At 68.4% G+C, this 115,343-nt stretch carries 105 protein-coding genes, 1 pseudogene and 1 riboswitch (1 of these 107 cut by a window edge); of the genes and pseudogenes, 87 read left to right on the top strand and 19 right to left on the bottom strand.

Annotation, left to right across the window (positions count from 1 at the left end; translation table 11 throughout):
• The 22 genes from thrS to GKZ92_RS12530 form a co-directional block, all read left to right on the top strand.
• Positions 1 to 203 carry the end of a threonine--tRNA ligase gene (thrS, locus tag GKZ92_RS12635; RefSeq protein WP_035751426.1) on the top strand. 1,873 nt of this gene lie to the left of the window's left edge, so the window shows 203 of its 2,076 coding nt (coding positions 1,874-2,076); the start codon falls outside the window, past its left edge; its stop codon occupies positions 201 to 203.
• Positions 196 to 744, top strand: a complete 549-nt coding sequence (locus GKZ92_RS12630; RefSeq protein WP_035751428.1) for an HIT family protein — start codon at positions 196 to 198, stop codon at positions 742 to 744. Before thrS ends, GKZ92_RS12630 begins: the two co-directional genes overlap by 8 nt.
• Before the next feature lie 18 nt (positions 745 to 762).
• The gene (gene pgsA, locus GKZ92_RS12625) at positions 763 to 1,449 is read left to right on the top strand and encodes a phosphatidylinositol phosphate synthase (protein ID WP_035751430.1); all 687 of its coding nucleotides are present in this window, start codon (positions 763 to 765) and stop codon (positions 1,447 to 1,449) included.
• Positions 1,446 to 2,372, top strand: coding sequence for a phosphatidylinositol mannoside acyltransferase (locus GKZ92_RS12620; protein ID WP_155225317.1), 927 nt, complete (start codon positions 1,446 to 1,448; stop codon positions 2,370 to 2,372). Before pgsA ends, GKZ92_RS12620 begins: the two co-directional genes overlap by 4 nt.
• Positions 2,369 to 3,493 carry a glycosyltransferase family 4 protein gene (locus GKZ92_RS12615; protein ID WP_035751433.1) on the top strand — a complete coding sequence of 375 codons (1,125 nt, stop codon included), beginning with the start codon at positions 2,369 to 2,371 and terminating at the stop codon, positions 3,491 to 3,493. The genes GKZ92_RS12620 and GKZ92_RS12615 overlap by 4 nt, the downstream gene beginning before the upstream one ends.
• Entirely contained in the window at positions 3,493 to 3,981 is a 489-nt protein-coding gene (locus GKZ92_RS12610) for an NUDIX hydrolase (RefSeq protein ID WP_035751435.1), read from the top strand. The genes GKZ92_RS12615 and GKZ92_RS12610 overlap by 1 nt, the downstream gene beginning before the upstream one ends.
• A 113-nt stretch (positions 3,982 to 4,094) precedes the next feature.
• Positions 4,095 to 5,006: a pyridoxal 5'-phosphate synthase lyase subunit PdxS gene (gene pdxS / locus GKZ92_RS12605; RefSeq protein ID WP_075863290.1), complete on the top strand. Its 912-nt coding sequence runs from the start codon at positions 4,095 to 4,097 to the stop codon at positions 5,004 to 5,006.
• A 100-nt stretch (positions 5,007 to 5,106) separates the two neighbouring features.
• Positions 5,107 to 5,973: a PP2C family protein-serine/threonine phosphatase gene (locus tag GKZ92_RS12600; RefSeq protein ID WP_035751439.1), complete on the top strand. Its 867-nt coding sequence runs from the start codon at positions 5,107 to 5,109 to the stop codon at positions 5,971 to 5,973.
• Between the two features lie 13 nt (positions 5,974 to 5,986).
• Entirely contained in the window at positions 5,987 to 6,757 is a 771-nt protein-coding gene (locus GKZ92_RS12595) for a hypothetical protein (RefSeq protein WP_006356987.1), read from the top strand.
• A 159-nt stretch (positions 6,758 to 6,916) separates the two neighbouring features.
• Positions 6,917 to 7,396, top strand: a complete 480-nt coding sequence (locus GKZ92_RS12590; RefSeq protein WP_035751441.1) for a helix-turn-helix transcriptional regulator — start codon at positions 6,917 to 6,919, stop codon at positions 7,394 to 7,396.
• Between the two features lie 45 nt (positions 7,397 to 7,441).
• Positions 7,442 to 8,296, top strand: coding sequence for an acyl-CoA thioesterase (locus GKZ92_RS12585; RefSeq protein WP_006356985.1), 855 nt, complete (start codon positions 7,442 to 7,444; stop codon positions 8,294 to 8,296).
• Positions 8,293 to 8,913, top strand: coding sequence for a pyridoxal 5'-phosphate synthase glutaminase subunit PdxT (pdxT, locus tag GKZ92_RS12580; RefSeq protein ID WP_006356984.1), 621 nt, complete (start codon positions 8,293 to 8,295; stop codon positions 8,911 to 8,913). Before GKZ92_RS12585 ends, pdxT begins: the two co-directional genes overlap by 4 nt.
• A 144-nt stretch (positions 8,914 to 9,057) precedes the next feature.
• Entirely contained in the window at positions 9,058 to 9,813 is a 756-nt protein-coding gene (locus GKZ92_RS12575) for a YebC/PmpR family DNA-binding transcriptional regulator (RefSeq protein WP_035751683.1), read from the top strand.
• A 108-nt stretch (positions 9,814 to 9,921) separates the two neighbouring features.
• Positions 9,922 to 10,491 (top strand): crossover junction endodeoxyribonuclease RuvC, encoded by a 570-nt coding sequence (gene ruvC / locus GKZ92_RS12570; RefSeq protein WP_035751443.1) that lies wholly within the window; start codon positions 9,922 to 9,924, stop codon positions 10,489 to 10,491.
• Positions 10,488 to 11,081, top strand: a complete 594-nt coding sequence (ruvA, locus tag GKZ92_RS12565) for a Holliday junction branch migration protein RuvA (protein WP_006356981.1) — start codon at positions 10,488 to 10,490, stop codon at positions 11,079 to 11,081. The genes ruvC and ruvA overlap by 4 nt, the downstream gene beginning before the upstream one ends.
• Positions 11,081 to 12,169: a Holliday junction branch migration DNA helicase RuvB gene (ruvB, locus tag GKZ92_RS12560; protein ID WP_006356980.1), complete on the top strand. Its 1,089-nt coding sequence runs from the start codon at positions 11,081 to 11,083 to the stop codon at positions 12,167 to 12,169. Before ruvA ends, ruvB begins: the two co-directional genes overlap by 1 nt.
• A gap of 177 nt (positions 12,170 to 12,346) precedes the next feature.
• On the top strand, positions 12,347 to 12,733 hold the full coding sequence (gene yajC / locus GKZ92_RS12555) for a preprotein translocase subunit YajC (protein WP_006356979.1): 387 nt from the start codon (positions 12,347 to 12,349) through the stop codon (positions 12,731 to 12,733).
• Between the two features lie 189 nt (positions 12,734 to 12,922).
• Positions 12,923 to 14,617: a protein translocase subunit SecD gene (secD, locus tag GKZ92_RS12550; protein ID WP_035751444.1), complete on the top strand. Its 1,695-nt coding sequence runs from the start codon at positions 12,923 to 12,925 to the stop codon at positions 14,615 to 14,617.
• On the top strand, positions 14,614 to 15,819 hold the full coding sequence (secF, locus tag GKZ92_RS12545; protein ID WP_006356977.1) for a protein translocase subunit SecF: 1,206 nt from the start codon (positions 14,614 to 14,616) through the stop codon (positions 15,817 to 15,819). Before secD ends, secF begins: the two co-directional genes overlap by 4 nt.
• Positions 15,820 to 15,829: 10 nt before the next feature.
• A complete protein-coding gene (locus GKZ92_RS12540) occupies positions 15,830 to 17,545 on the top strand; it encodes an ABC transporter substrate-binding protein (protein WP_155225316.1) in 1,716 nt (571 codons plus the stop codon).
• 23 nt (positions 17,546 to 17,568) lie between these two features.
• Positions 17,569 to 18,144, top strand: coding sequence for an adenine phosphoribosyltransferase (locus tag GKZ92_RS12535; protein ID WP_006356975.1), 576 nt, complete (start codon positions 17,569 to 17,571; stop codon positions 18,142 to 18,144).
• A 52-nt stretch (positions 18,145 to 18,196) separates the two neighbouring features.
• Positions 18,197 to 20,560: a RelA/SpoT family protein gene (locus GKZ92_RS12530; RefSeq protein WP_006356974.1), complete on the top strand. Its 2,364-nt coding sequence runs from the start codon at positions 18,197 to 18,199 to the stop codon at positions 20,558 to 20,560.
• 108 nt (positions 20,561 to 20,668) lie between these two features.
• Here GKZ92_RS12530 and GKZ92_RS12525 read toward each other — a convergent pair whose 3' ends face one another.
• On the bottom strand, positions 20,669 to 21,589 hold the full coding sequence (locus GKZ92_RS12525; RefSeq protein ID WP_035751448.1) for a peptidylprolyl isomerase: 921 nt from the start codon (positions 21,587 to 21,589) through the stop codon (positions 20,669 to 20,671).
• A 218-nt stretch (positions 21,590 to 21,807) separates the two neighbouring features.
• On the opposite strand from GKZ92_RS12525, the gene GKZ92_RS12520 reads away from it, so the two are divergent.
• A complete protein-coding gene (locus tag GKZ92_RS12520) occupies positions 21,808 to 22,557 on the top strand; it encodes an MBL fold metallo-hydrolase (RefSeq protein WP_035751449.1) in 750 nt (249 codons plus the stop codon).
• A complete protein-coding gene (gene hisS / locus GKZ92_RS12515; RefSeq protein WP_006356971.1) occupies positions 22,554 to 23,819 on the top strand; it encodes a histidine--tRNA ligase in 1,266 nt (421 codons plus the stop codon). The genes GKZ92_RS12520 and hisS overlap by 4 nt, the downstream gene beginning before the upstream one ends.
• A gap of 51 nt (positions 23,820 to 23,870) precedes the next feature.
• Here the strand turns inward: hisS and GKZ92_RS12510 are convergent, their stop codons facing one another.
• Complete coding sequence (locus tag GKZ92_RS12510) at positions 23,871 to 25,553, bottom strand: DUF885 domain-containing protein (protein WP_035751450.1); 1,683 nt, start codon at positions 25,551 to 25,553, stop codon at positions 23,871 to 23,873.
• 12 nt (positions 25,554 to 25,565) lie between these two features.
• Positions 25,566 to 26,423 (bottom strand): KPN_02809 family neutral zinc metallopeptidase, encoded by an 858-nt coding sequence (ypfJ, locus tag GKZ92_RS12505; protein ID WP_035751687.1) that lies wholly within the window; start codon positions 26,421 to 26,423, stop codon positions 25,566 to 25,568.
• Positions 26,424 to 26,616: 193 nt separating this feature from the next.
• Between ypfJ and aspS the strand changes: the two genes are divergently transcribed.
• The 14 genes and pseudogenes from aspS to aroB all read left to right on the top strand — a co-directional run bounded on the left by aspS (position 26,617) and on the right by aroB (position 47,769).
• A complete protein-coding gene (aspS, locus tag GKZ92_RS12500; protein ID WP_035751451.1) occupies positions 26,617 to 28,449 on the top strand; it encodes an aspartate--tRNA ligase in 1,833 nt (610 codons plus the stop codon).
• A 144-nt stretch (positions 28,450 to 28,593) separates the two neighbouring features.
• A pseudogene (locus GKZ92_RS12495) lies at positions 28,594 to 32,111 on the top strand (transglutaminase family protein).
• The gene (locus GKZ92_RS12490; protein ID WP_006356966.1) at positions 32,108 to 34,864 is read left to right on the top strand and encodes a circularly permuted type 2 ATP-grasp protein; all 2,757 of its coding nucleotides are present in this window, start codon (positions 32,108 to 32,110) and stop codon (positions 34,862 to 34,864) included. The pseudogene GKZ92_RS12495 and the gene GKZ92_RS12490 overlap by 4 nt, the downstream one beginning before the upstream one ends.
• Positions 34,861 to 35,823: a transglutaminase family protein gene (locus GKZ92_RS12485; protein WP_155225315.1), complete on the top strand. Its 963-nt coding sequence runs from the start codon at positions 34,861 to 34,863 to the stop codon at positions 35,821 to 35,823. The genes GKZ92_RS12490 and GKZ92_RS12485 overlap by 4 nt, the downstream gene beginning before the upstream one ends.
• A 131-nt stretch (positions 35,824 to 35,954) precedes the next feature.
• Positions 35,955 to 37,196 carry a phosphotransferase gene (locus GKZ92_RS12480; RefSeq protein WP_155225314.1) on the top strand — a complete coding sequence of 414 codons (1,242 nt, stop codon included), beginning with the start codon at positions 35,955 to 35,957 and terminating at the stop codon, positions 37,194 to 37,196.
• A 7-nt stretch (positions 37,197 to 37,203) separates the two neighbouring features.
• Positions 37,204 to 38,577, top strand: a complete 1,374-nt coding sequence (locus GKZ92_RS12475) for a replication-associated recombination protein A (RefSeq protein WP_035751454.1) — start codon at positions 37,204 to 37,206, stop codon at positions 38,575 to 38,577.
• A gap of 102 nt (positions 38,578 to 38,679) precedes the next feature.
• Positions 38,680 to 41,355: an alanine--tRNA ligase gene (alaS, locus tag GKZ92_RS12470; RefSeq protein ID WP_042375808.1), complete on the top strand. Its 2,676-nt coding sequence runs from the start codon at positions 38,680 to 38,682 to the stop codon at positions 41,353 to 41,355.
• Positions 41,355 to 41,804 (top strand): Holliday junction resolvase RuvX, encoded by a 450-nt coding sequence (gene ruvX / locus GKZ92_RS12465; RefSeq protein ID WP_006356961.1) that lies wholly within the window; start codon positions 41,355 to 41,357, stop codon positions 41,802 to 41,804. The genes alaS and ruvX overlap by 1 nt, the downstream gene beginning before the upstream one ends.
• The gene (gene mltG, locus GKZ92_RS12460; protein ID WP_075863285.1) at positions 41,791 to 43,551 is read left to right on the top strand and encodes an endolytic transglycosylase MltG; all 1,761 of its coding nucleotides are present in this window, start codon (positions 41,791 to 41,793) and stop codon (positions 43,549 to 43,551) included. The genes ruvX and mltG overlap by 14 nt, the downstream gene beginning before the upstream one ends.
• Positions 43,548 to 44,402, top strand: a complete 855-nt coding sequence (locus GKZ92_RS12455; RefSeq protein ID WP_042378412.1) for a shikimate dehydrogenase — start codon at positions 43,548 to 43,550, stop codon at positions 44,400 to 44,402. Before mltG ends, GKZ92_RS12455 begins: the two co-directional genes overlap by 4 nt.
• Before the next feature lie 51 nt (positions 44,403 to 44,453).
• Entirely contained in the window at positions 44,454 to 44,849 is a 396-nt protein-coding gene (locus tag GKZ92_RS12450; protein ID WP_155225313.1) for an A24 family peptidase, read from the top strand.
• A 42-nt stretch (positions 44,850 to 44,891) separates the two neighbouring features.
• Positions 44,892 to 46,100, top strand: a complete 1,209-nt coding sequence (gene aroC, locus GKZ92_RS12445) for a chorismate synthase (protein WP_075863284.1) — start codon at positions 44,892 to 44,894, stop codon at positions 46,098 to 46,100.
• Complete coding sequence (locus GKZ92_RS12440) at positions 46,097 to 46,660, top strand: shikimate kinase (protein WP_035751461.1); 564 nt, start codon at positions 46,097 to 46,099, stop codon at positions 46,658 to 46,660. The genes aroC and GKZ92_RS12440 overlap by 4 nt, the downstream gene beginning before the upstream one ends.
• Positions 46,657 to 47,769, top strand: a complete 1,113-nt coding sequence (gene aroB, locus GKZ92_RS12435; RefSeq protein WP_006356955.1) for a 3-dehydroquinate synthase — start codon at positions 46,657 to 46,659, stop codon at positions 47,767 to 47,769. The genes GKZ92_RS12440 and aroB overlap by 4 nt, the downstream gene beginning before the upstream one ends.
• 32 nt (positions 47,770 to 47,801) lie before the next feature.
• Here aroB and GKZ92_RS12430 read toward each other — a convergent pair whose 3' ends face one another.
• Positions 47,802 to 48,293, bottom strand: coding sequence for a B-4DMT family transporter (locus tag GKZ92_RS12430; RefSeq protein WP_035751690.1), 492 nt, complete (start codon positions 48,291 to 48,293; stop codon positions 47,802 to 47,804).
• Between the two features lie 109 nt (positions 48,294 to 48,402).
• Here GKZ92_RS12430 and GKZ92_RS12425 point away from each other — a divergent pair, with 109 nt between their 5' ends.
• From GKZ92_RS12425 to GKZ92_RS12340, 18 genes are all read left to right on the top strand, one after another.
• A complete protein-coding gene (locus tag GKZ92_RS12425) occupies positions 48,403 to 49,518 on the top strand; it encodes a M24 family metallopeptidase (protein WP_042378404.1) in 1,116 nt (371 codons plus the stop codon).
• Between the two features lie 21 nt (positions 49,519 to 49,539).
• Positions 49,540 to 50,103 carry an elongation factor P gene (efp, locus tag GKZ92_RS12420; protein ID WP_035751479.1) on the top strand — a complete coding sequence of 188 codons (564 nt, stop codon included), beginning with the start codon at positions 49,540 to 49,542 and terminating at the stop codon, positions 50,101 to 50,103.
• A 3-nt stretch (positions 50,104 to 50,106) separates the two neighbouring features.
• On the top strand, positions 50,107 to 50,580 hold the full coding sequence (gene nusB / locus GKZ92_RS12415; RefSeq protein ID WP_035751481.1) for a transcription antitermination factor NusB: 474 nt from the start codon (positions 50,107 to 50,109) through the stop codon (positions 50,578 to 50,580).
• Between the two features lie 162 nt (positions 50,581 to 50,742).
• Positions 50,743 to 51,327 carry a bifunctional pyr operon transcriptional regulator/uracil phosphoribosyltransferase PyrR gene (gene pyrR, locus GKZ92_RS12410; protein WP_006357196.1) on the top strand — a complete coding sequence of 195 codons (585 nt, stop codon included), beginning with the start codon at positions 50,743 to 50,745 and terminating at the stop codon, positions 51,325 to 51,327.
• Positions 51,327 to 52,277 (top strand): aspartate carbamoyltransferase catalytic subunit, encoded by a 951-nt coding sequence (locus tag GKZ92_RS12405; protein ID WP_155225312.1) that lies wholly within the window; start codon positions 51,327 to 51,329, stop codon positions 52,275 to 52,277. Before pyrR ends, GKZ92_RS12405 begins: the two co-directional genes overlap by 1 nt.
• A 40-nt stretch (positions 52,278 to 52,317) precedes the next feature.
• Positions 52,318 to 53,628, top strand: a complete 1,311-nt coding sequence (locus GKZ92_RS12400; RefSeq protein WP_155225311.1) for a dihydroorotase — start codon at positions 52,318 to 52,320, stop codon at positions 53,626 to 53,628.
• Positions 53,625 to 54,245: a PH-like domain-containing protein gene (locus GKZ92_RS12395; RefSeq protein ID WP_006357199.1), complete on the top strand. Its 621-nt coding sequence runs from the start codon at positions 53,625 to 53,627 to the stop codon at positions 54,243 to 54,245. The genes GKZ92_RS12400 and GKZ92_RS12395 overlap by 4 nt, the downstream gene beginning before the upstream one ends.
• The gene (gene carA, locus GKZ92_RS12390) at positions 54,242 to 55,411 is read left to right on the top strand and encodes a glutamine-hydrolyzing carbamoyl-phosphate synthase small subunit (RefSeq protein WP_155225310.1); all 1,170 of its coding nucleotides are present in this window, start codon (positions 54,242 to 54,244) and stop codon (positions 55,409 to 55,411) included. Before GKZ92_RS12395 ends, carA begins: the two co-directional genes overlap by 4 nt.
• Positions 55,411 to 58,746 carry a carbamoyl-phosphate synthase large subunit gene (gene carB / locus GKZ92_RS12385; protein WP_155225309.1) on the top strand — a complete coding sequence of 1,112 codons (3,336 nt, stop codon included), beginning with the start codon at positions 55,411 to 55,413 and terminating at the stop codon, positions 58,744 to 58,746. The genes carA and carB overlap by 1 nt, the downstream gene beginning before the upstream one ends.
• 13 nt (positions 58,747 to 58,759) lie before the next feature.
• Entirely contained in the window at positions 58,760 to 59,590 is an 831-nt protein-coding gene (gene pyrF / locus GKZ92_RS12380; RefSeq protein WP_042378402.1) for an orotidine-5'-phosphate decarboxylase, read from the top strand.
• A gap of 484 nt (positions 59,591 to 60,074) precedes the next feature.
• Positions 60,075 to 60,389, top strand: coding sequence for an integration host factor, actinobacterial type (gene mihF, locus GKZ92_RS12375; protein WP_004021989.1), 315 nt, complete (start codon positions 60,075 to 60,077; stop codon positions 60,387 to 60,389).
• Between the two features lie 40 nt (positions 60,390 to 60,429).
• The gene (gmk, locus tag GKZ92_RS12370) at positions 60,430 to 61,059 is read left to right on the top strand and encodes a guanylate kinase (protein ID WP_006357203.1); all 630 of its coding nucleotides are present in this window, start codon (positions 60,430 to 60,432) and stop codon (positions 61,057 to 61,059) included.
• A 41-nt stretch (positions 61,060 to 61,100) separates the two neighbouring features.
• The gene (rpoZ, locus tag GKZ92_RS12365; protein ID WP_006357204.1) at positions 61,101 to 61,400 is read left to right on the top strand and encodes a DNA-directed RNA polymerase subunit omega; all 300 of its coding nucleotides are present in this window, start codon (positions 61,101 to 61,103) and stop codon (positions 61,398 to 61,400) included.
• Positions 61,401 to 61,413: 13 nt separating this feature from the next.
• Positions 61,414 to 62,673 carry a bifunctional phosphopantothenoylcysteine decarboxylase/phosphopantothenate--cysteine ligase CoaBC gene (gene coaBC, locus GKZ92_RS12360; protein WP_035751492.1) on the top strand — a complete coding sequence of 420 codons (1,260 nt, stop codon included), beginning with the start codon at positions 61,414 to 61,416 and terminating at the stop codon, positions 62,671 to 62,673.
• A 103-nt stretch (positions 62,674 to 62,776) separates the two neighbouring features.
• Positions 62,777 to 63,985 (top strand): methionine adenosyltransferase, encoded by a 1,209-nt coding sequence (gene metK, locus GKZ92_RS12355; protein WP_006357206.1) that lies wholly within the window; start codon positions 62,777 to 62,779, stop codon positions 63,983 to 63,985.
• A gap of 61 nt (positions 63,986 to 64,046) precedes the next feature.
• The gene (locus tag GKZ92_RS12350; protein WP_035751494.1) at positions 64,047 to 66,014 is read left to right on the top strand and encodes a primosomal protein N'; all 1,968 of its coding nucleotides are present in this window, start codon (positions 64,047 to 64,049) and stop codon (positions 66,012 to 66,014) included.
• Positions 66,015 to 66,974: a methionyl-tRNA formyltransferase gene (fmt, locus tag GKZ92_RS12345; protein ID WP_042378401.1), complete on the top strand. Its 960-nt coding sequence runs from the start codon at positions 66,015 to 66,017 to the stop codon at positions 66,972 to 66,974.
• Positions 66,971 to 68,350, top strand: a complete 1,380-nt coding sequence (locus GKZ92_RS12340) for an RsmB/NOP family class I SAM-dependent RNA methyltransferase (protein WP_042378400.1) — start codon at positions 66,971 to 66,973, stop codon at positions 68,348 to 68,350. The genes fmt and GKZ92_RS12340 overlap by 4 nt, the downstream gene beginning before the upstream one ends.
• A 4-nt stretch (positions 68,351 to 68,354) precedes the next feature.
• Here GKZ92_RS12340 and GKZ92_RS12335 read toward each other — a convergent pair whose 3' ends face one another.
• The 3 genes from GKZ92_RS12335 to GKZ92_RS12325 are packed head-to-tail and all read right to left on the bottom strand — an operon-like array spanning position 68,355 to position 69,807.
• Positions 68,355 to 68,999: a dihydrofolate reductase family protein gene (locus GKZ92_RS12335; protein ID WP_006357210.1), complete on the bottom strand. Its 645-nt coding sequence runs from the start codon at positions 68,997 to 68,999 to the stop codon at positions 68,355 to 68,357.
• A complete protein-coding gene (locus GKZ92_RS12330; protein WP_035751500.1) occupies positions 68,996 to 69,475 on the bottom strand; it encodes an SRPBCC domain-containing protein in 480 nt (159 codons plus the stop codon). The genes GKZ92_RS12335 and GKZ92_RS12330 overlap by 4 nt, the downstream gene beginning before the upstream one ends.
• A complete protein-coding gene (locus tag GKZ92_RS12325; RefSeq protein WP_035751502.1) occupies positions 69,472 to 69,807 on the bottom strand; it encodes an ArsR/SmtB family transcription factor in 336 nt (111 codons plus the stop codon). The genes GKZ92_RS12330 and GKZ92_RS12325 overlap by 4 nt, the downstream gene beginning before the upstream one ends.
• A 189-nt stretch (positions 69,808 to 69,996) precedes the next feature.
• Between GKZ92_RS12325 and GKZ92_RS12320 the strand changes: the two genes are divergently transcribed.
• From GKZ92_RS12320 to ppc, 20 genes are all read left to right on the top strand, one after another.
• Positions 69,997 to 71,256, top strand: a complete 1,260-nt coding sequence (locus GKZ92_RS12320; protein WP_187346509.1) for a DUF222 domain-containing protein — start codon at positions 69,997 to 69,999, stop codon at positions 71,254 to 71,256.
• Positions 71,257 to 71,287: 31 nt separating this feature from the next.
• Entirely contained in the window at positions 71,288 to 71,881 is a 594-nt protein-coding gene (locus GKZ92_RS12315) for a GNAT family N-acetyltransferase (RefSeq protein WP_035751506.1), read from the top strand.
• 81 nt (positions 71,882 to 71,962) lie between these two features.
• Complete coding sequence (locus tag GKZ92_RS12310) at positions 71,963 to 72,268, top strand: hypothetical protein (protein WP_006357215.1); 306 nt, start codon at positions 71,963 to 71,965, stop codon at positions 72,266 to 72,268.
• On the top strand, positions 72,268 to 74,787 hold the full coding sequence (locus tag GKZ92_RS12305) for a TPR repeat region-containing protein (protein ID WP_042378031.1): 2,520 nt from the start codon (positions 72,268 to 72,270) through the stop codon (positions 74,785 to 74,787). Before GKZ92_RS12310 ends, GKZ92_RS12305 begins: the two co-directional genes overlap by 1 nt.
• Positions 74,768 to 75,565 carry a hypothetical protein gene (locus GKZ92_RS12300; RefSeq protein WP_230461796.1) on the top strand — a complete coding sequence of 266 codons (798 nt, stop codon included), beginning with the start codon at positions 74,768 to 74,770 and terminating at the stop codon, positions 75,563 to 75,565. The genes GKZ92_RS12305 and GKZ92_RS12300 overlap by 20 nt, the downstream gene beginning before the upstream one ends.
• Before the next feature lie 53 nt (positions 75,566 to 75,618).
• The gene (gene rpe / locus GKZ92_RS12295) at positions 75,619 to 76,323 is read left to right on the top strand and encodes a ribulose-phosphate 3-epimerase (RefSeq protein WP_035751691.1); all 705 of its coding nucleotides are present in this window, start codon (positions 75,619 to 75,621) and stop codon (positions 76,321 to 76,323) included.
• A gap of 8 nt (positions 76,324 to 76,331) precedes the next feature.
• A complete protein-coding gene (gene ribD, locus GKZ92_RS12290; protein ID WP_035751513.1) occupies positions 76,332 to 77,357 on the top strand; it encodes a bifunctional diaminohydroxyphosphoribosylaminopyrimidine deaminase/5-amino-6-(5-phosphoribosylamino)uracil reductase RibD in 1,026 nt (341 codons plus the stop codon).
• A gap of 94 nt (positions 77,358 to 77,451) precedes the next feature.
• Positions 77,452 to 77,608: riboswitch (FMN riboswitch) on the top strand.
• A 44-nt stretch (positions 77,609 to 77,652) separates the two neighbouring features.
• On the top strand, positions 77,653 to 78,294 hold the full coding sequence (locus tag GKZ92_RS12285; protein WP_035751692.1) for a riboflavin synthase: 642 nt from the start codon (positions 77,653 to 77,655) through the stop codon (positions 78,292 to 78,294).
• Between the two features lie 38 nt (positions 78,295 to 78,332).
• Complete coding sequence (locus tag GKZ92_RS12280; RefSeq protein ID WP_042378034.1) at positions 78,333 to 79,646, top strand: bifunctional 3,4-dihydroxy-2-butanone-4-phosphate synthase/GTP cyclohydrolase II; 1,314 nt, start codon at positions 78,333 to 78,335, stop codon at positions 79,644 to 79,646.
• Positions 79,643 to 80,155 carry a 6,7-dimethyl-8-ribityllumazine synthase gene (gene ribH / locus GKZ92_RS12275; RefSeq protein ID WP_006357222.1) on the top strand — a complete coding sequence of 171 codons (513 nt, stop codon included), beginning with the start codon at positions 79,643 to 79,645 and terminating at the stop codon, positions 80,153 to 80,155. Before GKZ92_RS12280 ends, ribH begins: the two co-directional genes overlap by 4 nt.
• Positions 80,152 to 80,616 carry a PH domain-containing protein gene (locus GKZ92_RS12270; RefSeq protein WP_006357223.1) on the top strand — a complete coding sequence of 155 codons (465 nt, stop codon included), beginning with the start codon at positions 80,152 to 80,154 and terminating at the stop codon, positions 80,614 to 80,616. The genes ribH and GKZ92_RS12270 overlap by 4 nt, the downstream gene beginning before the upstream one ends.
• Positions 80,617 to 80,626: 10 nt before the next feature.
• Positions 80,627 to 82,702 carry an excinuclease ABC subunit UvrC gene (gene uvrC / locus GKZ92_RS12265; protein ID WP_035751514.1) on the top strand — a complete coding sequence of 692 codons (2,076 nt, stop codon included), beginning with the start codon at positions 80,627 to 80,629 and terminating at the stop codon, positions 82,700 to 82,702.
• A complete protein-coding gene (gene rapZ, locus GKZ92_RS12260; protein ID WP_196222000.1) occupies positions 82,695 to 83,645 on the top strand; it encodes an RNase adapter RapZ in 951 nt (316 codons plus the stop codon). The genes uvrC and rapZ overlap by 8 nt, the downstream gene beginning before the upstream one ends.
• The gene (locus GKZ92_RS12255; protein ID WP_006357226.1) at positions 83,642 to 84,676 is read left to right on the top strand and encodes a gluconeogenesis factor YvcK family protein; all 1,035 of its coding nucleotides are present in this window, start codon (positions 83,642 to 83,644) and stop codon (positions 84,674 to 84,676) included. The genes rapZ and GKZ92_RS12255 overlap by 4 nt, the downstream gene beginning before the upstream one ends.
• A gap of 70 nt (positions 84,677 to 84,746) precedes the next feature.
• Positions 84,747 to 85,724, top strand: a complete 978-nt coding sequence (gene whiA / locus GKZ92_RS12250; RefSeq protein WP_006357227.1) for a DNA-binding protein WhiA — start codon at positions 84,747 to 84,749, stop codon at positions 85,722 to 85,724.
• A 157-nt stretch (positions 85,725 to 85,881) separates the two neighbouring features.
• A complete protein-coding gene (gene gap / locus GKZ92_RS12245) occupies positions 85,882 to 86,901 on the top strand; it encodes a type I glyceraldehyde-3-phosphate dehydrogenase (protein ID WP_006357228.1) in 1,020 nt (339 codons plus the stop codon).
• Between the two features lie 37 nt (positions 86,902 to 86,938).
• The gene (locus GKZ92_RS23745; protein ID WP_035751518.1) at positions 86,939 to 88,150 is read left to right on the top strand and encodes a phosphoglycerate kinase; all 1,212 of its coding nucleotides are present in this window, start codon (positions 86,939 to 86,941) and stop codon (positions 88,148 to 88,150) included.
• Between the two features lie 3 nt (positions 88,151 to 88,153).
• The gene (tpiA, locus tag GKZ92_RS23740) at positions 88,154 to 88,942 is read left to right on the top strand and encodes a triose-phosphate isomerase (protein WP_005194872.1); all 789 of its coding nucleotides are present in this window, start codon (positions 88,154 to 88,156) and stop codon (positions 88,940 to 88,942) included.
• A gap of 110 nt (positions 88,943 to 89,052) precedes the next feature.
• Entirely contained in the window at positions 89,053 to 89,286 is a 234-nt protein-coding gene (gene secG, locus GKZ92_RS12230) for a preprotein translocase subunit SecG (RefSeq protein WP_006357231.1), read from the top strand.
• Positions 89,287 to 89,384: 98 nt separating this feature from the next.
• Positions 89,385 to 92,225: a phosphoenolpyruvate carboxylase gene (gene ppc, locus GKZ92_RS12225; RefSeq protein WP_035751519.1), complete on the top strand. Its 2,841-nt coding sequence runs from the start codon at positions 89,385 to 89,387 to the stop codon at positions 92,223 to 92,225.
• Positions 92,226 to 92,241: 16 nt separating this feature from the next.
• On the opposite strand, the gene ppnP is transcribed toward ppc, so the two are convergent.
• The 6 genes from ppnP to tkt are packed head-to-tail and all read right to left on the bottom strand — an operon-like array spanning position 92,242 to position 99,128.
• The gene (ppnP, locus tag GKZ92_RS12220) at positions 92,242 to 92,568 is read right to left on the bottom strand and encodes a pyrimidine/purine nucleoside phosphorylase (RefSeq protein WP_006357233.1); all 327 of its coding nucleotides are present in this window, start codon (positions 92,566 to 92,568) and stop codon (positions 92,242 to 92,244) included.
• Positions 92,569 to 92,590: 22 nt separating this feature from the next.
• Entirely contained in the window at positions 92,591 to 93,328 is a 738-nt protein-coding gene (gene pgl, locus GKZ92_RS12215; RefSeq protein WP_035751698.1) for a 6-phosphogluconolactonase, read from the bottom strand.
• Positions 93,329 to 93,333: 5 nt separating this feature from the next.
• Complete coding sequence (locus GKZ92_RS12210) at positions 93,334 to 94,335, bottom strand: glucose-6-phosphate dehydrogenase assembly protein OpcA (RefSeq protein WP_006357235.1); 1,002 nt, start codon at positions 94,333 to 94,335, stop codon at positions 93,334 to 93,336.
• Positions 94,332 to 95,900: a glucose-6-phosphate dehydrogenase gene (zwf, locus tag GKZ92_RS12205; protein ID WP_006357236.1), complete on the bottom strand. Its 1,569-nt coding sequence runs from the start codon at positions 95,898 to 95,900 to the stop codon at positions 94,332 to 94,334. The genes GKZ92_RS12210 and zwf overlap by 4 nt, the downstream gene beginning before the upstream one ends.
• Before the next feature lie 7 nt (positions 95,901 to 95,907).
• On the bottom strand, positions 95,908 to 97,029 hold the full coding sequence (gene tal, locus GKZ92_RS12200) for a transaldolase (RefSeq protein ID WP_006357237.1): 1,122 nt from the start codon (positions 97,027 to 97,029) through the stop codon (positions 95,908 to 95,910).
• A gap of 20 nt (positions 97,030 to 97,049) precedes the next feature.
• Positions 97,050 to 99,128, bottom strand: coding sequence for a transketolase (tkt, locus tag GKZ92_RS12195; RefSeq protein WP_006357238.1), 2,079 nt, complete (start codon positions 99,126 to 99,128; stop codon positions 97,050 to 97,052).
• 240 nt (positions 99,129 to 99,368) lie between these two features.
• Here tkt and GKZ92_RS12190 point away from each other — a divergent pair, with 240 nt between their 5' ends.
• Positions 99,369 to 100,361 carry a heme o synthase gene (locus GKZ92_RS12190; protein ID WP_006357239.1) on the top strand — a complete coding sequence of 331 codons (993 nt, stop codon included), beginning with the start codon at positions 99,369 to 99,371 and terminating at the stop codon, positions 100,359 to 100,361.
• A gap of 18 nt (positions 100,362 to 100,379) precedes the next feature.
• Here GKZ92_RS12190 and GKZ92_RS12185 read toward each other — a convergent pair whose 3' ends face one another.
• A complete protein-coding gene (locus GKZ92_RS12185; RefSeq protein ID WP_035751521.1) occupies positions 100,380 to 101,354 on the bottom strand; it encodes a quinone oxidoreductase family protein in 975 nt (324 codons plus the stop codon).
• A 75-nt stretch (positions 101,355 to 101,429) separates the two neighbouring features.
• On the opposite strand from GKZ92_RS12185, the gene GKZ92_RS12180 reads away from it, so the two are divergent.
• A complete protein-coding gene (locus GKZ92_RS12180) occupies positions 101,430 to 101,813 on the top strand; it encodes a hypothetical protein (protein WP_006357241.1) in 384 nt (127 codons plus the stop codon).
• A gap of 76 nt (positions 101,814 to 101,889) precedes the next feature.
• On the opposite strand, the gene GKZ92_RS12175 is transcribed toward GKZ92_RS12180, so the two are convergent.
• The 4 genes from GKZ92_RS12175 to mptB all read right to left on the bottom strand — a co-directional run bounded on the left by GKZ92_RS12175 (position 101,890) and on the right by mptB (position 106,622).
• Positions 101,890 to 102,918 (bottom strand): COX15/CtaA family protein, encoded by a 1,029-nt coding sequence (locus tag GKZ92_RS12175; RefSeq protein WP_035751522.1) that lies wholly within the window; start codon positions 102,916 to 102,918, stop codon positions 101,890 to 101,892.
• Positions 102,915 to 103,718 carry an ABC transporter permease gene (locus tag GKZ92_RS12170; protein ID WP_035751700.1) on the bottom strand — a complete coding sequence of 268 codons (804 nt, stop codon included), beginning with the start codon at positions 103,716 to 103,718 and terminating at the stop codon, positions 102,915 to 102,917. Before GKZ92_RS12170 ends, GKZ92_RS12175 begins: the two co-directional genes overlap by 4 nt.
• A gap of 11 nt (positions 103,719 to 103,729) precedes the next feature.
• On the bottom strand, positions 103,730 to 104,680 hold the full coding sequence (locus tag GKZ92_RS12165; RefSeq protein ID WP_006357244.1) for an ABC transporter ATP-binding protein: 951 nt from the start codon (positions 104,678 to 104,680) through the stop codon (positions 103,730 to 103,732).
• Positions 104,681 to 104,789: 109 nt separating this feature from the next.
• Positions 104,790 to 106,622: a polyprenol phosphomannose-dependent alpha 1,6 mannosyltransferase MptB gene (gene mptB / locus GKZ92_RS12160; RefSeq protein WP_035751523.1), complete on the bottom strand. Its 1,833-nt coding sequence runs from the start codon at positions 106,620 to 106,622 to the stop codon at positions 104,790 to 104,792.
• 175 nt (positions 106,623 to 106,797) lie between these two features.
• Between mptB and GKZ92_RS12155 the strand changes: the two genes are divergently transcribed.
• The 7 genes from GKZ92_RS12155 to GKZ92_RS12125 are packed head-to-tail and all read left to right on the top strand — an operon-like array spanning position 106,798 to position 113,261.
• Positions 106,798 to 107,604 carry a helix-turn-helix transcriptional regulator gene (locus tag GKZ92_RS12155; protein WP_042378037.1) on the top strand — a complete coding sequence of 269 codons (807 nt, stop codon included), beginning with the start codon at positions 106,798 to 106,800 and terminating at the stop codon, positions 107,602 to 107,604.
• Complete coding sequence (gene sufB, locus GKZ92_RS12150) at positions 107,601 to 109,055, top strand: Fe-S cluster assembly protein SufB (protein WP_035751525.1); 1,455 nt, start codon at positions 107,601 to 107,603, stop codon at positions 109,053 to 109,055. Before GKZ92_RS12155 ends, sufB begins: the two co-directional genes overlap by 4 nt.
• Positions 109,055 to 110,242, top strand: a complete 1,188-nt coding sequence (sufD, locus tag GKZ92_RS12145) for a Fe-S cluster assembly protein SufD (protein ID WP_035751527.1) — start codon at positions 109,055 to 109,057, stop codon at positions 110,240 to 110,242. The genes sufB and sufD overlap by 1 nt, the downstream gene beginning before the upstream one ends.
• A gap of 55 nt (positions 110,243 to 110,297) precedes the next feature.
• A complete protein-coding gene (gene sufC, locus GKZ92_RS12140) occupies positions 110,298 to 111,071 on the top strand; it encodes a Fe-S cluster assembly ATPase SufC (RefSeq protein ID WP_006357249.1) in 774 nt (257 codons plus the stop codon).
• 26 nt (positions 111,072 to 111,097) lie between these two features.
• A complete protein-coding gene (locus GKZ92_RS12135; protein ID WP_155225308.1) occupies positions 111,098 to 112,384 on the top strand; it encodes a cysteine desulfurase in 1,287 nt (428 codons plus the stop codon).
• Positions 112,385 to 112,386: 2 nt separating this feature from the next.
• A complete protein-coding gene (gene sufU / locus GKZ92_RS12130) occupies positions 112,387 to 112,869 on the top strand; it encodes a Fe-S cluster assembly sulfur transfer protein SufU (protein WP_006357251.1) in 483 nt (160 codons plus the stop codon).
• Positions 112,866 to 113,261, top strand: a complete 396-nt coding sequence (locus GKZ92_RS12125; protein ID WP_006357252.1) for a metal-sulfur cluster assembly factor — start codon at positions 112,866 to 112,868, stop codon at positions 113,259 to 113,261. The genes sufU and GKZ92_RS12125 overlap by 4 nt, the downstream gene beginning before the upstream one ends.
• A 9-nt stretch (positions 113,262 to 113,270) precedes the next feature.
• Here the strand turns inward: GKZ92_RS12125 and GKZ92_RS12120 are convergent, their stop codons facing one another.
• Positions 113,271 to 113,594, bottom strand: coding sequence for a hypothetical protein (locus GKZ92_RS12120; RefSeq protein WP_042378043.1), 324 nt, complete (start codon positions 113,592 to 113,594; stop codon positions 113,271 to 113,273).
• Between the two features lie 100 nt (positions 113,595 to 113,694).
• Here GKZ92_RS12120 and GKZ92_RS12115 point away from each other — a divergent pair, with 100 nt between their 5' ends.
• Together GKZ92_RS12115 and GKZ92_RS12110 are read left to right on the top strand one after the other, a co-directional pair.
• The gene (locus GKZ92_RS12115) at positions 113,695 to 114,768 is read left to right on the top strand and encodes a helix-turn-helix transcriptional regulator (RefSeq protein WP_052362808.1); all 1,074 of its coding nucleotides are present in this window, start codon (positions 113,695 to 113,697) and stop codon (positions 114,766 to 114,768) included.
• A 64-nt stretch (positions 114,769 to 114,832) separates the two neighbouring features.
• A complete protein-coding gene (locus GKZ92_RS12110; protein WP_187346508.1) occupies positions 114,833 to 115,195 on the top strand; it encodes a J-domain-containing protein in 363 nt (120 codons plus the stop codon).
• Positions 115,196 to 115,343: the final 148 nt, after the last annotated feature.

Raw genomic sequence — 115,343 nt, 5'->3', positions numbered from 1 at the left:
CGTTCATGCTGCTCGCCGGCGAACGCGATGTCGAGGCGCATGCGGTGAGCTTCCGGTTCCGCGACGGGTCCCAGATCAACGGTGTCCCGGTGGGTGCCGCGATCGCGGCGATCACCGACTGGGTGGGCGCCCGGCGCAACGAGTCGCCGACCAAGGAGCTCCTGGAGGCGAAGCTCGGCACCGTGGGGGCCGTCGATGGCTGAGGCACCGGGCGAGATCCGCGACGAGGGCGTCGGCGTCGGTGGTCGTCTGGAGCGGCTGTGGAGTCCGCACCGGATGACCTACATCGCCGACCCGCAGCCGGCGGCCAAGACCGGGCACCCCTTCCTCGACATCCCGACGATGTCGGACGAGGACGGGCTGATCGTCGCACGCGGCGAGTCGGTGTATGCGGTGCTCAACCTGTACCCGTACAACCCCGGGCACACGATGGTGGTCCCGTACCGCCAGGTCGCCGACCTCGAGGATCTGACGCCCGCCGAGTCGGCCGAGCTGATGACCTTCACGCAGCGGACGATCCGCACGATCAAGGCGGTCTCCAACCCGAACGCCTTCAACGTGGGACTCAACCTGGGCTATGCCGCGGGCGGGTCGCTCTCCGAGCACCTGCACCAGCACATCGTGCCCCGCTGGATGGGCGACGCGAACTTCATCACGATCGTCGGCGAGACCAAGGTGATGCCGCAGTTGCTGCGCGACACCCGGGGACTGCTCGCCGAGGCGTGGCAGCGTCTCGATGACTGAGGGGGGAGGAGCTCGCGGATGCTGAGCATTCTGGGTCGGGCGTCGGTCTCCAAGGTGACGTTGCCGATGGGGCGGGCGCTGCTGCGTACCGGGCTCACGCCGGACATCATGACCGTGATCGGGACCGTGGCGACCGTGGCGGCCGCGCTCACGCTGTTCCCGATGGGCTACCTGTTCGCGGGCACCCTGGTGATCTGGCTGTTCGTCATGTTCGACATGCTCGACGGTGCGATGGCCCGTGCCCGCGGCGGCGGAACCCGCTTCGGGGCCGTCCTCGACGCCACGTGCGACCGCATCGCCGACGGCGCGATCTTCGCCGGCCTCGTGTGGTGGTGCACCATCACCGAACCCCACCGCCTGCTCCTGGTCGCGACCCTCATCTGCCTGGTCACCTCGCAGGTGATCTCGTACGCGAAGGCCCGCGCCGAGGCCAGCGGCCTCTACGGCGACGGCGGTCTCATCGAGCGCCCCGACCGCCTGATCATCGTGCTCGTCGGTACCGGCCTCACCGGTCTCGGCCTGCCCTGGGCGGTACACGTGGCGATGTGGCTGCTCGCCGTCGGCAGCGTGATCACCGTGGGCCAGCGCATGTGGTCGATCTCCAACTCGCCGGGTGCGCGGGATCTGATCCCGCTCCAGGCGGAAACCGAAGCCGCCGATCCCGACGCGGACGGCCCGACGACCCCGCCCACCGGGTCACGATGACCGGCATCGCCGCACTCGCCGCCGACCTGGGGTACCGGGCCGGCTGGGCCGCGGTCCGTTACGCACCGGAACGCGCCGCCCGCACCGTGTTCGACCGCGCCGGTGGGTTCGCGGGACGCCGCAACGGCGGTCCGGATCAGTTGCGCCGCAACCTGGCCCGCGTGATCGGGGTCGCCGACCCCGCCGACGTGCCCGACGAACTGGTCGCGGATGCGGTGCGTTCCTACGCTCGGTACTGGTGCGAGGCCTTCCGGCTGCCCGCTCTGGACCGTGCCACCGTGGCGTCGACGGGGAACCTGCCCGACGCCGATCACGCCCGGCTCGACGCCGCGGTCTCGCGCGGCAAGGGTGTGGTGCTGGCCCTGCCGCACACCGGCAACTGGGACATGGCCGGCGTCTGGCTCGTCCAGCACTACGGGAAGTTCGCGACGGTCGCCGAACGGCTCGAACCGGAGTCGCTGTTCAACCGGTTCGTGGAGTACCGGGAGTCGCTGGGCTTCGAGATCTTCCCGCTCAGCGGTGGTGAACAGCCCCCGTTCGGAGTGCTCGCCGACCGCCTGCGGGCCGGCGGCATCGTCTGCCTGCTGGGGGAGCGCGACCTCGCGCGCCACGGCGTCCCGGTCACCTTCTTCGGGGAGCGCACCCGGATGCCGGCCGGATCGGCGAGGCTGGCGATCGAGACCGGCGCAGCCCTGTTCCCGGCCCACCACTGGTTCGAGGAGGCGCCCTACTCGTCGATGAGCGTCGGCGAGGAGATCGATGTCTCCGGCGGCGTGGAGACGGCCACCCAGGCGCTCTCCGACGCGTTCGCCGAGAACATCGCCGCACATCCTGCCGACTGGCACATGCTGCAACCGCTCTGGGAAGCCGACTGGACCGATCGGCAGAGGGCACGGATGAACGAAACCGGGGGAGCCGCATGAGAATCGGGATGATCTGCCCTTATTCGTTCGACGTCCCCGGCGGTGTGCAGGCGCACGTCACCGAACTCGCCCACGTCTTCATCGACCGCGGTCACGAGGTGAGCGTCCTCGCCCCGGCGTCGCGCCGCACCGAACTGCCCGAGTACGTGGTGCGCGTGGGCCCGTCGTTGGCCCTCCCGTACAACGGGTCGGTGTCGCGGGTGAACTTCAGTCCTAAAGGGTATCTGCGACTGCGTCGTTGGATCGCGGAGAACGGCTTCGACGTCCTGCACGTCCACGAACCCAACTCACCGTCGATCTCCATGCTCTCGCTGATGGTGGCCTCCGGACCAATCGTCACGACCTTCCACACGGCGACATCGAAGTCGTTGTGGCTCAGCGCTTTTCAGGGCATCCTGCGCCCGTATCACGAACGCATCGCCGGCAAGATCGCCGTCTCCGAACTCGCCCGGCGCTGGCAGATGGAGTCGCTGGGCTCCGATGCGGTGGAGATCCCCAACGGCATCAACGTCGCCGGCTTCGCCAACGCCGAACCGCTCGACGGCTACCCGCATCCCGGCCGCACGATCCTGTTCCTCGGCCGCTTCGATGAACCCCGCAAGGGCATCGACATCCTGATGCGCGCGCTGCCGTCCGTGGTGGAGAAGTTCCCGGACGTGCGCGTCCTGGTCGTCGGCGGCGGCAACCAGGCCGCGCTGCGCCGGCGCGCGGGAAGCCTCGCCGATCACCTCGTCTTCCTGGGGCAGGTCGACGACGCGACCAAGGCGCGCGCCCTGGCCTCCGCCGACGTCTACTGCGCCCCCAACCTCGGCGGCGAGAGCTTCGGCATCGTCCTCGTCGAGGCGATGGCCGCCGGTGCCGCGGTGATCGCCAGCTCGCTGAACGCCTTCCGGCGCGTCCTCGACGACGGCCGGGCGGGCAAGCTCGTCGACACCGGTTCCCCGGATCAGCTCGCGGCGGGCATCATCTCGCTGCTCTCCGACGACGAGGCGCGCGAGCAGCTGGTCGCCCGGGGACGTGTCCGCGCCGACAAGTACGACTGGTCCCGCGTGGCCGACCAGATCCTCCGCGTCTACGACACCGTGACCGTCGGTGCCGGACCGGTGGTGGTGTCCGACTGATGGCGACCTGGATCGTCCTCGGGGTCGTCGCGGTCCTGCTGGCCGCCGGCTGGGCCTATCACACCGCCAACCGCCTCGACCGCCTCAACGTGCGCGTCGACCTCGCCCGGCAGTCCCTCTACGCGAGTCTCGACCGACGGGCCGTCGTCGTGCGTGCCATCGCCGCGGAACTGCCGGGATCCGAGCTGGCCGCACTGGCGGACCGGGCGGAACGAGCAGCCCCCGAGGCTCGTGAGGACGCGGAGAACGCGCTGTCGTCGGCGCTGGCCCGCGCCGACGCCTCCGGACGGTCTCCGGCGCTGGTCATCGAGCTCGCCGACGCCGAGACACGGGTGATGATGGCCCGTCGGTTCTACAACGACGCGGTGCGCGACACCCGTGCCCTCGCCGAGCGACGACTGGTCCGGTGGTTGCGTCTGGGCGGCCGCGCGTCGCCGCCGACGTACTTCGAGATCATCGAGCGCGTCTCACCGGGCCGGGGCGAGTGATCCTGACACCAGGGCGTTCACCGGGCTGACCTAGACTGGTTCCACGCTGCCGCGGGGTCCGCTGAAGGGGGATCGGCTGCGGCACGCCGAGACAGCGACATGAGGAGAAATCAGTGAGTCACAACGGCGCGACCGTTCCCGAGGTCGGACAGGGCACTGCCCGTGTCAAGCGGGGAATGGCCGAGATGCTCAAGGGCGGCGTGATCATGGACGTGGTCACCCCCGAGCAGGCGAAGATCGCCGAGGACGCCGGCGCGGTGGCCGTGATGGCTCTCGAGCGCGTGCCCGCCGACATCCGCGCCCAGGGCGGCGTCTCGCGGATGAGCGATCCGGACATGATCGACGGCATCATCTCCGCGGTGTCCATCCCCGTGATGGCCAAGGCGCGTATCGGGCACTTCGTCGAGGCGCAGATCCTGCAGAGCCTGGGCGTGGACTACGTCGACGAGTCCGAGGTGCTGACCCCGGCCGACTACTCCAACCACATCGACAAGTGGGCGTTCACCGTGCCGTTCGTCTGCGGTGCGACCAACCTGGGTGAGGCGCTGCGTCGGATCACCGAGGGTGCGGCGATGATCCGCTCCAAGGGCGAGGCCGGCACCGGTGACGTGTCCAACGCCACCACCCACATGCGCAAGATCCGCGACGAGATCCGTCGCCTGACGTCGCTGCCGAAGGATGAGTTGTACGTCGCGGCAAAGGAACTGCAGGCTCCCTACGACCTGGTGGTCGAGGTCGCCGAGGCCGGCAAGCTGCCGGTGACGCTGTTCACCGCCGGCGGTATCGCCACCCCGGCCGACGCCGCGATGATGATGCAGCTCGGCGCCGAGGGCGTCTTCGTGGGCTCGGGGATCTTCAAGTCCGGCAACCCGGCTCAGCGTGCGGCCGCGATCGTGCAGGCCACCACCTTCCACGACGACCCCGACGTGCTGGCCAAGGTCTCGCGCGGCCTGGGCGCGGCGATGGTCGGCATCAACGTCGACGACATCCCGCAGCCGCACCGCCTGGCCGAGCGCGGCTGGTGACCCCCACCGCCGCCGGAACGCCCCCGTTCAACACGCCGGAGACCGAACAGTCGACATGCGTGGCGAGCCGGGGGTGTTCCGGCGGTAGGATCTGCTGATCATGGATGCGGCGACCATCGTTCGGGATGCCTCGGTCTCGGGCACACACATCGTGGGTGAATTGCGGCTCGAGTGGTCGGCGGCGTGCAACGTCGGCCGGGTCCGCGAGACCAACGAGGATGCCGCACTGGCACTGCCGGGCATGTATCTCATCGCCGACGGCATGGGCGGTCACGACAGCGGCGAACTCGCCAGCGAGGCCGCACTGCTCACGCTCTCCGAGGCGACGAGCGCCGGTGAATTGAACGCCACCAAGGTGCAGCTCGACGACCTGCTGGTCGCGGCACAGCGTCGCATCGGCGAGATCGACACCGAGACCGACCGTCGGGCGGGCACCACCGCCACCGGTGCTGTGCTGGTCACCCACGAACAGAGCCCGCACTGGCTGGTCCTCAACATCGGCGACTCGCGCACCTACCGGTACCAGAACGGTTCGCTGCAGCAACTCACCACCGATCACTCGCAGGTCCAGGAGTTCATCGACGCGGGCTTCCTGACGCCGGAGCAGGCGCGAACCGACCCGCGGCGCAACGTCATCACCCGTGCCCTCGGTGCCGGGATGGTCGATCCCGTCCCGGATTTCTTCAACACCCCGGCCTTCCCGGGCGATGTCCTGCTCCTCTGTACCGACGGGCTCACCGGTGAGCTGCCCGACGAGGAGATCGGCGACATCCTCGCCAACGCGTCGACCTCCGACGAAGCGGCCGAACGTCTCGTCGACGCGGCGCTCGCACTCGGCGCCCACGACAACGTCACCGTCATCGTGGTGACCGTGCACGAGTCGGTTCCGACCCTGACGATGCCTGCTCTCGACGGCGCCGCCGAGGGAAAGTCCACCGACGAGGCGACGGTCTCAGACCCCAACTGATGGAGGTGATCTGGTGAACACAGGTCACGATCCCTCGGTCTACGACCCCTCGGACGCCGCCGACACCGGGCTCGACGACGGTGCGACCTACGTCGAGTACTGCGGCGAACGAACCGCGCTCGACGCCGACCGGCGTTTCTTCATCGGCCGTGAGGCCGATCTGTCGATCGACGACAACCCGTATCTCCACCGCCGATTCCTGGTGGTGCACAACGAGAACGGGCTGTGGTGGCTCACCAACCTGGGCACCCACCTGTCGGCGAGCGTGTCGGCCGGTGATGTCGGCTTCTCGGCCACCCTCGGTCCGGGGGCCCGCATGCCGCTGGTGTTCGGCGAGACCACCATCGTGTTCACCGCCGGCCCCACCACCTACGAGCTGAGTGTGTTCGCCCGTGCGCCGCAGGTGAAGTCGGTGACCCGCCCGGAGTTCAGCGGCGGCCACACCACTCAGGGCGTGCCGACCCTGACCGAGAGCCAGAAGCTGCTCATCGTCGTACTGGCGGAGGAGATCCTGCGCCGCGAGGGGACCGGCGCCTCGTCGATCCCGTCCTCGGCCCAGGCCGCCCGACGCCTCGGCTGGCCGCTGACCAAGTTCAACCGCAAGCTCGACAACGTCTGCGACAAGCTCGATCAGCTCGGCGTCAGCGGGATGCGCGGCGGCGGCGGCAAACTCGCGAGCAACCGCCGCACCAAGCTCGTCGAGTACGCGGTGTCCTCGCGCATCGTGACCCGAGAGGACCTCCCGCTGATCGACGCGGAGGCCGCGCGGAACGCCGCAGGCTGACCGGGTCCTCTGACCTGCGGTTATGGCATGGGTAGTTCTCCCCATGCGGTGGGGAGTTCTCCCCATCGACCGGGGCGCGAAACGCCCATAATCTTCAACTCATCGCCGGCGAAGACCCGGCACAGACCACCCGGTTCGATGAGTGAAGAGGAAGCACACATGACTGCGATCGCCCACCAGGCCCCCCAGCACCTGCGCCAGATCAACGCTCGACGCGACGCCGAGGCGCAGGCCCGTCGCCAGGAGGCACTGGCCCGTCTCGCGGCCCGCCGGATGCCGCTCCCCGGGCAGGTCTCCCGTCAGAACCAGCCCGGCCTCGGTCTCCGCGCCGGGCACCCGCACCTGCACCGCGTCGCCTCGCCGATGCCGGCGTCCGAAACCGCGGTGACCACCGAGGCGTCCACCGGTCGCGCCAAGCCCAATCTCACCTCCCGCGAGGTCGAGGTGCTGCGGACCTGGATGCTCGTCGACTCCAAGCCCGCCGTCGCCCAGGAGCTCTACATCTCCCTCGGCACGGTCAACACCCACCTGACCCGCATCCGCGCCAAGTACGCCGAGATCGGTCGCCCGGCCCCCACCAAGGCCTCGCTCGTGGCCCGCGCCATCCAGGACGGGATCATGACGCTCGACGAGCTGTAGAGGCTGACATCGGGATGGGTTGCCCGGTGCGGGATACTGGTCGGCGTGGCAGCCATCGAGGACATACTCCAGGTCGAGCAGATCGAGACCGACATCTACCGGGGTGGTGCTTTCCCCAGCCACCTCCAGCGCACCTTCGGCGGCCAGGTCGCCGGTCAGGCGCTGATGTCGGCGACGCGAACGGTCGACGCCGACCATTACGTCCACTCGCTGCACGGATACTTCCTGCGACCCGGCGATCCCGACATCCCGGCGGTGTTCCTCGTCGACCGGATCCGCGACGGGCGGTCCTTCGTCACCCGGCGGGTCACCGGGATCCAGCGTGGTGAGGCGATCTTCACGATGTCGGCGTCGTTCCACGTCCGGACCGACCAGGGCTACGAGCACCAGGACCGCATGCCGCCGGTGCCGGACCCCGAGGAACTCACCGACCGCCTCGACGAGCTGGGCGAGGAAGAGCGCGCGGTGTTCAAGGAATGGCGAAACTTCGACCTCCGCATCGTGCCGCCCGAGAAGATGGTCACCTCCCCGTATCTCGCTGCGCAGCAACGGGTCTGGTTCCGGTATCGGCACCAGCTGCCCGACGACACGGTGTTCCACGTGGGGACGCTCGCCTACATGAGCGACATGACCCTGCTCGGGTCGTCGCGCGTGCCGCACCCCGAGTCCAACCCGCAGGTCGCCTCCCTCGACCACGCGATGTGGTTCATGCGCCCGTTCCGCGCCGACGACTGGCTGCTCTACGACCAGACGTCGCCGTCCGCGGACGGCGGACGTGCCCTGACGCAGGGCCGGATCTTCGACCGGCAGGGACGCATGGTCGCGGCGGTCACGCAGGAGGGGCTCGCCCGCACCGGACGCCAGATGCCCGAGGACCAGCACGCCCGGACCGATCGGTGAGCGCCGGATCGCGACCGCGGATCGGGGTTCTCGCACTCCAGGGTGACGTGCGCGAACACGTCCACGCCCTCGAGGCCAGCGGCGCCGACGCACTGCCCATCCGCAGGCGGTCCGAGCTCGACGAGATCGACGGCATCGTCATCCCCGGCGGGGAGTCGACGACGATGAGCAAGCTGCTGGGCATCTTCGATCTCTTCGACCCGCTCGCCGAGCGACTCTCGGACGGGCTGCCCGCTTACGGCTCCTGCGCGGGCATGATCATGCTCGCCTCCACGATCCTCGACACCCGTCCCGACGCGCGCCACCTCGACGCGCTCGACATCACGGTGCGGCGCAACGCCTTCGGCCGTCAGGTGGAGAGTTTCGAGACCGATCTCGACTTCGTCGGCATCACCGATCGAGCCGGTGCGCAGCCGATGCGGGCGGTCTTCATCCGGGCGCCCTGGGTCGAATCGATCTCACCCGACGTGGAGGTCCTCGCCCGGGTCCCGGAGGGGCCGGCCGAGGGTCGGATCGTCGCCGTACGTCAGGGAAATGTGCTCGCGACGTCGTTCCATCCGGAGGTCACCGGCGACCGACGCGTACATGAATACTTCGTGCAGATGGTGCGTCGGTAAGATCGTGCCGAACCAGCGACAGTGCAAGCGCCTGCGGCAGCAGTCGGCAGGCTTGAGGATCGTCGGATGCGGGGCCACGGGCCCGGCATGCGTTCCGCGGGTGACCACCCGCTGCGCACCGGCACCGGGAAAGGATGCGACGACATGAGCGGCCATTCCAAATGGGCCACCACCAAGCACAAGAAGGCGGTCATCGACGCCAAGCGCGGGAAGATGTTCGCCAAGCTCATCAAGAACATCGAGGTGGCGGCACGAACCGGCGGTGGTGACCCGGCCGGCAACCCCACCCTCTTCGACGCCATCCAGAAGGCGAAGAAGTCGTCGGTGCCCAACGACAACATCGAACGCGCCCGCAAGCGCGGCGGTGGTGAAGAGGCGGGCGGCGCCGATTGGCAGACCATCATGTACGAGGGCTACGGCCCCAACGGCGTGGCGATCCTGATCGAGTGCCTCACCGACAACCGGAACCGTGCGGCCGGCGAGGTCCGCACGGCGATGACCCGCAACGGCGGCAACATGGCCGACCCGGGTTCGGTGTCGTACCTGTTCACCCGCAAGGGCGTCGTCACCCTCGAGAAGAACGGCCAGTCCGAGGACGACGTCCTGATGGCCGTGCTCGACGCCGGTGCCGAAGAGGTCACCGACCTCGGCGACACCTTCGAGATCGTCAGCGAACCGACCGATCTGATCGCGGTGCGCAGCGCCCTGCAGGAAGCCGGCATCGACTACGACTCCGCCGAGGCCAGCTTCCGCGCATCGGTGGAGGTCGCCGTCGACGCCGACGGTGCGCGCAAGGTCTTCAAGCTGATCGACGCGCTCGAGGACTCCGACGACGTGCAGAACGTCTACAGCAACGTCGACATCAGCGACGAGGTCCTTGCCGAGCTCGAGAACGACTGAGGCTCGCCGCCCTCGCGGGGGCGTGTTGATCATCGGAGTTGTCCGCTCTCCCCGATAGGATCTCGAACAGTTGTTCGTAACATCGTTCGGATGCCTGGGAGGGTACGAGTGCGCGTCATGGGCGTCGATCCGGGTCTCACGCGGTGCGGCATAGCGCTGGTGGAGTCGGGTCGCGGAAGGTCGGTGACCGCACTCGACGTGGACGTGGTGCGCACGCCGAGCGACATGGATCTGGCCGAGCGGCTGCTCGCGATCTATACCTCGGCGTGCCACTGGCTCGACGTCCACCAGCCCGATGTGGTGGCCATCGAGCGTGTGTTCGCGCAGAACCAGGTCTCGACCGCGATGGGCACCGCCCAGGCCGGCGGCGTGATCGCGCTTGCGGCGAGTCAGCGTGACGTGCCCGTCCGGTTCCACACGCCGTCGGAGGTCAAGGCCGCCGTCACCGGCAGCGGTCGGGCGGACAAGGCCCAGGTGACCGCGATGGTGACGCGGATTCTCGGCATGCAGACCAAGCCGAAGCCGGCCGACGCCGCGGACGCTCTCGCGCTCGCGATCTGTCACTGCTGGCGCGGACCCATGATGGAGCGGATGGCAGCCGCGCAGAAACAGGCCGATGCGGCCGCCGCGAAGCATCGCCAGCGGCTCGCCCAGGCACGAGAGGGGAGTCGCGCATGATCGCGTCAGTCCGCGGTCCGGTTCTCGAGATCGCCCTCGATCACGCCGTGATCGACTGTGCGGGAGTCGGTTACCGGGTTCTGGCGACCCCGGTCACGTTGTCCCGTCTTCGCCGCGGCGACGAGGCCACGCTGTTGACCTCGATGATCGTCCGCGAGGACTCGATGACGCTGTACGGGTTCACCGAACCCGACGCCCGCGCGCTGTTCGCGCTGCTGCAGACGGTCACCGGCGTCGGTCCGCGGCTGGCGATGGCGACCCTCGCGGTCCTCGAACCCGACGCCTTGCGTCGTGCGCTGGCCGACTCCGACACCAAGGCACTGACGTCGGTGCCCGGCATCGGCAAGCGGGTCGCCGAAAGACTCTGCGTCGAACTGCGGGACAAGGTGGACCGTCCGACGGCCGACACGGCCACCGGCAGCGTTCCCGCAGTCGGAATCCGCGATCAGGTGGCCGAGGCGCTCGTCGGACTCGGCTTCACCGCTGCCCCCGCAGAGAAGGCGGTCACCGCGGTCCTCGCCGAGAACCCCGACGCCGATGCGTCGACCGTGCTCCGCCGGTCGCTGGCGATGCTGGGCAAGGCTTCGTGATGACCGGCGATCCCGACGACCTCGAGGATCGCGAGGTCAACGCGACACCGGTCCGGTCCGACGGCGATCTCGACGCAGGCCTGCGTCCGCGGTCGCTGGCCGATTTCATCGGTCAGCCGCGCGTCTGCGAGCAGCTCGAACTCGTCCTCCACGGGGCCAAGGGCCGCGGCGGGACCCCCGACCACATCCTGCTGTCCGGTCCTCCGGGACTCGGCAAGACCTCGCTCGCCATGATCATCGCGTCCGAGATGGGTGCGGCGATCCGGGTGACATCGGGTCCGGCACTCGAACGCGCCGGGGACCTCGCCGCCATGCTGTCGAACCTCGTCGAGGGCGACGTGCTGTTCATCGACGAGATCCACCGCATCGCCCGGCCCGCCGAGGAGATGCTGTATCTCGCGATGGAGGACTTCCGCGTCGACGTCGTGGTCGGCAAGGGCCCGGGTGCCACCTCGATCCCACTCGACGTCGCCCCGTTCACCCTGGTCGGCGCCACCACCCGTTCCGGCTCGCTGACCGGCCCGCTGCGCGACCGCTTCGGGTTCACCGCGCACATGGAGTTCTACGACCCCGCCGAACTCGTCCGGGTGCTCAACCGGTCCGCGGGCATCCTCGGCATGGAGCTGCGGCCCGACGCCTCCGAGGAGATCGCGCGCCGGTCACGCGGCACGCCCCGAATCGCCAACCGCCTGCTCCGACGCGTCCGCGACTACGCCGAGGTCCGCGGCGACGGCTCGATCACCGTCGACGTCGCCCGCGCCGCCCTCAAGGTCTACGACGTCGACGAACTCGGTTTCGACCGACTCGACCGCGCCGTCCTCGACGCCCTGATCCGGGCGTTCGGCGGGGGACCGGTGGGGGTGTCGACGCTGGCCGTGGCGGTCGGCGAGGAGCCCGCGACCGTCGAAGAGGTCTGCGAGCCGTTCCTGGTCCGGGCCGGGATGATCGCCCGCACCCCACGTGGCCGAGTCGCCACCGCGGCGGCGTGGCATCACCTCGGCCTGACGCCGCCCGCCGGCGCGATGAACGCCTCGTTCGGCGCCCGCCCCCGCGACGTCGGGGGCGAGTCCCTGTTCGGCGAACTCTGACCCGACCCGCGTGCGGAACCCCGGTGTGACGCGGGGCACCACCTGCAGGGATGCTCTCTCCGGTGGACGTGGCACACTGTGTGGAGCACAGCGTGACCATCTGACGCCTCTCGCCGTTCGGCGCGGGGTGGTGGTGCACGCGGTACAACCCGAAACACAAAGGACTGACTCTCACCCATGGACGCTCTGCTCTTCCCCCTCTTGCTGGCACTGCTCGCCGGCTTCATGTTCTTGTCGATGCGGAAGCAGAAGAAGCGCGCGGCCGAGATGCAGGACATGCAGAACTCGGTGTCGACGGGTACGCGCATCCAGCTGACCTCGGGCCTGTTCGGCACCGTCATCGATGCGGCGTCGTCCGACTTCGTCGACGTGGAGATCGCCACCGGTGTGGTCACCCGCTGGAACCGTCTCGCGATCATGCGCGTCATCCCCACCGACGAGGCCGCCGCGACCTACCCGGGCCACACCGCTCCGGAAGCCGACTACAGCGACTACGCCGACGACTCGGACTCGGTCAGCCTCGACAAGCCGTCGTCCGACGACGCGCGCGACACCGACAAGTAATCCCGGAGCAGCGCCGCGCCGGCGATCGGCGTGGCGCCTCCTGCCCACCTCCCGCGCATCGCCTGTCTTGCTGAGGTCTGCGTGCCCCGCTGCCATCGCGGCGCGCGCACGCAGACCTTCGGAGTCGGTGGGTCATGCGGTCAGAGTGCCCTCGGCCGGTTGACGTTCCCAAAGGAGACCTGAACAGCTGTGACAAGTCCTCGCTCGACCGCAAAGGCGGACAAGCCCGCCGGCAAGCGGTCGCGACCGAGTCGAGAGATCCCACCGTGGCGTCCGCTCGTGGCCTTCCTCGCTCTGCTCGCCGTCGTGTACGGGTTGATCTACTTCACCGGTCCCCGGACGCTCGAGCCCAAACTGGGTATCGACCTGCAGGGCGGAACCCGGGTGACGCTGACCGCGCGCACCGAGGACGGCAAGGAGCCGACCCGCCAGCAGCTCGACCAGGCCAAGCAGATCATCGAGCAGCGTGTGAACGGCCTCGGCGTGTCCGGTTCCGAGGTCGTCGTCACCGGCAACAACCTCGTGATCACGGTTCCCGGTGAGGACGGCGCGCAGGCCAAGTCGCTGAGTCAGACCGCGCGTCTGTATGTGCGGCCGGTCGTCGGCGCCACGGCGGCGACCCCGCAGCCGCCCAAGCCGGAGAACCAGGACGAGGACCAGGGCAACGCGATGCCCACCGAGGTGGCCGCGGCGGCGATCGCCGAACAGCGAAAGATCCGTCAAGCGCCCGGCGATGCCAAGCAGGAGCAGCTGGTCCCGCTGCAGGAGCAGATGGCGAAGATGGACTGTTCGCCGACCGCCAACGACCCGCTCCGCGGCAACGATCTGCCCGATCAGTACCTGGTGGCGTGTTCCACCGACGGTAAGGAGGTCTACCTCCTCGGTCCGCAGATCATCGACGGCCGCGACATCAAGGACGCGTCCGCCGGCACCGATCCGCAGACCGGCGAATGGGTCGTCACCCTCGAGTTCAAGGGCAAGGCCGCGGACTTCTGGCCCAAGTACACCGCCCAGGAAGCGCCCAACCGCACGCAGACCGCGTTCACCCTCGACTCGGCCGTCGTCTCCGCACCGGCCATCAACGAGCCGATCCCCGGCGGCCAGACCCGCATCAGCGGCAGCAGCGCCGACCCGTTCACCGAGAAATCGTCCAACGAACTCGCGAACGTGCTCAAGTACGGCTCACTGCCGCTGTCGTTCAACGCCTCCGACGCCGAAACCGTCTCCGCGACACTGGGTCTCTCGTCGCTGAAGGCGGGCCTGCTCGCCGGTGCGATCGGCCTCGTCGCGGTGTTGATCTACGCGCTGGCCTACTACCGCATGCTCGGCATCCTGACGATGCTGTCGCTGGTCCTCGCCGGAGCGATGGTCTACGGCATCATCGTCCTGCTCGGCCGCTGGATCGGATTCACCCTCGACCTCGCGGGCATCGCCGGTCTGATCATCGGTATCGGTATGACCGCGGACTCGTTCGTCGTCTACTTCGAACGCATCAAGGACGAGATGCGCGAGGGTCGGAGTTTCCGCTCGGCCGTGCCACGCGGTTGGGCGAGTGCCCGCCGCACCATCTGGTCGGGCAACGCGGTCAGCTTCATCGCCGCCGCGGTGATCTACATCCTCGCGATCGGTGAGGTGCGCGGCTTCGCGTTCACCCTGGGACTCACCACGATCCTCGACGTCATGGTCGTGTTCCTGGTGACCCACCCGCTGGTGGTCTACGCGAGCCGGTCGTCGTTCCTGTCCAAGCCGAGCGTCAACGGCCTCGGCGCGGTCAGCGAGGTGGCTCGCGAGCGCAAGGTCGCGGCCCGCCGCCAGGCCGAGGCCGCCGGCGTCGAAGCTGCTCGTGTCGACGCGTCCACGAGCGAGAAGGGGACTGTGCGATGACCCGTCCGGACAACCCGAACAAGGACCCGCGGGAGACCGGCAACACTGCGGTCGTCGAACCGCCGTCACCGTCCTCCGGTACCGATGCGGACTTCGTCTCCGACAACAGCCGCGGCTTCTTCGCCCGCCTGTACACCGGTACCGGCGCCTTCGAGATCGTCGGCAAGCGCAAGATGTGGTACATCGTCACCGCGGTGATCATGCTGATCTGCCTGGCGTCCATCGCGATCCGCGGCTTCACCTTCGGCATCGACTTCGAGGGCGGCACCCAGATGTCGGTGCCGGTCGCCTCGTCGGAGATCACCGCCGACTCGGTCGAGAAGGTCGTCACCGAGGCCCTCGGCGAGGAGCCCGAATCGGTCCAGACCGCCGGCGCCGGCAACAGCGCCACCGTGCAGGTGCGCACCGAGACCCTCGACCTGGCCCAGGCCGAGGCGGTGACCCGCGCGCTGACCGAGGAGTTCGGTCCCGCCCTGACGGCCTCCGAGGTCAGCATCTCCGACGTCAGCTCCACCTGGGGCCGCGAGATCACCGAGAAGATGGTCATCGCGCTCGCGGTGTTCCTCGTCATCGTGTTCGTCTACATCGCGGTCCGGTTCGACCGGGAGATGTCGATCGCGGCGATGGCGTCGTTGGTCTTCGACATCGTCGCCACCGCGGGTGTCTACTCGCTGGTCGGCTGGGAGGTCACCCCGGCCACGGTGATCGGTCTGCTGACCATCCTCGGCTTCTCCCTCTACGACACGGTCGTCGTGTTCGACAAGGTGCAGGAGAACACCCGCTCGGTGCTGCAGACATCCCGCCGGACCTACGGGGAGCAGGCGAACCTGGCGGTCAACCAGACGCTGATGCGGTCGATCAACACGACCATCATCTCGGTCCTGCCGATCATCGCGCTGATGGTCGTGGCGGTCTGGCTCCTCGGCGTCGGCACGCTGAAGGATCTCGGTCTGATCCAGCTCGTCGGCGTCGTGGTCGGCACGTACTCCTCGATCTTCCTGGCCTCACCGCTGCTGGTGACGCTGAAGGAACGCCGCGACGACGTGTCCCGGCACACCGCCAAGGTGCTGAACCGTCGCGCCGGGATCGAGTCGGGTGTGGCACCGAGCGCCGGCGCCCGCCCGGTGCGCCGACGCCGGGGCGCGGCCGACACGGATGACGCCGACCGGGTACCGACCGGCAAACGCCGTCGCAACCGCTAGTCTCACCCACGTGATCGTCAGGCACCGGGAGTTCATCAGGGCCCTGAGCCTGCTCGTCGGGATCGTCACGGGCGCGAGCGTCCTGACGGCCTGCGGCGACGACGGGCCGCCGACCATCGACTACGTGGTCGATGCCCATGTGACCAGCTACAACGCGAACACCGTCGACGGCAACGCCGACGGCGTGCTCATGGCGACCAGCCGACTGCTGCCTGGCTTCAGCCTGCTCGGACCCCAGGGGCAGGTCATCCCGGACCGCGACGTCGGCACCGTGACCCCGATCCCGGGACGGGCGCCGGCGCTGCGCTACGAGTTCACGCCCGAGGCGGCCTTCACCGACGAGGTCGCGCTCGACTGCGACGACCTGGTGCTGGCGTGGGCAGCGATGAGCGGACGCTTCCCGGGCTTCACGCCGGCGACGACCGCCGGGTACCGCGACATCGAGAAGGTGGAGTGCTCGCCCGGCGAGAAGTCGGCGACGGTCACGTTCGCGCAGGGGCGTGAATACCGCAACTGGCTGTCGTTGTTCGGCGCGGGCACGTTGCTCCCGGCGCACATCGTGGCCCGCGACGCCGGGCTCGCCAACGTCGTCGACGCCATCCGCGCGATGGACCGCGGCGCGCTGGCCCGTATCGCCACGGCCTGGAACACCGGCTTCGACCTGACCTTCGGTCCGGTCGACCACGCCCGGTTCCCGTCTTCCGGGCCATACCGCATCGACCGCTACTCGCGGTCGGGCGGACTGGTCCTGATCCCCAACGAATCATGGTGGGGGAACAAGCCCGAGACCTCGCGCATCGTGATCTGGGGCCGCGGAACCGATTCCACGCGACGGCTGCCCGACGGCAAGTTCGACGTCGTCGACGTCACCGCGGGCATCGTCGAGGGCGATCTCGCCGGGACGTCCGGACCCGACGGACCGGCCTCACCCGCCCGGGCGATCGGGGTCGAACAGATCGTGCTCGCCGGCAAGGGTGTCTTCGGGGACGTGCGGATGCGGCAGGCGTTCGCCTCGTGCGTGCCGCGCGCCGACCTCGCCCGCGACTTCTCCGGTGGCGCCACCGTGTGGAATCTGCGTGTCCTCGCGCCCGCCGACAACCTCGCGGGACCGATGAACCCCGAGTTCGGACGCGCCTACCAGAGTCCCGACCTCGAGCGGGCACGGAACCTGCTGCGCGCCGCGACCGGTCAGGGCGCGGCGGACGGGACCACGACCACCGCGAGTCTGCAACCGCGTCGCGTCCGCATCGGCTACGTGGCGCCGACCCTGCGCTGGCAGCAGATGGTCGCGGCCATCGCGGCGTCGTGCCGGGAGGCCGGCTTCGTGGTCGAGGACGTCGCCACACCCGACGTGCAGCCGCGCTCACTCGGCAAGGACGTCGACGCGGTGATCATGGCCAGTGGCGACTCCTTCGCCGCAGCCGGTGCCGCCGACCCGAGCCGTGATGCCTACTCGTTGCGCGGCGGCGACCCGCTCAATCTCTCCGGAACCCGGGATCAGCAGGTCAGTCGCGGGATCGATCAGTTCGCGGTCACGGTGTCCGAACCCGACCGGCTCCGGCTGGCCCGCTCGATCGAGAACGCGAGCTGGTCGTCGATGCCGTCGATACCCCTGTTCGCGTCGCCGCGTATCCGGCAGTGGAAGGATCAGGTGGGTGGTGTCGCAGCGGGACTCAGTCGCGCCGGCACCGGATGGAACATGGATCGATGGACGATCCGCCAGTGACGGCAAGTGACAGGGGAGTTCTGATGGGCGGCGTGGTACCCGAACGGACCGCGGAGGCGGTGACACGTGCCCAGGCGGCGATCGCCCGGCACACCCGGCTCGTCGACGACTTCCCGAGCCCCGGGATCGCCTTCAAGGACCTGACCCCGGTCCTCGCCGATCCCGAGGGGTTGTCCGCGATCGTCACCGCGCTGACCCACGGCTGCACCGAGATCGACCTCGTCGCCGGTATCGACGCCCGCGGGTTCCTCCTCGGCGGCGCGGTCGCCCGTGAACTCGAGGTCGGGGTCCTCGCGGTGCGCAAGGGCGGCAAGCTGCCGCCTCCGGTTCATGCTGTCACCTACAGCCTCGAGTACGGCTCGGCGACCCTGGAGATCCCGGCCGACGGCCTCGACCTGACCGGGCAGCGTGTGCTGCTCGTCGACGACGTCCTGGCCACCGGCGGTACGGCGGTCGCTGCGGCGGATCTGCTCAACCGCACCGGGGCGAGCGTCGTCGGTGTCGCGGTGATCATGGAGCTCGTCGGGCTCGGCGGGCGCGACACGATCGCCGGCGGCCTCGGCCCGCACGTACCGGTCCACTCGGTGGCGCTCGACTGACCGTCGGGGATCTAGACTCGGAAAGACCACGACAGACGGAGGAGGACCGGTTATGCCCGATGAATCCGGCACGGCTCAGCACTCCGTGACTCCCGCGGCCGACGCCTCGGACGACGCCGTCGGCGCACCGACCTCGACATCGGCCTCGGCCTCGACCTCCCCGTCCGCCTCGCGGCGTGTCCGCGCCCGTCTGGCCCGCCGGATGACGGCGACGCGCAGCCAGGTCCGGCCGGTGCTCGAGCCGCTGGTCACCCTGCACCGCGAGATCTACCCGAAGGCCGACGTCGCCCTGCTGCAGCGGGCCTACGACGTCGCCGAGGAGCGTCACAGCGGGCAGAAGCGCAAGTCCGGTGACCCGTACATCACCCATCCGCTGGCGGTCGCGACGATCCTCGCCGACCTCGGCATGGACACCACGACCCTGATCGCCGCGCTGCTGCACGACACGGTCGAGGACACCGGTTATTCGCTGCAGGCGCTCGAACGCGACTTCGGGCAGGAAGTGGCGCACCTCGTCGACGGCGTGACCAAACTCGACAAGGTCGCGCTGGGCAGTGCGGCCGAGGCCGAGACGATCCGCAAGATGATCATCGCGATGGCGCGTGACCCGCGCGTCCTCGTGATCAAGGTCGCCGACCGGCTGCACAACATGCGGACGATGCGTTTCCTCCCGCCGGAGAAGCAGGCGCGCAAAGCCCGCGAGACGCTGGAAGTCATTGCGCCGCTTGCTCATCGACTCGGTATGGCGACGGTCAAGTGGGAACTCGAGGACCTCTCGTTCGCCATCCTGCACCCCAAGCGCTACGAGGAGATCGTGCGCCTGGTCGCCGACCGCGCCCCGTCGCGCGACACCTACCTCGCGCGGGTGCGGGCCGACATCAACAACGCGTTGTCCGCGGCGCGAATCCAGGCAACCGTCGAAGGCCGACCCAAGCACTACTGGTCGATCTACCAGAAGATGATCGTCAAGGGCCGCGACTTCGACGACATCCACGACCTCGTCGGCATGCGCATCCTCTGCGAGGAGGACCGCGACTGCTACGCCGCCGTCGGCGTCGTCCACTCGCTGTGGCAGCCGATGGCCGGACGCTTCAAGGACTACATCGCGCAGCCGCGGTTCGGCGTCTATCAGTCGTTGCACACCACCGTGATCGGGCCCGAGGGCAAGCCGCTCGAAGTCCAGATCCGCACGCACGAGATGCACCGCACCGCCGAGTTCGGCATCGCCGCGCACTGGCGCTACAAGGAGAGCGGTTACCGGAAGTCGGGCAAGAAGTCCGACACCGCCGAGATCGACGACATGGCCTGGATGCGCCAGCTGCTCGACTGGCAGCGTGAGGCCGCCGACCCCGGCGAGTTCCTGGAGTCGCTGCGGTACGACCTCGCCGTCCGCGAGATCTTCGTCTTCACGCCGAAGGGCGACGTGGTCACGCTGCCCGCCGGGTCGACGCCGGTCGACTTCGCCTACGCCGTCCACACCGAGGTCGGGCACCGCTGCATCGGTGCCCGCGTCAACGGCCGGCTGGTCGCCCTCGAACGCAAGCTCGAGAACGGCGAGGTGGTGGAGGTGTTCACCTCCAAGGCGCCGACCGCCGGGCCGTCGAAGGACTGGCAGACGTTCGTGGTGTCGCCGCGGGCCAAGGCCAAGATCCGCCAGTGGTTCGCCAAGGAACGGCGCGAGGAGGCCCTCGAGACCGGTAAGGACGCGATCGCCAAGGAGGTCCGTCGCGGCGGACTTCCGTTGCAGCGCTTGCTGTCCGCGGAGTCGATGGCGGCGATCGCGAAGGAGCTGCGGTACAACGACGTCACCGCGCTGTATGCCGCGGTGGGCGAGAACCACGTCTCCGCACGGCATGTCGTCAACCGCCTCGTCGCATCCCTCGGTGGCATCGAGGATGCGGAGGAGGCCCTCGCGGAACGGTCCACCCCGTCGACGATGCCGACCCGCTCGCGTCAGGGCGGGGATGCCGGCGTGGTCGTCGACGGCGTCGACAACGTCGTGATCAAACTCGCCAAATGCTGTACACCCGTACCAGGTGACGACATCATGGGCTTCGTCACCCGCGGCGGCGGCATCAGCGTCCACCGCACCGACTGCACCAACGCGACCTCGCTGCAGCAGCAGTCCGAACGCATCCTCGACGTGTCGTGGGCGCCGTCCCCGGAATCGGTGTTCCTGGTCGCGATCCAGGTTGAGGCACTCGATCGTCACCGCCTGCTGTCCGACGTCACCAAGGTGCTCGCCGACGAACGCGTGAACATCCTGTCGGCGTCGGTCACCACCAGCCGCGACCGGGTCGCCATCAGCAAGTTCACCTTCGAGATGGGCGACCCCAAACACCTCGGCCACGTACTGAACGTGGTCCGCAACGTGGAGGGCGTCTACGACGTCTACCGCGTCACCTCGGCCGCGTAGTCGGACCCCGGAAGGTAGTCGGACCCCGGAATCCAGAAATCCCGTTGCGTTTTGTCTCGGAATCCGGGACAAAACGCAACGGGATCTCCGTCGGCGCAGCGGGTTTGGTCAGTCGATGACCGCGGTCTCGATGGTCACCGGGGTCTTCGGCTTGCCGTCGCCGGGCTGGCTGCCGGCCGGGCCCGGGGTGATCCCGCCCTCGTAGACCTTGTCCAGCACGGCGAGTCCGGGCTCGTCGACCTTGCCCACGATGGAGTAGTCGGGACCCAGCTCGCTGTCGTTGATGACGATGAACAGCTGGCTCGACCCGGTGTTGGGGTTCTGGCCGCCCTGGCTGCTGTTGGCGATGGCCACGGTGCCGCGCGGGTAGACGACCGGCTGCGATCCGCTCATCGGATCGGGCTGTCCGACCTTCTTCAGGTCGGTCGGCGGCTCGTCGGGGCTGGTCCAGCCGGGACCGCTCATGCCGGTGCCGGTCGGGTCGCCGCACTGCAGGATCTTCAGCTTGTCGCTGGTGGTCATGCGGTGGCAGGTCGTGTCGTCGTAGAACTTGTTCTCGATCAGCGAGGTGACCGCGGCGACGTTGCAGGGGGCGCCGTCACGTTCCAGGGTGATCGGCAGAACACCCTGGGTGGTCGTGAAGGTGGCCTGCTCGGTACCGGACTTCAGGACCTTGTCGTCGGGCTTCGGGGACTTGCGTTCGTTCTTCGCCGCCGCCTTCAGCTCGTCGAGTTCGGCCTGGTACTGCGGCCGCTGATCGGCGGGCACGTTGTCGGGCACCTGGTCGGGAAGCTGGTCGAACCGGCTCGGGGAGTCCTCGAACGCACAACTGGTCCAGCGTGCGGCCTCGCGGTCGTCCATGATCTTCTTCACCACGACGGCGGTCACGCCGGCGACGACGGCGACCACGACGGCGGTCGAGACCGAGGCGATGACGATCTTCCGCTTCCGACGGGCGAGGCGTTCGGTTTCGAGGCGTTCCTCGAGCTTCCGCTTCGCTGCCTCGCGGCGCTCCTCATTGGTGGTCACGCGGGTGGATCCTCCTGAATCTCGGCATAGTCGTGCCGACAATCTGCGCGGATGTCACTTACTCGAGAGGCAAGTCTGCCAGTTGTACCTGAGAACAGCGTTCAGCGGGTGTTGGAGTGGGGTCTCGCGGCCGGGGAATCGGTGCGTGGAGAACCGGCTGTCGGTCGCCGTGGGCAGCTAGGACACAATGGAGGGACCCGCGACCCTCGAGGAGTGCCATGCTGATCACCGGATTCCCCGCCGGCATGTTCCAGACGAACTGCTACGTCGTGGCGGCCGAACCCGGGTCGGATGCGGTGATCATCGACCCCGGCCAGGACGCCGCGCCCCGCGTGCGTGAACTGCTCACCGAGAACGATCTCACCCCGGTCGCCGTCCTGCTCACCCATGGCCACCTGGACCACACCTGGAACGCCACGCAGCTGTGCGACGAGTACTCCATCCCCGCCTACATCCATGCCGCCGACCGGCCGATGCTCACCGATCCCGGCCTGGGCATCGGACGCGCGCTGGGCGCGATGATCGGCGACGAGAAGTTTCGCGAGCCGGAGAAGGTCATCGAGTTCTCCGACGGAGAACCGGTCGAGCTCGCCGGCATCCACTTCTCGGTGGACCTCGCACCCGGCCACACCCAGGGATCGGTCCTGCTGGGCATCGAGGTGACCGTGCCGGGGGAGTCCCCGTCCGACACCCCGACGAGGGTGCAGGTCCGCTTCGCCGGCGACGTCCTCTTCGCCGGCTCCATCGGCCGCACCGACCTGCCCGGCGGCAGCCATCAGCAGCTGCTCGACTCCATCGCGGCGAAGCTGCTGCCGCTGCCGGACGACACCCTGGTTCTCCCCGGCCACGGGCCGCAGACCACCATCGCGCAGGAACGTGCCACCAACCCCTTCCTGGCCGGCCTGCGGGCTCCGGGAACCGACACCACCATCGCGACTGATCGACCGAAGGGACGACACGGACTGTGAGCGGAGCATTTCAGGCACCCCGGGGCATCCCGGACTACTTCCCGCCGAACTCGGCGGATTTCCGGAAGGTGCGGGACACGCTCACCGACGCGGCGCGTCGTGCGGGATACGGGCACATCGAGCTGCCGATCTTCGAGGACACCGCGCTGTTCGCCCGCGGCGTCGGCGAATCGACCGACGTCGTCAGCAAGGAGATGTACACCTTCAACGACCGCGGTGACCGGTCGGTGACGCTGCGCCCCGAGGGCACCGCGGGTGTGGTGCGCGCGGTCATCCAGCACGGCCTCGACCGTGGACAGCTGCCGGTCAAGGTCTGTTACGCGGGTCCGTTCTTCCGCTATGAGAAGCCGCAGACCGGTCGCTACCGCCAGCTGCAGCAGGTCGGCGTCGAGGCCATCGGCGTCGACGACCCGGCACTCGACGCCGAGGTCGTGGCCGTCGCCGACGAGGGGTACAAGCGTCTCGGACTGTCCGGCTACCGCCTCGAGATCACCTCGCTCGGCGACGACGCGAGCCGCCCTCGCTACCGGGAGGCGTTGCAGGATTTCCTCTTCAAGCTCGACCTCGACGAGGCGACCCGAAAGCGTGCCGAGATCAACCCGCTGCGCGTGCTCGACGACAAGCGCCCGGAGATCAAGGAGGCGACCGCGAACGCGCCGCTGCTGATCGACTACCTGTCCGATGAGGCGAAGGCCCACTTCGACCTCGTGCTGGCCAACCTGGACCGGCTCGGCGTGGCCTACGAGATCAACCCGCGACTCGTGCGCGGCCTGGACTACTACACCAAGACCACCTTCGAGTTCGTCCACGACGGCCTCGGTGCACAGTCGGGCATCGGTGGCGGCGGCCGGTACGACGGCCTCATGCGCCAGCTCGGCGCCAAACAGGACCTCTCGGGTATCGGCTTCGGCATCGGCGTCGACCGCACGATGCTGGCCCTCGAGGCCGAGGGAGTCGCGGGCACGCAGGCGGCGCGCTGTCAGGTCTTCGGTGTCCCGCTCGGTGCGGACGCCAAGGCCGAACTGGTCGGTGTCGCAGGCGCATTGCGCGCGGCCGGGCTCAGCGTCGACCTCGCCTACGGCGACCGCGGACTCAAGGGCGCGATGAAGGCCGCCGACCGGTCCGGTGCGCGGCTGGCGCTGGTGCTCGGCGAGAACGAGCTGGCCGAACGCCAGGTCGAGGTCAAGGACCTGAGCAACGGTGAGCAGCACCGTATCTCACTCGATGACGTCGTCGTCGAGGTCACCCGGCTGCTTGGCTGACGTCCGCGCGACCCGCTGAAAAACGCCCCTGGCATCCGCCAGGAGCGCTTTTCAGACGTCGTTGTCGGGGCCGGTCATCTCCTCGGCCAGGACGTCAAGTGACACCCCGCCCAAGGCCAGCGCGCGGGTGTGGAAGTCCTTGAGCGTCCACTCCGGGTGGGCGCTGAGGGCGGCGTGCCGGGTCTGTTCCCAGACTCGTTGTCCCAGTGCATAGGACGGTGCCTGGCCGGGCCAGCCGAGGTATCGGTCGAGTTCGAAACGCAGCACCGAGTGGTCCATGGCCACCGAGGCGGTCAGGAACTCCCACGCCTTGTCGGCATCCCAGATCCCGCCGCCCAGGGACTCCGGTGCGGGCAGACGGCAGTGCACGCCGATGTCGACGACCACGCGTGCCGCGCGTAGCCGCTGTGAGTCGAGCATGCCCATGCGGTCGCCCGGGTCCTCCAGCCAGCCCAGTTCGTCCATCAGCCGCTCGGCGTAGAGCGCCCAGCCCTCACCGTGCCCGGAGGTGAAGGACGCCAGCTTGCGCCAGGTGTTCAGGTCGGGATCGACGATGGCCGAACCGAGTTGGAGGTGATGGCCCGGGACGCCCTCGTGGTAGACGGTCGTCTTCTCCTGCCAGGTGTGGAAGACGGTCTGATCGTCGGGCACCGCCCACCACATGCGGCCCGGCCGGGACAGGTCGGCGGTCGGCTGGGTGTAGTAGATGATCCCGGTCGACGACGGCGCGAGGCGGCATTCGAGCCGGGACAGGCGGGCGGGGACGTCGAAATGCCGGCCGGCGAGTCCGGTGACGGCAGCGTCGGAGGTCTCCTGCATCCAGTCGACGAACTCGTGGCGGTCGTGGATCTGGTACTGCGGCTGGCGATCCAGCCAGGCGAGTGCCTCGTCGACGCCGCGGCCGGGGAGAAGTGACTCGGCGATCTCGTGCTGTTCGGCGACGATCTGCTCGAGGCGGGTCAGCGCCCAGGCGTAGGCGTCCTCGGGGTCGGCGTCGGCACCGAGGTACGCCGGCAGGTGGAGCAGGTAGCGATCCCGGCCCACCGCGTCGTCGTCGACGGAGGCCGGCAGGACCTCGGTCTCGAGATAGTTGGCGAACGTGCCGAACGCGGTGCGGGCCGCGTCGAGGGCGGTGCCGAGCGTGCCGGCGAGCGCCGGGTCGGCGGCGATGGACGCGGTGTTGTCGGTGATGGCGTCGGTGGCCGAATCGGCTTGTCGCACCACGGCCGCCACCTGTCGGCGCGCAACCGGGGGGCCGTGCCGCAGGCGGTGCGCCAGCCCGTCGACGGCGCGGTTCAGCGCACCCGGGATCGCAGTGAGGCGGGCGAGGAACACCTCGCGGTCGGTCCGGGTGTCGGTGGGCATCAGATCGAAGATGTCCCGCATCGCCTGCAGCGGCGAGGCGATGACGTTGCACTCGCCGATGTGCTCACCGGCGTCGGCGAGGGCGAGTTCACGACGCAGTGACGCAGACATCGTCGCGACCGTCACCCGGTCGACGGCGTCGACGACGGGTGCTTTCGCAAGTGCCGCCAGGGTGTCGGCGGCGACCGCGGCCCGCTCGGCACATGCCTGCGCGGAGAAGTCGGTCAGGGCATCGTCGTGGTCGCCGTGGCCGATCTCGGTACCGAGCAGGGGATCGAGCTCACACAGTCGATCCAGGTGCGCCTCGGCGATCGCATCCACCTCGGTGCGTTCGCGCGGGCTCGTGGGGGTCGCGGCGGTGGGGGTCATCTCGAGGTCGCGTCAGAGATCGTTGGTCGCGAAGGTGTCGCACCGGTTGGGGTCACCGGACCGGTACCCGATGCCGAACCACTTCGCGCGTTGCGTGGCCGATCCGTGCGTCCAGCCCTCCGGGTTGGAACCCGGGCCCTGGATGGTGTCGTCGCCGATTGCCTTGGCGGTCTGGATGACCGAGGAGATCTGCTGCTCGGAGATCGGGGCGAGCAACGCGTCGGGGCCGTTGTCGGCGTGGTACGCCCAGACACCGGCGAGGCAGTCGGCCTGCAGCTCCACGCGTACCGAACCCGACCGCGGTCCCTGCGAGCCCATCCGCTGCCCCTTGGCCAGGGCGCCGGTCAGGTTCTGGATGTGGTGTCCGTACTCGTGGGCCACCACGTACTCCTGGGCGAGCGGCCCGTCGCTGCCACCCATGCGGCGCAGCTGGGTGAAGAAGGACGGATCGAAGTACGCGGTGCTGTCCGCGGGGCAGTAGAACGGCCCGGTCGCCGCACTGGCCGCGCCGCACCCGGTGTCGACCGAGTCGGCGAAGATGACCGTCTTCGGCGGCTGGTAGCCGGGCATGAGCTCCGACCACACGTCGTCGAGGCTGACGGTGGTCGCCTTGATCCGGCAGATGGTGTTCTCGTTCGCCATCTCCCAGGTGCAGGAGTCGAGCTGCTGCTGGATCTCGGCGGCACCCGACGAGGTGCCCTGCTGAGGGGCCTGGCTGCCGAGGAGTTCACCGGGGTTCACGCCGAACAGCAGCGCCACGATCGTGATGATGAGACCCGCACCACCGCCGAGCGCGATCCGCCCGACACCGCCACCGCCGCCGCCGGAGACGTTGCCGGTGTCGATCGATCCGCTGCCTTGGAATGTCACGCGGTCATTCTGGCACGCCGCGGTGCGCGGACCGGGCATCTCCGGGTGGCCGGGTTCAGGACACCGACGCCGATGCGGCACGATGGGTACCTGGCCTGCGTTTCCACCGGGTCACGAACAAGCCGACACAAACAACGCCTCCGTCGCCGCCCGCGAGACCGGGCCGGCTGCACGACGTTGGGAAGGACTCTCAGTGCTCCGCACGCATTCCGCAGGTTCGCTGCGCCGGGCCGACGCGTCGCAGACCGTCACCGTCGCCGGTTGGGTCGCGCGCCGACGCGACCACGGCGGTGTGGTGTTCATCGACCTGCGCGACTCCACCGGCCTGGTTCAGGTGGTCTTCCGCGAGGAGTCGGTCGCCGCGGCCGCCCACCGCCTGCGCGCCGAGTACTGCGTCGCCGTCACCGGCGTGGTCGAGGTCCGTCCCGAGGGCAGCGAGAACCCCAACCTGAGCTCCGGCGAGATCGAGATCAACGCCGTCGAACTCGAGGTGCTCAACGAGTCGGCGCCGCTGCCGTTCCAGCTCGACGAGTCGCCGGGCGAAGAGGCGCGGCTGCGTCACCGCTACCTCGACCTCCGCCGCGAGGGTCCGAGCGCCGCCCTGCGCCTGCGGTCGAAGGCCAACGCCGCCGCCCGCGGTGTCCTCGCCGCCCACGACTTCGTGGAGATCGAGACCCCGACGCTGACCCGCTCGACGCCCGAGGGCGCCCGTGACTTCCTGGTGCCCGCGCGCCTGCAGCCCGGCACCTTCTACGCCCTGCCGCAGAGCCCGCAGCTGTTCAAGCAGCTGCTGATGGTCGCAGGCATGGAGCGCTACTACCAGATCGCGCGTTGCTACCGCGACGAGGATTTCCGCGCCGACCGCCAGCCCGAGTTCACCCAGCTCGACATCGAGATGAGCTTCGTCGACCAGGACGACGTCATCGCGGTCGCCGAGGAGATCCTGGTGGCGCTGTGGAAGCTGATCGGCGTCGACATCTCGACCCCGATCCCGCGCATGACCTATGCCGACGCGATGCGTCGCTACGGCTCGGACAAGCCGGATCTGCGATTCGCCATCGAACTCGTCGAGTGCGCCGAGTATTTCGCGAACACCCCGTTCCGCGTCTTCCAGGCCCCGTACGTCGGTGCCGTCGTCATGCCGGGCGGGGCGTCGCAGCCGCGTCGTCAGCTCGACGCCTGGCAGGAATGGGCCAAGCAGCGCGGCGCCCGGGGTCTCGCGTACGTGCTCATCGCCGAGGACGGCACGCTGTCCGGCCCGGTCGCCAAGAACCTGTCGGAGGAGGAGCGCGCCGGTCTGGCCGCCCATGTCGGCGCGAAGCCGGGCGACTGCGTCTTCTTCGGAGCCGGCGAGGTCAAGCCGACCCGCGCCCTGCTCGGTGCGGCGCGCGGCGAGATCGCCTCGAAGCTCGGTCTCATCAAGCAGGATGACTGGGCGTTCGTGTGGGTCGTCGACGCACCGATGTTCGAACCGACCGCCGACGCCACCGCGTCCGGTGACGTCGCACTCGGACATTCGGCCTGGACCGCGGTGCACCACGCGTTCACCTCGCCCAAGCCGGAGTCGATGGAGAAGCTCGACACCGATCCGGGCGAGGCACTGGCCTACGCCTACGACATCGTCTGCAACGGCAACGAGATCGGCGGCGGCTCGATCCGTATCCATCAGCGTGACGTCCAGGAACGCGTCTTCGAGATCATGGGCATCGGGCACGATGAGGCACAGGAGAAGTTCGGCTTCCTCCTCGACGCCTTCGCCTACGGCGCCCCGCCGCACGGCGGCATCGCCTTCGGCTGGGATCGCATCACCGCGCTGCTCGCCGGTGAGTCCTCCATCCGCGAGGTCATCGCCTTCCCGAAGTCCGGCGGCGGCGTCGACCCGCTGACCGATGCACCCGCGGCGATCACCCCGCAGCAGCGCAAGGAGTCGGGCATCGACGCCAAGCCGGCACCGCGCGGCGGAGCCGAGCGGGCCGATGGCGCCCCCGAGAAGGCGGCCGAGCAGAAGGCAGCAGCCGACAAGTAGATTCCCAGAGCAACGAAAAGCGGTGGCCGAGCGTGAGTTCGGCCACCGCTGTCGTCTGTGCGCGATCGCCGACGGGCGGCCGCTGGGCATCTGTGGTGTGATCACTCCCATGTCTGCGAGCGCGTGCACTCCGGAGGTATGCCGGTGACGATCAAGGTGGCCCTCGAGCACCGGACGAGCTACTCCTTCGATCGCCCGACGAAGATCTACCCGCACGTGGTCCGGCTGCGCCCGGCACCACATTCGCGGACGCCGATCGAGGCGTACTCGCTGAAGGTCGAGCCGGGGAGCACTTCCTCAACTGGCAGCAGGACGCGTTCAGCAACTACCTCGCGCGGCTGGTGTTCCCGGAACCCTCGACCACGCTGAGCATCACCGTCAGCCTCGTGGCCGACCTGACCGCGATCAACCCCTTCGACTTCTTCATCGAGGACCGGGCCGAGCACTACGGGTTCGAGTACCCGGAGGAGCTGCGCCGCGACCTGGAGATCTTCCTGCGCCCGGTCGGTGTCGGCGAGGGCGAATTCGCCGGTGCGCCGGTGCATCCGGAGGTCGCCGCGTTCGCCGCGAAGCACAAGCCGGTCGGCAGGACACGCGTCATCGACTTCCTGGTGGCGCTGAACAGCGCGGTACGCGAGGCGGTCGGCTACACCGTGCGTCTCGAGGCGGGTGTGCAGACACCCGAGTTCACGCTGTCGAGTGCGATCGGTTCCTGTCGTGACTCCGCCTGGCTGCTCGTGGCCCTGCTGCGCGAACTCGGTCTCGCGGCGCGGTTCGTGTCCGGCTATCTCGTGCAGCTGACCTCCGACATCAAGTCGCTCGACGGCCCGTCGGGTCCCGACGCCGACTTCACCGACCTCCACGCGTGGACCGAGGTGTACCTGCCCGGTGCCGGCTGGGTCGGATTGGACCCGACCTCCGGCCTGTTCGCGGGGGAGGGACACATCCCGCTCGCGGCGACACCGCATCCGGTGGGCGCCGCACCGATCACCGGCGCGACCGGCCCCTGCCACGCCACGCTCGATTTCTCCAACACCGTCACGCGCTTCCACGAGGATCCGCGCGTCACCCTGCCGTACACGCCCGAGCAGTGGGATCGCGTCGTCGACCTGGGTGCGCTCGTCGACGAACGCATGGAGCGCAACGATGTGCGTCTCACGATGGGTGGCGAGCCGACCTTCGTCTCCATCGACAACCAGACCGCGCCCGAGTGGAACACCGCCGCCGACGGCCCGCACAAACGGCTTCTGGCGTCCCGGCTCGCCGAACGTCTCAAGGCGGCCTACGCGCCGCAGGGCCTCATCCAGCGGAGCCAGGGCAAGTGGTATCCCGGAGAACCGTTGCCGCGCTGGCAGATCGAGATCATGTGGCGTGCCGACGGCGAGCCGATCTGGCGTGATCCGGACCTGCTCGCCGACCCGTGGTCGACGCCGGAACAATGCGCGTCGGCGATCGAGACCGAGACCTACGGTGCCCACCCGGACACGACCGTCGACGCCGAGCCCGCACAGAAGCTGCTGACCGCCTTCGCGACCGACCTCGGCCTGCCCACCGACCAGGTGATGCCGGCCTACGAGGACCCGCTGGTGCGCATGCGCGAGCTGGCCGCCATGCCGCCCGGAGACCCGGGCGACGACCCGACCCTGCCCACGGCCCGGAAGTTCGCCCAGTCGGAGTTCGACGTCGACCTGGAGACCCTGGAGGACGGCGACGAGGAGGAGCTGGCGCCCGAGAAGGACTCGGTGGCGCGACGCCGTTCACTGTTGGCCCGGCTCGACGCCGCGGTCGACGACCCCAGCGCCTACGTCCTGCCGCTGAACCGGTCGGAGGACCGGACCGCCTGGCAGAGCGCGGTGTGGTCCCTGCGACGCGGCCGCATCGTCCTCACCCCGGGCACCTCGCCGGCGGGTCTCCGTCTGCCGCTGAACTCGTTGTCGTGGGGGCCGGCGCCGACCATGTTCGAGGCCGACCCGACGGCGCGACGCGAAGCACTTCCGGCCGACCCGGCTGAAGCACTCGGCCACTCCGTACGCGCGGTGGACCCGTCCGAGTTCCTGCCGCGCACGGCGGTGGTCGCCGAGGTCCGCGACGGCGTGACCTATGTGTTCATGCCGCCCACCTCGACCGGCGAGGAGTTCCTCGCCCTCATCGAACTCGTCGAGGGCGCCGCCGCGGCGACGTCGACCCCGGTTGTCATCGAAGGCTATGGGCCGCCGTCGGATCCGCGTCTCACGTCACTGTCGGTGACCCCCGACCCCGGCGTCATCGAGGTCAACATCCAGCCGACGGCGAGCTTCGCCGAACAGTCCGAACTGCTCGAGTCCCTCTACGACCACGCCCGCCAGGTCCGGCTCGGCACCGAGAGCTTCGACCTCGACGGCAGTCACGGCGGCACCGGCGGCGGTAACCACATCACGCTCGGCGGGACGACGCCGGCCGACTCGCCGATGCTGCGCCGCCCCGACCTGCTGGCGTCGATGCTGACCTACTGGCAGCGACACCCGTCGCTGTCGTATCTGTTCTCCGGCCGCTTCATCGGCACCACCTCGCAGGCGCCGCGCGTCGACGAGGGCCGGGAATCGGCGCTCTACGAACTCGAGATCGCCCTCGCCGAGATCGACCGGCTCGCCGCCACGGTCGCGGACCCGCGTGGGACCGGCCCCAAGGGCGCCCACAGCGCCGACGAGCCCGATACGAACGCACCCAATCCGTGGGTCACCGACCGTGCGCTGCGGCATCTGCTCACCGACATCACCGGCAACACCCACCGCGCCGAGTTCTGCATCGACAAGCTGTACAGTCCTGACTCGGTCCGCGGCCGTCTCGGCCTGCTGGAACTGCGCGCCTTCGAGATGCCGCCGCATCACCGGATGGCGATGGTCCAGTCGCTGCTCGTACGCAGTCTGGTGTCGTGGTTCTGGGAGAAGCCCTACCGCGCCCGGCTCATCCGCCACGGCGGCGACCTGCACGGCAAACATCTGTTGCCGCACTACGTCATCGAGGACATCGCGCTCGTCGCCGAGGAGCTCCGTGAGGCGGGCTACCCGTTCGAGACCGCCTGGCTCGACCCGTTCACCGAGTTCCGTTTCCCGCGTCTGGGAACCGTGCAGATCCGTGATCAGGAAGTGGAACTCCGCGGTGCCATCGAACCCTGGAACACGCTGGGGGAGGAGTCGACCGGAACCGGCACCGCCCGGTACGTCGATTCCTCCGTCGAGCGGGTCCAGGTGCGTGTCCTCGGCGGCGAGGACGACCGGTACCTGTTGACCTGCAACGGTTTCCCCATCCCGCTTCGGTCCACCGGCCGCACCGGCGAACGGGTCGCCGGCATCCGGTTCCGGGCCTGGCAGCCCCCGAGCGCTCTGCACCCGTCGATCAGCATCGACACCCCGCTGACCTTCGACCTCGTCGACACCGTCAACGGCCGGTCGGTGGGCGGTGCGACCTACCACGTCGTCCACCCGGGTGGTCGCGCCTACGACCGCCCGCCGGTGAACGCCGTCGAGGCCGAATCGCGTCGCAACGGGCGCTTCGAGGCGTCGGGTCACACCACCGGCACCGTCGACGTCGGATTGCTCCGGGAACGACAGGCCCGGCAGGCCATCGACTTCGGGGTCCCCGGGATCCTCGATCTACGGCGGGCACGTACAGTTCTCCGGTGACCTCTCCACCGGGCAACGCTTCCGCGGTGTTCGATGCATCCACGGTTTTCGACCGTTACCGTGACGAGGGTTACACGCTCTTCGACGTCGCCGGAACCGGCGATCCCGACCTCGTTTCCGGGGCCCACTACGACGAGCTCCTCGACTCCGCCGGCATGGTCCGTCCCGCGTGGGAAGACCTTGTGCGGCTGTATCAGCGGCGCGGTGACAGCCGCCTGCGCGAGTCCGCGGACCGGCTCGCCGCGGCCGTCCGGGACGACGGCGTGGTCTACAACGAGTTCGACGGTCAGACCACCCACACCCGCGACTGGGACATCGATGCGGTGCCGCTCCTCGTCGACGGCGTCGAGTGGGCCGAGCTGGAGAAGGCGATCACGCAGCGCTCGATGCTGCTCGATCTGCTGCTGCGCGATCTCTACCGCGATCAGAAGACCATCACCTCCGGTCTCGTGGCGCCGGAGATGGTCTTCGGGCACCCCGGTTACATCCGCAAGGCGGCGCGCCTCGAGGTCGCCGGACCCCATGCCCTGTTCCTGCACGCGGTCGACATCTCGCGGTCCGCCGACGGTCGGTTCGTGGTCTACCGCGACCGCACCCAGGCCCCGTCGGGCATCGGTTTCTCGATCGTCGGCCGGCGCCTGCTGACCAAGGCCCTCCCGCAGCTCTTCCAGGCGTGCGCGCCGCGCCCGGTGACCGGTTTCGCCGGGACGATGCGCCTCGCGCTCGCCGAGTACGCCCCACCCGGTGTCGACGATCCGACGGTCGCCGTGCTCAGCCCCGGCAGCATGTCCGAGACCGCCTTCGACCAGGCGTATCTCGCGTCGGCGCTCGGCTACCCGCTGGTCGAGGGTGCGGACCTCACCGTGCGCGACGGCGCGGTCTACATGCGCTCTCTCGGCAGGTACAAGCGGGTCGACGTCCTGCTGCGCCGGGTCGACGCCGCCTATGCCGACCCGCTCGATCTGCGGACCGACTCCCGGCTCGGCGTCGCCGGTCTCGTCGAGGCGATCTCGCGCGGCAACGTCACGGTGCTGAACACGCTCGGTTCCGGTGTTCTCGAGAACCCCGCCCTGCACACGGTGCTCGAACGACTCGCACCCGTCCTGCTCGACGAGGAGCTCGCGCTCGGCTCGGTCAGCACCTACTGGGCCGGAGATGACCTGGAGCGCAGCAAGATCCAGAGCCGCGTCGGATCGCTTGTGCTCACCAACACCCGGACCGGCGAGGAGTTCGTCGGCCCGCTGCTCGACGCGCGGACCCGGGCCGAGGTCGTCGCGCGGATCGACGCGCAGACCTGGCAATGGGTCGGACACGAACTCGACGCCTACTCGGTGGCGCCGACCGTCACCACCGGGACACGACCCGGACGCCACACCACCGCGCTGCGCGCCGCACCCGTGTCGATTCGCGCGTTCAGCGTCGCCCAGGGTCCCACCTACGCCGTGATGCCCGGCGGCCTCGGCGCCGTCCTGGCCGACGGCGTCGAAGGGGCCGCCCACCACGTCGTGTCGGCCAAGGACGTCTGGGTCACCAGTACCGAGGTCGGCGGACATGTGTCGCGTCGTTCGGAGACCCGCGTCGAACCGGCCGGTGAGGTCATCCCGGAGGCGGGGCGTCCCGTCTCGCTCGAGTACTCCGAGGTCGCGGCCGCCGCGAGTCCGCGTGTGCTCGCCGACCTGTTCTGGCTCGGCCGCTACGCCGAACGCACCGAGCAGGTCACCCGCCTCGCGAAGGTCTCCCGCCAGCGCTATCAGGACTTCCAGTACCGGCCGTGGATGTCGGGTACCCCGGCGGTGCCCCTGCTGCTCCATGTGGTCACGACGATCACGGGGACCGACGGCTACCTCGACACCGCGGATCTGGTGCTGTCGGGCACCGACCGGCAGCCCTCGCCGGAACAGGTCAACGAGGCCATCGAGAAGATCGCCGACCTGACCGTGGCCCGGTCGATCCCGGGTTCGGTCGCCTACTCGGTCGACCGCCTCGTCGGCGCCGCGCGCGCCGTTCGCGACCAGATGTCGACCAGCACGTGGATGGTCCTGGCGCCCGTCGAGCGGGTCGTCGCGAGTACCGCGCGTCTGGTCTCCCGGTCGCGGGCGGATTCCGCCGACGCGGGCACCGAGGGTCTGGGCGACGCCGCCCTCGACCTCGGTCCGGACCTCGCGCGGGCGCACGAGGAGATCCTGCACGGTGTTCTCGCCCTGACCGGACTCCAGGAGGAGTCGATGGTCCACGACCCGGGCTGGATGTTCATGGACCTCGGTCGACGCATCGAGCGCGCGATCACCCTCGCCGACCTCACCCGGGCGATGTTCACGCAGGCCCACGACACCGACACCGAACAGGCGCTGCTTGAGTCGTACCTCGCCGCCAACGAGTCCTCGGTGATCTACCGGCGCCGCAACCGCGGTCTGTACCGCTTCTCGAGTGTCGCCGAGCTGCTGCTGTTCGACCCGACCAACCCGCGTTCGATGATCTTCCAGCTCGAGAAGATGAACCACGACCTGACCTCGGTCCCCGAACCGCTGCGCTCGGCCGGGGCCGAGCGAGGGGTGCAGGACATGATCGCCGAACTGCGCCGGAGCGGTCCGGCCGACCTCGCCGGCGTCGACTCGCAGGGTCGGCGGACCGACCTCGCCGACCTGATGACCACACTGCGAACCGGTTCCCGTGAACTGTCCGACCTGCTCAGCAGGACCCGCTTCGCCGTGCCGCGCCAGGCGCAGCCGATCTGGGGCGGGGGTGAGATGTGAGCACCCGCGTCTACCGGGTCATGCACCGGACCCGGTACACCTACAACGACGACGTGTCCTCGTCGTACGGCCGTTGCTACCTGACCCCGCGCGACCTGCCGGGACAGCGGGTGCTCTCGGCCACCGTCGACATCGAACCAGAGCCCGACGACCGGTCGACGGGCATCGACGTCTACGGCAACAACGACAGCTACTTCCACGTCCGCACTTCCCATCGGGAACTGACGGTGACCGCGCGCTCGGTCGTCGAGGTCGACGGCGTCGACCAGGGCATGATCATCGGTCCCGCGGCGCGCGCACCCTGGGAGTCGGCGCGCCCGGCGGTGGCCGGTAGTCGCGAGGCCGCGGTCGCCGCCGAGTTCGTCATCGATCTCGATCCGCCGGAGATCACCGCGTCGGTACGCGACTATGCGTCCCGGGTGTTCACCCCGGGACGACCGCTGATCGAGGCCGTCACCGACCTCACCACCCGGATCTTCGACGACTTCACCTACCGCTCCGGATCGACGGCGATCTCGACGAGGGTCGACACGGTGATGCAGCGGCGCGAGGGTGTCTGCCAGGACTTCGCCCGGGTCGCGATCGCGTGTCTGCGCTCGGTCGGGCTCGCCGCCCGCTACGAGTCCGGGTATCTGGCGACCGATCCGCCACCGGGCAAGGAGAAGATCTTCGGCGCCGACGCGAGCCATGCGTGGGCGGCGGTGTGGATGCCCGACGGCCGCTGGCTGCCGTTCGACCCGACCAACGACAAACTGGTCGACGAACGCCACGTCACCCTCGCCTGGGGCCGCGACTACGACGACGTCCCGCCGCTGCGCGGGGTCATCTACACCGACTCGACCAAGAGCCACATCGACGTCTCGGTCGACGTCAGTCCGGTCGAGGACGAATCACCCGACCCGGCCGGCGCGACCCCTCCGGTTGTGTCCACCGAGGGCGCAACCCGGCACGAATTGTGAGCCGGTCCGCTAAACCCCTGGGAGGCACCGTAATCGGCGCGTCTGAATCGTCATTCACCAATCCCGAGGTCGTACAGAAGGATGAACACCGGTGTTGCAACACAGTTGCAACGGGTACCTTGGGATACGACATGACGGTCATTACTGAAAGCCGCATCACCAGCGTGGTGCGGGCGGCAGAGGCGCTGCTGTCACACCGCGCCGGTTCCTCCGTAGTCCTCGACGACCCGGAGGACCTCGGTGGTAGCGGCCGTACGACGGTGGTTCGGGTGAGGGTGGCGCAGAACCCCCTCAGCCTGGACCGTTCGCTGGTGATCAAGGCGCTGCCCGAGCACGAGGACCCGCAGGCGTTCCACCGGGAGATCGCCTCGTACAAGTACGCCACCGCGCTCCCGAACGAGTCGCGGCCGGGTCCGCAGCTGATCGCCTCCGACCCCGACCTGCGCCTGATGGTGCTCTCCGACCTCGGGCACGGCCGCTCGATGCTGGAGTACCTCGACGGCGTCGACCCGGTGGAGACCTCCCGCGCGGTGAGTGCCTGGGGCCAGGCCCTGGGCCGCATGCACGCCGCCACCGTCGGCGGCGAGATCGACTTCGACGCCCTGGTCCGCCGCGGCAGGTCGGGCACCGAGGGACGCGACATCCTCCGGGACGAGGCCCGACGCTCCGTCGAGGCACTGGCCGGACACGCCGCCGCGCTCGGCGTGCAGGTGCCGGACCGCGTCCTCGAGGCACTCGAGACCGCGGCCGCCCTGTTCGACGATGGTGAGCACCGCGCATTCAGTCCGTCGGACGTGGGCCCCGAGAACATCATGCTCAACGACGACGGCGTGCAGTTCATGGACTACGAGTGGGGCGGTTTCCGCGACGCCACCCTCGACATCGCGTACGCCGTGGTGACCATGACCGCCCAGCTGCCCGCGCGCGCCGCGGCGCGCGCCACCGACCTCGAGGTGTCGATGGTCGACGCCTGGCGGTCGGAGGTGAACCCGATCTGGCCGGCCCTCGCGCACGAACGCGAGATGCAGCGCAAGGTGCTCGTCGCCCGGCTGCTGTGGGTGTGGCTGTCGACCGCGTGGATGCTGCCCGCCGACACCGATTTCATCGCCACGGAGAACGCGGTCGGTGCGGACTCCGACGCGAGCCTCGAGATGACCCCGTTCGACCCCGAACTGCAGGGCTCCGCCGCGGGCACCCCGACCGAGAGCACCGGCGGATTCACCCACGACTGGGCACTGCACACGAACGATCCGCGTGTACTCGTGTCCCGCTGGACCGACCTCGCGGCCGCCGCCGGTCGCGCCGGTGAGGACGCGATCGCCGACTTCGCGACTGCAACGGGTCTCGCGTTGCAGCGCATCTGGATGGCCTGATCGGCTCGTGGACGGATTGTTCGACCCGCCCGTGGATCCCCGGGCCGGAGCCGGTGGGCCGACGCCCGGCGCCGACGGCCTGACCGCGGCACCGAAACCGACGGCACCGCTCGCGGTCCGCATGCGTCCGCAGACCCTCGACGAGATCGTCGGCCAACAGCACCTGCTCGGGGACGGCTCGCCGCTGCGTCGCCTGATCAGCGGCGTGGGCGCGGCGTCGGTGCTGCTCTACGGCCCGCCCGGCACCGGCAAGACGACGATGGCGTCGCTGATCGCCCGCGCCACCGGCGGCCGGTTCGAGGCGTTGTCCGCCCTGTCGGCGGGAGTCAAAGAGGTGCGCGCCGTCATCGACGTCGCCCGTCGCCGGCTCATCGACGGTCAGCAGACCGTCCTGTTCATCGACGAGGTCCACCGCTTCTCCAAGACCCAGCAGGACGCTCTGCTCGACGCCGTCGAGAACCGGATCGTGCTGCTCGTGGCGGCGACCACCGAGAACCCGTCGTTCTCCGTCGTCGCACCCCTGCTGTCACGGTCCCTCGTGTTGCAGTTGCGGTCGCTGACCGACGACGACATCCGCGAGGTCCTCACCCGGGCCGTCGCGGACCCGCGGGGCCTCGACGGGCAGGTCGAGGTGACCGAGGCCGCCTACGACCACCTGGTCGCGGTCGCCGGCGGCGATGCCCGGCGGGCCCTCACCGCGCTCGAGGCCAGCGCCGACTCGGCCACCCACGTCGACCTCGCCGACGTCGAGACCGCGATCGACCGCGCGGCGGTGCGCTACGACCGCGACGGCGACCAGCACTACGACGTGACCAGCGCGTTCATCAAATCGATCCGCGGCTCCGACGTCGACGCCGCCGTGCACTACCTGGCGCGCATGATCGCGGCGGGGGAGGACCCGCGCTTCATCGCCCGGCGCCTGATGATCCACGCGAGCGAGGACATCGGCATGGCCGATCCCACCGCGCTGCAGACCGCGGTCGCCGCCGCCCAGGTGGTCAACCTCGTCGGCATGCCGGAGGCCAAACTGGCCCTGACCCAGGCGACCATCCACCTGGCGACCGCACCGAAGTCGGCCGGCGTGGTCTCGGCGATCGGCGCCGCACTCGCCGACGTCGAGGCGGGCAAGGCCCGGGCGGTGCCCGCCCACCTGCGCGACAGCCATTACGCCGGTGCCAAGAAACTCGGCAACGGCGTCGCCTACCGGTACCCGCACGACCATCCCGACGGCGTGGTGCCCCAGCAGTACCCGCCCGACGAACTCGTCGGCGTCGACTACTACGAGCCCACCGATCACGGGCTCGAACGTGAGATCGGGCCGCGCGTGGCACGCCTGAGATCCATCGTCCGGGGTGCCGTCACACGTCGCCGATCCCGCTGATCACGCCGGATGTGCCGGGGTATGACGCCCGGGACCGGTTCCGCGACGCGCCGCCGGTACTCTGGGATGTCGCGACAACCAACGGCGAGGACGAGACCAACAGTGCAGACGCATGACATCCGGAAGCGTTTTCTGGACCACTTCATCAAGGCCGGCCACACCGAGGTGCCCAGTGCCTCGCTGCTGCTCGACGACCCCAACCTGCTGTTCGTCAACGCCGGCATGGTTCCGTTCAAGCCGTACTTCCTGGGCGAGCAGACCCCGCCGTACGACCGCGCGACCAGCGTCCAGAAGTGTGTCCGCACCCTCGACATCGACGAGGTCGGCATCACCACCCGCCACAACACCTTCTTCCAGATGGCGGGCAACTTCTCCTTCGGCGACTACTTCAAGCGCGAGGCCATCAACTTTGCCTGGACCCTGCTGACCAACAGCGTCTCCGACGGCGGCTACGGCATCGACCCGCAGAAGCTGTGGCCCACCGTCTATCTCGACGACGACGAGGCCGAGGCCATCTGGCGCGACGAGATCGGCGTGCCCGCCGAGCGCATCCAGCGTCGCGGCCTGAAGGACAACTACTGGTCGATGGGCGTCCCCGGCCCCTGCGGTCCGTGCTCGGAGATCTTCTACGACCGCGGCCCCGACTACGGCGTCGAGGGCGGCCCGGAGGCCGACGAGGACCGCTACATCGAGATCTGGAATCTCGTGTTCATGCAGAACGTCCGCGGTCCGGGCGGCGGCAAGGACAACTACGAGATCCTCGGGCCCCTGCCCAAGAAGAACATCGACACCGGCATGGGTGTCGAGCGCGTCGCCTGCATCCTGCAGGGCGTCGACAACGTCTACGAGACCGACCTGCTCAAGCCGATCATCGACCTGGCCGCCGAGCTCACCGGCCGCGCCTACGGCGCCGGTTCGCATGCCGACGACGTGCGCTTCCGCGTGATCGCCGACCACGCCCGCACCTCGGCGATGCTGATCGGCGACGGCGTGCTGCCCGGCAACGACGGCCGCGGCTACGTGCTGCGTCGCCTCCTGCGCCGCGTCGTGCGGTCGATGCGGCTGTTGGGAGCGGGGGACAACCAGGCGACCATGGGCACGATCATCGGCAAGGTCATCGACCTGATGGCCCCGTCGTACCCGGAGCTCGAGACCAGGCGTGCCGACATCGTGAAGGTCGCGGTGGGCGAGGAGACCTCCTTCGCCAAGACCCTCGCCGCGGGCTCCAAGCTCTTCATCGACGCCGCGACCGCCACCAAGAAGTCCGCGAGTACCACCATCACCGGTGCCGACGCGTTCACCCTGCACGACACCTACGGCTTCCCGATCGACCTCACGCTCGAGATGGCAGCCGAGGCCGGGCTGGAGGTCGACCAGGAGGGCTTCACCGCCCTGATGGCCGAGCAGAAGCAGCGCGCCAAGGCCGACGCGACCGCCCGCAAGACCGGGCACGCCGACCTGAGCGTGTACCGCGACTTCCTCGACCGCGGACCCACCGAGTTCACCGGCTTAGACGAACTCGTCTCCGAGGCACGCGTTCTCGGTCTCGTCGCCGACGGCGCCCGGGTGCCCGTGGCGACGGCCGGCCAGGAACTCACCGTGGTGCTCAACCGCACCCCGCTCTACGCCGAGTCGGGCGGCCAGATGGCCGACGTCGGCACCATCACCACCGGTTCCGGTGTGCGCCTGTCCGTCACCGATGTGCAGAAGGTCGGGAAGTCGGTGTGGCTGCACAAGGTCCGCGTGGACGAGGGCGAGATCGAGGAGGGCGACGAGGTGCTCGCCGCCGTCGACACCGCCTGGCGTCACGGCGCCACGCAGGGCCATTCGGGCACCCACATGGTGCACGCCGCGCTTCGCGAGGTCCTCGGACCCGGTGCGACACAGGCGGGTTCGCTCAACCGCCCGGGCTACCTGCGCTTCGACTTCAACGCCAGCGGCCCGGTGACCGAGTCGCAGCGTCGCGAGATCGAGGAGATCTCCAACGCCGCGGTCGAAGCCAACTATCAGGTCAACACCTTCGAGACCGGACTCGACGAGGCCAAGGCGATGGGTGCGATGGCACTCTTCGGTGAGAACTACGGCGACGTCGTACGTGTCGTCGAGATCGGTGGCCCGTTCTCGATGGAACTGTGCGGTGGCACGCATGTCGTGTCGTCGTCGCAGATCGGTCCGATCACCCTCATCGGCGAGTCCTCCGTCGGTTCCGGTGTGCGTCGCGTCGAGGCCTACGTAGGTATGGATTCGTTCCGCTTCCTGTCCAAGGAGCGTGCTCTGCTCGCCGGTCTGGCGTCGTCGCTGAAGGTGCCGTCCGAGGAAGTGCCCGGCCGCGTCGAGCAGCTCGTCACCAAGCTGCGCGATGCCGAGAAGGAACTCGCCCGGGTGCGTGCCGAGCAGGCGCAGGCGGCCGTGTCCGGTCTCCTCGACACCGCGACCACCGTGGGTTCCACGCTCGTGGTCGAGGGGCGTGTCCCAGGACTCGACGCCAACGGACTGCGTTCGGTCGTCACCGATCTGCGGGGCCGGGTCGCCGACCGCCAGGCCGTGATAGCCCTGTTCTCGCCGAGCGGCGACGGACCGGATGCCAAGGTGCCGTTCGTGATCGCCACGACCGCCGCGGCCCGCGACGCCGGGATCAAGGCCGGTGATCTGGTCAAGGAGGTGGCGCCGCTCGTCGGTGGCCGCGGTGGTGGCAAGCCCGACCTCGCCCAGGGCTCGGGAACCGAACCCGGCGGGATCGACGCCGCCCTGTCGCGTATCCGCGAGTTCGTCGGCTGATGCCCATCGACCAGGATCCGCGCCTGCAACGAGGCCGCCGCCTCGGTATCGACGTCGGGAGCGTCCGGATCGGTGTCGCGGTCTGCGACCCCGACGGGATTCTCGCCACACCGGTGGAGACTGTCCGTCGAACACCCTCTGCCACAACCGATCTCGATCGGATCGTGGAACTGGTCGCCGAATACGGGGCGATCGGCGTCGTCATCGGGCTGCCGAAGACGCTGAAGAACACCACCGGGGTCGCGGCGGAGACCGCACGCGCCTTCGGTGATCGACTCGCCGAGCGGATCGCGCCGGCCGAGGTGCATTGGCAGGACGAACGATTCACCACCGTGACCGCGCAGCAGGCGCTGCACGCGAGCGGCCGGACGGTGAAGTCATCACGAGGAGTCATCGACCAAGCCGCGGCGGTCGCTATCCTTCAGGGATGGCTGGATGCGCGACGGTGAGTCCGATGATCCCTCGACAGAGTCGGGAGGGGAGCCGGCGGTGACCGAAGAACGGCGTCGCACGCGACACCGGGACAGCCAGGGACGCCGTGCCGACGCGCACCAAAGCGGTGCCGAGGGTATGGATCCGGAGCGTCTGCGGTACTTCACGCAGCCCGGCGAGGGTGCGTCACACACCCGGCATCGTCGCCGGCGTGCAGCCCCGCCCGCGCAGCCCGGCGAGCCCACGCCCCCGGCCCAGAGTGGCCGGCCGGGTGGGATTCCGGGACGTGCGCAGCCCGTCCGGATTCCGCCGGGCGGTCAACCCCCGCAGCCGCCGCGTGCACAGCAGGCACCTCCGCCGCCGGCCCCCCCGCGCCGGCCCGAACCGGAATACGTCGAACCCCGGTACGACGACCATGAGTTCAGCGACGTCGACGCCCAGCCCGCGTACGACGAGCCCACCTACGACGAGCCTGCGTACGGCGAGCCCGCACACCCCGAGCCCGTGGCGACGACGCCGCGTGGACCGCGTGCGCGCGACGAGGACGACTGGTGGCCGGGTGCCGACGACGCGGAGCCGGCCGCGGCGCCACGACGCCCGCGCCGACGCAACCGGGAGAACCAGAAGAAGCGTCGCGTGGTGCTGGCACTCGCCATCGTGTTCATGCTCGCCCTCGTCGGCGGCGTCGGCTACTACGGTCTGCGTTCCATGGGAGTCCTGGAGTCGCGCAAGGACTACACCAACACCGCCGGTGCCAGCGACGTGATCGTCGACATCCCGGAGAACTCGACCCTGTCCGACTTCGGCCGGATCCTGGTCGACGCCGATGTCGTGGGCAGCGTGCGCGCCTTCATCGACGCCGCGGACGGTCAGCCCATGTCCGGCGGCCTCTACAAGATGCGGACCCAGATCCCGGCATCGACCGCAGTGGAGATGCTCACCGACGACAGCGCCCAGCACCGCGTCGGACGGGTGGTGATCCCGCCGGGTCTGCAGCTCGACTCCAAGACCGGCATCGACGGCAAGATCACGCCGGGCATCTTCCAGCTGATCCAGGACGCGACGGCGACCGAGGTCAACGGTCAGCCCGAGGGTGTCACCGTGGCCCAGCTCGAAGAGGCGGCCGCCACCTCGACCCCCGAGGCCCTCGGGGTGCCGGACTGGGCGAAGGAGAACGTGGCGTCGATGACCGGCGACCACCGCCGCGTCGAGGGCCTGATCGCGCCCACCACCTGGGAACGCGTCGAACCCGATCACACCGCGGTGCAGATCCTCAACGAGATGATCTCCAAGAGCGCGGTGATGTTCGATCAGTGGGGTCTGGTGGACAACAACAAGTCCGGACTGTCGCCCTACGAGACGCTGATCGCCGCGTCGATCGTCGAACGCGAGGTCCGGCACGTCGAAGATGCGCCGAAGGTCGCCCGCGTCATCCGCAACCGGCTCGACGAGGATCAGCGGCTCGAGATGGACTCGACGCAGAACTACACCGCCGCCGTCACCAACATCGATGTGCACGGTGAGGCCTACAAGGCGGACAACGAGTGGAACACCTACCGCTACAAGGGTCTTCCGCCGACCCCGATCGCGGCCGTCGGTGTCCCGGCACTCGAGGCGATGCTCGACCCGGCTCCGGGTTCGTGGTTGTACTTCGTCACCGTCGACACCGCGGGCACCACGCTGTTCGCGAACACCTTCGAGGAACACAAGCGCAACCGCACTGTCGCCTGCAAGAACAAGCTCGTGTCGACGGGATGCCAGTGAGCCGTTCGCCGTACGGTGACCGTCGCCGGGCGGCGGTCCTCGGTTCGCCGATCGCGCATTCCAAGTCGCCTGCCGTCCACCTGGCCGCCTACCGGGCGCTCGGTCTCGACGGCTGGACCTACGACCGGATCGAGTGCACGGCCGATCGGCTGCCCGAGATCGTCTCCGGCGCGGCACCGGAGTTCATCGGGTTCTCGGTGACCATGCCGAACAAGCTGGCCGCCCTGGACTTCGCGACCGAACGGACCGAGCGGGCCGAACTCGTCGGATCGGCGAACACGCTCGTCCGCGTCGACGACGGCTGGCGGGCCGACTGCACCGACATCGACGGCATGACGGGAGCGCTGGCCGAACTCGGCGTCGACACCGACATCGCCGCGGGGGCCGCACCCGACGCGGTCGTGGTCGGCGCGGGCGGCACGGCGCTGCCGACCGTCATGGCGCTCGCCGAGGTCGGCGTCTCGACGATCTCGGTCGTCGCGCGCGACGCCGGCCGGGCCGCGTCCGTCCTGGAGTTGTGCGAGCGCCTCGGCATCACCGGTGAGGTCGTCCCCTTCGACGCCGGGACTGTGCTCGAAAACCGTTGCCGCGCTGCGTCTGTGGTGGTGTCGACGGTGCCCGCACCGGCCGCCGGGACGCTAGCGCCCGCAATCGCCCACGCGGGCAAGGTCGTCGACGTGATCTACGACCCCTGGCCGACGCCGCTGGCGGCCACCGTCGAGGCGTCCGGTGGACTGGTCATCGGGGGACTGGTCATGCTGCTGAACCAGGCCTTCCGTCAGGTCGAGCTGTTCACCGGGCTCCCGGCACCCCGCGAGGCGATGACGCAGGTGCTCATACCCAACGCCTGAGGCTGTGGAGACCGTCCGCGATCCTGCCCGGATGCGCGCGATGCTCGGCACATGGCCGAACCCGCGATCCTGCTCTGGTTGCTCACGATCGCCGTCACCGACGCACGCACCCGGCGCATCCCCAATGCGATGGTCTGGCCAGGACTCTGCGCGGTGGCTGTCGTCGCCGTCGCCCAGCCCGCCGTGGGGCTCGCCGCAGCGGCTGCCGCGACGCCGTACCTGCTGACGTTCACGGCCGGGTGGTGCGGCGGCGGTGACGTGAAGCTCGCCTTCGCCTGCGGCGGTCTCGCGCTGCGCTGGGACACCGCGATGATCATGGTGGCGTGCGCCTCCCTCGTGGCGCTGATGATCGCCCTGGTGAGCATCGGGCGTCGCGGATCGACGGGGGGACACGCACATGCCCCCGCGCTCGTCGGCGCGCTGATCGTCGTGTCCGATCTGGCCTGACGGCGCCCGCCCCACGACCGCTGTCGGGGAGTTGTGGGGCACATGGAACAATTGATCACTGTGCTGCGCTGGATAACTGCCGGAGAATCCCACGGACCCGCCTTGGTCGCCCTCGTCGAGGGCATGGTCGCCGGGGTCGAGGTGACCTCGTCGGACATCGCCGAACAGCTCGCCCGCCGTCGCCTCGGCTACGGCCGCGGCGCGCGGATGAAGTTCGAGGCCGACAAGGTCACCGTGATCGGTGGCGTACGCCACGGTCGCACGATGGGTGGTCCGGTGGCGATCGAGATCGGCAACACCGAATGGCCCAAGTGGGAGACCGTCATGTCGGCCGACCCGGTCGATCCCGCCGAACTCGAGGGCAGCGCACGCAACGCGCCGCTGACCCGTCCGCGTCCCGGTCACGCCGACTACTCGGGCATGCTCAAGTACGGCTTCGACGACGCCCGTCCGGTCCTCGAACGCGCCAGCGCCCGGGAGACCGCGGCCCGCGTCGCCGCCGGCACCGTCGCCCGCAACTTCCTGCGTCAGGTCTTCGGCATCGAGGTCGTCTCGCACGTCATCTCGATCGGCGCGAGTGATCCCTATGTCGGTCCGCCGCCGCGCTTCAGCGATCTCGAGGCCATCGACGCCAGCCCGGTCCGTGCCTTCGACGCGGCCGCCGAGAAGTCGATGATCGACGAGATCGAGGCCGCCAAGAAGGACGGCGACACCCTCGGCGGCGTCGTCGAGATCGTCGCCACCGGAGTGCCCGTCGGGCTCGGCTCGCACGTCAGCGGCGAGACCCGGCTCGATGCACGTCTGGCCGCCGCCCTCATGGGCATCCAGGCCATCAAGGGCGTCGAGGTCGGCGACGGCTTCACCACCGCCCGCCGCCGCGGCAGCGAGGCCCACGACGAGATGGTCCCCGGACCCGACGGCGTGCTGCGCTCGACCAACCGCGCGGGCGGCCTCGAAGGCGGCATGACCAACGGCGAGGACCTGCGCGTCCGCATCGCCATGAAGCCGATCTCGACGGTGCCGCGCGCCCTGTCGACGGTCGACATGGAGACGGGGGAGACCGCCAGCGCGATCCACCAGCGCTCCGACGTGTGCGCCGTGCCCGCGGCCGGTGTGGTCGCCGAGGCCATGGTGGCGCTCGTCGTCGCCCAGGCGGCGCTGGACAAGTTCGGTGGCGACTCGGTCGCCGAGACCGCCGCCAACCTCGGTGCCTACCTGACTGCCGTCCACGCGCGCCCTCCGCGCCCATGACCCAGACGCCGACCCCCACACGGGCGACCACGGGGCGACGCCCCAGCGCCGTGCTGATCGGCTTCATGGGCGCCGGCAAGTCGACCGTCGGGCGTCTGCTTGCCGACCGTCTCGGGGTCGACTTCGTCGATACCGACATCGAACTGGTCCGGCGGACCGGCCGTAGCATCCCGGAGATCTTCGAATCGGACGGTGTCGACGGCTTCCGCACGATCGAGGAGAACGTGGTCTGCGACGTCCTCGACAACCACGGCGGGGTGGTCTCGCTCGGCGGGGGCGCGGTCACCACGGCGGGTGTCCGCGATGCCCTGGCCGATCAGCGGGTGGTCTTCCTGCGCGTCAGCCCCGAACGCGGTTACGAGCGGGTCTCCGGCACCGACCGGCCGCTGCTCGCCACCGAGGACCCGGCCGCCCGCTACGCGGAACTGCTCGCCGAGCGCACCGAGATCTATTCGTCGGTGTGCACCTTCGAGGTCGACGCCGACGCAGCTCCGGAAGCCGTCACCGACGCCATCGTCGCCGAACTCGCCCGCGAACTCGACGTGAGGACACCAGAATGACCGACATCGAACCCGTTGCGATCCGCGTCAACGCGGGTGCGCCCTATGACGTCACGATCGGCCGCGGGCTGCTCGGCGAGGTCGCCGAGGCCGCCGCCGGCGCCGACCGCATCGCGATCCTGTATCAGCCGCCGCTGAACAAGACCGCCGAGCAGATCCGGGAGTTCCTGGCGGACAAGGGCTTCGACGCCCACCGCATCGAGATCCCGGACGCCGAGGCGGGCAAGGACCTCTCGGTCGCCGCCTTCTGCTGGGAGGTCTTCGGCCGGATCGGTCTCAAGCGCAACGACAAGGTCATCAGCCTCGGCGGCGGTGCCGCGACCGACGTCTCCGGATTCGTCGCGGCCACCTGGATGCGCGGCATCGGCGTCATCCACGTCCCGACCACGCTGCTGGCGATGGTCGACGCCGCGGTGGGCGGCAAGACCGGCATCAACACCGAGGCGGGCAAGAACCTCGTCGGCTCGTTCCACGAACCCGACGCGGTCCTGATCGACATCGGCACCCTCGAGACCGTGCCGCGCAACGAGATCGTCGCCGGGCTCGCCGAGGTCATCAAGACCGGTTTCATCGCGGATCCGACCATCCTCGACATCATCGAGGCCGACCCGGAGGCCGCGCTCGACCCCACCAGCCCGGTCCTCCCGGATCTGATCCGCCGGTCGGTGCAGGTGAAGGCAGACGTCGTGTCAGCGGATCTCAAGGAGTCCTCACTGCGCGAGATCCTCAACTACGGCCACACCCTGGGCCACGCGATCGAACGCCGGGAGCGCTACCGCTGGCGTCACGGCGCCGCGGTGTCGGTGGGCCTGGTGTTCGCAGCCGAGCTTGCGCGCCTGGCCGGGCGTCTCGACGACGCGACCGCCGACCGTCACAAGTCGGTGCTCGAACTCGTCGGCCTGCCGACGACCTACGATCCCGATGCCTTCGCCGACCTGCTCGAGGGGATGGCGGGGGACAAGAAGAACCGTTCCGGTGTGCTGCGGTTCGTCGTGCTCGACGGGCTGGCCAAGCCGGGCCGTCTCGAGGGACCTGATCCGGGCCTCCTCGCCGCCGCCTACTCGGCCGTCGCCGGCGGGGCGGGCAAGAGCACGTCGGTCCTGCTCTAGCCGCTACTCGGCCAGAAACGAGCGAACCGGCTCTACTGCGCGGTCGCGTCGGCGTGACGGTCCTCGTGGGCCGACCAGTCGTCCTCGGGGGCGTGCTTGTTCTGGTCGCGGCGGATCAGCCAGCGGCCGATGGCTGCGCCGACGAAGGCCGGGACGAACACCAGCAGGGCGGTGAACGAGGCGCCGGCGATCAGCTCGACGAACAGACCGGCCTGGCCGATGCCGGCGAGGACCGTGTTGCCGAGGATCCAGGAGATGAGTCCGGCGATGACACCGGCCATGACACCGGCCTTCAGCCAGCGGACGGTGAGGTCCTCGTAGTCGTCCGGATCGGGATTGGCGCGGGCATCACGGATACCGTCGAAACCGCCCCAGACCAGGGCGATCAGGACGACCGCCGCGATGGTGACGGTGCGCCACACGGTGGAGTTCAGCGGGGCCTCGACCACCGCGACACCGAGCAGGATTCGGGCGAGGACGTGAACGGCGGTCATCGTCAGACCGCGTACCAACCACGAAGACATGCGCGTCATACTACGCATCCGTGCCGTGATCGCCGACACACCCGGTCGATCCGGGCGGTCCAGCGTGCCGGGGTCGCACTGTGCGACGTCCCACCGTAGCGTTGCCCGGGTGCCGATCATCCACGACACAGCAGGCCGGCGAGACCGGCTGCGGAACCAATTGCGTGAACGCGCGGACGCCGAGCAGGTGTCGGCGTTCGTGGTCTCCGACCTCGTCAACGTCCGCTACCTGACCGGTTTCACCGGGTCCAACGCGGCGGTCCTCATCGACGTGTCCGACCCCGCGGAGGACCGGATCGCCACCGACGGCCGCTACCTCACCCAGGTCGCCGCGCAGGTCCCCGACGTCGAGCCCGTCATCGAACGCGCGTGCGTCCCGGCGCTGGTCGCACACGCGCGCACCGCTGGTGTCACCCGCATCGGCTTCGAGGCCGACGCCGAGACCGTCGCCGGCCATCGGGCGCTGACCGCGTCGATCGAGGACTCCGGTGTCGAACTGGTCGGCCTCACCGGCGTCGTGCAGGGCCTGCGGGCCGTCAAGGACGCGGGGGAGATCGCGCTGCTGCGCGCCGCGTGCGCGATCGGTGACGCCGCCCTGGCCCGGATCATCGCCGACGGCGTCCTGCGTGCCGGAACCACCGAACGTCAGGCCGCCCGCGCGCTGGAGTTCGAGATGTACCGCCTCGGCGCCGACGGCATCGCCTTCGAGACCATCGTCGCCGCCGGTGCGCATTCGGCGATCCCGCATCACCGGCCCACACACACCGCGCTGGCCGACGGCGATCTGGTGAAGATCGACTTCGGCGCGGTCGTCGGCGGGTACCACTCCGACATGACCCGCACCTTCGTGTTGCGCCGCGCGGCGGATTGGCAGCGCGACATCTACGACCTCGTCGCCACCGCGCAGGCCGCCGGGCGGTCGGCACTGCGCCCGGGTGCCGAGCTGCGAGAGGTGGACGCCGCCGCACGCGACGTCATCGACGATGCGGGGCACGGCGACCACTATGTGCACGGACTGGGCCACGGCGTGGGTCTCGAGATCCACGAAGCGCCGGGAATCGGCAAACTCGCGGCGGGTACACTGCCATGCGGTGCTGCGGTCACCGTGGAGCCCGGTGTGTACCTACCCGGATGGGGTGGGGTCAGGATCGAGGACACCCTGGTCGTCACACAAGGCGACCCGGAACTGTTGACCACCACCGACAAGACATTCACCGTCATCTGACTGCAAGGGAAGAAACACCACATGGCGACCACCGCCGATTTCAAGAACGGCCTCGTGCTGCGCATGGACGACCAGCTCTGGCAGATCCAGGAGTTCCAGCACGTCAAGCCGGGCAAGGGCCCCGCGTTCGTGCGCACCAAGATCAAGAACGTGCTGAGCGGCAAGACCGTCGACAAGACCTTCAACGCCGGCGTCAAGGTCGAGACCGCCACCGTCGACCGTCGGGACATGACCTTCCTGTACAACGACGGCACCGACTACGTCTTCATGGACGCACAGGACTACGAGCAGTTCGCGCTGCCGCCGGCCGTCGTCGGCGACGGCGCACGCTTCCTGCTCGAGAACATGACCGTGCAGGTCTCGCTCAACGAGGGCAACCCGCTGTTCGTGGAGCTCCCGGTCACCGTCGAGCTCATCGTCGCCCAGACCGACCCGGGTCTGCAGGGTGACCGCTCCACCGGTGGCACCAAGCCCGCCACACTGGAGACCGGCGCCGAGATCCAGGTGCCCCTGTTCATCAACACCGGTGACAAGCTCAAGGTCGACTCGCGTGACGGCAGCTACCTCGGCCGCGTCAACTCCTGAGCTGTGAAACAACCCGGAACCCGACACAAGGCGCGGCGGCGCGCGGTCGACCTTCTCTTCGAAGCCGAGGCAAAGAAGGTCAGCCCTGCGCAGCTCGTCGCCGAACGCCGTGAGTACGTCCGCAGCGACGAGAGCGTCGGCTCGATCCACGACTACACCGCCACGGTGATCAACGGACTCGCCGACGATCAGAACCAGATCGACGCGGTCATCTCCTCCTATCTGCGGGAGTGGACGCTGGAGCGTCTGCCCGCCGTCGACCGCGCCATCATGCGCCTGGCGACCTGGGAGCTGTTCAACTCGCTCGACGTCGACACCATCGTGGTGGTCGACGAGGCGGTGGAGCTCGCCAAGGAGCTGTCCACCGATGATTCGCCGGCCTTCGTCAACGGTGTGCTCGCCAAGATCGCCGAGCTCGCGCCGCAGGTCCGTGCCGCCGCGTCGGCCGAGCCGCGGCCGTCGGGTGACGCCGAGTAGTACCGAAGATCTCATGTCATCGGTCCCGGTCGTGTTCGCGACCGGGACCGCTTGCTGTGGCGCAGGTCGCGGGAATTCGTCTGTCTCGCCACGCGGTGTAAAGTGTCGCGAGACAGACATCCTTTAACGATCCGTCCTGCGAGGCGGAGAAGGAGGTCGGCTTTGGCCAGCCCCGCCCCCAGGGTGCTGCTCGATGCCGCTGACGTGTCGCGCACGATTGCTCGTGTCGCACACCAGGTTATCGAGAAGACAGCACTGGACTCGCCCGACGCCCCGCGCGTCGTTCTCATCGGAATTCCCACTCGCGGAACGTCTCTCGCGACCCGCCTGGGTTCCAAGATCGGCGAGTTCGCCAATGTCGAGGTGCCGGTCGGCTACCTCGACATCACCCTCTACCGCGACGATCTGCGCGGCAAGCCCCATCGCCCACTCGAACGGACAATGGTCCCGGCCGGTGGCGTCGACGGCGCGATCGTGATCCTCGTCGACGACGTGCTCTACTCCGGACGCACGGTCCGCGCCGCGCTCGACGCGCTGCGTGATCTCGGTCGCCCCGCCGCGGTTCAGCTCGCGGTGCTGGTGGATCGCGGCCACCGCGAATTGCCGCTGCGCGCCGACTATGTCGGCAAGAACATCCCCACCGCTCGAGACGAGCAGGTGTCGGTTCACCTCACCGAACACGACGGGATCGACCAGGTCGTCCTGAGTTCCGGCGCCGATGTCGTTGCCGCCGAGGGTGATTCGTGATGCGGCATCTGCTCTCCACGCAGGATCTCGGCCGCGACGAGGCCACCGCGCTCCTCGATGACGCCGAGCGCTTCGAGCAGGCACTGACGGGCCGCGAGGTCCGCAAGCTCCCGACGCTGCGCGGCCGGACCGTCATGACGGTGTTCTACGAGAACTCGACCCGCACCCGCGTCTCCTTCGAGGTCGCCGGCAAGTGGATGAGCGCCGACGTCATCAACGTCAGCGCGTCGAGTTCCTCGGTGGGCAAAGGCGAATCGCTGCGGGACACGGTCAGGACCCTGCACGCCGCCGGCGCCGACGCGCTGATCGTCCGCCACCCCGCGTCGGGTGCGCCCGCCCAGATCGCCGACTGGACCACCGATTCCGACGGTGAGGGCCCGGCGATCATCAATGCCGGTGATGGCACGCACGAACATCCGACGCAGGCCCTGCTCGACGCGCTCACCCTGCGCCAGCGGCTCGGGTCGCTGGACGGGCGTCGCATCGCGATCGTCGGCGACGTCGTGCACTCGCGCGTCGCGCGGTCCAACGCGCACCTGCTGTCGACCCTCGGTGCCGAGGTCGTCCTCGTCGCCCCGCCGACCCTGCTCCCGGCGGGAGTGGGCGAGTGGCCGGTCACCGTCTCGGGCAACCTCGACGCCGAACTGCCCGCCGTCGACGCGGTGATGATGCTGCGCGTGCAGGCCGAGCGGATGAACGGCGGCTTCTTCCCGAGCCCCCGCGAGTACGCGGTTCGCTTCGGTCTCAACGACCGCCGCCTGGCGATGCTCTCCGACGACGCGGTGGTCCTGCACCCCGGCCCGATGCTGCGCGGCATGGAGATCGGCTGGTCGGTCGCCGACTCGCCGAAGGCCACCGTCCTCGACCAGGTCCGCAACGGCGTGCACGTCCGCATGGCGGTGCTCTTCCGCCTCCTCGTCGGCTCCGATTCGGCGGGAGCCCAGCTGTGACACCGAGTACGCCCACCCCCAGCACGTCAGGAGTTCGCAAGTGACCGCCCCGGCAACCGGAACCGTCCTGCTCGGTGATGTTCGCCCCTACGGCGAAGGTGAGCCGGTCGACGTTCTCGTCGTCGACGGCGTGATCACCGAGATCGGCCCCGAACTGTCCGCACCCGCGGGCGCCGAGCGCATCGAGGGCAAGGGCGGGGTGCTGCTGCCCGGTTTCGTCGACCTCCACACGCATCTGCGCGAACCCGGCCGCGAGGACACCGAGACCATCCGGTCCGGCTCCGAGGCCGCCGCCCTGGGCGGGTACACCGCGGTCTTCGCGATGGCCAACACCAGCCCGGTCGCCGACAACTCGACCGTCACCGACAACGTATGGCGCTCCGGCCGCGAGGTCGGCCTCGTCGACGTCTACCCGGTGGGTGCGGTCACCGTCGGACTCGAGGGCCGCCAGCTCGCCGAGATGGGCATGATGAACGCCGGCGCCGCGGGCGTCCGGATGTTCAGCGACGACGGCAAGTGCGTCGACGACCCGCTGCTCATGCGCCGCGCCCTGGAGTACGCGACCGGACTCGGTGTGCTCATCGCGCAGCACGCCGAGGAGCCGCGCCTGACCGTCGGTGCCGTCGCCAACGAGGGCCCCACCGCGTCCCGCCTGGGCCTCGCCGGCTGGCCGCGTGCCGCCGAGGAGTCGATCGTCATCCGCGACGCGCTGCTCGCCCGCGACGCCGGCGCCCGCATCCACATCTGCCACGCCTCGACCGAGGGTACCGTCGAGCTGCTGCGCTGGGCCAAGGACCAGGGGATCGCGATCACCGCCGAGGTGACCCCGCATCACCTGCTCCTCGACGACTCGAGACTCGAAACCTACGACCCGGTCAACAAGGTCAATCCGCCGCTGCGCGAGGTTCGCGACACCGAAGCCCTGCGTCGGGCGTTGGCCGATGGGATCGTCGACTGTGTGGCCACCGACCATGCGCCGCACGCCGCGCAGGAGAAGTGCTGCGAGTTCGCCCAGGCCAAGCCGGGCATGCTCGGGCTGCAGACCGCCCTGCCGATCGTCGTCGAGACCTTGGTCAAGCCGGGACTCCTCGACTGGCGCGGCGTCGCACGGGTGATGAGCGTACGGCCCGCGCAGATCGTCGAGTTGACCGATCAGGGCCGCCCGATCGAGGTTGGTGAGCCGGCCAACCTCACCGTCGTCGACCCGGACTCCTCGTGGGTGGTCCGCGGCGACGAACTGGCCAGCCTGTCGCGCAACACCCCGTTCGAGGAGATGACGATGCCGGCGAGCATCACCGCCACCGTCCTGCGCGGCGTGGTCACCACCCGCGAGGGCCGGGTGACCCGATGAACCTCCGGGCCCGGCGCGGCCTCATCCCCGGCATCCTCGTGCTCGTCGTGGTCGCCTCGGTGATCGGCACCGTGCTCGGCTACGGCAGGTTCGTGTTCAACGCGTGGTTCATCGGCGTGTGCGTGCTCATCGTGCTCGGCCTGCTGTCGATGTTCTACCTGCTGATCACCGGCAACAAGAAGAAGCAGGCGGCGCAGGCCGAGCTGATCGGCGAACTTCCGCCCACCCCGGCCGATCTCGGGGCGGAGCAGCGCGGCCCCGACACCGGCCTCTACCTCGGTTCCACGATGGCACCGAGTTGGCAGAACCGCGTCGCCGTCGGGGACATCTCCGATCGCGCGTCGGCGACGATCGCCGAGTTCGCCGCGGGCATCCTGATCACCCGTCAGGGTGCAAGCGACATCTGGATTCCGCGTGAGGCGATCACGGCGGTCCGCACCGAGCGCGGCATCGCGGGCAAGGTCATGAGCGCCGACGGTGTCCTGGTGATCCGGTGGGTCCTGCCCAGCGGCACCGAGATCGACTCGGGAATCCGCGCAGACGACAAATCGATCTATCCCGGTTGGGTGAATGCCTTTGCCGGGCAGCATGACAGTGGACAGGGGACACAGGAATGAACACAGCGGTCTTGGTGCTGGAGAACGGCCAGGTGTTCACCGGCCGGAGCTTCGGCGCAGTGGGCGAGACCCTCGGTGAAGCGGTGTTCTGCACCGCGATGACCGGCTACCAGGAGACCCTGACCGACCCGAGCTACCACCGGCAGATCGTCGTGGCCACCGCGCCGCAGATCGGCAACACCGGCTGGAACACCGAGGACGGCGAGAGCACCGGCAGCGCGGGCAGCACCGGGGTCGACGGCGACTCCGGCAAGATCTGGGTGGCCGGATACGCGGTGCGCAATCCCACGCGTCGCGTCTCGAACTGGCGCGCCACCACCTCCCTCGAGGACGAACTCGTCAAACAGGGGATCGTCGGCATCGGCGGGATCGACACCCGCACCGTGGTCCGCATCCTCCGCGACCACGGCTCTATGAAGGCCGGCATCTTCTCCGGACCGGCACTGGCCGACACCGACGAACTCGTCGGCCGGGTGCGCAACCAGCCGGACATGAAGGGCGCCAAGCTCGCCGACGAGGTCACCACCACCGACGGCTACATCGTCGAGCCGGTCGGCCAGCACCGGTTCACCGTCGCGGCCATCGACCTCGGGATCAAGACCAACACCCCGCGCATGTTCGCCGAGCGCGACGTCCGCACCCATGTGCTGCCGGCGAACGTCGCCCTCGACGCGATCGCCGACCTCAAGCCAGACGGTGTCTTCCTGTCGAACGGCCCCGGTGACCCGGCGACCGCCGACGACGTCGTCGAGCTCACCCGCGGCGTTCTCGGCCGGGATCTGCCGCTGTTCGGCATCTGCTTCGGCAACCAGATCCTGGGCCGGGCCCTCGGCCGGTCCACCTACAAGATGAAGTTCGGGCACCGGGGCATCAACATCCCGGTTGTCGACCACGCAACCGGCAAGGTCTCGATCACCTCGCAGAACCACGGCTTCGCACTCGAGGGTGAGGCGGGGGAGGAGTTCGACTCCGACTTCGGCCGCGCGCGGGTCAGCCACGTCTGCGCCAACGACGGCACCGTGGAGGGTCTCGAGCTGCTCTCCGGCCGCGCCTTCTCCGTGCAGTACCACCCGGAGGCGGCCGCCGGGCCCCACGACGCCGCGTATCTGTTCGACAAATTCGTCACCCTGCTCGAGGGTGACCGTGCGCAAGGAGCGAGTGCCTGATGTCGCGCCGCGAAGACATCAACCACGTCCTGGTCATCGGCTCCGGCCCGATCGTCATCGGCCAGGCCTGTGAATTCGACTACTCGGGCACCCAGGCCTGTCGCGTGCTCAAGGCCGAGGGCCTGCGCGTCAGCCTGGTGAACTCCAACCCGGCGACGATCATGACCGACCCGGAGTTCGCCGACGCCACCTACATCGAGCCCATCACCGCCGAGTTCGTCGAGAAGGTGATCGAGGCCGAGCGCGACGCCGGTCATCCCATCGACGCGGTGCTCGCCACCCTCGGCGGGCAGACCGCGCTGAACACCGCGGTCGCACTGCACGATCGCGGCTCGCTGGAGAAGTACGGCATCGAGCTGATCGGCGCCGACTTCGACGCCATCCAGCGCGGCGAGGACCGCCAGATGTTCAAGGACATCGTGGAGAAGGTCGGCGGCGAGAGCGCCCGTTCCCGCGTCTGCCACACCATGGACGAGGTCCGCGAGACCGTCGCCGAGCTCGGCTTCCCGGTCGTCGTGCGCCCGTCGTTCACCATGGGCGGCCTCGGTTCGGGCATGGCCTACAACGACGAGGACCTCGACCGCATCGCCGGCGGCGGACTCGCCGCCTCGCCGACCGCCAACGTCCTCATCGAGGAGTCGATCCTCGGCTGGAAGGAATACGAACTCGAGCTGATGCGCGACAACCGCGACAACGTCGTGGTCGTCTGCTCCATCGAGAACCTCGACCCGGTCGGCGTGCACACCGGCGACTCGGTGACCGTCGCCCCGGCGATGACCCTCACCGACCGCGAGTACCAGATCATGCGCGACCTCTCGATCGACATCCTGCGCGAGGTCGGCGTCGACACCGGCGGCTGCAACATCCAGTTCGCCCAGGACCCGCGCGACGGCCGTCTCGTCGTCATCGAGATGAACCCGCGCGTGTCGCGGTCGTCGGCGCTGGCGTCGAAGGCGACCGGCTTCCCGATCGCCAAGATCGCCGCGAAGCTGGCCATCGGCTACAGCCTCGACGAGATCGTCAACGACATCACCAAGGAGACCCCGGCCTGTTTCGAGCCCACGCTCGACTACGTCGTGGTCAAGGCGCCGCGGTTCGCGTTCGAGAAGTTCCCGGGCGCCGACGACACGCTGACCACCACGATGAAGTCGGTGGGCGAGGCCATGAGTCTCGGCCGCAGTTTCGCCGAGGCGCTCGGCAAGGTCATGCGTTCGCTGGAGACCAAGGCCGGTGGCTTCTGGGTGGAGGCCGACCGGCCCGACCCCAAGACCGTCGATCTGCCCGCGCTGCTCGAGGAGATCAGGACGCCGAAGGACGGGCGTCTGTACAAGCTGATGCTGGCCTTCGACGCCGGCGCCACGATCGAGCAGCTCTACGAGGCCACCGCGATCGACCCGTGGTTCCTGGCCGAGATCGGCGGCATCGCCGCGCTCGGTGCGGAGATCCGCGACGCCGACACCCTCGACGAGGCGCTGCTGCGCGAGGCGAAGTCGAACGGCTTCTCCGACCGTCAGATCGCTGCCCTCCGTCCGGAGTTCGAGGACGAGGCCGCCGTGCGCGCGCATCGTCTGTCGCTCGGTGTGCGCCCGGTCTTCAAGACCGTCGACACCTGTGCGGCCGAGTTCGAGGCGAAGACGCCGTACCACTACTCGACCTATGAGCTCGATCCCGCGGCGACCAGCGAGATCGCACCGCAGCCGGATCGGCCGAAGGTGCTCATCCTCGGTTCGGGCCCCAACCGCATCGGTCAGGGCATCGAGTTCGACTACTCGTGTGTCCACGCCGCGCTCACCCTGAGCGAGGCCGGGTACGAGACCGTGATGGTCAACTGCAACCCGGAGACCGTCTCTACCGACTACGACACCGCGGATCGTCTGTACTTCGAGCCGCTGACCTTCGAGGACGTGCTCGAGGTCTACTACGCCGAATCCCAGTCGGGCACCGTGGCCGGCGTCATCGTGCAGCTCGGCGGCCAGACCCCGCTGGGTCTCGCACGCCGCCTCGAGGAGGCGGGTGTCCCGATCGTCGGCACCAGCCCGGCCGCCATCGACCTCGCCGAGGATCGTGGCGAGTTCGGCAAGGTACTCACCGGGGCCGGCCTCCCGGCTCCGGCATTCGGTACCGCGACCAGCTTCGCCGAAGCCCGCGACACCGCCGCCCGCATCGGCTACCCGGTGCTGGTGCGTCCGTCGTACGTCCTGGGCGGCCGCGGCATGGAGATCGTGTACGACGAGAAGTCCCTGGAGGACTACATCTCTCGTGCCACCGAACTGACCCCCGACCACCCGGTGCTGGTGGACCGCTTCCTCGAGGACGCGGTGGAGATCGACGTCGACGCCCTGTGTGACGGCGACGAGGTCTACATCGGCGGCGTGATGGAGCACATCGAGGAGGCCGGTATCCACTCCGGCGACTCCGCGTGTGCGCTGCCGCCGGTCACCCTCGGCCGCGCCGACCTGGAGATGGTCCGCACCTCCACCGAGGCGCTCGCCAAGGGCATCGGCGTGAAGGGCCTGCTCAACGTGCAGTACGCGCTCAAGGACGACGTCCTCTATGTGCTGGAGGCGAATCCGCGCGCGAGCCGTACGGTCCCGTTCGTCTCCAAGGCGACCGCGGTGCCGCTGGCCAAGGCCTGCGCCCGCGTGATGCTCGGCTCGTCGATCGCCGAACTGCGCGAGCAGGGCATCCTGCCGAAGACCGGCGACGGCGGCGAGGCTCCCGCGACCGCGCCGATCTCGGTGAAGGAAGCGGTCCTGCCGTTCAACCGGTTCCGTCGCCACGACGGCAGCGGTGTCGACAACCTGCTCAGCCCCGAGATGAAGTCGACCGGTGAGGTCATGGGCATCGACGCCGACTTCGGTCGCGCGTTCGCGAAGTCGCAGACCGCCGCGTACGGTTCGCTGCCGACCAGCGGCAAGATCTTCGTCTCGGTTGCCAACAAGGACAAGCGGGCGCTGATCTTCCCGGTCAAGCACCTCGCCGATCTCGGCTTCGAGATCCTGGCGACCGAGGGCACCGCGGATGTGCTGCGCCGCAACGGCATCAAGTGTGAGACCGTGCTCAAGCACTTCGAGGCCGCCGAGGGACAGCGCACGGTTGTGGACATCATCCGCGCCGGTGAGGTCACCATGGTGATCAACACCCCGTACGGCAACTCCGGCCCGCGCGTCGACGGGTACGAGATCCGCAGTGCGGCAGTCTCGGTCAACATCCCGTGCATCACCACGGTGCAGGGTGCCAGCGCCGCGGTCCAGGGCATCGAGGCCGCGATCAACGGCGACGTCGCGGTGCGCTCGATCCAGCGACGCCACGCGGACATGGCCGGCCGGTCATGACGGTGGTGTCGGCATGATGGGGGCGTCCGGTTTCGGCGCCCGCTACCGGCAGGTGACGGCCGAACGCGGACGCCTGTGCGCGGGCATCGACCCGCACGCGGCGCTGCTGACCGACTGGGGTCTGGACGTGTCCGTCGACGGGTTGTCGCGCTTCGCCGACATCTGCGTCGAGGCGCTGGCCCCGTCGGCGGCGGTGATCAAGCCGCAGGTGGCCTTCTTCGAGCCGTTCGGCGCCGCGGGTTTCGCGGTGCTCGAACGGGTCGTCGCGGGTTGCCGCGAGGCGGGTGCCCTGGTGATCGCCGACGCCAAGCGCGGTGACATCGGCTCGACCATGTCTGCCTACGCGCAGGCCTGGTTGGCCGACGCCTCGCCGCTCTGCGCCGACTCGGTGACCGCCTCGCCCTACCTCGGGTACGAATCACTGCGTCCCGCACTGGATCTGGCTCGTGCGGGGAAGCGCGGCGTGTTCGTCCTGGCACGAACCTCGAACCCGGAGGGCGGCGACGTGCAGAAGGCGATGGCAGGGGAGCGGACGGTAGCCCAGTCCATCGTCGACGCCGCTGCGGCCGAGAACGCCGACGGCACGGCCACCGTGGGTCTCGTCGTGGGCGCGACCCGCGAACACGGACTCGACCTCGCCGGCCTGAACGGCCCCATCCTGGCACCCGGCCTGGGTGCTCAGGGCGCCACCGCCGAGGACCTGAAGGTGGTCTTCGACGATGCCGACCCGGCCTGGGTGTTGCCGGCGAGCTCGCGTGGCGTGCTGCGGGCAGGTCCCGACGTCGCCGCTCTACGGGACGCGTTCATGCAGGCGCGCGACGAGGTCGAGGCCGCGCTGGGCTGAGACGACGCGGGCCCGGCGCTACGCCGGGGAAGCGCGCGACACGCTCGAAACGCGATCGAATTCCGGACGAATCTGGTCACATCACTCCAGTCACATCCGTCTCAGCAAGTGAATCACGCGATCGCGTGTCTTTCGCATTGCTACCGACCTGCGCGGATGGCGTCATCGCCGTGACCTGCAGGTTCCTGGTAAAACCCGTAGTCAGAGCGCTGCAACACTGAGTGAAGGGTTGAAGGGCCGGAGCGGACTGCTGCAGTGCACTACAACATGAGAAAACACCGCGAAAACGGGGGGTCGCGCTCGCAAATGCCTGCTCACGTCGGTACGGTCGCATTCGCCGCCAACAATCGGTGGTGCCGGACGGGTACCCCACCCGACCGCATCGTTGCGAAGACGACGCAGCGCCGCCAGTGTGGCAACAGCCGTCGGACGCCTCAGGGCGGACGATGACAGTCCCAATCAAGAACGAAAGACGGAGGAACCCGTGGCCCTTCCCCAGTTGACTGACGAGCAGCGCGCCGCTGCGTTGGAGAAGGCAGCTGCCGCTCGTCGCGTCCGCGCGGAGCTCAAGGAGCGCCTGAAGCGCGGTGGCACCGATCTCCAGCAGGTGCTCAAGGATGCCGAGAACGACGAGATCCTGGGCAAGATGAAGGTCTCGGCACTGCTCGAGGCCCTTCCCAAGGTCGGCAAGGTCAAGGCTCAGGAGATCATGACCGAGCTGGAGATCGCCCCGACCCGCCGCCTGCGCGGTCTCGGCGACCGTCAGCGCAAGGCTCTGCTCGAGAAGTTCAGCTCCTGAGCGTGAGCATCGCAACCGAACACGGCAGCGTGATGAGCTCGTGGGACCGGCGGTGACCAACCGGCCGGATACCGCGGGAGCCGCACGCACGAGGGGTCGACTGATTGTCTTGGTCGGCCCCTCGGCCGTCGGCAAGTCCACCGTGGTCGCCAAGGTGCGCGCCGCGTTGCCCGACCTGTACTTCAGCGTCTCGGCGACCACCCGCGCACCGCGCCCCGGTGAGGTCGACGGCCGCGACTACTACTTCGTGTCCGCCGAGGACTTCGACAAGATGATCGCCGGTGACGAGCTCCTGGAGTGGGCTGAGATCCACGGTGGCCTGCAGCGATCGGGTACACCGCTCGCGCCCGTCCTCGCGGCTCTGGAGGCCGGCAAGCCCGTTCTGGTGGAGGTCGACCTCGTCGGTGCGCGCAACGTCGTCACCCGACTGCCCGAGGCGACCACCGTCTTCCTCGCGCCGCCGAGCTGGGACGAACTGGTCGCCCGGCTGACCGGCCGCGGCACCGAGAGTCCCGAGGCGATCGAGCGCCGGCTGGCCACCGCGAAGGTCGAGATGGCCGCCAAAGACGAGTTCGACCACGTCATCGTGAACAGCGAAGTCGACCGAGCGGCCTCCGACTTGGTATCCTTGCTGGTCGGACCTGAGCAGGCCACCGCGCCCGCGACCTGACCAGCCTCTCTGACATCCCAGACCTCGACGCAGGAGTTTGTGTGACCACCCCGACCAATTTCGACATCACCGAGATCGCCGACGCACCGGCATACGACACGCCGCTGGGTATCACCAATCCGCCGATCGACGATCTCCTCGAGCGCGCCTCGTCGAAGTACGCCCTCGTCATCTACGCGGCCAAGCGTGCCCGCCAGATCAACGACTACTACAACCAGCTCGGCGACGGCATCCTCGAGTACGTCGGCCCGCTGGTCGAGCCGGGCCTCCAGGAGAAGCCGCTGTCGATCGCGATGCGCGAGATCCACTCCGACCTGCTCGAGCACACCGAGGGCGAATAGTCTCGACGTCGGGATGACCACACCGACCAAGCCGCGACGCCGAATCCTCATCGGCGTCGGTGGAGGTATCGCCGCATACAAGGTGTGCTCGGTGATCCGCCACTTCACCGAGTCCGGGCACGAGGTCCGCGTCGTGCCGACCCCCGCCGCACTCAAGTTCGTCGGCAAGGCGACCTTCGAGGCACTCAGCGGTAACCCGGTCAGCACCACCGTCTTCGACGACGTCGACGAGGTCGCGCACGTGCGTCTGGGCCAGGGCGCCGACCTCGTGATCATCGCCCCGGCGACCGCGGACCTCATGGCCCGCGCCGCCCAGGGCCGCGCCGACGATCTGCTCACCGCATCGCTGCTCACCGTGCGGTGCCCGGTGCTGTTCGTGCCGGCCATGCACACCGAGATGTGGGAGCACCCGGCCACTCAGGCCAACATCGCGACGCTGCGCGAGCAGGGCTCGACGGTCATGACCCCGGCGTCGGGTCGGCTCACCGGCACCGACTCCGGCCGCGGCCGTCTACCGGACCCGCAGGAGATCGCGCTCACCGGCGAGCTTCTCCTCGATCGCGCCGACGCCCTGCCCTACGATCTCGCCGGTGTCCGCGTGCTCATCAGCGCCGGCGGCACCCGCGAACCTCTCGATCCCGTGCGTTACCTGGGCAATCACAGCTCCGGCAAGCAGGGATTCGCGCTGGCCCGTGCGGCCGCGCAGCGCGGTGCGAGCGTCACCGTCGTCGCCGGTTCGACCGCTGATCCGGGCGATCCCGCCGGCGTGCAGATCGTGCGGATATCGACGGCTCAGGAACTCTCCGAGGAGATGACCAAGCGCGCGGCCGACGCCGACGTCGTCATCATGGCCGCCGCCGTCGCCGACTTCCGGCCGATCGCGGTGGCCGACGCGAAGATCAAGAAGGGCGATCAGGGTCCGGCCCCGATCGAGCTCACCACCAACCCCGACATCCTCCGCGGCCTGGTCGATGCGCGGGACGACGGTCGGATTCCGTCCGAGACCGTCATCGTCGGCTTCGCGGCCGAGACCGGGGACGAGACCGGCGGGGTCCTCGACCACGGTCGCGCCAAGCTCGCCCGCAAGGGTTGCGACCTCCTCGTGGTGAACGCCGTCGGTGACGGCAAGGCGTTCGGCACCGAGGACAACACCGGGTGGCTGCTTTCCGCCAAAGGTGACGAGACCGCTCTGCCCTTCGGATCGAAAACACTCATGTCGAGTCGGATACTTGACGAAGTGCGACAACTGGTGCCTGATGGTCGGGGGGCCTGAGCGGCACCGTAGTTTTGAAAGTGACTCCACCGGCCACACCGACCGGCCGACACCTGCCAAACGGCGCCGGACACATCCGCGCGCGAGATCTCGAGAGGATCTGATGACCACCTCGTCACGCCTGTTCACGAGCGAATCCGTCACCGAGGGACATCCCGACAAGATCTGTGACGCGATCAGCGACTCGATCCTCGACGCCATCCTCACCGACGACCCGAACGCGCGGGTCGCGGTCGAGACGCTGGTGACCACCGGCCAGGTCCACGTCGCGGGTGAGGTCACCACCACCGCCTACGCCGACATCCCCAAGATCGTCCGGGACAAGGTCCTCGAGATCGGTTACGACTCCTCGACCAAGGGCTTCGACGGCGCGTCGTGCGGCGTCAACGTCGCCATCGGTGCGCAGTCCCCGGACATCGCCGGTGGCGTCTTCGACTCGCACGAGAGCCGCAGTGGCATCTCCGAGGACGAGATCGACAAGCAGGGTGCGGGCGACCAGGGCCTGATGTTCGGTTACGCCACCAACGAGACCCCGGAGCTCATGCCGGTGCCGATCGCCCTCGCGCACCGGCTGTCGCGACGACTCACCGAGGTCCGCAAGAACGGCACTCTGCCGTACCTGCGCCCCGACGGCAAGACGCAGGTCACCATCGAGTACGACGGCGACACCCCGGTCCGGCTCGACACCGTGGTGCTCTCGACCCAGCACGCCGCCGACATCGACCTCGACAACCTCCTCGCCCCCGACATCAAGAAGCACGTCGTCGACGCGGTGCTCGCCGAGATCGGCCTGCCGTCCCTCGACACCTCCGATTACCGCCTGCTGGTCAACCCGACGGGCAAGTTCGTCCTCGGCGGCCCGATGGGCGATGCCGGACTGACCGGCCGCAAGATCATCGTCGACACCTACGGCGGCATGGCCCGCCACGGCGGCGGCGCCTTCTCCGGCAAGGACCCGTCGAAGGTCGACCGCAGCGCCGCGTATGCGATGCGCTGGGTCGCCAAGAATGCGGTGGCGGCAGGCCTGGCCGACCGCATCGAGGTCCAGGTGGCCTACGCGATCGGCAAGGCCGCACCGGTCGGCCTGTTCGTCGAGACCTTCGGCACCGAGCATGTCGACCCGGCGGTCATCGAGCGCGTCATCAAGGAGAACTTCGACCTGCGTCCGCTCGCGATCATCCGCGACCTGGACCTGCTGCGTCCGATCTACGGTCCGACCGCCGCGTACGGCCACTTCGGCCGCACCGACGTCGATCTCCCGTGGGAGCGGACCGACCGCGCGGACAAGCTGCGCGCGGCCGCCGGTCTCTGACCGGCGAAGGGCGCAGTCCCTGCCCCCGAAAGGCGCACGGGTCCCGGCTGATTCGCTGCCGGTGGCACGTGTGCTGCCCATTCTCGGACTCGCACACCTCGACCGACCGTTCGACTACCTGATCGACTCCGATCAGGATGCGACGGCGGTTCCGGGGGTGCGGGTCCGCGTTCGGTTCTCCGGCCGTCTCGTCGACGGATTCCTGCTCGACCGCATCGAGAAGAGTGATCACCCCGGCAAGCTGGGCTGGCTCGACCGTGTCGTCTCCGCCGAACCGGTGCTGTCACCGGAGCTGGCATCGCTGTGCCGCGCCGTCGCCGATCGCTACGCCGGCACCATGGGAGATGTTGTCCGGCTGGCCATTCCGCCGCGCCATGCGCGAACCGAGAAGGAGACGACACCCGAACCGACGACCGTCGTCGAGGCGCCGGACCTCGAGGCGTGGCGACGCTATCCGCTGGCCGGGTCGTTCTTCGAGGCGATCGCCGGGGACGGTCACCCGCGAGCGGCGTGGCAGGCCCTGCCGGGCGAGGACTGGCCCCGACGACTCGCCGAACTGGCCGCGGCGACCCTGGCGGCCGGACGCGGCTGCATCATCGTCGTGCCCGACCAGCGCGACCTCGACCGGGTGTGGGCGGAATGCGAACCACTCATCGGCGATCAGGGAGTCGCGCTGGCGGCCGGACTCGGACCCACCGCCCGGTACCGGCGCTGGCTCGCCGCACGACGCGGGGCGGCGAAACTCGTGATCGGCACGCGCAGTGCGGTGTTCGCGCCCGTCACCGACCTCGGTCTGGTCGTCGTCTGGGATGACGGTGACGACAGCATGGCCGATCCCCGTGCGCCGTACCCGCACCCGCGTGAGGTCGCGGTGCTGCGGTCGCATCAGGAACGCTGCGCACTGGTCCTCGGCGGCTTCGCCCGAACCGCGGAGGCTCAGGCGCTCGTCGCATCGGGGTGGGCACACGACCTCGTCGCCGATCGTCCGCTCGTTCGTCACCGCAGCCCGCGCGTGCAGGCCATCTCCGACGACGACCGGCAGATCGCCCGCGATCCGATGGCGAGGTCCGCGCGAATCCCCGAGGTCGCCTTCGACGCTGCCCGTTCGGCGTTCGCCGCCGACCAACCGGTGGTGTTCAGCGTGCCGCGTCGCGGCTACGTGCCGTCGCTGGCGTGTACCCGGTGTCGCGAGCATGCTCGGTGTCGCGGCTGCAACGGACCGCTGCAGATGGACGGAAACCAGCGTCTGAGTTGCCGGTGGTGTGGTCGCCCGGAGCCGACCTTCCGCTGTCCCGAGTGTGGCAACACGAAAGTGCGGGCCACGGTCACCGGCGCTCGACGCACCGCCGAGGAACTGGGGCGCGCCTTCGCCGGTGTGCCGGTCCACACCAGCGGTGGCGACTCCATCATCGACGAGATCGAACCGGGCGCACGGCTCGTCGTCGCCACACCGGGTGCCGAACCGGTCGCACCCGACGGCTACGGCGCAGCGATCGTCGTCGACACCTGGGCACAACTCGACCGCGCCGACCTGCGCGCGGAGGAACACGCCGTCCGACGCTGGATGGCCCTGGCCGGCATGGTCCGGCCCCACGGCGAGGGCGGCCGCGTGGTAATCGTCGCCGACTCGACTCTCGCGCCGGTTCAGGCGCTGATCCGTTGGGACCCCGTCGGATTCGCCTCCATTCAGTTGAGTGAACGCGTGGAACTGGGTTTCCCGCCGGCGGTCACGATGGCCTCGGTCGACGGTCCCACGCAGGTCATCACCGACTTCGTCGAACACCTCGAGCTGCCCGAGGGCTCGGACGTTCTCGGACCGGTGCCGCTTCCGCCGGGGGTGCGGCCGCCCGCCGGTAGCGCCGAATGGGAGGCCGCTGCGGACGACGAGATGGACCGCATCCTGGTGCGGTTGCCGCGCAAGCACGGACGACTCCTCGCCCAGGCTCTCGCCGCCGGGCAGGCGCGGCGCAACACACACCGGCAGACCGGGCCGATCAGGGTTCAGGTGGACCCGCCTACGATCGGATGAATGCGCATCGTTTTCGCCGGCACCCCAGAGGTGGCCGTGCCGTCGTTGCAGGCCCTGCTCGACTCGCCGTCGCATGAGGTCGTCGGCGTCATCACCCGGCCCGACGCGGTGTCGGGGCGCGGCCGCAAGGTCGTGCGGTCACCGATCGGCGTCCTCGCCGACGAGCACGGCCTCGAGGTGATCACCCCGCGCCGCATGTCCGAACCCGACGTCGCCGAGACGTTGCGACGCTGGGCGCCGGACTGTGCGGCCGTGGTCGCCTACGGAGGCCTCGTGCCCGAGGATCTGCTGGCGCTCCCGACCCATGGCTGGATCAACCTGCACTTCTCGGTGTTGCCCGCGTGGCGTGGGGCGGCGCCGGTGCAGGCCGCGATCGCCGCGGGCGACGAGGTGACCGGTGCCAGCACCTTCCGGCTGGAGAAGGGGCTCGACACCGGACCGGTGTTCGGCATCCTGACCGAGACCATCCGGCCCACCGACACCAGCGGCGACCTGCTCGCACGTCTCGCCGACGCCGGGTCCGGCCTGCTCGTCAACACGCTCGACGGCATCGAGGCCGGGGAACTCACCCCCGAACCGCAGCCCTCGACCGGCGTCAGCCACGCGCCGAAGGTCGAGGTCGAGGATGCGCGCATCCGCTGGGATCTGCCCGCGCACATCATCGATCGCCTCATCCGCGCCTACACACCGGCGCCGGGTTCGTGGACGAGTCTCGACGACGCACGGATCAAGGTGGGCCCGGTGCGGCCCGTCGCCGAGGACGACGCGACATTGCCGGACTCGGTTCGGGCCGAACCGCTGGCCGCGGGTGCGATGGCGGTGACCAAGAAGGCGGTGTTCGTCGGGACCGGTTCCACGCCGGTGAAACTCGGCACGGTACAACCGCCGGGGAAGAAGCCGATGCCTGCCGCGGACTGGGCCCGTGGCGCACGACTGACCGATGGGACGGTACTGGGATGAGTGGGGATCGAAAGTTACGGCAGAAGGACCTCGACCCGGCGCGCGTCGCGGCGCGGGACACGCTGCGCGCGGTTCGTGAGCGGGACGCCTACGCGAACCTGGTTCTCCCGAAGATGCTGCGGGATCGCAAGATCGAGGGTCGCGACGCCGCATTCGCGACCGAACTCGCCTACGGCACGGCGCGTGCCCAGGGGCTGCTGGATGCGGTGATCGCCGCAGCGGCCAAGCGTCCCGTCGAGGAGATCGACGGTCCCGTACTCGACGTGCTGCGGCTCGGGGCGTACCAGTTGCTGCGCACGCGCGTGGGTTCACATGCCGCGGTGTCGACGTCGGTGGATCTCGTGCGTTCCGAGAACGGTATGGGCCCTTCGGGTTTCGCGAATGCCGTGCTGCGCAAGGTGTCGCAGAAGACCGAGGATATGTGGGTCGACGAGCTCGCGCCGTCGCCCGCCGAGGATCTCGTCGGCTATCTCGCGTTCCAGTACGCGCATCCGCGCTGGATCGCGGAGGTGTTCCGGGATGCGCTCGGGGGGTCGGCCGGCCAGCTGCAGGCGGCGCTCGCCGCCGACGACGAGCGGCCACCGGTGCACCTGGTTGCCCGCCCCGGCTACATCACCGCCGAGGAGTTGGCGCTGACCAGCGGGGGAGAGGAAGGCGACTACTCGCCGTACTGCGTGTATCTGCCCGGCGGCGATCCCGGCGACGTGGAGGCGATCCGCGAGGGCTACGCGGGTGTGCAGGACGAGGGCAGCCAGCTGATCGCGCGGGCGGTCACGGTCGCCGAGGTCGCCGACGACTCCGGCCGCTGGCTCGACATGTGTGCCGGGCCCGGCGGAAAGGCCGCGCTGATCGGTGCGCTCGCCGAGATCGATGCTGCCCGCCTCGACGCGATCGAGGTGTCGAAACATCGCGCGGAGCTGATCCGGAAGGTCGTGAACGATCTGCCGGTGACCATCCACGTCGCCGATGCACGATCGAGTGGCCTCGAACCGGGATACGACCGCATCCTGCTCGACGCTCCGTGTTCCGGTCTGGGCTCGCTGCGTCGCCGCCCCGAATCCCGTTGGCGCCGAACCGCTGCAGACGTCGAGGAGCTCGTCGTGCTGCAGAAGGAGTTGCTGACCGAGGCGTTGAGGTTGGTCAAACCCGGTGGCGTGGTGGCGTATTCGACGTGCTCGCCGCATCCCGCCGAGACCACCGCGGTGGTCGCCGACGTGCTGGCATCGGTGGACGGGGCCCGTCAGCTCGATGCCCGCCCACTGGTGACCGTCGGCAAGCTCGGGCCGGAGCTGCTCGGCGACGGCCCACACGTGCAGCTGTGGCCGCACATCCACGGCACGGACGCGATGTTTCTGGCGGCGCTCACTCGGGATTAGACGTTCAGTTCTCGTGTGAGCCTGTAACTGCCGCCGCCACGCCTTCGTAGTCCGCGACCGCCGCTCGGCCGTTCGGCTCGTACTCGAGGATCAGGAGTCCTGCGGGCGTCGCGGTGTGGTGTCTCAGTCGGAAGCCCAGGTCGGTTGTGTTGCGACCGAACAACTGTCGGCCCGTGCCAAGTGCGGTCGGGGCCACGACCAAGCGCAGTGTGTCTACGAGACCTGCTTCGAGGAGCGACGCGGCGAGGGTGTTGCTGCCGTGGATCTGTAGTTCGCGTCCCGGCTGCGAGCGCAGGGCGGACACCTCCTCTACCGGCTCGCCGCAGAGGAGGGTCGCGGGCTGCCAGGGCAGTTCGGTGAGGGTGCTGCTCACCACGTACTTGGGGAGGCCGTTCATCCGCCCTGTGAACGGGTCGTCGGGGTCGGTGATCTGCGGCCAGTCGCGGGCGAAGGCCTCGTAAGTTCGACGCCCGAGGAGGAGTCCGCCGGCGAGGTCGAGCCACTCCGACGCCTGCCGGATGAAGGTCTCATCCATGTGCGGCACGAGCCATCCGCCGGCGGTGAAGCCGTCGGAGGTGTCCTCGTCGGCCGACCCGGGGCCCTGGGTGACGCCGTCGAGGGTGATGAATTCGGTGACGGTGATCTTCATTGCCGGGCTTCACTTTCCACCAGTTCGGCGAGCGCCGCGGTCACCGAACCCCAACCGTCGTAGAAGCCGAGTTCATGATGTCGGTCGCGATCGGATGGATTGCCGTGGCGCACGACGACGCTGTACTCGGTTCCGTCGGTGTGTTCGGCGAAGGTGATCTCGGCGGTCATGGGGACCGGCGCCGGTTCCGCGGGTCGCCAGGAGCTGTCGATGGCGTTGGTGAACACCAGACGCTCGGTGGCGTCGACGACGACGAAAACGGCGTCCATGTGCGGGACGAACGTCGCGCCGTCGTCGCTCATTTGCGTGACCAGGGCGCCGCCGGGGCGTGGCTCGAGTCGGTCGACTCGGGTGACGGTCGGGGAGGGCGTCCACCATTTCGCGAGCTGTTCGGGTCGGGTCCACGCATCCCAGATCCGTTGTCGCGGTGCGCGGATGATGCGTTGCAGGGTCAGGTCGAGTTCGGGGTCGATCATGATGTCTCCTCTGGTTCGGTGACGAAGGCTTCGAGTCGGTCGGTGCGTTCGGTCCAGACGATGCGCTGGTGTTCGAGCCAGGTCTGCAGGCGTCGCAGGCGTCGCCGGTCGAGCGTGCACACCCGTGTTCGGCCGGTCTTCTTGGTCATGACCAGTCCGCTGTCCTCGAGGACCCTCAGGTGCTTCATGAACGACGGCAGCGTCATGGGGAAGGGATCGGCGAGTTCGCCGACGCTCGCGGGTCCGCGCCCGAGACGTTCGACGACGGCGCGGCGGGTCGGGTCCGACAATGCGCCGAAGATCTCGTCGAGAGTCGCCGTACGGTTTGCCATGTGGCTAAGTGTCGCACGGCTCGTCACTTAACTCAATGGTTAAGTGAAGGATCGTCTTCGGGTTGTGGATAACTCCGGCGGGCCTGGCGACATCGGCGTACTATCGAATGTATGTACGAATCATCGTCGGGCGGAACATCGGGTCTGTCGACGGACGGTCTACGTGCCCTCCAAGGCCTCCTCGCCGGGATGCCTGCAGGCGTCGACGAGGCCGAGTCGGTGCGGCGGCTGACGCTGCTCGAGGAGATCAAGTCGGCCTGCACTGCGGTCCAGGTGCGTGAGACCGCGAATCTCGACCGGCTACGTGCCGACGATGAGGCGGCACGGAATGTTCCGCAGAAGCGGCGGGGCCGGGGACTCGCCGCCGAAGTCGGGCTGGCACGGAAGGTCTCACCGAAGAAGGGGAGTCAGTACCTCGGGTTCGCTCGTGCTCTGGCACACGAGATGCCGCATACGATGGCAGCACTCACAGACGGTGTACTGACCGAATGGCGTGCCACCATTCTCGTTCGCGAAACCGCTTTTCTGACTCGCGAATCGCGCGAAGAGATCGATCGGCGGGTGTGCGGTGACCGTGCGGAATTGGTGGGTGTGTCCGACCGCGAGATCGAATCGACGGCGAAGCGTCACGCCTACGAACTCGAGCCGGCGGCGGTGGTCGCGCGAAAGGCCAAGGCCGAGAAGAGTCGGCGGGTTAGCGTGCGGCCGGCGCCGGATCTGATGACCCAACTCTCGGCGTTGTTGCCGATGACACAGGGAATCTCCGTATATGCCTCGCTCAAGAAGCACGCCGACTCCATACTCGGTGCCGACGATCGCACGCATGCGCAGATCATGGCCGACACGCTGGTCGAACGTGTCACCGGCCGATCCGCAGCGGAACCGGTTCCGGTGTCGGTAGACATGATCATGTCCGACGAGTGCCTGTTCGGGCTCAACGATTCGGCGGCCGAAGTGAAGGGGTACGGACCGATTCCGGCAGCAGTGGCACGGGAACTCGTCGCCGCGTCGGTGTCGCCCGATGGTGAGACCGCCTCGACGATGCGTCGTATCTATGCACGTCCGTCGGATGGCGCACTGGTGGCGATGGAGTCGAAATCGCGAACCTTCCCGGCCGCGCTCGCACACTTCGTCCGACTCCGAGACCAACGCTGCCGAACTCCGTACTGCGGTGCGCCCATCGCGGAGATCGACCACGCGAAACCACATCGCCACGATGGCACGACCAGCGAGGCCAACGCCGACGGCATCTGCGTCATCCACAATCGGGCCAAAGAGGCCGACGGCTGGGACTACTCGGTCCGCATGGCCGGTGACATCCGGGTCATCGACGTCATCACCCCGACCGGTGCCCGTCATCGGAGCACCGCACCACCGGCGATCGGGCACCAGAGTCCTGACCGCAGCGTCGTCGAGACGAAGCTGCTGCAGCTGCTCGCGGTCGCCTGAGCGGTGCCGGCGCCGGGTAACGTCCAACGGCGTGACGATCCGCCCTTTGATTCGGCCGGCGACTCCGGCTGACGTCGACGCTGCCGCAGTTACTCTCGGCCAGGCCTTCGCCGACTACCCGTTCACCCGGCACACAGTCGACTCGCATGATCATGGCGACCGAGTGCGGTCGTTGCAGCGGCTGTTCCTCGCCGAGATCGGCATGCGGTGCGGACGTGTTTGGGTATCGGACGACCTTGCCGCCGTGGCGGTGTGGATCACACCGTCCTCGAGTGGCCTTGACGAGGCGTTCGGCGACATCGCATCTCGAGTCGTCGACCTCTACGGCGACAGAGCGGAGATCGCAGCGCGGGCCGACGAGGCAACTGCCGGTCTTCGGCCGGCCGAACCTGTCTGGCATCTGGCCACGGTGGGGGTCGCGCCGCATTCACAGGGGCGAGGGCTCGGTGCAGCTGTGCTCGAGCCGGGGCTAGCGGCCGCGCAGTTGGAAGGGCACGTCGCCTACCTGGAGACCTCGTCCCCGGCGAACGTCTCGTTCTATGAACGACTCGGGTTCGAGGTGGCCGGGAAGGTGTCTTTGCCCGACGACGGCCCGGAGGTGTGGGCGATGACTTGTGGAAGGTGAATCCCGCATCTCCTTGTCTCGTACTAAGTTGTCCGAGGGGAGTGGTGTCAGGACGCTGGCGCCGGGAACGGGGGACTCACAGTGACTTATCGCCTGGAAGCCGAGAAGTGTGTGATCGAGGGCGTCGGCAAGACGTTGGCCGGGTGTTCGGACGCCACGCGGGCGCTCTGGTCGGGCAGCGCGGGATTCGCTGACGCAGCTGCCGCGATGCCTGGATCAGCGTTCAGCGCCGCTTGTGCCGGCAAGGACGACGTCATTCGTACCCTTCTTGGACGCGCGGCCGCTCGCATGGACGCGGTGTCGCAGACGTGCTATCAGGTTGCCACCGAGTTCGCCGATACCGATGGAGAGTTGGCGAGCGGTTTCCGAGCCATTTCCGTGTTCTGATGAGCCGACCGACTCGATCGACGGTCAACAGCTGGGATGTGATGGTCCTGCTCCAGTCCGCGAGTTCGCTGGAGACAACAGCTGAGAACCTACGAACCCAGACCAAGACGATGGCCGACGCACCGATGAACGTGACGGGCTGGTCGGGCGAATCCAGGCGCGCGTGCGAAGACCGTACGAGGTCTGACCGAGACGAGATCAACAAGCTCGGCACCGAACTCAGCGCGGCCGCAAGGGTGCTGCACGACACCGCCGCCGCGATCAGCCCCAATCGCAGCACTGCGCTGACGAAAGCGCTCGGCCTTGAACTCGACAAGTTCAGCGTCTCGGACGACTGGACCGTGCGCGACGCTCGTGACTACGCGTCAGAGTTGGGCGGAGTGGAGGCCGGAAGCGCGGCCGAACAGTCGATCCTGAATGATCAGGCCACACGTGCAGAAGAGGCGAAGACAGCGACGCTGTCGCTACAGTCGCTCGCGGACGAGATCGGGGAAGACGACCGGAACGGTGCACGCGCGCTGAATGTGGTCTTCGGCAATGCAGAGATCAATGCTCCGCTCAGCTCGAGCTTTTCCGCAGGACAAGCAAGCCGCGATGTCCAGGCGATCATGAGGGGGAACGCGACGCCTGATCAGAAGGAGCGGTTCTACCGAGCGACCAGCCTGACACCTGAGCAGCGCGCGGCACTGGCGAGGGGTGACGATGCTGTCATCCCGAAAGAGCAGTTCGATTATCTAAAGGCCACCTACACCCCCATCTGGGGACAGAATGCGGATGGGTCCGCGCCCTATTCTCTCGACGCGTTGAAGCGTTTCGGAGACGAATACAGTGGTGCGGAACGGCTGAAGCTCAAGAACGCGCTCGGTGACGGTATCTACATGCTCGGCAACCCGAGTCTGCGGACGGACCAGCAGGTCGAGCCGGCGTTCCTTGCTGGGCCGCTGCAGCAGATGGGATTGGCGCCGGGGCCGAAGTTCGTAGGCGGCGGGATACATCAGCTATCCACGCCTGTCCGTGAGGTGTTGACCAGTCCTGCATCGAGCAAAGGTCAACTTAGCCTGCCCGATGCCTCCGCGCATTCAGGCGGCGACAAGCTGATCAATGATCTGAAGACTTACAAGGATCTCAAATCCTTGATGGACATCATTGAAAATAGGTCCGACGACGGCGAAGGCACCTACGGTTCGAAGTCGGTGCAACTGGGCAGCGACGTCGATCGAGCGCTGATAGCTCGCGCTGGTGAGATCGCCAGTGGTACACAGGAAATGTACGTCACCGACCTCAGGACTATGGGGCACAGCAACATTTCGAAGCATGAGGTCGAAGATCTCCTCATACGAATGCTGGACGTTAGCGGGTCTGACCATATTGCGGTGCATGATGCGGTAATGGCTTCCACTGGGAAGGCTGCTGGCGGACCAGCATTGCTCGCGTACGACATCGATGGCAATCAGGGTTCTCTGAAAGATGCGGAAACGCTGAAGAATCTCATGACCTTCGATTGGACAGACGGCGCTGGTCATAAGGACGCGGGCGTCAATCGGCTGTTCAACTGGATGCCCGGCGCTGCTTATGGCGACGAGGCATCGTCTGTGGAGCAGTTGATGGATAACGAGCGTGCTGGAAAGATTGCTACAGAGCTAACCAAGTACTTTGGTGCGAACAAGGATTCGTTGATCGATATCAGTGCTGATGACAAGCGGGCATTGGGTGAACTGAACCCAGAGCTTGCACGGACACTCGCTGCCGCTATCGGTCCGCACACGGCGGTGATGGGCGGTGCGGACGCGGGTCTCTTTGGATCGTCGGGTGTATCGGAGGTAACCGGAGCAGAACTGAAGGCAATGTTCCAGATTCTAAATTCAGACGCTGAGGCTGGAAAAGTAGTGAATTCGCTGACCGCGCTTCAGGTCGACATCCTTCAGGAAGAGTTTGGTAGAGACCACAATGACTACGGTCTTGGTGAGATCGCCGGCCGCATAGAGGGGGCGATGATCGGTGGGCTGGATTCACACATCCAAGAGACATTCGAAGATAAACGCTATGAAGCAGCTAAGGATGCTGCTCGGGCGGGAGCGCTCTTCGAGAGCGCTACGGCCCTCCTGAAGGTGACCGGCTTGAATCCGGTGGTCAGCGCACTGATCGACGGGACCGCGGCGGAAGTCAAGTTGGAACTCTTCGGACTACCCAAAGATCCCGACACGATAATCACCGACGAAGATACTGCAAAACTACGCCATGATGTCTATAACTCGGAGATTCAGCCCAACGCCAAGTATGTGCAGGTCCTTGAAGGGTATTTCAGGACCCACACGGATCTGGTCGATCAACCTGAATTTCGGAAATTGTTTGTCGGGCAGGAGGTCGATTTCGAAGAGATGAGACGAACCGGAGAAATGCCACCAGTGTCTCACGATAGCGCCGCAGCTACGTACATCCAGCAGTTACTTGAGTCTGACATGAGTTCCTTCGTGAACCGTCATAATGAGAATCACCACCATGCATACGGTCAGAAGTAGTCTGGTGCTTAAAGGCCACGGTTTTCTGACTGGGGTGTTGTGTACTCTGCTCACGCTTTGTGTCGCGTGCGGACCATCTCCGAACACCGGTGGTGATTCGACAAGTTCGTCGCAGCCGTCGGTGGCGGATCGGTTGCCTCCGAGGCTGCAGACCTCGTATCGATGGTTCGAAACTGATGTCCTTGACCTGGCGAGTTCGGAAGGAACGTTTGTACGCGCTTACACGGAGTCGTTCGAGTTGTCTTTTGAGGGCCAGTCTCCGCAATGGGGCTATCCCGGATTTGTCGAGGCCTCGCCGTCAGACATCGACGAGAAGGTCACATTCGTGCCCAGTGAGAGTTCGCACAATGATGTGGTGAGCACTTTGTTCTTCCGTCCACTGCGCCGAGTGGACGATGGTCCGAATGTGCGCATTGTGTTGTGCCGTAGTGAGATCTTCTCGATCGCTCCCAGTGCCCGGGGCGGCGGTTCGCAGGAGTGGCGAAACGTGCACGCGCAATGGGGATTTCCTGTCACGATCGATCTCACGAAGTCCGGTGACGTTCTGCCACCCGCAGACCAAGCGGGCCCGGCGCCGGCGCCGTACCGTTCGGTGTTCGGCAGTTGGAAGGTGACGGATTTCGAGAGGCTCGGAGTCCGGCCGGAGAACTCTGCAGACATTGTCGCGTGCGACGCGTTGCCTGACAATCCTGACATTCCACGGATCGACATGTACTCCGGTCCAGACCCGGTGCCGACGCTTCCGTCTTACCCCGGGTGGCCGGCCAACGGAGTCTGAGACACCCGGACGCTTTCGTCGGCACCGACCCTCTCGCCCTACACTTGTCCACCATGTGCACCGCTGGTAACGCGCCGATGATCGCCCCGTCCATCTTGTCCGCGGACTTCGCGAATCTCGCCGACGAGGCGGCTGCTGTTGCCAAGCCCGGTGCCACCCGCGCCGACTGGCTGCACGTCGACGTCATGGACAACCACTTCGTGCCGAACCTGACGCTGGGTCTGCCGATTGTGGAGAGCCTGCTGAAGGCGACCGACATCCCGCTCGACTGTCACCTGATGATCGACAACCCCGACCGCTGGGCGCCGCCGTACGCCGAGGCCGGCGCCCACAACGTCACGTTCCATGCGGAGGCCACCGACAATCCGATCGCCGTGGCCCGCGACATCCGTGCTGCCGGCGCGAAGGCCGGTCTGTCGATCAAGCCGGGCACCGCGCTCGAGCCCTACCTGGAGATCCTCCGCGACTTCGACACCCTGCTGATCATGAGCGTCGAGCCGGGCTTCGGTGGCCAGAAGTTCATGCCCGAGGTCCTCGAGAAGGCCCGCGCCATCCGGAAGTTCATCGACGCCGAGGACCTGACGCTGCTCGTCGAGATCGACGGTGGCATCAACGCCGACACGATCGAAGAGGCCGCCGAGGCGGGAATCGACTGCTTCGTCGCCGGATCGGCCGTCTACGGTGCCGCCGACCCCGGCCAGGCCGTCGCCGCCCTGCGGGAGTCCGCCGCGACCGCACGCGCCCACAGCGACATCTGACCCGCCACATGGACATCGTCGCCGCCATGGACCGCGCCGTCGAGGCGTCGTTTGCGGCCATGGGTGTCAGCTCGCCCAATCCGCCTGTCGGAGCGGTGATCCTGACCGCCGACGGCACCGTCGCCGGTGTCGGCGCGACCCAACCGCCGGGCGGCCCGCACGCCGAGGTCATGGCCTTGCGCGCAGCGGGTGAAGCCGCGCGGGGCGGTACCGCGATCGTCACGCTCGAACCCTGCAACCACACCGGACGCACCGGGCCGTGCTCGCAGGCGCTCATCGAGGCCGGCGTCGTCGAGGTCCACTACGCGGTCAGCGATCCCAACCCCGTCGCCGCGGGTGGCGCCGACACTCTTCGGGCCGCCGGCATCCGGGTGACCGGGGGAGTCGCGGTCGACGCCGTGGAGAACGGTCCGCTGCGTCCGTGGCTCACCCGTCAGCGGCTCGGGCGGCCGATGGTCACCGCCAAGATCGCGGCGGGCATCGACGGCCGGATCGTCGCACCCGACGGCACCAGCCAGTGGATCACCGGGCCGGCGGCCCGCGACCACGCCCACCAGCAGCGCTCACGCCTCGACGCCATCGTCATCGGCACCGGCACGGCCCTCGCCGACAACCCGACCCTCACCGCCCGCACCGCCGATGGCGGGCTGTACCCGCACCAGCCGGCACGTGTGGTGCTCGGGCACCGCGACCTGCCTGCCGATGCCAACGTCCGCGGCGACACCGGAGGACCGCTGGTCTGCGTCGACTCCCACCACCCGGCCGACGTCCTCTCCGCCCTGCCCGACGCGCTCTGGGTCCTGGTGGAGGGCGGCCCGCACATCCTCGGCGCCTTCTTCGCCGCCGACCTCGTCGACGAGGTCCACGCCTACGTCGCGCCGATGGTCCTGGGCGCCGGACGCAGTTCCGTCGAGATCCCGGGAGTCACCACTCTGGACGACGCCAGACGGTTCGAAACCCGCGAGGTCACGACGCTCGGAAGTGACATCTTGATCGCACTCGACCGCTCATCGCGGGCATCGGCGCAGGACTGAGCGGGGCGAGATGCACGACACACCGGCGGCGATCTGTTTCGCTCAGCGAAATTCCAATGCGACTCCGTTCTCGCGTCGTGCTAGCGTCGATACCACCAGTTCTCGGGGCGGGGTGAGATTCCCCACCGGCGGTGATGAGGGTGCTACGGACATGCACCTTCCAGCCCGCGAGCGCCTGTCGGAAGACAGGGACAGCAGATTCGGTGAGAATCCGAAGCCGACGGTCATAGTCCGGATGCGAGAGAACAGGCGACACAGTGCCGCCCTGTCTGCTCCGAGCGAGCAGGAGGAGTGCGTGTTCACCGGAATCGTGGAGGAACTCGGCGTCATCGCCGACCGCGAGGATCTCTCTGATGCAGCCCGCTTCACCGTGCGGGGACCCATCGTCACCGCCGATGCCGGCCACGGCGACTCCATCGCGGTCAACGGCGTGTGTCTGACCGTCGTCGACCTCCGACCGGGCGAGTTCACCGTCGACGTGATGGGCGAGACGCTTCGTCGCAGCTCCCTGTCCGACCTCGCCGCGGGCAGCACCGTCAATCTCGAACGCGCCATGCCCGCGAACGGGCGTTTCGGCGGCCACATCGTGCAGGGCCACGTCGACGGGACCGGTCGCGTCCTGTCCGTGAGCCCCTCGGAGAACTGGACCGTCGTGCGCATCGGCGTGCCGGCGAAGCTCACCCGGTACCTCGTCGAGAAGGGTTCGATCACCGTCGACGGTGTGTCGCTGACCGTCTCGTCCGTCGGCGGATCGGGTGACGACTCGTGGTTCGAGATCTCCCTGATCCCCACCACCCTCAACGAGACCAACCTCGGTGCCACCAAGCCCGGCACCGTGGTCAACCTCGAGGTCGACGTGATCGCGAAGTACGTCGAACGTCTGCACCTCGGAAACACCCAACATGTCCCTGCGCTTGATGTCACCGGGACGAAATGAGGACAGCGGGCGAAATGAGCACAACGAGTGAGGTTCTGATGAGCGAATCGCCGCGTGATGGTGACGACGCGACCACCGACGAACGAGTCCGGCTCGACTCGATCGAACGGGCCATCGCCGACATCGCCGCCGGCAAGGCGGTCGTCGTGGTCGACGACGAGGACCGGGAGAACGAGGGCGACCTGATCTTCGCGGCCGAGAAGGCCACCCCGGAGCTCGTCGCCTTCATGGTCCGCTACACCTCGGGCTACCTGTGCGTCCCGCTCGACGGCGACGCCTGCGACCGCCTCGGTCTGCCCCCGATGTACTCGATGAACCAGGACAAGCACGGCACCGCCTACACCGTGACCGTCGACGCCCGTGAGGGCATCGGCACCGGTATCAGCGCCTCGGACCGCGCCACCACCATGCGTCTGCTCGCCGACCCGGAGGCCACCGCCGGTGACTTCACGCGTCCCGGCCACGTCGTCCCGTTGCGCGCCAAGGAGGGCGGCGTGCTGCGTCGTCCCGGCCACACCGAGGCCGCCGTCGACCTGGCCCGGCTCGCCGATCTCGCGCCGGCCGGCGTCATCTGCGAGATCGTCAGCCAGAAGGACGTGGGCTCGATGGCCCGCTCCGACGAGCTGCGCGTCTTCGCCGACGAGCACGACCTCGCCATGATCTCGATCGCCGACCTCATCGCGTGGCGTCGTCGCCACGAGAAGCATGTCGTTCGCGTCGCCGATGCCCGGATTCCGACCCGTCACGGCGACTTCCGCGCAGTCGGCTACTCCAGCGTCTACGACGACGTCGAGCACGTCGCCCTGGTGAAGGGCGACGTCTCCAGCGACGACGGACACGACGTCCTCGTCCGCGTGCACTCGGAGTGCCTGACCGGCGACGTCTTCGGCTCGCTGCGCTGCGACTGCGGTCCGCAGCTCGACGCCGCGATGGAGATGGTGGCCGAAGAAGGCCGCGGCATCATCCTGTACATGCGCGGCCATGAGGGTCGCGGCATCGGCCTGCTGCACAAGCTGCAGGCCTATCAGCTGCAGGACGCCGGCGCCGACACCGTCGACGCAAACCTGGAACTGGGTCTGCCCGCCGACTCCCGCGACTACGGTCTCGGCGCCCAGATCCTCGTCGATCTCGGGGTGTCGTCGATGCGTCTGCTGACCAACAACCCGGCCAAGCGCGTCGGTCTCGACGGTTACGGCCTGCACATCGTCGACCGGGTGCCGATGCCGGTGCGCGCCAACGCCGAGAACCTGCGCTACCTTCGCACCAAGCGCGACCGGATGGGACACGACCTCGTGGGTCTCGACGATCACGCACATACCGGCGACGACGCATCTGAAGGAGCCCCTGCATGAGTGGTCACGGAGAACCGACCCTCGAACTCGCCGATGCCGGCAAGCTCCGGCTGGCGATCGTGTCGTCGCAGTGGCACGAGAAGATCTGTGGCGCACTGCTCGACGGCGCGGTCCGCGCGGCCCACGAGAACGGTGTCACCGAGCCGACCATCGTGCAGGTCGCGGGCGCCATCGAGTTGCCGGTCATCGTGCAGGCGCTGGCCCGCACCCACGACGCCGTCGTCGCGCTCGGCGTCGTGATCAAGGGTGAGACACCGCATTTCGATTACGTGTGCGACGCGGTGACCGCGGGTCTGACCCGCGTCTCGCTCGACGAGTCGACCCCGGTCGGCAACGGTGTGCTGACCACGCTCACCGAGGAGCAGGCCATCGCCCGCGCGGGCTTACCCGGTTCGACCGAGGACAAGGGCGCGCAGGCGACCGTCGCCGCACTGGCGTCGGCCCTGACCCTACGCGCGCTGGCACGCGGTGAGGCCCTGCCGAGCACGGTCGGAGGAGCATCGGCGTGACCTCCCCTCGATGGGACCTGGTCTATCGGCCGCGCAAGCTGCCCCGCTGGGCGATCGTCGCGGCCGTGATCGTGATGGCCATCCACATCACCTTCGGGCTGCTGCTGACGATCGAGGACGTCGGGGTCCGCAACCTCGGCAGCTCCGACCAGGTCGCGATCATCCTCATCGGTGTTCTCTTCACCGGCGCCATCCTGCTGCTGACCCGTCCGCGGCTGCGGGTGGGCGCCGAGGGTGTCGAGGTGCGCAACCTGGTGCCCACTCGACTCTTCACCTGGGACCAGGTACTCGGACTGACCTACCCGGAAAAAGGCTTCGGCGCCTGGCTGCTGTTCCCGTCCGACGAACACATCACCGTGCTGGCTGTGCAGGCGAACGACGGTCCGCAGGCCGTCGAGGCGATGGCCCGGTTCCGCGAGCTCGAAGAGCGCTATCGCGGGACCGTCCGACCCGCCAACTAGCCTGGAACACGTGGCCGACCCGACTACCTACCGTCCTGCTCCCGGAACCATCCCGACCGATCCCGGGGTGTACAAGTTCCGTGACGAGCACGGTCGTGTCATCTACGTGGGCAAGGCCAAGAACCTCCGGTCGCGTCTGACGTCGTACTTCGCCGACATCGCCTCGCTGCACCCGCGCACCCGTCAGATGGTGACGACGGCGGCGTCGGTGGAGTGGACCGTCGTGGGCACCGAGGTCGAGGCACTTCAGCTCGAATACAACTGGATCAAGGAATTCGATCCACGGTTCAACGTCCGCTATCGCGACGACAAGAGCTACCCGATGCTCGCCGTGACCCTCAACGAGGAGTATCCGCGGCTGTTCGTCTACCGCGGACCCCGCCGCCGTGGCGTGCGCTACTTCGGGCCGTACGCGCATGCGTGGGCGATCCGCGAGACCGTCGACCTGCTGACGCGGGTGTTCCCGGCGCGCACCTGCTCGGCGGGCGTGTTCAAGCGGCACCGCCAGATCGACCGGCCGTGTCTGCTCGGCTACATCGACAAGTGCTCCGCGCCCTGTATCGGCCGGGTCGACGCCGAGGAACACCGCGAGATCGTCGAGGACTTCTGCGACTTCCTCGCCGGCCGCACCGACCTGCTGATCCGCAAGCTCGAACGTGACATGTCCGCTGCGGCCGAGGATCTCGATTTCGAACGCGCGGCCCGCCTGCGCGACGACATCGGCGCCCTCCGACGCGCCATGGAGAAGCAGGCCGTGGTTCTCGGCGACGGCACCACCGCCGACGTCGTCGCGATCGCCGGAGACGACCTCGAGGTGTCGGTACAGGTCTTCCACGTGCGCGACGGACGCGTCCGCGGTCAGCGCGGGTGGGTCGTCGAACGCAGTGACAACGGGACCGACGGCGACGTCATCGGCGAGTTCATCACCCAGTTCTACGGTGCGCAGGTCGATTTCGACGCCACCGTCGACGTCGGCGAGGACCGTGCACACGGCGAGTCGGTCCCGCGCGAGGTCCTGGTCCCCGAATTGCCCGCCAACGCAGCCGAACTCGAGGAGTGGTTGTGCGGACTGCGGGGAAGCAGGGTCACCCTGCGTGTACCGCAGCGCGGCGACAAGAAGGCGCTGTTCGAGACCGTCGCCCGGAACGCGGGGGAGGCGCTCACCCAGCACAAGCTCCGGCGCGCCGGTGACCTCACCACCCGGTCGGCCGCCCTCACCGAGCTGCAGGAGAACCTGATGCTCGACCAGGCTCCGCTGCGCATCGAGTGCGTCGACATCTCGCATGTCCAGGGCACCGACGTCGTGGCTTCTCTCGTCGTCTTCGAGGACGGTCTGCCGCGCAAGTCCGATTACCGCCACTACGCGATCCGCCATGCCGCCGGCGACGGCCACTCCGACGACGTCGCATCGATCGCGGAGGTCACCCGCCGCCGCTTCCTCCGGCATCGCGCCGACCGTGACGCACCGCCGCCCGAGTCGGGGGAGGTCGACGCCGAACCGCAGACCTCTGCGCAGCCGCGGAAGTTCGCGTACCCGCCCAATCTGTTCGTCGTCGACGGCGGTGCGCCTCAGGTGCATGCCGCGGCGGCGGTTCTCGACGAACTCGGTGTCACCGACGTCTCGGTGATCGGACTCGCCAAACGCCTCGAGGAGGTGTGGGTGCCCGGTGAGGACGACCCGATGATCCTGCCGCGCAGCAGCCAGGCGCTGTTCCTGCTGCAGCGTGTGCGCGACGAGGCGCACCGGTTCGCCATCACCTTCCACCGCAGCAAGCGCAGCAAGCGGATGACCGCGTCGGCGCTCGACGGCATCCCGGGTCTCGGCAAGACACGACGCACCGCGCTGGTGACCCACTTCGGGTCGGTCGCGCGCCTGCGTGAGGCATCCTTGGAGGAGATCGCCCAGGTGCCCGGGATCGGTCTGACCACCGCGCGTGCGGTGCAGAGCGCACTGGGTGGTGACACCGTTGCGGAGGCGGGGCCGGAGTCCGAGGTGGTGTCGGTGGAGTCGGTGGTGTCCGAGACGGTGAACGAGGCGGAGATGACGGTGGTGACCGGTGACGCGGGACGAGGTGTCGATGAGTGAGCGGGCCGAGGCCGAACACGACGAGCAGTTGACCGGAGGCGTGCGGAACGACGGGGTACCGGACGGACTCACCGTCCTGTTCGTGACCGGCATGTCCGGCGCGGGCCGCTCCACGGCGGCCAACGTGCTCGAGGACGACGGCTGGTACGTCGCGGACAACGTTCCGCCGTCACTGATCTCGACGATGGTCGGGATGGTGCGGGAGAGCGACCCGACGATCACCCGTCTCGCGATGGTGTTGCGCGCATCCGGCCCCGACCTCGCCCACGAACTCGAACAGCTGCGGGACAACCTCGAGGAGTCGGGGATTCGTACCCGGCTGCTGTACCTCGACGCGAGCGAGGAGGCGCTGGTCCGTCGCTTCGAGCAGGTGCGTCGCCGACACCCGTTGCAGGGCAAGGAAACTCTCATCGAGGGCATCGCCCGGGAACGCGCGATCCTGGCGCCGATCAAGAACGTCGCCGACCTCGTCGTGGAGACCTCGGCGCTGACCGCGGCCAAGCTCCGCTCCGTGGTGGAGGGTGTGTCGCCGGGAGACACCGAACCGCGGCTGAGCATCGCGGTGCAGTCCTTCGGCTTCAAGTACGGACTGCCCATCGACTCCGATCTCGTCGCCGACGTGCGGTTCCTGCCCAACCCCCACTGGATCGACGAGCTGCGCGACCACAACGGGCAGGAGGCGCCGGTCCGCGACTACGTCCTCGGCCAGCCCGACGCCGGTGACTTCCTCGACCTGTACACCGACCTGGTGTCCATCGTCGGTCGTGGCTACCTGCGAGAAGGTAAGCGCTACATGACGATCAGCGTCGGCTGCACCGGCGGTAAACATCGAAGTGTCGCCATCTCCGAGGAGCTCGCACGGCGTCTCCGCAAGGCCGTCGACGACTCCGGCGTGGCCACCTACGACGTGCGCGTGATGCACCGCGATCTGGGGCGCGAATGACCCAGGAGATCGTCGACCCCAAGATCGTCGCGCTGGGTGGCGGCCACGGCCTGTACGCGACGCTGACCGCGATGCGTTACCTGAGTACCGACATCACCGCGGTGGTGACGGTCGCCGACGACGGGGGATCGTCGGGCCGCCTGCGTGCCGAACTCGGCCTCATCCCGCCGGGAGACCTGCGAATGGCCCTGGCCGCGTTGATGTCCGCGCCCAAGGCGCTCGAGGACTTCCAGACCGCGGGTGACCCCGACACCCGTCGACGCCACGAACTGTGGGCCGAGGTGCTGCAGCACCGCTTCGGCGGTCGCGGCGCGCTCGCCGGACACCCCATCGGCAATCTGATGCTCGCGGGGCTCACCGAGGTCCTCGGTGACGCGGTGGCCGCGCTGCAGGAACTCCGGTCGATGTTCGGGATCGTCGGGCAGGTGCTGCCCATGTCGACCGTCCCGCTCGACATCGAGGCCGACGTGTCAGGACTCGAGGCGGACCCGCGCATCAGCCGGGAGATCCGCGGACAGGTCGCGGTGGCGACGACGCCCGGCAAGGTGCGTCGCGTGCGGCTGATCCCCGAGGAACCGCCCGCCTGCGAGAGTGCCGTCGGGGCAATCGAATCCGCCGATCTGGTGATGCTCGGACCCGGCTCCTGGTTCTCCAGCGTGATCCCGCACGTGCTGGTGCCCGAGCAACTCAAGGCGTTGCAGCGCACCGCCGCCCGCAAGGTGCTGGTGGTCAACCTCGCACCCGAACCGGGGGAGACCCCGGGGTTCTCGGTGGAGCGGCATCTGCACGTCCTGCACGCCCACGCCGACACCTTCCGCGTCGACAACGTCCTGGTCGACGCGTCGTCGGTGCCCGCCGGACGCGAACGCGAGCATCTCGTGCGCGCGGCCGGACTCTTCGGCGCCGAACTGAACGTCGGCGATGTCGCGGTACCCGGCCGCCAGGTCCATGACCCGGCGAAAGTCGCCGCCGTGGTGAACGAACTGTGCGAAGGTGAATCGAACCGTTACGCTGACCGGGCCGACGCCTGACCCAGGCGATGATTCGGCGTTTTCTCGAGGGACGTGTGGGCAGTTGACAGGAGGACAGGGACCGGTGGCGATGACGGCAGCGGTGAAAGACGAGCTGAGTCGCCTGACGGTGACCCAGGTGAGTTGCCGGAGAGCCGAGGTGTCGGCCCTGCTGCGTTTCGCCGGCGGCCTGCACATCGTGGCGGGCCGCGTCGTCGTGGAGGCCGAGGTCGACATGGGCAATGTCGCGCGGCGCCTACGACGCGAGATCCACGACCTGTTCGGCTACGGCTCCGACGTCCACGTCCTGCGAAGCGGCGGCCTGCGCAAGTCGGCCCGCTACATCGTGCGCATCACCAAGGACGGCGAGGGACTCGCCCGGCAGACCGGCTTGCTCGATCTGCGTGGCCGGCCGGTGCGCGGCCTCCCGGCCCAGGTGGTCGGCGGTAGCGTCGCCGACGCCGAAGCCGCTTGGCGCGGTGCGTTTCTCGCCCACGGTTCGTTGACCGAACCAGGACGCTCGTCGGCGCTCGAGGTCAGCTGCCCCGGACCCGAGGCCGCGTTGGCGCTCGTCGGCGCCGCCCGTCGCCTCGGTGTGACCGCGAAGGCGCGCGAGGTCCGCGGCGCCGACCGCGTCGTCATCCGCGACGGCGAGGCCATCGGCGCGCTGCTCACCCGGATGGGCGCCCACGACACCCGCCTGGTCTGGGAGGAACGCCGCATGCGCCGCGAGGTGCGCGCGACCGCGAACCGCCTCGCCAACTTCGACGACGCCAACCTCCGGCGCTCGGCCCGCGCGGCAGTGGCTGCGGCCGCCCGCGTCGAACGCGCCCTGGAGATCCTCGGTGACGAGGTCCCCGACCATCTCATCGCGGCCGGACAGCTGCGCATCACCCATCGGCAGGCCTCTCTGGAGGAGCTCGGCCAGCTCGCCGACCCGCCGATGACCAAGGACGCCGTCGCCGGACGCATCCGCCGGCTGTTGTCGATGGCTGACAAGAAAGCTCGCCAGGACGGCATCCCGGACACCGAATCGGCGGTCACCTCAGAGCTGCTCGACGAGGCCTAGGGACCTGCGGTGTGCCGGACCGAACCCGGCCTACTAGGCTGAAGTCGACGTGTGCGGACCGGGGGTCACCCCTGTGTGCCATCGGTGACCGCTCACGGCGCGGCCAGCAGGGCTTGACCCACAGGCCTGACCATGAATACCGCTAAGGAGCACAACTGTGACTGTTCGGGTAGGCGTCAACGGATTCGGCCGGATCGGCCGCAACTTCTTCCGTGCCGTCGAAGCGCAAAAGGCTTTGGGCACCACTGACATCGAGATCGTCGCGGTCAACGACCTCACCGACAACGCGACTCTCGCGCACCTGCTGAAGTTCGACTCGATCCTCGGCCGTCTGCCCGAAGACGTCAGCCTCGAAGGCGACGACACCATCGTGGTGGGCGACAAGAAGATCAAGGCGCTCGAGGTCAAGGAAGGCCCCGCAGCCATCCCGTGGGGCGACCTGGGCGTGGACGTCGTCGTCGAGTCGACCGGCATCTTCACCGCACGCGCCAAGGCCCAGGGCCACCTGGACGCCGGCGCCAAGAAGGTCATCATCTCGGCCCCCGCCTCGGATGAGGACATCACCATCGTCATGGGCGTCAACGACGACAAGTACGACGGCAGCCAGAACATCATCTCCAACGCCTCGTGCACCACGAACTGCCTCGGCCCGCTGGCCAAGGTCCTCAACGACGAGTTCGGCATCGTCAAGGGCCTCATGACCACGATCCACGCCTACACCCAGGATCAGAACCTGCAGGACGGCCCGCACAAGGACCTGCGCCGCGCACGTGGTGCCGCGATCAACATCGTGCCGACCTCGACCGGTGCCGCCAAGGCCATCGGCCTGGTCCTCCCGGAGCTGAAGGGCAAGCTCGACGGTTACGCCCTGCGCGTGCCGATCCCCACCGGCTCGGTCACCGACCTCACCGCGCAGCTGGCCAAGCAGGCCACCGCCGAGGAGATCAACGCCGCGCTCAAGGCTGCCGCCGAGGGTCCGCTCAAGGGCATCCTCAAGTACTACGACGCCCCGATCGTCTCCTCCGACATCGTCACCGACCCGCACAGCTCGCTGTTCGACGCCGGCCTGACCAAGGTCATCGACGATCAGGCCAAGGTCGTGTCCTGGTACGACAACGAGTGGGGCTACTCGAACCGCCTCGTCGACCTCATCGGACTCGTCAGCAAGTCTCTCTAGTCCACTCGTCGTACAACGAAAGAGGAGTCAACGCCTCATGGGTGTTCCCACTCTGAAGAACCTTCTGGAAGAGGGTGTTTCGGGTCGCGGAGTGCTGGTCCGTTCGGATTTCAACGTCCCGCTCGACGGGTCGACGATCACCGATCCGGGTCGCATCCTCGCCTCGCTGCCCACCCTCAACGCGCTGATCGACGCCGGCGCCAAGGTGATCATCACCGCCCACCTGGGTCGGCCGAAGGGCGAGCCGGATCCGAAGTTCTCGCTCGCGCCCGTCGCGGCGCGGCTCGGCGAAGAACTCGGTCGCAACGTGCAGCTCGCCGGTGACGTCGTCGGCACCGACGCGCTCGCCCGCGCCGAGGGTCTCACCGACGGTGACGTCCTGCTCCTGGAGAACATCCGCTTCGATCCGCGGGAGACCTCCAAGGACGACGCCGAGCGCGAGAGGCTGGCCAAGGCCCTCGTCGAACTCGTCGGCGAGGACGGCGCGTTCGTCTCGGACGGCTTCGGAGTGGTCCACCGCAAGCAGGCATCGGTCTACGACGTCGCCAAGCTGCTCCCGCACTACGCGGGAGAGCTGGTGGCGGCCGAGGTCGACGTCCTGTCGAAGCTCACCGAAGAGGTGACCCGTCCCTACGCGGTCGTCCTCGGTGGCTCGAAGGTCTCCGACAAGCTCGGGGTCATCGAGGCGTTGGCTCCCAAGGTCGACACGCTCGTCATCGGTGGCGGCATGGCCTTCACCTTCCTGGCCGCACAGGGCCATTCGGTGGGCACCTCGCTGCTGCAGGAAGACCAAATCGACGTCTGCAAGAGCCTGCTCGAGCGCTTCGGCGACGTCATCCACCTGCCGGTCGACGTCGTGGTGGCCGACAAGTTCGCCGCCGACGCGGAGGCGAAGACCGTCGCCGCCGACGCCATCCCGGACGGCTGGATGGGACTCGACATCGGACCGGAGTCGGTGAAGCGATTCACCGCGGTCCTCTCGGGCGCCCAGACGATCTTCTGGAACGGTCCGTCCGGCGTCTTCGAGTTCGAGAAGTTCTCGGCCGGCACCCGCGGTGTCGCCGAGGCCATCGCCGGTGCGACCGGCAACGGTGCGTTCACCGTGGTCGGTGGCGGCGACTCGGCTGCCGCGGTGCGGACCCTGGGTCTGCCCGACTCGGACTTCTCGCACATCTCCACCGGAGGTGGCGCATCGCTGGAGTACCTCGAAGGCAAGGAACTCCCCGGACTGAAGGTGCTGGAGAGCTGAGCCATGGCAACTCGTAAACCGCTCATCGCGGGCAACTGGAAGATGAACCTGAACCACCTCGAGGCCATCGCGCTGGTTCAGAAGATCGCCTTCGCCCTGCCGGCGAAGTACTTCGACAAGGTCGACGTGACGGTGATCCCGCCGTTCACCGACATCCGCAGCGTGCAGACCGTCGTCGACGGCGACAAGCTGCTGCTCACCTACGGTGCGCAGGATCTGTCGCAGCACGACTCGGGTGCCTACACCGGGGAGATCAGCGGCGCCTTCCTCGCGAAGCTCGGCTGTACCTTCGTCGTCGTCGGCCACTCGGAGCGACGCACCCTGCACGGTGAGACCGACGAGATCGTGCTGGCCAAGACCAAGGCCGCGCTCAAGCACGAACTCACCCCGATCGTCTGCATCGGCGAGGGTCTCGAGATCCGCGAGGCCGGCGAGCACGTCGCGTACAACGTGGCGCAGCTCAAGGGTTCGCTGGCGGGCCTGTCGGCCGCCGAGATCGCCAAGACCGTCATCGCCTACGAGCCGGTCTGGGCCATCGGCACCGGTCGCGTGGCCAGTGCCGCCGACGCCCAGGAGGTCTGCAAGGCCATCCGCGAGACCCTCGCGGAGATCGCCGACGCGGAGACCGCGGCCTCGGTCCGCATCCTCTACGGCGGTTCGGTGAACGCCAAGAACGTCGGCGACATCGTCGGCCAGACCGACGTCGACGGAGCTCTCGTCGGCGGCGCGTCGTTGAAGTCCGACGAGTTCGCGACGCTGTCGGCGATCGCCGCGGGTGGCCCCTTGCCCTGACGGGTCACACCCACGCGTACACTGTGGCAGGTTGGTGTCGATTTGCGTCGGCACCACCTGCCACAGCTGTTTCTCCAGGTGTTTACGGAAGGGCGTTTCGACTCGTGACTGTGCAAGGTGCACTCGACATCGGATTGATCGTGACCAGCGTTCTGCTGATCGTGCTCGTCCTGCTGCACCGCGGCAAGGGTGGCGGTCTGTCGTCCCTGTTCGGCGGCGGTGTCCAGTCCAGCCTGTCGGGTTCGAGCGTCGTCGAACGCAACCTCGACCGGTTGACCATCTTCGTCGGCCTCATCTGGGTGATCTTCATCGTCGGCGTGGGCGTCGACATCAAACTTTCCTGAGCTGGTTTCTGCTCTGGACCTCGGGCGACGCGTGATACGCGTCGCCCGTCGCTTTCCCCGGGATGCCGGACTCCCCTGATCTCGGGATACTTGACGGCATGAGTGAAACCGCCCCCGCCAAGGGAGCCCCGGCCTCGCGTCCGTCCATCTCGATCGTCGACCACATCGTCGTCGACGACGAGGGCCGTGCACTCACCGAACCATTACGCGAGGACATCCGTCTGCTCGGCGGCATCCTCGGCGAGGTCGTCGCCGAGCATTCCGGCACGGATGTCTTCGATCTCGTCGAGTCCGCCCGGGTCGCCGCTTTCGGCGTGCGCCGCAACGAGATCGACCGCAGCGAGCTCGCCGACATGTTCGTCGACCTCGACGTCGCCACCGCGGTACCCGTCATCCGCGCCTTCAGCCATTTCGCGCTGCTGGCCAATCTGGCCGAGGACATCCACCGCGAACGCCGCCGCGCCATCCACGTGCGGGCCGGTGACCCGCCGCAGAAGTCCAGCCTGGCCGCCACCTACCGCCAGCTCGCCGACGCCGGACTCGGCGACGAGGAGGTCGGCAAGGCACTCGCCGATGCCAACGTCGTCCCCGTCATCACCGCCCACCCGACCGAGACGCGGCGTCGCACGGTGTTCGAGGCGCAGAACCGAATCACCGAGCTCATGCGCTTCCGCGGTCGCACCGAACTGACCCCCGACGAGGACGCCGAGGTCACCGAGGCGATCCGGCGCCAGATCCTCACGCTGTGGCAGACCGCTCTCATCCGTCTCGAGCGGCTGACCATCCAGGACGAGATCCGTTCGGGCCTGCGCTACTACGACGCCTCGTTCTTCGAGGTGGTGCCGGCGATCAACACCTCGGTGCGAGCCGCGCTGCGGTCGGCGTACCCGGACGCGGGTCTCGCCGACGAGCCGATGATCCGCATGGGGTCCTGGATCGGCGGCGACCGGGACGGCAACCCGTTCGTCACCGCCGAGGTCGTCACCCTGGCCACCACGCTGGCCGCCGCGACCGCGGTCGGGCACCACCTCGCCGAACTCGAGAACCTCGCGCAGGAACTGAGTATGTCGGCGCGACTGATCACCGGCACCGAGCCGCTGCTGGCACTCGCCGGCGCCGATGCCGACGACCCCGGTGTCGACGAGCCGTTCCGGCTCGCGCTGCGGCACATCAGGTCCCGTCTGGCGGCGACGGCGAGGGGCATGTTCGACGACGACTTCCTCTCATCGAGCGACCTCTTCCTCGTCGACGGCAAGTCGCCGTATCACGACGCATCGGAACTCCTCGCCGACCTGGACGTCATCGACGCCGCGCTGCGGGTCAACAACGACGCCACCATCGCCGACGATCGCCTCTTGTCCCTCCGGGAGTCGGTGCGTACCTTCGGTTTCCATCTGTCCGGACTCGACCTGCGGCAGAACTCCGACATGCACGAGGAGGTCGTCGCCGAACTCCTGGCGTGGGCCGGCGTGCACGCCGACTACGCCTCGCTGGGGGAGGAGGAGCGCGTCGAGATCCTGTCCGCCGAGCTGCAACGCCGTCGTCCGCTGACCAGTCCCGACGCGGAACTGAGCGAACTGGCGACCAAGGAACTCGGGATCGTGCGGGCTGCTGCGAAGGCGGTCGCGACGTTCGGGCCGGAAGCGGTGCCGAACTACATCATCAGCATGTGCACCTCGGTGAGTGACATGCTCGAGGCCCTGATCCTGCTGAAGGAGGCCGGTCTCTACGATCCTGGTGCGGCGGGGGAGAACTCGCCGCGCTCGACCGTCCGCGTCGTACCGCTGTTCGAGACGATCGAGGATCTGCAGCAGGGCGCCACAACGCTGCTCGCCGTTCTCGACGTGCCGTTCTACCGGGCGCTCGTGGAGTCCCAGCACGGCATGCAGGAGATCATGCTCGGCTACTCCGACTCCAACAAGGACGGCGGTTACATGGCCGCCAACTGGGCGCTGTACCGCGCCGAACTCGACCTCGTCGAGGCGGCGTCTCGGTCGGGAATCCGGTTGCGGCTCTTCCACGGTCGCGGTGGCACCGTCGGTCGCGGTGGAGGTCCCAGCTACGATGCGATCCTCGCCCAGCCGCCGGGTGCGGTCCGGGGATCGTTGCGGATCACCGAGCAGGGCGAGATCATCGCAGCCAAGTACGCCGAACCGGTGACCGCCCGCCGAAACCTGGAGACGCTGCTGGCCGCGACCATCGAGTCGTCGTTGCTCGACGTCGAAGGTCTCGGCGACGAATCGGAGTCGGCCTACGAGATCATGGACGACATCGCGGCCAGGGCACGTGCGGCGTACAGCCGTCTGGTGCACGAGACACCGGGATTCGTCGAGTACTTCACCACGTCGACGCCGCTGTCGGAGATCGGCGCCCTCAACATCGGCAGCCGCCCGGCGTCACGCAAGCAGACCGAGAAGATCTCGGATCTCCGAGCGATCCCGTGGGTGCTGTCGTGGACGCAATCACGCGTGATGCTGCCGGGCTGGTACGGCACCGGGTCCGCGTTCGAGGAGTGGGTCGGCGACGATCCCACCCGCCTCGAGGCCCTGCAGCGCTACTACGAGAAGTGGCCGTTCTTCCGCACCGTCATGTCCAACATGGCGCAGGTGCTGGCCAAGTCCGACATGGGTCTTGCCGAGCGCTACGCACAGCTGGTTCCCGACGAGCAACTGCGCGACAAGGTGTTCGGCATGATCGTCGACGAGCACGAGCGTACGATCGCCATGTGCGCCGAGATCACCGGCACCGACGACCTGTTGCACGACAACGCAGCCCTGAAACGTTCGGTCTACAACCGTTTTCCGTACCTCGAGCCCCTCAACCTGCTGCAGGTGGAGCTGCTGCGCCGGTTCCGTGCGGGGGAGGACACCCCGCTGGTGCGCCGCGGTATCCAGCTCACCATGAACGGTCTGGCGACGGCGCTGCGGAACTCGGGTTAGCCCGGAGTGGCTGTGCTCAGCCGTAGTGGCAGACGTAGCTGACGGGGTCGGTGACCTCGATGTCGAACGAGGAGTTCCCGGGCACCGAGAACGAGTCGCCCGCGCCGTAGGAGGTCCAGTCCTCGCTGCCGGCGAGCCGCACCCGGCAGGCGCCGCTGTGGAGTTCCATGATCTCGGGTGCGCCGGTGCCGAAATTCAGTGTCGCGGGCAGGATCACACCGGCCGATTTACGGGTGCCGTCGGCGAGGTGGAACGTGTGGCTCACGCACTTGCCGTCGAAGTAGACGTTGGCGCGAGGGTCGAGGGTCACGTTCGCGTAGGTCGAGGTATCGGTCACGAGCATCGAGCCTAGCGTGAGCCCGGAATCACTTGAGCCGGGAGGCCGCGTCCTCGTCGAGGAACCAGATGGTCTCTTCGGTGCCGTGGGCACCGGCGCAAGGCCAGTCCGCCGGGTCGGCACCGTTGTGGGCAGCGACGACGGCCTCGGCCTTGTCGGCGCCGGCGACGAGGAACCAGACGTTGCGCGACCGGTTGACCACGGGCAGTGTCAAGGTGATCCGACGCGGCGGCGGCTTGGGCGAATCCTCCACGGCGACAACCGACTTCTCGGTCTCCGCGGTGGCCGCGGTGTGCGGGAAGAGTGAGTTGATGTGGCCTTCGCCGCCCATTCCCAGAAGGTGAAGATCGAACTCCGGGGCAATGCCGTCAGAGGAGCGGCCGGCCAGGATCGCCGCGTAATCGGCTGCGGCGGCGTCGATGTCGTCGCCGAACGGGCCGTCGGACGGGGCCATCGGGAAGACCCGCGACGGGTCGACCGGCACCTTGTCGAGCAGGGCTTCGCGGGCCTGTCCGGAGTTGCGTTCCGGGTCGTCGGCCGGTACGAATCGGTCGTCGCCCCAGTACAGGTCGACTCGCGACCAGTCGATCGTGCCGCTGTCGGCGGCCAGGGCCGACAGAATGCCGATCCCGTTGCTGCCGCCGGTCAGGACGATGCTCGCGACGTCGCGTTCGGCCTGTGCGCGGGTCACCAGGTCGATGAAGCGAGCGGCCGCGGTCACGACCAGTTCCTGCTTGGACTCGAAGACCAGCGTCTCGTTGGCCACGTCTTTCACTCTTTTCCGTCGGATGCAGCTGAATCGCTCTGCTGTGCGGCGTGTTCGACAGCGGCTCGCATGTCGGCTCGGAGGAGTGCCTCCTGCTCCGGTGAGATCCGCTCCACGTCGGCGACACCGGCCAACGCCGAGGCGTACACCTCGTCGACGTCGAGACGGCGCAACTCCTCGGCGATGCACACCGGCAGCGAGCGCGGCGTCATCGCGATCTTCCCGTCCGGCTTGCCGGGTGCGGTCAGGACGGCGTTGTTGCTCTCGTCGACGGCCAGCACGGTGTCGCCGTCGGTCCGGACGAGTCGAACCTCGAAGCTGCCGGTGAACCTGCGCGTGGGGACGCCCAGCGCGGACCGCAGCCAGCCGGCGAGCAGGTCGATGGCCGGACTGCGATCGGGTCCGGTCACATCGATCTCGAGGACCGGGGTGAACGGAGGACGATCGAGGGCCGAAGCGAGGATCGCCCGCCACGGGGTGAGCTGGGTCCAGGCGATGTCGGTGTCACCGGGCGAGTACCCGGCGAGACGACGTTTGAGGACGGTGTTCAGGCCGGGGTCGCGATTGGCGTCCATGATCCGGCGGCGGCCCAGCGTGCCGAGCGGATCGGATGCCGGCCGCGCGGGACCGATACTCGGCCACCAGGTGACCACCGGGGTGTCCGGCAGCAGGAAGGGGATCACCACTGCGTGTGCGTGGTCGGCCATGTCGCCGGCCAGAGACAGCACGATGACCTCCGACGCGCCGGCGTCGCCGCCGACGCGGATCTCGGCGTCCATCCGCGAACGCGCATGGCGCACACCGCGGGAGACGACGATCACGCGGCTGGGATGCTCGCGGCTCGCGGCGATCGCGGCCTCGATGGCGCCTTCGGTGGGTTCGTCGTGTTCGGCACAGACGACCAGCGTGAGCACGCGACCGCTGTTGACCGAACCCTCGGTCTCGTGGAGCGTGACCAGTCGCTTGGCGACTTCCCGGCTCGACGTGTCGGGCAGGTTGACGATCATGGACGCCTCCACTGTCGGCCATGGCGTGCGAGCATCTCGTCTGCGGACGCCGGACCCCAGGTTCCTGCCTCGTACGCTTCCGGCCGGCCGTTCTGGGCCCAGTGGTCGAGCACCGGATCGAGGATCTTCCAGGACAATTCGACTTCCTCGTTGACGGGGAAGAGTGACGGTTCCCCGAGCAGCACGTCGAGGATCAACCGTTCGTAGGCCTCCGGGGACGCCTCGGTGAACGCGGTGCCGTAACTGAAGTCCATGTTCACGTCGCGGACTTCCATGCTCGATGCGGGCACCTTGGAGCCGAACCGGAGCGTCATCCCCTCGTCGGGCTGAACGCGGATCACCAGCACGTTCTGGCTGAGTTCCTCGGTCATCGTCTGATCGAAGGGCAGATGCGGCGCCCGTTTGAAGACCAGCGCGATCTCGGTGACGCGCCGGCCGAGGCGCTTGCCGGTACGCAGGTAGAAGGGGACACCCGCCCAGCGGCGGGAGTCGACCTCCAGGGCGATCGCGGCGAAGGTCTCGGTCGTGGAGTCCTTGGCGAAGCCGGACTCCTCTTTGAGGCCGCGAACCTTCTCGCTGCCCTGCCAGCCGGCGGTGTACTGACCCCGAGCCGTGTTCTCCGACAGCGGCTCGATGTTGCGGGTGGCGGCGAGAACCTTGGCCTTCTCGGCCTGTAACTGCTTGGGCTCGAAAGAGATCGGCTCTTCCATCGCCACCAGCGCCATCAGCTGCAGCAGATGGTTCTGGATGACGTCGCGCGCCGCCCCGATGCCGTCGTAGTAGCCGGCCCGGCCACCGAGACCGATGTCCTCGGCCATGGTGATCTGGACATGGTCGACGTAGTGCGAACTCCACAGCGGATCGAACAGCTGATTGGCGAAGCGCAGCGCCAGGATGTTCTGCACCGTCTCCTTGCCGAGGTAGTGGTCGATGCGGAACACCGACGACTCCGGGAAGACGTTGTTGACGATGGCGTTGAGTTCACGGGCCGAGCCGAGGTCGTGACCGAAGGGCTTCTCGATGACCACCCGGCGCCAGCTGTCGCCGGTCTGTGCTGCGAGCCCGCTGCGCTCGAGCTGTTCACACACCGTCGGGAACGCCCCGGGCGGGATCGACAGGTAGAAGGCGTGATTGCCGTCCGTACCGCGTTCGTTGTCGAGCGACTTGAGGGTGTCGCGCAACTTGTCGAAGGCGGCGTCGTCGTCGAAATTGCCCTGCACGAAGCGGAAGCCCTCGGCGAGGCGCTCCCACACCTCCTCACGGAAGCCCGTGCGGGCGTGTTCCCGCACGGCGTCGTGCACGACCGCCCCGAAATCCTCGTCGGTCCAGTCCCGCCGGGCGAACCCGACGAGAGCGAACGACGGGGGGAGGAGGCCGCGGTTGGCGAGGTCGTAGACCGCAGGCATCAACTTCTTGCGTGCCAGGTCTCCGGTTACGCCGAAGATGACCAGACTGCACGGTCCCGCGATACGCGGGAGCCGCTTGTCCCGTGGGTCACGGAGCGGATTGGTCCAGGAGTCGGGTCCTACAGCACCGGGTCCCACTGAATCCCCGCCGACGGCCACTGTGGGATCAGCCCTTGATCGCCGCGGACAACTGCTCGGCGGTCGCGTTGAGCAGATCGTTCCACGCGTCCTCGAACTTGCTCACGCCCTCGTCCTCGAGGACCTTGAAGACATCGACCGTGTCGACGCCGAGCGCCGCGATCTTGTCGAAGACCTCCTGCGACTCCTGCGCGAGACCGATGATCGAGCCGGTGTTCACCCAACCGTGGTCGGCGAAGGCGTCCATCGTCTTGCCCGGCATGGTGTTGACCGTGTTGGGTGCGACGAGCTCGCTGACGTACAGGGTGTCGGGGTAGTCCGGGTTCTTCACGCCGGTCGACGCCCAGAGCGCGCGCTGCGGACGGGCGCCGTGGGCGAGCAGATCGGGGAAGCGCGACTCGACCTCGAACACCTGCTGGTAGGCCGAGTAGGCCAGGCGGGCGTTGGCCAGTGCCGCCTTGCCCTTGAGCTCCATCGCCTCCGGGGTGCCGATGGCGTCGAGACGCTTGTCGATCTCGGTGTCGACGCGCGAGACGAAGAACGACGCCACCGAGTGGATGTTCGACAGGTCGTGGCCGGCTTCCGCGGCGGCGTCGAGGCCGTCGAGGTAGGCGTCCATGACGTCCTTGTAGCGCTCCACCGAGAAGATCAGCGTCACGTTGACGCTGATGCCCTCGGCGATGACCTTGGTGATCGCCGGGAGCCCGGCCGTGGTGGCCGGGATCTTGATCAGCAGGTTCGGGCGGTCGACGATCTTCCACAGCTCGATCGCCTGGGCGACCGTGCCGTCGGTGTCGTGGGCCAGGCGCGGGTCGACCTCGATCGACACCCGGCCGTCGACGCCGTCGGACTCCTCGTACACCGGTGCGAGCACGTCGCAGGCGTTGCGGACGTCGTCGGTGGTCACCGTGCGGATGGTGCCGTCGACATCGGCGCCACGCGCGGCCAGTTCGGTGACCTGCGCGTTGTAGGCGGTGCCCTTCGACAGCGCCGCTTGGAAGATCGACGGGTTGGTGGTCACACCGACCACCGACTTGGTCGAGATCAGTTCGGCGAGTTCGCCGGAGCCGATCAGGTCACGGGACAGGTCGTCCAGCCACACCGAGACTCCGGCGGCGGACAGTTCGGCGAGCTTCTCGTTCTGGGTCACGATCTCTCTCCTTGGGTTGGTCAGCCGGCGACGACGCGCTCGGCGGCCGACGTGACGGCCTCTGCGGTGATCCCGAACTTGGTGAAGAGCACCTTGTAGTCGGCCGAGGCACCGAAGTGCTCGATGCTGACGATCTCGCCACCGGCGCCGACGATGCGGTACCACGGCATCGCGATGCCGGCCTCGACGGCGACACGCGGAACCGACGGCGGGAGCACGTGGTCCTGGTACCCCTTGGGCTGCTCGTCGAACCACTCGACACAGGGCATGGACACGACGCGGGCCTTGATTCCCTTGTCGGCCAGCGCCTTCTGTGCTTCGACGGCCAGGTACACCTCGGAGCCCGTGCCGATCAGCACGACCTGCGGATCGCCCTCGGAATCGCTGAGGATGTAGCCGCCGTTGGCGACGCCCTGCGCCGAGGTGCCCTCGAGGATCGGGAGGTTCTGCCGGGTGAGCGCCAGGCCGACCGGGTGGTTGCGCCGGGTCAGCAGGTGCGCCCACGCGTAGGCGGTCTCGTTCGCGTCGGCGGGACGCACGACGTCGAGATTAGGGATCGCCCGCAGCGCCGCCAGGTGCTCGATCGGCTGGTGGGTCGGGCCGTCCTCGCCGAGACCGATCGAGTCATGGGTCCAGACGTAGATCGGGTCGATCTCCATCAGCGCCGCCAGACGGACGGCCGGACGCATGTAGTCGGCGAACTGCAGGAAGGTGCCGCCGTAGGCGCGGGTCGGTCCGTGCAGGGCGATGCCCGACAGGATCGAACCCATCGCGTGCTCGCGGACACCGAAGTGCAGGGTGCGGCCGTACGGGTTGGCCGACCACTTCTTGGTGCTGATCGACGTCGGGCCGAACGAGGGCTCGCCGTCCATCGTGGTGTTGTTCGAGCCGGCGAGGTCGGCAGAACCGCCCCACAGCTCGGGCAGCACGGGCGCGAGGGCGCCGAGCACCTTGCCCGAGGCGCTGCGCGTCGCCACGTCCTTGTCGCCGACGTTCCAGCTCGGCAGGTTCTCGGTCCAGCCCTCGGGGAGCTCGTGGGCGGTCAGGCGATCGAACAGCGCCTTCTGCTCGGGGTTCTTCTCAGCCCATGCGTCGAAGGACGCCGTCCAGGCCTTGCGCTGCTCGGCGCCGCGCTCGACGAGCTTGCGGGTGTGCGCGATGACCTCGTCGGTGACCTCGAAGTTCTTCTCCGGGTCGAAGCCGAGAATCTTCTTGGTCGCGGCGATCTCCTCGTCACCGAGCGCCGCGCCGTGGGCCGCGCCGGTGTTCATGAGGTTGGGTGCCGGGAAGCCGATGATGGTGCGGAGGCAGATGATCGACGGACGGTCGACGACCTCCTGGGCGGCCTTGATCGCGGCCTCGATGGCCACGACGTCCTCGCCGCCTTCGACGGTCTGCACGTGCCAGCCGTAGGCCTCGTAGCGCTTGGCGACGTCCTCGGACAGGGCGATGTCGGTGTCGTCCTCGATCGAGATCTGGTTCTGGTCGTAGAACACGATCAGGTTGCCGAGCTGCTGGGTGCCGGCGAGCGAGCTGGCCTCAGAGGTCACGCCCTCCTCGATGTCACCGTCGGAGGCGACCACGTAGATGTAGTGGTCGAACGGGCTCTCGCCGACGCCGGCATCCGGGTCGAACAGGCCGCGCTCGCGGCGGGCGGCCATCGCCATGCCGACCGATGAGGCGAGACCCTGGCCCAGCGGGCCGGTGGTGATCTCCACACCGCGGGTGTGGCGGAACTCCGGGTGACCGGGGGTCAGCGAATCCCAGGTCCGCAGCGCCTCGATGTCGGAGAGCTCGAGGCCGAAGCCACCCAGGTAGAGCTGGATGTAGAGGGTCAGGCTCGAATGCCCGCAGGACAGCACGAAGCGGTCGCGGCCGGCCCAGTCGGTGTCGGTGGGGTCGTGACGCATCACGCGCTGGAACAGCGTGTAGGCCAACGGTGCGAGGCTCATGGCCGTACCCGGATGACCACTGCCACACTTCTGCACCGCGTCGGCGGCCAGCAGGCGGGCCGTGTCGACGGCACGCGTGTCGAGGTCGGTCCAGTCGTCCGGATGGCGGGGGGTGGTCAGTGCGCGGATCTCGTCTGTGTCGGCCACGATGGTGATTGTCTCCTGTGCCTGCTCGGGTTTTCGGCGCGTTCGGGTCCAGAGTAATCGGCCAGGAGCACGGCCTGCGCGCCGACCGAAAGTTACCGGTCGGTTCGTCGATCGGTGCCGGTCACGGGTCCGGCCACGAGGCGATTACGGTTCGCGAAGGCAAACGTCTACCATGCTCTGTAGTAGCCCGCGGCGATCTGTGCGGGCAGACGAGGAGTGTTCGTGAGGATAGGGGAGCGTGTGAGCGGAGACCGTCCCGCCGCATCCCACTCGACCGACACCGCATCACAGCAGGTTTCGACCGAGCCGGTCATGCCGGCGGATCTGACGTGGGCCGGACGTGTGCGCGCGACGGTGCTTGCGTATGTCGCGCTGACCAAGCCGCGGGTCATCGAGCTGCTGCTGGTCGCGACGATCCCGGTGATGCTGCAGGCCGATCGCGGTCACGTCGACATCGCTGTCATCGCCTTCACCCTGATCGGTGGATGGCTCGGTGCCGGCAGCGCGAACACCCTCAACATGGTGGTCGACGCCGACATCGACAAGAAGATGAAGCGCACCGAACGGCGGCCCCTGGCCCGTCGGGCGGTCGCCACGCGCAGTGCGCTGATCTTCGGCCTGGTGCTCTGGGCCGCGTCGTTCGCGGTGCTGTACTTCGCCGCGAACCTGCTGTCGTCTCTGCTCGTCTCGGCGACGATCATCTTCTACGTCGGCGTCTACACGATGATCCTCAAGCGCCGCACCTGGCAGAACGTGGTGTGGGGCGGCGCCGCCGGTTGCATGCCGACGCTGGTCGGCTGGGCGGCCGTCACCGGCTCGATCAGCTGGCAGCCGATCGTGCTGTTCCTGGTCATCTTCTTCTGGACTCCGCCGCACACCTGGGCGCTCGCGATGCGCTACAAGGAGGACTACAAGGCGGCCGGCGTGCCGATGCTCCCGGTCATCGCGACCGAGGAACGCGTCACGCGTCAGATGCTGATCTACACCTGGCTGACCGTCATCAGCTCCCTCGCACTGATCCCGGCCACCAGCTGGATCTACACGGTGATCGCCCTCCTCGCCGGCGCCTGGTTCCTCGAGCGGGTCACCAAGCTCTACCGCGACACCAAGCGCGGCGCCGAGGTGAAGCCCCTCAAGGTGTTCCTGCAGTCCAACGAGTACCTGGCGATCGTCTTCTGCGGCCTCGCGATCGACGCGGTCGTCGGCATGCAGACGATCTCCTCGTACTTCTGATCCGGTCGTTCAGATCCCTCAGGAATCCGCCGGCAGCAGCACGGTCGCACCCGTGGTCTTGCGTGCCTCCAGGTCCGCGTGGGCCTGCGCGGCGTCGGCCAGCCGGTATCGCTGACCCACCCGCACGTCCACGTCGCCGTCTCCGATCGCCTCAAAGTACTCGCTTGCCCGCCAGTTCAGTTCCTCCGGCGTCGCGGTGAAATGCGCGAGGGTGGGTCGGGTCACCGACAACGAACCGGCCGGGTTGAGGCGCTGCAGATCGAACGGCGGCACCGGTCCGCTGGAGGCACCGAACAGCACGATGATGCCGCGGACGGCCGTGGCGGCCAGCGACTGCTCGAAGGTGTCGGCGCCGACCCCGTCGTAGACCACCGCAACACCGCGACCGTCGGTCAACTCCCGGACGCGCGCGGCGAGGTCGTCCCCGTAGCGCAGGACGTGGTCGGCCCCGGCCTCCCGGGACAACTGCTCCTTCTCCTCCGAGGACACCGTCGTGATGACCCGCAGACCGTGGCGCTTGGCCATCTGGGTCAGGATCAGCCCGACCCCGCCGGCCCCGGCGTGGATCAGCACCGTGTCCTCCGGATGCGGGTGTGCGCTGCCGTCGAGCAGGTAGTGCGCGGTGAGCCCGCGGAGCAGCGACGATCCGGCGACCGCGTCGTCGATGCCGTCGGGGACGACGACCGCCTGAGCGGCGGGCACCGCCACGAGTTCGGCATACGACGCGGGCGCCGCACACCATGCGACCCGCTGACCCACTTCGAGGGCGGACACGTCGGAGCCCAGGGAGACGATCTCGCCGGCCCCCTCGGTGCCCGGGATGTACGGCGGGGTCGAAGGATAGAGACCGCGGCGGAGATAGGTGTCGATGTAGTTGACGCCCACCGCCGAGGTTCGGACGATCACCTCGTCGGCGGCCGGGATCGGGTCGTCGACGGTTCCGAAGGTCAGGACGTCCGGACCGCCGTGGCGGGTCACCTGTATCGCACGCACGACACCCGTTGTACACGGGGAACGCGCCGGACGTGACGCCCATCCCGGTATCGGGATCGGCCGAGGCCCACCGGTATGCTGAGCGTCATGACTGACAGTGCCGCCACCGACACCACAGCCACGCCGACCGTCCAGGCACCGGGCGATGTCGTCGCCTCGGTGAAGAAGTTCGTCGCGCGCGAGGGCGGGAGCGCCAAGGTCGTCCTGCAGGCGATCGGTGCGGCCGGCGTCCGGATCACGCTCGTCGGTGACGCCGGAGGCGTCCTCGGTGACCGCGTCGTCGCCGACCTCGCGACCGCGCAGGCAGTCGTCGACGCCGTCGACGGACTCGAGATCGCCGAGTGGGATCGCGATCTCACCTCCGAGACCACCGTCAAGCCGTCGCATTACCGCAAGATGGCCGGCTGGGTGGCCCGCCAGAAGCGCTTCCCGAAGGCGCGCAACCGCGCGATCCTCTGACGCGACGGTCCGACCCGCGAACCAGAGACGACCCCCGGCGCGATCGCCGGGGGTCGTCGTCGTTCGTGACGCGTGGTCAGGCCGCGTCGACGTGCGGCTGATCGGTCGCCCGGGCGACCAGCACCTGCCAGGTCGCGCCGATGAGGAGCAGCGCACTGCCGAACATGTGCGCGATGACCAGCGCGACGGGCAGATCGGTGAAGAACTGGACGAAGCCGATCACACCCTGCAGGACGAGCAGGCCCACGAAGACCAGTGCCGAGCGCTGCTGGGGACGCGCGAAGACGCGGGCGTAGATGAGTGCGGCCAGACCCAGGCCGACGAGTACGAACACCGCATCTGCGTGGAGCTGGGTGGCGTTGTCGGGGTCGAGTCCGTTGCGGGGGGCGTCGGCGTCGCCGGCGTGGGGGCCGGAACCCGTCACCACTGTGCCGAGGTAGATGGTCACCCAGGTGACCGCGTACAGCAGCCACGCCAGGTAGACGCCCAGTCGCCGGGTCGCCATCCCCGGGGTGTCGGTGTCGGCGGGTGCGGGTTCGGCCGGGGTCGGATACGGGCGCATCCGGAAGACCAGGACGGTCGCCGCCGACACCAGGATCATCGACAGGATGAAGTGCAGCGCCACGACCCACGGATTGAGGTCGGTGAGGACGGTGATGCCGCCGATCACGCCCTGGAACGGGATACCGAGAGCGATCAGGGTCACGAGCCACTTGTCGCGGCGGGCCGATCCGGCGTAGCGGAGCACGGCGATCCAGGCGGCGATCGCGATGATGATGAGGACCCATGTCAGCATCCGGTTGCCGAACTCGATCGCGCCGTGGATGCCGAGTTCGCCGTGCGGGACGAAGGAATCGTCGGTGCAGCGCGGCCAGGTGGGACAACCGAGTCCCGAACCCGTCACGCGGACGGCGCCGCCGGTGGCGACGATCCCGACGTTGGAGACGAGCAGCGCCATCGCCCAGCGGTGTACGAAGCGGATCGTCGGTCGGCCGAATCCCGGGATGGACCGCCAGAAACCGCCCACCTGTCGATTGCCACCCTCGGTAGTCGCCCTGTCGGGGTCCGCCCCGTCGGGTCGTGTCGAAGTCTGCGACGTCGTCATCGGAATCGGAACCACCTCACTGCCAAGGTGCCGGCCACTGCGGCCCACACCAGCAAGACGCCCACCCCGAAGGCGTCGAACGAACCACGTGCGGCCATTTCCAGGGCCTCACTGAGCGCACCCGAGGGGATACACCGTGCGAAGGTGTGCACGGCGCCGGGAACGTTGGAATCGACGACCACGAGGCTGCCGAGTCCGATGAACGCGAACCAGAGCAGGTTCGCCAGGGCCAGGACGACCTCCGCCTTGAGCGTGCCGCCGAGGAGCAGCCCGAGGGCCGCGAAGCAGGCGGTGCCGACGATGATCACCAGCGCGCCGATGAGCAGTCCGACCGCGTCGGGCCGCCACCCGAAGGCGAGTCCGATGGCGCCGAGGATGACCGACTGCAGGGCCACCACGATCAGCACTGCGACCGACTTGCCGACGATGATGCCCCACCGGGGAATCGGTGTGGCGCCCAGTCTTTTCAGGGCCCCGTACCGGCGGTCGAAACCGACGGCGATGGCCTGGCCGGTGAAGGCGGTCGACATCACGGCGACCGTCAGGATCGCGGGGACGAAGAGCGTGGCGCGCTCGGCCGGGCCGTCGCCGAAGGTCGTGTTGATCGGCAGCAGGCACAGCCCGATGAGCAGCGTGATCGGGATGAACATGGTGAGCAACAACTGTTCACCGTTGCGGAGCAGGAGCTTGAGCTCGAGGGTCGACTGCGCGGTGATCATCGCCGGCAGGGACGCCGGACGCGGCGCCGGACGGAACATGCCCTCGGGGAAGAGTCCCGTGCCGGGAGCGGGGGAGTTCACTGCGGGGGAGTTCACTGTCGTAGGGCCCGTCCGGTCAGGTCGAGGAAGACGTCTTCGAGACTGCGGGTCTCGACACGGAGATCGGTGGCGAGGACGTTGATCTTCGCGCACCAGGCGGTCACCGTCGCGAGAACCTGCGGCGTCATCGGGCCGATGACGAGGTACGAGCCGGGGTTCGCCTCGGTGCAGTGATAGCCCTCGGGAAGTGCGAGCGTGAGCATCGACAGGTCGAGCCCGCGGGGCGCGGTGAACCGCAACTCGTTCTCGGCGCCGGTGCTCGTGAGGTCGGCGGGGGTCCCGGCGGCGACCGCGCGGCCGTGATCGATGATCACGACCTGGTCGGCGAGTTCCTCCGCCTCGTCCATCAGATGCGTGGTGAGCAGGACGGCCACGCCGTCGGCGCGGAGGCGGTCGACGAGTTCCCACACGACGAGACGCGCGTGGGCGTCGAGGCCGGCGGTCGGCTCGTCGAGGAACACCAGTTCAGGACGGCCGACGATCGCGCAGGCGAGCGCGAGGCGCTGCTGTTGTCCGCCGGAGAGGCGTCGGTACGACGTGCGGCGGACGTCGTCGAGACCGAGTGCGTCGATGAGGAATTCGGGGTCGATCGGGTCGGCCGAGTAGGCGGCGACGAGCCGCAACATCTCCTCGGCGCGGGCGCCCGGGTAGGCGCCGCCGCCCTGCAGCATCACACCGACGCGGCGTCGGAGGGCGTCGTTGTCGACGATCGGATCGAGCCCGAGAACCCGGACGGTGCCGGCGTCGGGGGCGGTGAAGCCCTCGCAGATCTCGACGGTCGTGGTCTTGCCCGCACCGTTCGGTCCGAGGAGGGCGAGGATCTGTCCGCGCTCCACGGTCAGATCGAGCCGATCGACGGCGGTACGGTCACCGAAGGTCTTGACCAGCCCGCGTACCTCGACCGCTGGGGATGCGACGGGGTCGCTCGGCGGACGATCGTTCATTCGATCGTCATCGCTGATCTGCCGAGGGGTCGTGCTGCGCACACAGGTCAGACTAGGCGCTCGGACCCCGCGGACGAAAAACGCCGTTCGCGGGTTCGGTGGGGGATCGTCATGGCGTCGGGGCGTTCTCGGCCGGTTCCGGGGACTCCTCCGGTGCCCCGGTTCTGCGACGACGCCATCGGCGCGGCGAACGGTCCTCGAAGAAGAGTGCGGTGAGTGCTGCGACCATGATCACACCGGCCAGAAGCCCCTGTGCGAGAACGACTCCGCTGGTGTTGGAGCTCGTGGGCATCACGACGATGGCGATGATCGCGGATGCCGCGATGGTCGAGATCCGGAACCACGCTCCCGTCGCCCACGCCGCGAGCGGGATCACCGCCCAGAGGAGATACCAGGCCTGGACGAACGGGAAGAACAGGATGAATGTGGCCATTGACACACCGAGTGCGCCGAGGGGGTGCAGGCGTCCGCCAAGGGTCGCGAGCATCCACCGGATGATGAACAGACCCGCGACGAGCTGACCGATCGGGCGTGCGACGTCGAGGATCGCCTGGGTGTGCTCTCCAAGTCCGAGCGTCACACCGATCCGACCCGTCGTCACCCCGAGCAGCGTCGGCATCGACATCCACGACCGGACGATCTCGCCGGTGGAGAGCGTGCCCGTCCAGCCGAATCCGAGCCCGGTGGCCAGCGAGATACCAACCATCACGATGCCCAGGACGACCACGTAGAACGCCGCGGAGACTCCGAGGGCGTACACGGACCATTTCGATCGGGTCCACCATTCGCGGATCGGCGCGTGCCGCAGGGCCGGCAGCGTGGCGCCCCAACGCATCGCCAGGGCGATCCCGACGAAACCGAGCGCGAGCATGGATGCGACCTTGATCATCGCCGACGCCGCGATCACCGCGCCGCCTGCGATCAATATCCAGCCGGCTCTTGTGGGTATCAGCGTTCCCGGCTTCCGTAACCGGTCGACGCCGTAGATGGCGCGGAAGCTCAGCTCGAGGCCGACGAGCATCAGGCCGAGCATGAGTGCCTCGTTGTGGATGCCGCCCACCAGATGCAGGATCACCAGCGGGTTCATCGCACCGAGCCACAGGGCGGCGACCGAGGACACCCCGCAGCGCTTCGCCAGACGCGGCAACGCCCACACGATGAGCGCGACACCGATCAGTGCGACGATGCGGTGCAGGAAGATCGCCGCGGTGATGTTCGCCCCGGTGATATTGGTGATGCCCTCGCCGATCCACAGGAACAGTGGTCCGTAGGGCGCGGGGGTGTCGCGCCAGAGGTTGGGCACGGATCGGGTGAGGATGTGATCGACGCCGAGGCCGCGGACGGGACTGACCGAGTACGGGTCCATGCCGCGGAAGGCGATCGCGCTCTGGGCGAGGTAGGAGTAGACGTCCTTGCTCAGCAGCGGGGGAGCCAGCACGATCGGCGTGATCCACAGCATGAGCGTCCGGTCGGCCTGGCGTCGGCTCATCCGCCGTTCCGGACTGCGTCCGTGACGGACCTCGACGCTGAAGCGGCCGACCGCGAAGCGGCCGATCAGAAGCCAGGCGACCACGAGAGTGATGGTGCCGCCGATGGAGAGGGCGAGTGCGGTCCCGAACATCCGCGATGGCAGCGACAGCACGCGCATGCCGGCGACCGGGTTCTGCAGCACGGGCACCGCGCCGGTGCCGAGCGCGCCGATCAGGATCAGAACCGAACCGGTGGCTCCGAACAGCTTGATGCGGCGGAGGCGACGGGTCTCCGCGGCGTTGAGGGGGCCGACCTCGCGCTCGTCGTCGTGTAGCCGGGCGATGGCCTTGCCGTAGTCGCCGCGCTGCTCGGTGGCGTCGCCGTCGGTTCCGGCGGGACGCTGTTTACGCAGTCCGAGGTAGTCGAGTACGGCGAGCAGGTGATTCCACACGAGTCCGAAGAAGTCCGGCACGCGGCGGCCAGCTGTGGTTTCGGGCACACGACGACTGTAATCGGCGGCGCCCGATACCTCGCGACCACCCTTTATCCGGACAATCACGACACCGCTGACGAACTCGGACGCAGCGCTAAGGGCACCCTTGCTGGCAGGGCGGAATCAATTACGTCACACTCGTGTTGTGAAAACCATGCGGAACGATGTTGTGCTGCCCTCGGGCGGCGGCGATGCCGTGCCCTCCGCTGGTACGGCAACCACTCGCGCGCCCCTCGGTGCCGATGCGCACCACGATGGTCAGACGCGTGATGCGGTGGTGAACCTGCTCGTCGAGGACGGCCCGCTGACCGCGAGCGAGATCGGTGAGCGCCTCGGTATCTCCGCCGCCGGAGTGCGTCGTCACCTCGACGCGCTCACCAGTGCCGGGGACATCGAGGTCGCCTCGACCGGGTTCGGTCAGCGTCGCGGTCGTGCACGCGGTCGACCGGCGAAGTGGTTCCAGCTCACGGCGGAGGGGCGCGGCAAGATGCGCCACGCCTACGACGACCTCGCCGGTGCCGCGATGCGCAAGCTCCGTGACCTCGGTGGCCACGACGCCGTCGCCGAGTTCGCGCGGGAACGTGTCGAACGGATCGTCGCCGACGTGTCGCCGAGCGCCGACCCGTTCACGGTCTCCGACACGGTCGAGGAGATCGCCGACGCGTTGACCAGCGCGGGATACGCGACCAACACCCGGCAGGTCGGCAACGGCATCCAGATCTGCCAGCACCACTGCCCGGTGGCGCACGTCGCCACCGAGTTCCCCGAACTCTGTGAGGCCGAGACCGCGGTCTTCACCGAGCTGCTCGGCACGCATGTGCAGCGCCTGGCCACCATCGCCAACGGTGACTGCGCCTGCACCACCCACGTGCCGATCCACCCGCCGCCGGAGGCTCCACCGTCTCCCCGGCACGGAACCTCACAGACACTGCCCACGACAACCCGAAAGGCCACGCGATGACCGTCACCGATCCGGCCGCCACCACGCCGACCGCCCCGGCTCCCCTCACGCAGGAAGAGACGATTGCCGCGCTCGGCAAGTACGGCTACGGCTGGGCCGACTCCGACGTGGCCGGCGCCAGCGCCAGGCGCGGACTGTCCCCGGCGGTCGTCGCCGACATCTCGGCCAAGAAGAGCGAACCCGAGTGGATGCTCGAGCAGCGACTCAAGGCACTGAAGATCTTCGACAAGAAGCCGATGCCGCACTGGGGCGCCGGACTCGAGGGCATCGACTTCGACAACATCAAGTACTTCGTGCGGTCCAGCGAGAAGCAGGCCGCCACGTGGGAAGACCTGCCCGAGGACATCAAAAACACCTACGACAAGCTCGGAATCCCCGAGGCGGAGAAGCAGCGCCTGGTCTCCGGTGTCGCCGCCCAGTACGAGTCCGAGGTCGTGTACCACTCGATCCGTGAGGATCTCGAGAAGCAGGGCGTGATCTTCCTCGACACCGACACCGCGCTCAAGGAGCACCCGGAGATCTTCCAGGAGTACTTCGGTTCGGTCATCCCGGCCGGCGACAACAAGTTCTCCGCGCTGAACACCGCGGTCTGGTCCGGTGGCTCGTTCATCTACGTCCCGCCCGGCGTCCACGTCGACATCCCGCTCCAGGCCTACTTCCGGATCAACACCGAGAACATGGGTCAGTTCGAGCGCACGCTGATCATCGTCGACGAGGGTGCTTACGTGCACTACGTCGAGGGTTGTACCGCGCCGATCTACAAGACCGACTCGCTGCACTCCGCGGTCGTCGAGATCATCGTGAAGAAGGGCGGCCGCTGCCGCTACACGACCATCCAGAACTGGTCGAACAACGTCTACAACCTGGTGACCAAGCGCGCCAAGGCCGAGGCCGGCGCCACCATGGAGTGGGTCGACGGCAACATCGGCTCGAAGGTCACCATGAAGTACCCGGCGGTCTGGCTGACCGGTGAACACGCGAAGGGCGAGGTCCTCTCGGTCGCCTTCGCCGGCCCCGGCCAGCACCAGGACACCGGCTCCAAGATGGTCCACCTCGCACCGAACACCTCGAGCAACATCATCTCGAAGTCGGTGGCCCGCGGTGGTGGCCGCGCTTCCTACCGCGGCCTGATCAAGGTCAACAACGGAGCGCACGGCAGCCGTTCGACGGTGAAATGCGATGCGCTGCTGGTCGACACCATCTCCCGCAGTGATACCTACCCCTACGTCGACATCCGCGAGGACGACGTGACGATGGGGCACGAGGCGACCGTCTCGAAGGTCAGCGACGATCAGCTCTTCTACCTGATGAGCCGTGGTCTGACCGAGGACGAGGCGATGGCCATGGTGGTCCGCGGCTTCGTCGAGCCGATCGCCAAGGAACTCCCGATGGAATACGCGCTCGAGCTCAACCGCCTGATCGAGCTTCAGATGGAAGGAGCCGTCGGCTGATGGCCGATCCGACACTCCCGGTTTCGACACCGGGATCGCATTCGCCTGTCGTCAACAAGGGTGAACTGTTCACCTCGTTCGACGTCAACGCCTTCGAGGTGCCCAGCCCTCGCGAAGAGGCCTGGCGCTTCACCCCGTTCCGCCGACTGCGCGGTCTGCACGACGGTTCCGCGCAGCGGACCGGCGAGGCCACCGTGGATGTTTCCGGAGTCGCCGACGGCGTCACGGTGGAGACCGTGGGTCGCGAGGACGAGCGCCTCGGCCAGGGCGGCGTGCCCTTCGACCGGGTTGCCGCACAGGCGTACTCGTCGTTCACCCAGGCCACGGTCGTCACCGTCGGCCGCGAGGTCGAGCTGTCCGAGCCGGTCACCATCACGATCACCGGACCCGGTGAGGGCGAGACCGCCTTCGGTCACACCCAGGTCAGGCTAGAGCCCTTCGCCCGCGCCGTCGTGGTGCTGGACCAGAAGGGCGGCGGAACCTTCGCCGAGAACGTCGAGTTCGTCGTCGGCGACAGTGCCGCGCTCACCGTCGTCAACGTCCACGACTGGGATGACGATGCCGTGCACGTCGTCACCCATCACGTGCGCACCGGCCGCGACGCCGTGGTCCGCCACTTCGCGGTCAGCTTCGGCGGCAACCTCGTTCGGCTCTCGCCGATCGTCCACTACGACGCGCCGGGCGGCGACGTCGAGATGTGGGGTCTGTACTTCGCCGACGCCGGACAGCATCTCGAGCAGCGTCTGCTCGTCGACCACAGCCAGCCCAATTGTCGCTCGAACGTGGTGTACAAGGGTGCGCTGCAGGGCGATACGACCGGCGACCGGTCGCGTGAGGCGCACACCGTCTGGATCGGCGACGTGCTGATCCGCGCCGAGGCCGAGGGAACCGACACCTTCGAGCTCAACCGCAACCTGGTGCTCACCGACAACGCCCGCGCCGACTCGGTGCCGAACCTCGAGATCGAGACCGGTGAGATCGTCGGTGCCGGCCACGCCAGTGCCACCGGACGTTTCGACGACGAGCAGCTGTTCTACCTGCAGGCTCGCGGCATCCCCGAGGATCAGGCGCGCCGTCTGGTCATCCGCGGATTCTTCGGCGAGGTGATCGCCAAGATCGGTGTGCCCGAGCTCCGCGAGCGTCTGTCCGCCGCCGTCGAGCGCGAGCTCGAACTCTCCGGCGCCTGACCAGCGTCCGCGCCTGACTCAAACCTCCCACAGCCTGTTAGAGAGAACTCAGAACATGACCACACTGGAAATCCGTGACCTGCACGTCGATGTCGCCCAGACCGACGCCGACGCCGAGCCCATCCACATCCTCAAGGGTGTCGACCTGACCGTGAAGTCCGGTGAGACGCACGCGATCATGGGCCCCAACGGTTCGGGCAAGTCGACGCTCTCCTACGCGATCGCCGGCCACCCCAAGTACGAGGTCACCTCCGGTTCGATCACCCTCGACGGCGAGAACGTCCTGGAGATGAGCGTCGACGAGCGTGCTCGTGCAGGCCTGTTCCTGGCCATGCAGTATCCGGTCGAGGTGCCCGGCGTCTCGATGTCGAACTTCCTGCGCACCGCCGCCACCGCCGTCCGCGGCGAGGCACCGAAGCTGCGTCACTGGGTCAAGGAGACCAAGGAGGCGATGACCGCTCTCGAGATCGACCCGTCGTTCTCCGAGCGGAGCGTCAACGAGGGCTTCTCCGGTGGTGAGAAGAAGCGCCACGAGATCCTCCAGCTCGACCTGCTCAAGCCGAAGATCGCCATCCTCGACGAGACCGACTCGGGCCTCGACGTCGACGCGCTCCGAGTCGTCAGCGAGGGTGTCAACCGGTACAAGGAACGCGACAACGGCGGCGTCCTGCTGATCACGCACTACACACGCATCCTCCGCTACATCAAGCCCGACTACGTCCACGTCTTCGTCAACGGACGCGTCGTCGAGTCCGGCGGCCCGGAGCTGGCCGATGTGCTCGAGGAGAACGGTTACGAGCGCTTCACCTCGGCGGCCAAGGCCGGCTGAACCAACACCCCTGGAGGTGCACGCACGTGACACTCTCACCTGAGACAACAACTGCGGCAGCCGCTCTCGACGTCGAGGCGCTGCGCGCGGACTTCCCGATCCTGTCGCGCACCGTTCGTGACGAGAAGCCGTTGGTGTACCTCGACTCCGGGGCCACCTCGCAACGTCCCGTCCAGGTGCTCGACGCCGAGCGGTACTTCCTGACCCACCACAATGCCGCGGTGCACCGGGGAGCCCACCAGCTCGCCGAAGAGGCCACCGAGGCCTATGAGGACGCGCGCGAGGTCATCGCCGGGTTCGTCGGGGCGTCGTCGGACCAGCTCGTCTTCACCAAGAACGCCACCGAGGCGCTCAACCTGGTGACCTACACGCTCGGTGACCCGCGCTCGGCGTCGGTTCTCGGCGGTTCGGCACTCGGTCCCGGCGACACGGTGGTGATCACCGAACTCGAGCATCACGCGAATCTGGTTTCATGGCAGGAACTCTGCCGTCGGACCGGCGCGACACTGCGCTGGTACGGCGTGACCGACGACGGTCGGATCGACGTGGACTCGCTGACCCTCGACGAGTCGGTGAAGGTCATCGCGTTCACCCATCAGTCGAACGTCACCGGTGCGGTCGCCGATGTCCCCGAACTCGTCTCCCGTGCGCGGGCCGTCGGCGCGCTCGTCGTCCTCGACGCGTGCCAGTCGGTGCCGCACATGCCGGTCGACTTCACCGCGCTGGACGTCGATTTCGCCGCCTTCTCCGGGCACAAGATGTTCGGCCCGAGTGGTGTCGGCGCGCTGTACGGCAAGAGTGAACTCCTGGAGGCGTTGCCGCCGTTCATCACCGGTGGATCGATGATCGAGACCGTCACGATGGAGGCGTCGACCTACGCGGCGCCGCCGCAGCGTTTCGAGGCCGGTGTGCCGATGACCTCGCAGGTCGTGGGCCTCGGTGCCGCGGTGCGCTACCTGCAGACCATCGGTATGGAAGCCGTTGCCGCCCATGAGCATGCACTCGTCGAGTACGCGCTCACGCGGCTCGGCGAGATCGACGGTCTGCGCATCATCGGGCCGGCCACCGCGGAGAACCGCGGGGGAGCGGTGTCCTTCCTCGTCGACGGCATCCATGCCCACGACCTCGGGCAGATCCTCGACGACGAGGGTGTCGCCATCCGCGTCGGCCATCACTGCGCATGGCCGCTGCACCGCCGGTTCGGAGTGGCCGCGACCGCGCGCGCATCGTTCGCCGCCTACAACACGCTTGCCGAGGTCGACGCGCTGGCCGCAGCAATCGTCAAGGCGCAGAAGTTCTTCGGGGTGAACTGAGCATGCGTATGGAGCAGATGTACCAGGAAGTGATCCTGGACCACTACAAACATCCGCACGGTCGGGGACTGCGCGAGCCGTTCGGCACCGAGGTGCACCACGTCAATCCGACGTGCGGCGACGAGGTGACCCTGCGCGTCGCCGTCTCCGCGGACGGCACCACGATCGACGACGTGTCCTACGACGGGCAGGGATGCTCGATCTCCCAGGCCTCGACGTCGGTGCTGTACGACCTGATCGTCGGGCAGTCGGTCGGCGAGGCTCTCGCCACCGTCGAGTCGTTCAACGCGATGATGACCTCCCGCGGTAAGGATCCGGGCGATGAGGACGTCATCGGTGACGGCATCGCCTTCACCGGCGTCAGCAAGTACCCGGCGCGCGTGAAGTGCGCCCTCCTCGGCTGGATGGCGTTCAAGGACGCTCTCTCCCAGACGGTGGACAGCCACGACACCGACAGCCACGAGAAAGAAGCGGAGTCAGCATGAGTGACGAGACAGCCACCGAGAACCCGACCGCGACGGACACCACCGCCGCCGGCACTCCGGCCGCCCCGGCGACCTCGCTGCCGGCCCTCGAAGACGTGGAAGAGGCGATGCGCGACGTCGTCGACCCCGAGCTGGGGATCAACGTCGTCGACCTCGGACTCGTCTACGGCATCGAGGTGACCGACGAGGCCGTCGCGAAGATCGACATGACCCTCACGTCGGCGGCGTGTCCGCTGACCGACGTCATCGAGGATCAGTCGCGCGGCGCCCTGGTCGGCAGCGGTCTGTGTACCGACCTCGAGATCAACTGGGTCTGGCTGCCGCCGTGGGGCCCGGACAAGATCACCGACGACGGCCGGGAGCAGCTGCGCGCGCTCGGATTCACCGTCTAGAACGCTGCGCTACATCGATCCGACCGCCGCCGGGGCGGCCGGATCGATCGCTTTGGCGACGATCACCTCGTGAACGGTGGGCATGCTGTGCGCGTCGCTGACTCGGCGTGAACCGGCGGTGGACCAGATCTTCTCGAGGATTCCGACATAGGCCCTGGTGTGGACGATGTCGGCGAAATCGAGTTCGATCGTGACCTCGGTCGGGTCTGCGACGCTGCGCATCACCCGATAACCGACGACCCCGTTCTCGGCACCTACCCGTTCGAAGCCGTCGAATGCGCGCCGCCAGGCGTCGAAGTCGGGAATGGTTTCGGTGATCCGGAGCTGATACATGGTGTTCCCCTTTCTCGTGAGTGGACTCGTCGACCGTACGAGCGAACGGGTCCGTGCGTACATCCCCGCCACGGGGGATTTCCGGGCCTAGCCTTGACCCATGGGCGTCGATCTCCTGAGTCGGGTCGAGCGCTCCTGCGCGCGTGGCGCCTGGATGGAGAGCCTCCGGCTGGCGGTACTCGGTGACCTCGGGGAGGCGGTCGGGTTCGACGGCCACGTGTGGCTTCTGACCGACCCCACCACCGCGGTCGGAACCTCTCCGCTGGCGACGCTGCCGGGTGTCCCGATGCCTCGTCTGCCCGATCTGATCCGCGCCCGGTACCTCACGACAAGCACACGCTGGACCTCCCTCCGGGGACACCGGGTCCCGGCCACGTCGTGGTCCCGGGCCGGGCATCGCGAGACCGCGGCGTCGTACCCGTGGCGGGATGTGCTGGCGGAATTCGGAGTCTGCGACGTGGCGACGGTGGTCTTCGTCGACCGGTTCGGGTGTTGGGGCTGGCTGGATCTCTGGCGTTTCGGGGTTATGCCGTTCCCCGCCGACGACCTCGACCGGATGTCGCAGATCGCTCCGCCGGTCACGGCCGCCCTCCGCTCTCGCCAGGCCGGGCACTTCACCGAGCCCGTCCGCCCGGCGGACTCCACCGGACCCGCCGTCGTGGTGCTGGATGAGCACCTGCGACTTCGGGGACAGACAGCAGGGGCGGGATCGCGGCTCTTCCGACTCAATCCGCCCGATGCAGGACCGGACGGGCGTATCCCGGACGTACCGGCGATCCCGGCGGCCGCCTACAACGTGGCGGCGCAGCTCGTGGCCCGCGAGAGGGGCGTCGACGCAGCGTCGCCGCGCGCGAGGGTGTTTCTCGAGCACTACGGCTGGCTGACCTTGGAGGCCGACCGGATGAGTGGGGAGCGACCGCCCACCGGTCGCGACATCGCTGTCACGATCGAGCGCAGCGGTTTCACCGACCGACTGGATCTCTTCGCCCGTGTGACCGGCCTGACCAGTCGAGAGCGGGAGGTGCTCGGCCGTGTCTGCGCAGGTATGGACAACAGGTCGATCGCCGCCGCGGTGTCCGTCTCCGAGCACACGGTGCACGTCCACGTGAAGTCGACCCTCCGGAAGACCGAGTGCGGCAATCGGACGAATCTGATCGCCCGCATCGCGGGCTGAGCGTCTCCGGTGCGGGGGGAGTAGAACCGAAGATGTGAACCGGTTCGAATCACGCGTCGAGCGGATGATCCGCGAGGCGGCCGAACGCGGCGAGTTCGACGACCTGCCGGGTGCCGGCAAACCGCTCGACCTGTCGGACAGCGACGACCCCGATTGGTGGGTCAAGCGCAAGATCCGTGACGAGAACCTGGATTCCTCGGCCCTCCTCCCGGCGCCGCTCCAATTGCGCCGGGAGGCACAGGATTTCCCGGAGTCGCTGCGCGACATCGCCGACGAGACCGCAGTCCGCGACATCCTCACCGACTTCAATCGGCGTGTACGAGAAGCACACCTGGCGCCACGTCGGATCGCGATGCCGCACAGCGTCGTCGCCCACACCATCGACATCGACGACATGGTCCGGCAGTGGCGCGCCCGACGGCGCTGACCGTCTCTGGTGCTGAGCAGGGATGTGCGGTTCCCAGCCGATGGTCTGACGTCGCGATCCCGCCGTGCCCGCCGAAGCGCCCGATGTTTACGCCGGTCCGTGCCGTGGTAATCCCCGGCGCGGCTCCGAAGTGTTCGGTATCGCGGAT

This window comes from Gordonia sp. 135 (assembly GCF_009720185.1).
GTDB lineage: Bacteria > Actinomycetota > Actinomycetes > Mycobacteriales > Mycobacteriaceae > Gordonia > Gordonia alkanivorans.
This window is presented reverse-complemented; position numbering and strand designations above follow the sequence as displayed.

What these genes read in the sequence shown, in the direction of transcription:
- GKZ92_RS12630 (WP_035751428.1), top strand. Translation starts at nt 196, where the DNA reads ATGGCTGAGGCACCGGGCGAGATCCGCGACGAGGGCGTCGGCGTCGGT.
- pgsA (WP_035751430.1), top strand. Translation starts at nt 763, where the DNA reads ATGCTGAGCATTCTGGGTCGGGCGTCGGTCTCCAAGGTGACGTTGCCG.
- GKZ92_RS12620 (WP_155225317.1), top strand. Translation starts at nt 1,446, where the DNA reads ATGACCGGCATCGCCGCACTCGCCGCCGACCTGGGGTACCGGGCCGGC.
- GKZ92_RS12615 (WP_035751433.1), top strand. Translation starts at nt 2,369, where the DNA reads ATGAGAATCGGGATGATCTGCCCTTATTCGTTCGACGTCCCCGGCGGT.
- GKZ92_RS12610 (WP_035751435.1), top strand. Translation starts at nt 3,493, where the DNA reads ATGGCGACCTGGATCGTCCTCGGGGTCGTCGCGGTCCTGCTGGCCGCC.
- GKZ92_RS12600 (WP_035751439.1), top strand. Translation starts at nt 5,107, where the DNA reads ATGGATGCGGCGACCATCGTTCGGGATGCCTCGGTCTCGGGCACACAC.
- GKZ92_RS12590 (WP_035751441.1), top strand. Translation starts at nt 6,917, where the DNA reads ATGACTGCGATCGCCCACCAGGCCCCCCAGCACCTGCGCCAGATCAAC.
- GKZ92_RS12575 (WP_035751683.1), top strand. Translation starts at nt 9,058, where the DNA reads ATGAGCGGCCATTCCAAATGGGCCACCACCAAGCACAAGAAGGCGGTC.
- ruvA (WP_006356981.1), top strand. Translation starts at nt 10,488, where the DNA reads ATGATCGCGTCAGTCCGCGGTCCGGTTCTCGAGATCGCCCTCGATCAC.
- ruvB (WP_006356980.1), top strand. Translation starts at nt 11,081, where the DNA reads ATGACCGGCGATCCCGACGACCTCGAGGATCGCGAGGTCAACGCGACA.
- yajC (WP_006356979.1), top strand. Translation starts at nt 12,347, where the DNA reads ATGGACGCTCTGCTCTTCCCCCTCTTGCTGGCACTGCTCGCCGGCTTC.
- secF (WP_006356977.1), top strand. Translation starts at nt 14,614, where the DNA reads ATGACCCGTCCGGACAACCCGAACAAGGACCCGCGGGAGACCGGCAAC.
- GKZ92_RS12535 (WP_006356975.1), top strand. Translation starts at nt 17,569, where the DNA reads ATGGGCGGCGTGGTACCCGAACGGACCGCGGAGGCGGTGACACGTGCC.
- GKZ92_RS12530 (WP_006356974.1), top strand. Translation starts at nt 18,197, where the DNA reads ATGCCCGATGAATCCGGCACGGCTCAGCACTCCGTGACTCCCGCGGCC.
- GKZ92_RS12520 (WP_035751449.1), top strand. Translation starts at nt 21,808, where the DNA reads ATGCTGATCACCGGATTCCCCGCCGGCATGTTCCAGACGAACTGCTAC.
- GKZ92_RS12510 (WP_035751450.1), bottom strand. Translation starts at nt 25,553, where the DNA reads ATGACCCCCACCGCCGCGACCCCCACGAGCCCGCGCGAACGCACCGAG.
- GKZ92_RS12480 (WP_155225314.1), top strand. Translation starts at nt 35,955, where the DNA reads ATGACGGTCATTACTGAAAGCCGCATCACCAGCGTGGTGCGGGCGGCA.
- ruvX (WP_006356961.1), top strand. Translation starts at nt 41,355, where the DNA reads ATGCCCATCGACCAGGATCCGCGCCTGCAACGAGGCCGCCGCCTCGGT.
- mltG (WP_075863285.1), top strand. Translation starts at nt 41,791, where the DNA reads ATGCGCGACGGTGAGTCCGATGATCCCTCGACAGAGTCGGGAGGGGAG.
- GKZ92_RS12450 (WP_155225313.1), top strand. Translation starts at nt 44,454, where the DNA reads ATGGCCGAACCCGCGATCCTGCTCTGGTTGCTCACGATCGCCGTCACC.
- aroC (WP_075863284.1), top strand. Translation starts at nt 44,892, where the DNA reads ATGGAACAATTGATCACTGTGCTGCGCTGGATAACTGCCGGAGAATCC.
- GKZ92_RS12440 (WP_035751461.1), top strand. Translation starts at nt 46,097, where the DNA reads ATGACCCAGACGCCGACCCCCACACGGGCGACCACGGGGCGACGCCCC.
- aroB (WP_006356955.1), top strand. Translation starts at nt 46,657, where the DNA reads ATGACCGACATCGAACCCGTTGCGATCCGCGTCAACGCGGGTGCGCCC.
- GKZ92_RS12430 (WP_035751690.1), bottom strand. Translation starts at nt 48,293, where the DNA reads ATGTCTTCGTGGTTGGTACGCGGTCTGACGATGACCGCCGTTCACGTC.
- efp (WP_035751479.1), top strand. Translation starts at nt 49,540, where the DNA reads ATGGCGACCACCGCCGATTTCAAGAACGGCCTCGTGCTGCGCATGGAC.
- GKZ92_RS12405 (WP_155225312.1), top strand. Translation starts at nt 51,327, where the DNA reads ATGCGGCATCTGCTCTCCACGCAGGATCTCGGCCGCGACGAGGCCACC.
- GKZ92_RS12395 (WP_006357199.1), top strand. Translation starts at nt 53,625, where the DNA reads ATGAACCTCCGGGCCCGGCGCGGCCTCATCCCCGGCATCCTCGTGCTC.
- carA (WP_155225310.1), top strand. Translation starts at nt 54,242, where the DNA reads ATGAACACAGCGGTCTTGGTGCTGGAGAACGGCCAGGTGTTCACCGGC.
- carB (WP_155225309.1), top strand. Translation starts at nt 55,411, where the DNA reads ATGTCGCGCCGCGAAGACATCAACCACGTCCTGGTCATCGGCTCCGGC.
- pyrF (WP_042378402.1), top strand. Translation starts at nt 58,760, where the DNA reads ATGATGGGGGCGTCCGGTTTCGGCGCCCGCTACCGGCAGGTGACGGCC.
- coaBC (WP_035751492.1), top strand. Translation starts at nt 61,414, where the DNA reads ATGACCACACCGACCAAGCCGCGACGCCGAATCCTCATCGGCGTCGGT.
- metK (WP_006357206.1), top strand. Translation starts at nt 62,777, where the DNA reads ATGACCACCTCGTCACGCCTGTTCACGAGCGAATCCGTCACCGAGGGA.
- fmt (WP_042378401.1), top strand. Translation starts at nt 66,015, where the DNA reads ATGCGCATCGTTTTCGCCGGCACCCCAGAGGTGGCCGTGCCGTCGTTG.
- GKZ92_RS12340 (WP_042378400.1), top strand. Translation starts at nt 66,971, where the DNA reads ATGAGTGGGGATCGAAAGTTACGGCAGAAGGACCTCGACCCGGCGCGC.
- GKZ92_RS12335 (WP_006357210.1), bottom strand. Translation starts at nt 68,999, where the DNA reads ATGAAGATCACCGTCACCGAATTCATCACCCTCGACGGCGTCACCCAG.
- GKZ92_RS12330 (WP_035751500.1), bottom strand. Translation starts at nt 69,475, where the DNA reads ATGATCGACCCCGAACTCGACCTGACCCTGCAACGCATCATCCGCGCA.
- GKZ92_RS12325 (WP_035751502.1), bottom strand. Translation starts at nt 69,807, where the DNA reads ATGGCAAACCGTACGGCGACTCTCGACGAGATCTTCGGCGCATTGTCG.
- GKZ92_RS12320 (WP_187346509.1), top strand. Translation starts at nt 69,997, where the DNA reads ATGCCTGCAGGCGTCGACGAGGCCGAGTCGGTGCGGCGGCTGACGCTG.
- GKZ92_RS12305 (WP_042378031.1), top strand. Translation starts at nt 72,268, where the DNA reads ATGAGCCGACCGACTCGATCGACGGTCAACAGCTGGGATGTGATGGTC.
- GKZ92_RS12300 (WP_230461796.1), top strand. Translation starts at nt 74,768, where the DNA reads ATGCATACGGTCAGAAGTAGTCTGGTGCTTAAAGGCCACGGTTTTCTG.
- rpe (WP_035751691.1), top strand. Translation starts at nt 75,619, where the DNA reads ATGTGCACCGCTGGTAACGCGCCGATGATCGCCCCGTCCATCTTGTCC.
- ribD (WP_035751513.1), top strand. Translation starts at nt 76,332, where the DNA reads ATGGACATCGTCGCCGCCATGGACCGCGCCGTCGAGGCGTCGTTTGCG.
- GKZ92_RS12280 (WP_042378034.1), top strand. Translation starts at nt 78,333, where the DNA reads ATGAGCGAATCGCCGCGTGATGGTGACGACGCGACCACCGACGAACGA.
- ribH (WP_006357222.1), top strand. Translation starts at nt 79,643, where the DNA reads ATGAGTGGTCACGGAGAACCGACCCTCGAACTCGCCGATGCCGGCAAG.
- rapZ (WP_196222000.1), top strand. Translation starts at nt 82,695, where the DNA reads ATGAGTGAGCGGGCCGAGGCCGAACACGACGAGCAGTTGACCGGAGGC.
- GKZ92_RS12255 (WP_006357226.1), top strand. Translation starts at nt 83,642, where the DNA reads ATGACCCAGGAGATCGTCGACCCCAAGATCGTCGCGCTGGGTGGCGGC.
- whiA (WP_006357227.1), top strand. Translation starts at nt 84,747, where the DNA reads ATGACGGCAGCGGTGAAAGACGAGCTGAGTCGCCTGACGGTGACCCAG.
- GKZ92_RS23745 (WP_035751518.1), top strand. Translation starts at nt 86,939, where the DNA reads ATGGGTGTTCCCACTCTGAAGAACCTTCTGGAAGAGGGTGTTTCGGGT.
- tpiA (WP_005194872.1), top strand. Translation starts at nt 88,154, where the DNA reads ATGGCAACTCGTAAACCGCTCATCGCGGGCAACTGGAAGATGAACCTG.
- ppc (WP_035751519.1), top strand. Translation starts at nt 89,385, where the DNA reads ATGAGTGAAACCGCCCCCGCCAAGGGAGCCCCGGCCTCGCGTCCGTCC.
- ppnP (WP_006357233.1), bottom strand. Translation starts at nt 92,568, where the DNA reads ATGCTCGTGACCGATACCTCGACCTACGCGAACGTGACCCTCGACCCT.
- GKZ92_RS12210 (WP_006357235.1), bottom strand. Translation starts at nt 94,335, where the DNA reads ATGATCGTCAACCTGCCCGACACGTCGAGCCGGGAAGTCGCCAAGCGA.
- GKZ92_RS12180 (WP_006357241.1), top strand. Translation starts at nt 101,430, where the DNA reads ATGCTGAGCGTCATGACTGACAGTGCCGCCACCGACACCACAGCCACG.
- GKZ92_RS12175 (WP_035751522.1), bottom strand. Translation starts at nt 102,918, where the DNA reads ATGACGACGTCGCAGACTTCGACACGACCCGACGGGGCGGACCCCGAC.
- GKZ92_RS12165 (WP_006357244.1), bottom strand. Translation starts at nt 104,680, where the DNA reads ATGAACGATCGTCCGCCGAGCGACCCCGTCGCATCCCCAGCGGTCGAG.
- GKZ92_RS12155 (WP_042378037.1), top strand. Translation starts at nt 106,798, where the DNA reads ATGCGGAACGATGTTGTGCTGCCCTCGGGCGGCGGCGATGCCGTGCCC.
- sufB (WP_035751525.1), top strand. Translation starts at nt 107,601, where the DNA reads ATGACCGTCACCGATCCGGCCGCCACCACGCCGACCGCCCCGGCTCCC.
- sufD (WP_035751527.1), top strand. Translation starts at nt 109,055, where the DNA reads ATGGCCGATCCGACACTCCCGGTTTCGACACCGGGATCGCATTCGCCT.
- sufC (WP_006357249.1), top strand. Translation starts at nt 110,298, where the DNA reads ATGACCACACTGGAAATCCGTGACCTGCACGTCGATGTCGCCCAGACC.
- sufU (WP_006357251.1), top strand. Translation starts at nt 112,387, where the DNA reads ATGCGTATGGAGCAGATGTACCAGGAAGTGATCCTGGACCACTACAAA.
- GKZ92_RS12125 (WP_006357252.1), top strand. Translation starts at nt 112,866, where the DNA reads ATGAGTGACGAGACAGCCACCGAGAACCCGACCGCGACGGACACCACC.
- GKZ92_RS12120 (WP_042378043.1), bottom strand. Translation starts at nt 113,594, where the DNA reads ATGTATCAGCTCCGGATCACCGAAACCATTCCCGACTTCGACGCCTGG.
- GKZ92_RS12115 (WP_052362808.1), top strand. Translation starts at nt 113,695, where the DNA reads ATGGGCGTCGATCTCCTGAGTCGGGTCGAGCGCTCCTGCGCGCGTGGC.
- GKZ92_RS12110 (WP_187346508.1), top strand. Translation starts at nt 114,833, where the DNA reads ATGATCCGCGAGGCGGCCGAACGCGGCGAGTTCGACGACCTGCCGGGT.